The 113393-nt window shown below is 66.4% G+C and carries 93 protein-coding genes, 6 tRNA genes, 1 other RNA gene and 11 pseudogenes (2 of these 111 running past the window's edge); 74 read left to right on the forward strand and 37 right to left on the reverse strand.

Annotated features, from left to right (window positions below; all coding sequences use genetic code 11):
• The 6 genes and pseudogenes from BGI51_RS16690 to BGI51_RS24120 form a co-directional block, all read left to right on the forward strand.
• Window positions 1–214: pseudogene (locus BGI51_RS16690) on the forward strand (sulfite exporter TauE/SafE family protein); it begins 571 nt to the left of the window's first position.
• 141 nt (window positions 215–355) lie between these two features.
• Window positions 356–2218, forward strand: a pseudogene (locus BGI51_RS16695) (PAS domain-containing protein); the annotation flags it as partial.
• A gap of 165 nt (window positions 2219–2383) precedes the next feature.
• Window positions 2384–2830: pseudogene (locus tag BGI51_RS24110) on the forward strand (methyl-accepting chemotaxis protein); the annotation flags it as partial.
• Window positions 2827–4293 carry a chemotaxis protein CheW gene (locus BGI51_RS16700; RefSeq protein ID WP_252977104.1) on the forward strand — a complete coding sequence of 489 codons (1467 nt, stop codon included), beginning with the start codon at window positions 2827–2829 and terminating at the stop codon, window positions 4291–4293. The pseudogene BGI51_RS24110 and the gene BGI51_RS16700, both read left to right, overlap by 4 nt.
• Window positions 4294–4543: 250 nt before the next feature.
• A pseudogene (locus tag BGI51_RS24115) lies at window positions 4544–5314 on the forward strand (PAS domain-containing protein); the annotation flags it as partial.
• 105 nt (window positions 5315–5419) lie between these two features.
• A pseudogene (locus BGI51_RS24120) lies at window positions 5420–5857 on the forward strand (methyl-accepting chemotaxis protein); the annotation flags it as partial.
• On the opposite strand, the gene BGI51_RS16710 reads toward BGI51_RS24120, so the two are convergent.
• Window positions 5854–6465, reverse strand: a complete 612-nt coding sequence (locus BGI51_RS16710) for a histidine phosphatase family protein (protein WP_187979047.1) — start codon at window positions 6463–6465, stop codon at window positions 5854–5856. The pseudogene BGI51_RS24120 and the gene BGI51_RS16710 overlap by 4 nt on opposite strands.
• A gap of 5 nt (window positions 6466–6470) precedes the next feature.
• Window positions 6471–7640 (reverse strand): sensor histidine kinase, encoded by a 1170-nt coding sequence (locus BGI51_RS16715; protein WP_187979048.1) that lies wholly within the window; start codon window positions 7638–7640, stop codon window positions 6471–6473.
• 595 nt (window positions 7641–8235) lie between these two features.
• Between BGI51_RS16715 and tyrS the strand changes: the two genes are divergently transcribed.
• The 9 genes from tyrS (at window position 8236) to BGI51_RS16760 (ending at window position 17201) form a co-directional block, all read left to right on the forward strand.
• The gene (gene tyrS, locus BGI51_RS16720) at window positions 8236–9480 is read left to right on the forward strand and encodes a tyrosine--tRNA ligase (protein ID WP_187979049.1); all 1245 of its coding nucleotides are present in this window, start codon (window positions 8236–8238) and stop codon (window positions 9478–9480) included.
• Window positions 9481–9490: 10 nt separating this feature from the next.
• The gene (locus tag BGI51_RS16725; protein ID WP_187979050.1) at window positions 9491–10168 is read left to right on the forward strand and encodes an SDR family oxidoreductase; all 678 of its coding nucleotides are present in this window, start codon (window positions 9491–9493) and stop codon (window positions 10166–10168) included.
• Between the two features lie 98 nt (window positions 10169–10266).
• Window positions 10267–11034, forward strand: coding sequence for an SDR family NAD(P)-dependent oxidoreductase (locus tag BGI51_RS16730; RefSeq protein WP_187979051.1), 768 nt, complete (start codon window positions 10267–10269; stop codon window positions 11032–11034).
• Between the two features lie 10 nt (window positions 11035–11044).
• Window positions 11045–12229 carry an acetyl-CoA C-acyltransferase gene (locus BGI51_RS16735; protein ID WP_187979052.1) on the forward strand — a complete coding sequence of 395 codons (1185 nt, stop codon included), beginning with the start codon at window positions 11045–11047 and terminating at the stop codon, window positions 12227–12229.
• Window positions 12230–12243: 14 nt separating this feature from the next.
• Window positions 12244–13029, forward strand: coding sequence for an enoyl-CoA hydratase (locus BGI51_RS16740; protein ID WP_187979053.1), 786 nt, complete (start codon window positions 12244–12246; stop codon window positions 13027–13029).
• Between the two features lie 65 nt (window positions 13030–13094).
• Window positions 13095–13997 (forward strand): LysR substrate-binding domain-containing protein, encoded by a 903-nt coding sequence (locus BGI51_RS16745; protein ID WP_187979054.1) that lies wholly within the window; start codon window positions 13095–13097, stop codon window positions 13995–13997.
• A 183-nt stretch (window positions 13998–14180) separates the two neighbouring features.
• Window positions 14181–15488, forward strand: coding sequence for an MFS transporter (locus BGI51_RS16750; RefSeq protein WP_187979055.1), 1308 nt, complete (start codon window positions 14181–14183; stop codon window positions 15486–15488).
• Window positions 15485–16738: a metal-dependent hydrolase family protein gene (locus tag BGI51_RS16755; protein WP_187979056.1), complete on the forward strand. Its 1254-nt coding sequence runs from the start codon at window positions 15485–15487 to the stop codon at window positions 16736–16738. The genes BGI51_RS16750 and BGI51_RS16755 overlap by 4 nt, the downstream gene beginning before the upstream one ends.
• Before the next feature lie 61 nt (window positions 16739–16799).
• Complete coding sequence (locus BGI51_RS16760) at window positions 16800–17201, forward strand: ester cyclase (RefSeq protein WP_187979057.1); 402 nt, start codon at window positions 16800–16802, stop codon at window positions 17199–17201.
• On the opposite strand, the gene BGI51_RS16765 is transcribed toward BGI51_RS16760, so the two are convergent.
• Genes BGI51_RS16765 through BGI51_RS16785 form a run of 5 tightly spaced genes read right to left on the reverse strand, consistent with a single transcriptional unit; the run spans window position 17198 to window position 23182 of the window.
• Entirely contained in the window at window positions 17198–18217 is a 1020-nt protein-coding gene (locus tag BGI51_RS16765) for an AraC family transcriptional regulator (RefSeq protein WP_187979058.1), read from the reverse strand. The two genes, BGI51_RS16760 and BGI51_RS16765, sit on opposite strands and share 4 nt — an antisense overlap.
• Window positions 18214–19596: a dihydrolipoyl dehydrogenase gene (gene lpdA / locus BGI51_RS16770; RefSeq protein ID WP_187979059.1), complete on the reverse strand. Its 1383-nt coding sequence runs from the start codon at window positions 19594–19596 to the stop codon at window positions 18214–18216. The genes BGI51_RS16765 and lpdA overlap by 4 nt, the downstream gene beginning before the upstream one ends.
• Window positions 19597–19598: 2 nt before the next feature.
• Window positions 19599–20885: a dihydrolipoamide acetyltransferase family protein gene (locus BGI51_RS16775; RefSeq protein WP_187979060.1), complete on the reverse strand. Its 1287-nt coding sequence runs from the start codon at window positions 20883–20885 to the stop codon at window positions 19599–19601.
• A gap of 1 nt (window position 20886) precedes the next feature.
• A complete protein-coding gene (locus BGI51_RS16780; protein ID WP_187979061.1) occupies window positions 20887–21945 on the reverse strand; it encodes an alpha-ketoacid dehydrogenase subunit beta in 1059 nt (352 codons plus the stop codon).
• Window positions 21946–21949: 4 nt separating this feature from the next.
• The gene (locus BGI51_RS16785; protein WP_187979062.1) at window positions 21950–23182 is read right to left on the reverse strand and encodes a thiamine pyrophosphate-dependent enzyme; all 1233 of its coding nucleotides are present in this window, start codon (window positions 23180–23182) and stop codon (window positions 21950–21952) included.
• Between the two features lie 223 nt (window positions 23183–23405).
• Between BGI51_RS16785 and BGI51_RS16790 the strand changes: the two genes are divergently transcribed.
• Entirely contained in the window at window positions 23406–23867 is a 462-nt protein-coding gene (locus BGI51_RS16790; protein WP_027597697.1) for an Lrp/AsnC family transcriptional regulator, read from the forward strand.
• 15 nt (window positions 23868–23882) lie between these two features.
• Here BGI51_RS16790 and BGI51_RS16795 read toward each other — a convergent pair whose 3' ends face one another.
• Window positions 23883–24095, reverse strand: coding sequence for a hypothetical protein (locus tag BGI51_RS16795; RefSeq protein ID WP_187979063.1), 213 nt, complete (start codon window positions 24093–24095; stop codon window positions 23883–23885).
• 65 nt (window positions 24096–24160) lie between these two features.
• Window positions 24161–24568, reverse strand: a complete 408-nt coding sequence (locus BGI51_RS16800; RefSeq protein WP_158891078.1) for a response regulator — start codon at window positions 24566–24568, stop codon at window positions 24161–24163.
• A 398-nt stretch (window positions 24569–24966) separates the two neighbouring features.
• On the opposite strand from BGI51_RS16800, the gene BGI51_RS16805 reads away from it, so the two are divergent.
• Window positions 24967–26727, forward strand: a complete 1761-nt coding sequence (locus tag BGI51_RS16805) for a glycoside hydrolase family 5 protein (protein ID WP_187979064.1) — start codon at window positions 24967–24969, stop codon at window positions 26725–26727.
• Window positions 26728–26789: 62 nt separating this feature from the next.
• On the opposite strand, the gene BGI51_RS16810 is transcribed toward BGI51_RS16805, so the two are convergent.
• From BGI51_RS16810 to BGI51_RS16840, 7 genes are all read right to left on the reverse strand, one after another.
• Window positions 26790–27341, reverse strand: a complete 552-nt coding sequence (locus BGI51_RS16810; protein WP_187979065.1) for an ATP-dependent Clp protease proteolytic subunit — start codon at window positions 27339–27341, stop codon at window positions 26790–26792.
• 148 nt (window positions 27342–27489) lie between these two features.
• Complete coding sequence (locus BGI51_RS16815; RefSeq protein ID WP_158891073.1) at window positions 27490–28290, reverse strand: universal stress protein; 801 nt, start codon at window positions 28288–28290, stop codon at window positions 27490–27492.
• 138 nt (window positions 28291–28428) lie between these two features.
• Window positions 28429–29580, reverse strand: coding sequence for an acyl-CoA dehydrogenase family protein (locus tag BGI51_RS16820; protein ID WP_187979066.1), 1152 nt, complete (start codon window positions 29578–29580; stop codon window positions 28429–28431).
• An 11-nt stretch (window positions 29581–29591) separates the two neighbouring features.
• Window positions 29592–30644: an enoyl-CoA hydratase/isomerase family protein gene (locus tag BGI51_RS16825; protein WP_187979067.1), complete on the reverse strand. Its 1053-nt coding sequence runs from the start codon at window positions 30642–30644 to the stop codon at window positions 29592–29594.
• Window positions 30641–31537, reverse strand: coding sequence for a 3-hydroxyisobutyrate dehydrogenase (mmsB, locus tag BGI51_RS16830; RefSeq protein WP_187979068.1), 897 nt, complete (start codon window positions 31535–31537; stop codon window positions 30641–30643). The genes BGI51_RS16825 and mmsB overlap by 4 nt, the downstream gene beginning before the upstream one ends.
• A 13-nt stretch (window positions 31538–31550) precedes the next feature.
• Window positions 31551–33065 (reverse strand): CoA-acylating methylmalonate-semialdehyde dehydrogenase, encoded by a 1515-nt coding sequence (locus BGI51_RS16835; protein WP_187979069.1) that lies wholly within the window; start codon window positions 33063–33065, stop codon window positions 31551–31553.
• Window positions 33062–34795, reverse strand: coding sequence for an AMP-binding protein (locus BGI51_RS16840; protein ID WP_187979070.1), 1734 nt, complete (start codon window positions 34793–34795; stop codon window positions 33062–33064). The genes BGI51_RS16835 and BGI51_RS16840 overlap by 4 nt, the downstream gene beginning before the upstream one ends.
• Window positions 34796–35003: 208 nt before the next feature.
• Here BGI51_RS16840 and BGI51_RS16845 point away from each other — a divergent pair, with 208 nt between their 5' ends.
• Both BGI51_RS16845 and BGI51_RS16850 read left to right on the forward strand, forming a co-directional pair.
• Window positions 35004–35960 (forward strand): LysR family transcriptional regulator, encoded by a 957-nt coding sequence (locus BGI51_RS16845; RefSeq protein WP_187979071.1) that lies wholly within the window; start codon window positions 35004–35006, stop codon window positions 35958–35960.
• Window positions 35961–36058: 98 nt separating this feature from the next.
• Entirely contained in the window at window positions 36059–36505 is a 447-nt protein-coding gene (locus BGI51_RS16850) for a hypothetical protein (RefSeq protein ID WP_178083865.1), read from the forward strand.
• A gap of 25 nt (window positions 36506–36530) precedes the next feature.
• Here the strand turns inward: BGI51_RS16850 and BGI51_RS16855 are convergent, their stop codons facing one another.
• Both BGI51_RS16855 and BGI51_RS16860 read right to left on the reverse strand, forming a co-directional pair.
• Window positions 36531–37481, reverse strand: a complete 951-nt coding sequence (locus BGI51_RS16855; protein ID WP_187979072.1) for a 2-hydroxyacid dehydrogenase — start codon at window positions 37479–37481, stop codon at window positions 36531–36533.
• 55 nt (window positions 37482–37536) lie between these two features.
• Window positions 37537–38844 (reverse strand): Nramp family divalent metal transporter, encoded by a 1308-nt coding sequence (locus tag BGI51_RS16860; RefSeq protein ID WP_187979073.1) that lies wholly within the window; start codon window positions 38842–38844, stop codon window positions 37537–37539.
• A gap of 281 nt (window positions 38845–39125) precedes the next feature.
• Between BGI51_RS16860 and tig the strand changes: the two genes are divergently transcribed.
• The 5 genes from tig to BGI51_RS16885 all read left to right on the forward strand — a co-directional run bounded on the left by tig (window position 39126) and on the right by BGI51_RS16885 (window position 47122).
• Complete coding sequence (gene tig / locus BGI51_RS16865; RefSeq protein ID WP_187979074.1) at window positions 39126–40436, forward strand: trigger factor; 1311 nt, start codon at window positions 39126–39128, stop codon at window positions 40434–40436.
• A 90-nt stretch (window positions 40437–40526) separates the two neighbouring features.
• The gene (gene clpP / locus BGI51_RS16870) at window positions 40527–41168 is read left to right on the forward strand and encodes an ATP-dependent Clp endopeptidase proteolytic subunit ClpP (protein ID WP_007162222.1); all 642 of its coding nucleotides are present in this window, start codon (window positions 40527–40529) and stop codon (window positions 41166–41168) included.
• Window positions 41169–41287: 119 nt separating this feature from the next.
• Window positions 41288–42568 carry an ATP-dependent Clp protease ATP-binding subunit ClpX gene (gene clpX / locus BGI51_RS16875; protein ID WP_133859302.1) on the forward strand — a complete coding sequence of 427 codons (1281 nt, stop codon included), beginning with the start codon at window positions 41288–41290 and terminating at the stop codon, window positions 42566–42568.
• A 126-nt stretch (window positions 42569–42694) separates the two neighbouring features.
• The gene (gene lon, locus BGI51_RS16880; protein ID WP_187979075.1) at window positions 42695–45091 is read left to right on the forward strand and encodes an endopeptidase La; all 2397 of its coding nucleotides are present in this window, start codon (window positions 42695–42697) and stop codon (window positions 45089–45091) included.
• Window positions 45092–45265: 174 nt separating this feature from the next.
• Window positions 45266–47122 (forward strand): SurA N-terminal domain-containing protein, encoded by a 1857-nt coding sequence (locus tag BGI51_RS16885; protein WP_187979076.1) that lies wholly within the window; start codon window positions 45266–45268, stop codon window positions 47120–47122.
• 103 nt (window positions 47123–47225) lie between these two features.
• Here BGI51_RS16885 and cysK read toward each other — a convergent pair whose 3' ends face one another.
• Window positions 47226–48200, reverse strand: coding sequence for a cysteine synthase A (cysK, locus tag BGI51_RS16890; RefSeq protein ID WP_187979077.1), 975 nt, complete (start codon window positions 48198–48200; stop codon window positions 47226–47228).
• A 110-nt stretch (window positions 48201–48310) separates the two neighbouring features.
• Between cysK and BGI51_RS16895 the strand changes: the two genes are divergently transcribed.
• Both BGI51_RS16895 and BGI51_RS16900 read left to right on the forward strand, forming a co-directional pair.
• Window positions 48311–49144 carry an AAA family ATPase gene (locus BGI51_RS16895; protein WP_133859298.1) on the forward strand — a complete coding sequence of 278 codons (834 nt, stop codon included), beginning with the start codon at window positions 48311–48313 and terminating at the stop codon, window positions 49142–49144.
• Window positions 49145–49152: 8 nt separating this feature from the next.
• A complete protein-coding gene (locus tag BGI51_RS16900) occupies window positions 49153–50328 on the forward strand; it encodes a vWA domain-containing protein (RefSeq protein WP_187979078.1) in 1176 nt (391 codons plus the stop codon).
• Between the two features lie 39 nt (window positions 50329–50367).
• Here BGI51_RS16900 and htpX read toward each other — a convergent pair.
• Window positions 50368–51245, reverse strand: a pseudogene (gene htpX / locus BGI51_RS16905) (protease HtpX).
• Window positions 51246–51438: 193 nt separating this feature from the next.
• Window positions 51439–52650 (reverse strand): pyridoxal phosphate-dependent aminotransferase, encoded by a 1212-nt coding sequence (locus tag BGI51_RS16910; RefSeq protein ID WP_133859296.1) that lies wholly within the window; start codon window positions 52648–52650, stop codon window positions 51439–51441.
• A 154-nt stretch (window positions 52651–52804) separates the two neighbouring features.
• Here BGI51_RS16910 and msrB point away from each other — a divergent pair, with 154 nt between their 5' ends.
• The 4 genes and pseudogenes from msrB to BGI51_RS16930 all read left to right on the forward strand — a co-directional run bounded on the left by msrB (window position 52805) and on the right by BGI51_RS16930 (window position 55165).
• Window positions 52805–53206, forward strand: coding sequence for a peptide-methionine (R)-S-oxide reductase MsrB (gene msrB, locus BGI51_RS16915; protein ID WP_187979079.1), 402 nt, complete (start codon window positions 52805–52807; stop codon window positions 53204–53206).
• A pseudogene (locus BGI51_RS16920) lies at window positions 53203–53687 on the forward strand (glutathione peroxidase). The gene msrB and the pseudogene BGI51_RS16920 overlap by 4 nt, the downstream one beginning before the upstream one ends.
• Window positions 53688–53792: 105 nt before the next feature.
• Window positions 53793–54680: an ATP-binding protein gene (locus BGI51_RS16925; RefSeq protein ID WP_187979080.1), complete on the forward strand. Its 888-nt coding sequence runs from the start codon at window positions 53793–53795 to the stop codon at window positions 54678–54680.
• A complete protein-coding gene (locus tag BGI51_RS16930; RefSeq protein WP_187979081.1) occupies window positions 54677–55165 on the forward strand; it encodes a GAF domain-containing protein in 489 nt (162 codons plus the stop codon). Before BGI51_RS16925 ends, BGI51_RS16930 begins: the two co-directional genes overlap by 4 nt.
• Window positions 55166–55190: 25 nt before the next feature.
• On the opposite strand, the gene BGI51_RS16935 is transcribed toward BGI51_RS16930, so the two are convergent.
• Window positions 55191–55958 carry a hypothetical protein gene (locus tag BGI51_RS16935; RefSeq protein WP_252977105.1) on the reverse strand — a complete coding sequence of 256 codons (768 nt, stop codon included), beginning with the start codon at window positions 55956–55958 and terminating at the stop codon, window positions 55191–55193.
• Between the two features lie 171 nt (window positions 55959–56129).
• On the opposite strand from BGI51_RS16935, the gene BGI51_RS16940 reads away from it, so the two are divergent.
• From BGI51_RS16940 to BGI51_RS16965, 6 genes are all read left to right on the forward strand, one after another.
• Window positions 56130–56205, forward strand: a tRNA-Glu gene (locus tag BGI51_RS16940).
• Between the two features lie 6 nt (window positions 56206–56211).
• Window positions 56212–56287 (forward strand) — tRNA-Gly (locus BGI51_RS16945).
• Between the two features lie 64 nt (window positions 56288–56351).
• Window positions 56352–56427: transfer RNA gene (locus BGI51_RS16950), tRNA-Glu, on the forward strand.
• A 4-nt stretch (window positions 56428–56431) separates the two neighbouring features.
• Window positions 56432–56507: transfer RNA gene (locus BGI51_RS16955), tRNA-Gly, on the forward strand.
• A 64-nt stretch (window positions 56508–56571) separates the two neighbouring features.
• Window positions 56572–56647: transfer RNA gene (locus BGI51_RS16960), tRNA-Glu, on the forward strand.
• Window positions 56648–56651: 4 nt separating this feature from the next.
• Window positions 56652–56727: transfer RNA gene (locus BGI51_RS16965), tRNA-Gly, on the forward strand.
• A gap of 91 nt (window positions 56728–56818) precedes the next feature.
• Here the strand turns inward: BGI51_RS16965 and BGI51_RS16970 are convergent.
• The gene (locus tag BGI51_RS16970; protein ID WP_187979082.1) at window positions 56819–57814 is read right to left on the reverse strand and encodes a sulfate ABC transporter substrate-binding protein; all 996 of its coding nucleotides are present in this window, start codon (window positions 57812–57814) and stop codon (window positions 56819–56821) included.
• Window positions 57815–57981: 167 nt separating this feature from the next.
• Here BGI51_RS16970 and smc point away from each other — a divergent pair, with 167 nt between their 5' ends.
• From smc to BGI51_RS17030, 12 genes and pseudogenes are all read left to right on the forward strand, one after another.
• Complete coding sequence (smc, locus tag BGI51_RS16975; RefSeq protein WP_187979083.1) at window positions 57982–61467, forward strand: chromosome segregation protein SMC; 3486 nt, start codon at window positions 57982–57984, stop codon at window positions 61465–61467.
• A 205-nt stretch (window positions 61468–61672) separates the two neighbouring features.
• Complete coding sequence (zipA, locus tag BGI51_RS16980; RefSeq protein WP_187979084.1) at window positions 61673–62572, forward strand: cell division protein ZipA; 900 nt, start codon at window positions 61673–61675, stop codon at window positions 62570–62572.
• A 114-nt stretch (window positions 62573–62686) separates the two neighbouring features.
• Window positions 62687–65070: pseudogene (gene ligA, locus BGI51_RS16985) on the forward strand (NAD-dependent DNA ligase LigA).
• Between the two features lie 286 nt (window positions 65071–65356).
• Window positions 65357–65453: signal recognition particle sRNA small type (ffs, locus tag BGI51_RS16990), an RNA gene on the forward strand.
• Between the two features lie 186 nt (window positions 65454–65639).
• Complete coding sequence (locus tag BGI51_RS16995; RefSeq protein WP_187979085.1) at window positions 65640–65921, forward strand: hypothetical protein; 282 nt, start codon at window positions 65640–65642, stop codon at window positions 65919–65921.
• Between the two features lie 178 nt (window positions 65922–66099).
• Window positions 66100–68090: pseudogene (dnaX, locus tag BGI51_RS17000) on the forward strand (DNA polymerase III subunit gamma/tau).
• A 33-nt stretch (window positions 68091–68123) separates the two neighbouring features.
• Window positions 68124–68450, forward strand: coding sequence for a YbaB/EbfC family nucleoid-associated protein (locus BGI51_RS17005; RefSeq protein WP_007162246.1), 327 nt, complete (start codon window positions 68124–68126; stop codon window positions 68448–68450).
• A gap of 62 nt (window positions 68451–68512) precedes the next feature.
• Complete coding sequence (gene recR / locus BGI51_RS17010; RefSeq protein ID WP_187979086.1) at window positions 68513–69112, forward strand: recombination mediator RecR; 600 nt, start codon at window positions 68513–68515, stop codon at window positions 69110–69112.
• Between the two features lie 98 nt (window positions 69113–69210).
• Window positions 69211–69720 (forward strand): sigma-70 family RNA polymerase sigma factor, encoded by a 510-nt coding sequence (locus BGI51_RS17015; protein WP_187979087.1) that lies wholly within the window; start codon window positions 69211–69213, stop codon window positions 69718–69720.
• The gene (locus BGI51_RS17020; protein WP_187979088.1) at window positions 69717–70343 is read left to right on the forward strand and encodes a DUF4880 domain-containing protein; all 627 of its coding nucleotides are present in this window, start codon (window positions 69717–69719) and stop codon (window positions 70341–70343) included. Before BGI51_RS17015 ends, BGI51_RS17020 begins: the two co-directional genes overlap by 4 nt.
• 20 nt (window positions 70344–70363) lie before the next feature.
• On the forward strand, window positions 70364–70648 hold the full coding sequence (locus BGI51_RS17025) for a hypothetical protein (protein WP_187979089.1): 285 nt from the start codon (window positions 70364–70366) through the stop codon (window positions 70646–70648).
• A gap of 77 nt (window positions 70649–70725) precedes the next feature.
• Window positions 70726–73143 carry a TonB-dependent siderophore receptor gene (locus BGI51_RS17030; protein ID WP_187979090.1) on the forward strand — a complete coding sequence of 806 codons (2418 nt, stop codon included), beginning with the start codon at window positions 70726–70728 and terminating at the stop codon, window positions 73141–73143.
• A 44-nt stretch (window positions 73144–73187) separates the two neighbouring features.
• On the opposite strand, the gene fnr is transcribed toward BGI51_RS17030, so the two are convergent.
• Together fnr and hemN are read right to left on the reverse strand one after the other, a co-directional pair.
• The gene (fnr, locus tag BGI51_RS17035) at window positions 73188–73919 is read right to left on the reverse strand and encodes a fumarate/nitrate reduction transcriptional regulator Fnr (protein WP_007162251.1); all 732 of its coding nucleotides are present in this window, start codon (window positions 73917–73919) and stop codon (window positions 73188–73190) included.
• Window positions 73920–73982: 63 nt separating this feature from the next.
• Entirely contained in the window at window positions 73983–75365 is a 1383-nt protein-coding gene (hemN, locus tag BGI51_RS17040) for an oxygen-independent coproporphyrinogen III oxidase (RefSeq protein WP_187979091.1), read from the reverse strand.
• A 112-nt stretch (window positions 75366–75477) separates the two neighbouring features.
• Here hemN and BGI51_RS17045 point away from each other — a divergent pair, with 112 nt between their 5' ends.
• Window positions 75478–76125: an alpha/beta family hydrolase gene (locus BGI51_RS17045; RefSeq protein ID WP_187979092.1), complete on the forward strand. Its 648-nt coding sequence runs from the start codon at window positions 75478–75480 to the stop codon at window positions 76123–76125.
• Here BGI51_RS17045 and BGI51_RS17050 read toward each other — a convergent pair.
• The gene (locus tag BGI51_RS17050; protein ID WP_187979093.1) at window positions 76122–77690 is read right to left on the reverse strand and encodes a rhodanese-related sulfurtransferase; all 1569 of its coding nucleotides are present in this window, start codon (window positions 77688–77690) and stop codon (window positions 76122–76124) included. The two genes, BGI51_RS17045 and BGI51_RS17050, sit on opposite strands and share 4 nt — an antisense overlap.
• Complete coding sequence (locus BGI51_RS17055; protein WP_187979094.1) at window positions 77687–78289, reverse strand: cysteine dioxygenase; 603 nt, start codon at window positions 78287–78289, stop codon at window positions 77687–77689. The genes BGI51_RS17050 and BGI51_RS17055 overlap by 4 nt, the downstream gene beginning before the upstream one ends.
• 242 nt (window positions 78290–78531) lie before the next feature.
• Here BGI51_RS17055 and BGI51_RS17060 point away from each other — a divergent pair, with 242 nt between their 5' ends.
• The 7 genes from BGI51_RS17060 (at window position 78532) to BGI51_RS17090 (ending at window position 85107) form a co-directional block, all read left to right on the forward strand.
• Window positions 78532–79311, forward strand: coding sequence for a class II aldolase/adducin family protein (locus tag BGI51_RS17060; RefSeq protein WP_187979095.1), 780 nt, complete (start codon window positions 78532–78534; stop codon window positions 79309–79311).
• Window positions 79308–80261: an ABC transporter substrate-binding protein gene (locus BGI51_RS17065; RefSeq protein WP_187979096.1), complete on the forward strand. Its 954-nt coding sequence runs from the start codon at window positions 79308–79310 to the stop codon at window positions 80259–80261. The genes BGI51_RS17060 and BGI51_RS17065 overlap by 4 nt, the downstream gene beginning before the upstream one ends.
• Before the next feature lie 5 nt (window positions 80262–80266).
• Window positions 80267–81232 (forward strand): ABC transporter substrate-binding protein, encoded by a 966-nt coding sequence (locus tag BGI51_RS17070; protein WP_437179453.1) that lies wholly within the window; start codon window positions 80267–80269, stop codon window positions 81230–81232.
• A gap of 203 nt (window positions 81233–81435) precedes the next feature.
• Complete coding sequence (locus tag BGI51_RS17075) at window positions 81436–82464, forward strand: ABC transporter substrate-binding protein (RefSeq protein ID WP_187979098.1); 1029 nt, start codon at window positions 81436–81438, stop codon at window positions 82462–82464.
• A 63-nt stretch (window positions 82465–82527) separates the two neighbouring features.
• The gene (locus tag BGI51_RS17080) at window positions 82528–83370 is read left to right on the forward strand and encodes a MetQ/NlpA family ABC transporter substrate-binding protein (RefSeq protein ID WP_187979099.1); all 843 of its coding nucleotides are present in this window, start codon (window positions 82528–82530) and stop codon (window positions 83368–83370) included.
• Window positions 83367–84461 carry a methionine ABC transporter ATP-binding protein gene (locus BGI51_RS17085; RefSeq protein ID WP_187979100.1) on the forward strand — a complete coding sequence of 365 codons (1095 nt, stop codon included), beginning with the start codon at window positions 83367–83369 and terminating at the stop codon, window positions 84459–84461. The genes BGI51_RS17080 and BGI51_RS17085 overlap by 4 nt, the downstream gene beginning before the upstream one ends.
• Window positions 84454–85107 carry a methionine ABC transporter permease gene (locus BGI51_RS17090; protein ID WP_187979101.1) on the forward strand — a complete coding sequence of 218 codons (654 nt, stop codon included), beginning with the start codon at window positions 84454–84456 and terminating at the stop codon, window positions 85105–85107. Before BGI51_RS17085 ends, BGI51_RS17090 begins: the two co-directional genes overlap by 8 nt.
• Window positions 85108–85266: 159 nt before the next feature.
• Here BGI51_RS17090 and BGI51_RS17095 read toward each other — a convergent pair whose 3' ends face one another.
• On the reverse strand, window positions 85267–86280 hold the full coding sequence (locus BGI51_RS17095; protein WP_187979102.1) for a GntR family transcriptional regulator: 1014 nt from the start codon (window positions 86278–86280) through the stop codon (window positions 85267–85269).
• 285 nt (window positions 86281–86565) lie between these two features.
• On the opposite strand from BGI51_RS17095, the gene BGI51_RS17100 reads away from it, so the two are divergent.
• The 10 genes and pseudogenes from BGI51_RS17100 to BGI51_RS17145 all read left to right on the forward strand — a co-directional run bounded on the left by BGI51_RS17100 (window position 86566) and on the right by BGI51_RS17145 (window position 96316).
• On the forward strand, window positions 86566–87921 hold the full coding sequence (locus BGI51_RS17100; RefSeq protein WP_187979103.1) for an amidase: 1356 nt from the start codon (window positions 86566–86568) through the stop codon (window positions 87919–87921).
• A 73-nt stretch (window positions 87922–87994) separates the two neighbouring features.
• A pseudogene (locus BGI51_RS17105) lies at window positions 87995–88875 on the forward strand (polysaccharide deacetylase family protein).
• Window positions 88876–88900: 25 nt separating this feature from the next.
• Complete coding sequence (locus BGI51_RS17110; protein WP_187979104.1) at window positions 88901–90259, forward strand: MFS transporter; 1359 nt, start codon at window positions 88901–88903, stop codon at window positions 90257–90259.
• A gap of 11 nt (window positions 90260–90270) precedes the next feature.
• Complete coding sequence (locus BGI51_RS17115; protein ID WP_187979105.1) at window positions 90271–91041, forward strand: SDR family NAD(P)-dependent oxidoreductase; 771 nt, start codon at window positions 90271–90273, stop codon at window positions 91039–91041.
• A gap of 10 nt (window positions 91042–91051) precedes the next feature.
• Window positions 91052–91801 (forward strand): SDR family NAD(P)-dependent oxidoreductase, encoded by a 750-nt coding sequence (locus BGI51_RS17120; RefSeq protein ID WP_133859267.1) that lies wholly within the window; start codon window positions 91052–91054, stop codon window positions 91799–91801.
• 9 nt (window positions 91802–91810) lie between these two features.
• Window positions 91811–92110 (forward strand): hypothetical protein, encoded by a 300-nt coding sequence (locus BGI51_RS17125; RefSeq protein WP_158897133.1) that lies wholly within the window; start codon window positions 91811–91813, stop codon window positions 92108–92110.
• Window positions 92107–93096 carry a CobW family GTP-binding protein gene (locus BGI51_RS17130; RefSeq protein WP_187979106.1) on the forward strand — a complete coding sequence of 330 codons (990 nt, stop codon included), beginning with the start codon at window positions 92107–92109 and terminating at the stop codon, window positions 93094–93096. Before BGI51_RS17125 ends, BGI51_RS17130 begins: the two co-directional genes overlap by 4 nt.
• Entirely contained in the window at window positions 93093–94277 is a 1185-nt protein-coding gene (locus BGI51_RS17135) for an ABC transporter substrate-binding protein (RefSeq protein WP_074584498.1), read from the forward strand. Before BGI51_RS17130 ends, BGI51_RS17135 begins: the two co-directional genes overlap by 4 nt.
• Before the next feature lie 226 nt (window positions 94278–94503).
• Complete coding sequence (sfnG, locus tag BGI51_RS17140) at window positions 94504–95595, forward strand: dimethylsulfone monooxygenase SfnG (RefSeq protein WP_187979107.1); 1092 nt, start codon at window positions 94504–94506, stop codon at window positions 95593–95595.
• Between the two features lie 118 nt (window positions 95596–95713).
• Window positions 95714–96316 carry a class I SAM-dependent methyltransferase gene (locus BGI51_RS17145; protein WP_187979108.1) on the forward strand — a complete coding sequence of 201 codons (603 nt, stop codon included), beginning with the start codon at window positions 95714–95716 and terminating at the stop codon, window positions 96314–96316.
• A 42-nt stretch (window positions 96317–96358) separates the two neighbouring features.
• Here the strand turns inward: BGI51_RS17145 and BGI51_RS17150 are convergent, their stop codons facing one another.
• Together BGI51_RS17150 and BGI51_RS17155 are read right to left on the reverse strand one after the other, a co-directional pair.
• Window positions 96359–97144 carry a MetQ/NlpA family ABC transporter substrate-binding protein gene (locus BGI51_RS17150; RefSeq protein WP_187979109.1) on the reverse strand — a complete coding sequence of 262 codons (786 nt, stop codon included), beginning with the start codon at window positions 97142–97144 and terminating at the stop codon, window positions 96359–96361.
• Window positions 97145–97161: 17 nt separating this feature from the next.
• Window positions 97162–98508, reverse strand: a complete 1347-nt coding sequence (locus BGI51_RS17155; RefSeq protein ID WP_290127617.1) for an LLM class flavin-dependent oxidoreductase — start codon at window positions 98506–98508, stop codon at window positions 97162–97164.
• Between the two features lie 280 nt (window positions 98509–98788).
• Between BGI51_RS17155 and BGI51_RS17160 the strand changes: the two genes are divergently transcribed.
• The 8 genes from BGI51_RS17160 to BGI51_RS17190 all read left to right on the forward strand — a co-directional run bounded on the left by BGI51_RS17160 (window position 98789) and on the right by BGI51_RS17190 (window position 105466).
• Window positions 98789–99763: an aliphatic sulfonate ABC transporter substrate-binding protein gene (locus BGI51_RS17160; RefSeq protein ID WP_252977106.1), complete on the forward strand. Its 975-nt coding sequence runs from the start codon at window positions 98789–98791 to the stop codon at window positions 99761–99763.
• A 372-nt stretch (window positions 99764–100135) separates the two neighbouring features.
• Window positions 100136–101506: an NAD-dependent succinate-semialdehyde dehydrogenase gene (locus tag BGI51_RS17165; RefSeq protein WP_187979110.1), complete on the forward strand. Its 1371-nt coding sequence runs from the start codon at window positions 100136–100138 to the stop codon at window positions 101504–101506.
• 15 nt (window positions 101507–101521) lie between these two features.
• Window positions 101522–101941, forward strand: coding sequence for a cupin domain-containing protein (locus tag BGI51_RS17170; RefSeq protein ID WP_187979111.1), 420 nt, complete (start codon window positions 101522–101524; stop codon window positions 101939–101941).
• 9 nt (window positions 101942–101950) lie between these two features.
• A complete protein-coding gene (locus tag BGI51_RS17175; protein WP_064309049.1) occupies window positions 101951–102136 on the forward strand; it encodes a tautomerase family protein in 186 nt (61 codons plus the stop codon).
• A 259-nt stretch (window positions 102137–102395) separates the two neighbouring features.
• Window positions 102396–103334 carry a lactonase family protein gene (locus tag BGI51_RS17180; protein ID WP_252977107.1) on the forward strand — a complete coding sequence of 313 codons (939 nt, stop codon included), beginning with the start codon at window positions 102396–102398 and terminating at the stop codon, window positions 103332–103334.
• Between the two features lie 63 nt (window positions 103335–103397).
• Window positions 103398–104420, forward strand: a complete 1023-nt coding sequence (locus BGI51_RS17185) for an MFS transporter (RefSeq protein WP_252977108.1) — start codon at window positions 103398–103400, stop codon at window positions 104418–104420.
• On the forward strand, window positions 104390–104713 hold the full coding sequence (locus tag BGI51_RS23570) for a hypothetical protein (RefSeq protein WP_252977109.1): 324 nt from the start codon (window positions 104390–104392) through the stop codon (window positions 104711–104713). Before BGI51_RS17185 ends, BGI51_RS23570 begins: the two co-directional genes overlap by 31 nt.
• A gap of 18 nt (window positions 104714–104731) precedes the next feature.
• The gene (locus BGI51_RS17190) at window positions 104732–105466 is read left to right on the forward strand and encodes an ABC transporter substrate-binding protein (protein ID WP_187979112.1); all 735 of its coding nucleotides are present in this window, start codon (window positions 104732–104734) and stop codon (window positions 105464–105466) included.
• A gap of 90 nt (window positions 105467–105556) precedes the next feature.
• Here the strand turns inward: BGI51_RS17190 and BGI51_RS17195 are convergent, their stop codons facing one another.
• The 7 genes and pseudogenes from BGI51_RS17195 to phbB all read right to left on the reverse strand — a co-directional run.
• Window positions 105557–106618 carry an AbrB family transcriptional regulator gene (locus tag BGI51_RS17195; RefSeq protein WP_187979113.1) on the reverse strand — a complete coding sequence of 354 codons (1062 nt, stop codon included), beginning with the start codon at window positions 106616–106618 and terminating at the stop codon, window positions 105557–105559.
• Between the two features lie 29 nt (window positions 106619–106647).
• Window positions 106648–107544 (reverse strand): LysR family transcriptional regulator, encoded by an 897-nt coding sequence (locus tag BGI51_RS17200; RefSeq protein ID WP_187979114.1) that lies wholly within the window; start codon window positions 107542–107544, stop codon window positions 106648–106650.
• Window positions 107545–107562: 18 nt separating this feature from the next.
• Window positions 107563–108833: pseudogene (otnK, locus tag BGI51_RS17205) on the reverse strand (3-oxo-tetronate kinase).
• Window positions 108834–108900: 67 nt separating this feature from the next.
• Window positions 108901–109971, reverse strand: a complete 1071-nt coding sequence (locus tag BGI51_RS17210; RefSeq protein WP_187979115.1) for an isocitrate/isopropylmalate dehydrogenase family protein — start codon at window positions 109969–109971, stop codon at window positions 108901–108903.
• Window positions 109972–110196: 225 nt separating this feature from the next.
• Window positions 110197–111117 (reverse strand): GntR family transcriptional regulator, encoded by a 921-nt coding sequence (locus BGI51_RS17215; protein ID WP_183630291.1) that lies wholly within the window; start codon window positions 111115–111117, stop codon window positions 110197–110199.
• Window positions 111118–111258: 141 nt separating this feature from the next.
• Entirely contained in the window at window positions 111259–112596 is a 1338-nt protein-coding gene (locus BGI51_RS17220; RefSeq protein WP_187979116.1) for a CitMHS family transporter, read from the reverse strand.
• A 68-nt stretch (window positions 112597–112664) separates the two neighbouring features.
• A protein-coding gene (gene phbB / locus BGI51_RS17225) for an acetoacetyl-CoA reductase (RefSeq protein ID WP_187979117.1) crosses the window boundary here: on the reverse strand, window positions 112665–113393 show its 3' portion. Its footprint extends 15 nt past the window's final position; the window shows 729 of its 744 coding nt (coding positions 16–744); its start codon lies beyond the right edge, outside the window; it ends in the stop codon at window positions 112665–112667.

A 113393-nucleotide genomic window follows, 5' to 3' on the forward strand; every position in this document is an offset into this window, starting at 1 on the left:
CCGAGATCGCCCATGCGGTCCCCTGACGCTGGTGGCGGGACTCGGTCACGCCGGGTTGGGCAATCTGGACTGGCATGTCCTGGGCTTTCTGCTGCTGGGGTCCTTGCCGGGGATTTTCCTGGGCAGCCATCTCTCCGGACGCGTACCGGATGGCGTGCTGCGGCCCTGTCTGGCGGTCATGCTGCTGGTCATAGGCGCCAAGCTGGTGGTCTGAACGTCGGGGGGAAACTTAAGGTCGTTCATCGGACGACTACTGGCAATCCGCCAGGAGAAAACATCTCTAGGATAGACGGTGTTCAATTTGTTATCGCGATTGCCGATAACCTGTTCGCCGAGTTCTCTCCTGGAGCTGCCCATGTTTTCCGCCTCTGCCGAATCCGCTGCTGTCGACGATGCCTCTGCCTATCACGCCCTGCGCCAGGCGCTGGACCGCTCCCTGGCGGTGATCGAATTCGATCTGCAGGGCACGATCCTTCACGCCAACGACAACTTCCTGCAGACCTTCGGCTATCGCCTCGACGAGATCAGCGGGCGACAGCACCGCCTGTTCTGCCCGCCCGGGGTGGCGGAGAGCGAGGACTATCAGGACTTCTGGGCGGCGTTGGCGCGCGGCGAGTTCCACAGCGGTGTCTATCGCCGCAAGCACAAGGACGGCACTCTGAGGTGGATTCGCGCCACCTACAATCCGTTGCTGGATGCGCAGGGGCGCCCGCAGCGCATCATCAAGTTCGCCACCTACATCACCGAGACGCGGCTGCAGGCGGTCGAGTACGAAGGCAAGATCGAAGCCATCCATCGCTCCCAGGCGGTGATCGAATTCGATCTGCAGGGCAACGTGCTCTGGGCCAATGACAACTTCCTCGGCATGACCGGCTATGCGCTGGACGAGTTGCGCGGGCGTCATCACAGCCTGATGTGCCCGGCCGAATACGCGCGTTCGGCGGAGTACGCCCTGCTGTGGAATCGCCTGGGGCAGGGTGTCTTCGATACCGGGGTCTACAAGCGCATCCGCCGCGATGGGCGACCGATCTGGATCCAGGCCACCTACAACCCCATCCTCGACAGCGACGGTCGACCCTACAAGGTGGTGAAGTTCGCCACCGATGTGACCGATGCGCAACTTCAGGCCGCCGAATTCGCAGGCAAGATGGCCGCCATCGACCGTGCCCAGGCGGTGATCGAATTCGATCTGCACGGCAACATCCTGACGGCCAACGAGAACTTCCTGTCGGCTCTGGGTTACAGCCTGGACGAGGTGCGTGGCAAGCATCACCGGATCTTCTGCGAACCCGAGCATGCCCGCTCGCCGGGCTATCGGCTGTTCTGGGAAAAGCTCGGCCGCGGCGACTTCGATGCCGGGCTGTACAAGAGACGCGCCAGCGACGGCCGCCAGGTGTGGATCCAGGCCACCTACAACCCCATCCTCGATGCTGAGGGCAAGCCGTACAAGGTGGTCAAGTTCGCCAGCGACGTCACCGAGACTCAGCTGCGCAACAGCGATTACGAAGGCAAGGTGGCGGCCATCGACCGATCCCAGGCCATCGCCGAATTCTCCCTCGACGGCACGGTGCTCGCCGCCAACCGCAACTTCCTGCTGGCCCTGGGTTACCAGACCGATGAAGTGGTGGGCAAGCATCACCGCATCTTCTGTCCCGACGACTATGCCCGCTCGGCGGAGTACCGGCTGTTCTGGGATAAATTGGCGCGGGGCGAATTCGACGCCGGGGTGTACAAGAGACGCAACAGCCGGGGCGAGGAGATCTGGATCCAGGCCACCTACAACCCGATCTTCGACGCCGACGGCAAGCCGTGCAAGGTGGTGAAGTTCGCCGTGGACATCACCGAAAGCCAGATTCGCAACAGCGATTATGCGGGCAAGGTGGCGGCCGTCGACCGCGGCCAGGCGGTGATCGAATTCGATCTGACCGGCAAGATCCTCGAAGCCAACCGCAACTTCCTGGCGACCCTGGGCTATCGGCTGGAGGAGATCCGCGGCCAGCATCACCGCATCTTCTGCGAGGCGGAGCACGTCGCCTCCGGCGAGTACCGCGAGTTCTGGGCGCGGCTGGCCCAGGGCGAGGTGTTTGGCGGGCGCTTCATGCGGCTGAGCAAGTTCGGCCAGCGGATCTGGATCCAGGCCACCTACAACCCCATCTTCGACGCCGATGGGCAGGTGCACAAGGTGGTGAAGTTCGCCACCGACATCACCCGCCAGGTGGAGATGGAACAGCACGTGCGGCAGAAGATCGAGCAGATGAATCTTTCGCTGCACGCCCTGACCCGCTCCATCAACCAGATCGCCGAGACCACCGACGACGCCAACCGCATGGCCCGACGCACCCTGGAAGAAGCCGAGCGTGGTTCCCTGACCCTGACCCGCTCGCTGGACGCCATGGAGGCCATCGGTACCACGGCCGGAGGCATCCAGGACATCGTCCAGGTGATCAGCGACATCGCCAATCAGACCAACATGCTCGCCTTCAACGCCGCCATCGAGGCGGCTCGCGCCGGCGAGCACGGCCTGGGCTTCTCGGTCGTGGCCGATGAGGTCCGCAAGCTGGCCGAGAAGTCGTCCCAGGCGACCAAGGAGATCAACAAGTTGATCCTGGAGTCGGTCAAGAGCATCGCCCAGGGCAGTGAGATCTCGCGCAGCGTGGGCGAGGCCTTCGGCCTGATCGCCGAAGGGGTGGGCAAGACCCAGCAGTCCATCGAGGCCATCAACGGCTCCACCGCGGCCCAGCTCGACGATGCGGCGCGGGTCAATCAGCTGATCCAGGAACTGGACGCGGCCACCACCCTTTCGCCGGTGGTTGGGGGAGGACGGCCGTGACCCAGGGTGTGGTGCGGATCGGCGAACTGGAAGTCGCGCTGTCCGCCCAGGCCCTGGAACGCGTGGTGCCCTGGCCGGAGCGCCTGGCGCCTCATCCAAGTCCGGTGCCCTGGTTGCTGGGCCTCTTCGAGCTGGGCGGCCAGCCGCTGCCGCTGGTGGACGGCCATTGCCTGCTGGGGCTGCCGGCGGTCGAGCACGAGCGCCGGATCGCCGTGATCCGTCATGGGGGGGGACGCTTCGGCCTGGCCATCGATGGGGTGGTGGACATCCTCAAGCTGGCGGATGACGCCATCGTGCAATTGCAGGGGACGCCCGGGCGCCTGCTGGGGCGCGTCCATCTGCGCCCGGAAAGCGGCCGGCTGGTCCATCTGCTGGATCTGGACACCCTGGCCGCCTTGCCGGGCTTCGAGGTCAGTGCCGACAGGCCGCCGCCGCTACAGCGGCAGGCCGCCATTGGCACGGAAGCGGAGCGGCTCTATCTGCTGTTCGAGTGCGACGGGCGGCGCCTGTGCCTGGATGCGGCGGTGGTTCAGGAGCTGGTGGATCGACCGCAGCTGACGCCCAGCGAATTCGCCAGCGACAGCTGTCGCTACCAGGTGCAGCTGAGAGGCCAGGCCTTGCCGGTGCTGGAGCTGTCCGAGCTGCTGGGGCTGGCCACGTCCGCCCAGGCTCACCATGAGCAGCTGCTGGTGCTGGCGGCGGGCGACCGGGGTCAGTATCGGGTCGCCTTCGGCTTCCAGCGGCTGCTCGGCATGTGGCGGCGGGATCCGGCGCAGTGCGCGCCGCTGCTTGGCTTCGGGCTGGAGCAGCCCGGGCTGTTGCGCGGGGTGTTCAGCGCCGCGGAGGGCGAGGCGGCCATCGTGATCGATCACCTGGCCCTGGGGTGCCAGGAGGCGGCGGTGGCCTATGCGCGGATCTATCGCACCGATCGCGACCTGCTGCGCGAAGAGCGGCGTCAGGTCCGCCGTCAGCCGTGCCTGACCTTTCTCGCCGAATTGCTGTTCGCCGTCCCGCTGGAGCAGGTGGCGGAGGTCTTGCCGCTGCCGGCGCATTACCTACGCCTCGGCCAGCGGGATCCGCGGTTGCTGGGATTGATGGAGGTCCGCGGCCAGCAGATCACCCTGGTCTGCCTGCGGACCCTGGCCGGTGCGACAGCGGTGGAGTCCGGTCCCGGCGATCAGGTGATCGTGGTGGAAGGGCAAAGCCAGCGCCTGGGTTTCGTGGTGCAGCGGGTCGAGGCCATCGAGGCCTTTACCGAGTTGCGCGCCGATGCCCTGGCGCGCAGCTGGCAGTTGCCAGGGGAGGGCGGGGCAGTACCGGCGCAGCGGGCGCAGAGCTGGGTGGGCGTAGGATCCGCGGGCAACAGTCGCCAGGCGACCCTGATCGATCTCGGGGCGCTGGTGAAACGTCTGGAAGGTCAGGCCCGGCAGACCCTTCCGGAGCGCGTGGCTGCGACCGTTTGACGATACCGCTCGTCGCTTCGTCGAACGGTCGGGTAACGGATTACCCGTGGCTTTGTCGGCCACCGCAGGCGTCCCTCATCAAAGCGGTACCGGCAGGCTAGAGCGAGTGGTGTTTGCCGGGAGTCGCCAGACGGGGCGCGCCACCCGCGCCTCCTCTGCCGGAACCGGGTGCAGGCGTTCATCAGCGAGTTGTCAAGAAATTCCGCGGCGCGTCGAACCAGAGGAAGACACAACTTTCCTGGGTGATCCCATGTTCAACTCCGCACTCAAACGCCGCATCGCCGATCTCGAAGCCGAACTGTCCGAACACCGCCAGGTCAGCGCGGCCTTCCATCAGGATTCGCTGCATCTGCTGCTGGACGCCCAGGGCCGGATCGAGGATTTCAACGAGAACTTCGCGCTCTGCCTGGGCTACGCGCCTGGCAGCCTGACCGGATGGAAACTCGACGACCTCATTCCCGACTACGTCAAATGCATGGACTGCTATCGGGATCTGAAGCGAAGCTTCAGCGAAGGTCACCAAGCCAGTGGCATCTATCGGCTGCTGCGCGGCACGGGCGGCGTTGCCTGGCTCTATGCGATCTGGACGCCGGTGCGTGACAGCCAGGGCCAGGTCAAGCAGATCCGCTGCTATGCCTACGACCGGACCGAGCAGGTGGAAGTCTCCACCGAACACTCGGGCATCATCAATGCATTGCTGCGCTCCACCGCGGTGATCGAATTCGATCTGTCCGGCGAGGTGCTCACCGCCAACGAGCGCTTCCTGCAGGGCATGGGCTATTCGCTGGCGCAGATCGTCGGCAAGCACCATCGGATGTTCTGCAGCCGTGAAGAGGCCGAATCGGCCGACTATCGCGCCTTCTGGGAGCGGCTCAACCGGGGTGACTACGTGGCCAGTCGCTTCAAGCGCATCGACAGCCATGGCCGCACGGTCTGGCTGGAAGCCTCCTACAACCCGGTGCTCAACACCCGCGGCGAGCTGTACAAGGTCATCAAGTTCGCCACCGTCATCACCGAACAGGTGGAGCAGGAGCTGGCGGTGGCCGAAGCCGCGCGGGTCGCCTTCGACATTTCCCAGACCACCGACGAAAGCGCCCGTCAGGGTGCGGCGGTGGTGCAGGACACGGTGGCGGTGATGACCCGCATCGCCGACGAGATCCAGGTCGCTGCCAACGGCATCGAGGACCTCGGCAAGCAGTCGCTGGTGATCAGCGCCATCGTCAAGACCATCAGCGGCATCGCCGAGCAGACCAATCTGCTGGCGCTCAACGCCGCCATCGAAGCCGCCCGAGCAGGCGAACAGGGCCGGGGTTTCGCCGTGGTGGCGGACGAGGTCCGGCAACTGGCCGGGCGCACCAGCAAGGCCACCGAAGAGATCGTCGGGGTGGTGCAGCAGAATCAGCAACTGGCGCAGACTGCGGTCAGCAACATGGCGGCCAGCCGCCAGCAGGCGGAGCAGGGGCTGCACCTGGCGAGCAACGCCGGGGTGCGCATCACCGAAATCCAGGAGGGCGCCCGCCAGGTGGTGGGCGCGGTCAGCCAGTTCGCCCGGCGGCTGAGTTAGGACTGGTCGTCCCAGCCAGGCGCGCTGTACCACGCATAACCGGTCGCATCGAGTTCCAGCCAGCGCCCCTGGTGGATGACCATCCGGGTCGCCACCTCCGGGCTGGCCAGACCGGTCGCCACCAGCAGGCTGCGGATCAGGGCGCCATGGGCCACCAGTAGCGTGGGACCCTGGAGTTCTTCCAGCAGCGGGCGCACCCGCTCGGCGGCATCGGCATAGCTTTCGCCACCGGGTACCCGGAAGGTATAGGGCTCGGCGACGCGTCGGGCGTGCTGCTCCGGATAGCGCTGGGCGATGGTCGGCATGTCCAGTCCCTCCCAGTCACCAAAGGCTTTTTCCGCCAGGCGCGCATCGCGGGCCAGGCTTCTTGGCGTGCCCGGCAGCTGCGCCAGGATCAGATCGAGCGTCGCGCTGGCGCGTTGCAGCGGACTGCTCAGGCAGGCGAAGCGAGAGACGTCGAGGCGGTCGCGCAGGGCCAGGCCCACGGCTTCGGCCTGGGCACGGCCGCGCGCGTTGAGGGGTATGTCTTGGCGACCCTGGAGGCAACCACTGGCGTTCCAGTCGGTTTCGCCGTGACGGATCACCAGCAGGGGAGAAGGGAAGGGCAAGGGCATCAATCCAGAGCAGTGGGCAGGGTAAGGAGAAATCTCAGGTGGCCGGCTTCCAGGCGCGCGACCAGACTGCCGCCATGGCCGCGGGCGATTTCCTGGGCGAGATAGAGGCCCAGGTCCAGGCGGGCGGGCTGCTCGGAATCGGCCTGGGTCAGCAGCGGCTGGAACACCTGGTTCAGGGTTGCAGGCTCCACCACGGCGGTGCGGCTTTCCACGGCGAGGCGGTAGCAGCGTTCGTCGAGCACGCCGCGCAGCAGCAGGGTGCCACCAGCAGGGTTGCGGGATGCGACCCACTCCAGCAGCGCCTCCACCGCCTGCAACAGGCGCGGCAGGTCGAGGCGCAGGGCGGCGGGTAGCTCCGGCAACTCGCTGCCCAGGGTATGGTCGGGGAAACGCGTCTGCAGCCTGACGAGCAGGTCCAGGAGCCGTTCATTGGCGCCTGCCACCAGGGCCGGTTTCAGGGGCAGGCCATGGCCCAGGCGGACGCGCACGAAGTCGGCGGCCGCAGCGCTGCGTTCGGCCAGGCGCCGGGCCTCGGTCTGCCAGCGCTGCGCCTGGGAGGCATCCACGGGCGCGTCCTTGGCCAGCGCCTGCAGCGGATGCTGCAGATCCTCCTCCAGCAGCACCAGCAACTGTTCGCGCAACGGTGTGAGATCGAGGTCGCCACGCGGGCCGGGACTTTCTTCGCGACGCTGTTCTTCGCGGGCGAGGAGTTCGCCCAGCAGGCGGGCAAAGCCGTCCAGCGTAGCGATCACCGGGCGCTGCTCCAGCAGCGGTGCGGGTTGGGGATCAAAGGCGCACAGCGTGCCGAAGAAGGTGCCGTTGGGTCGAAACACCGGGACCGACAGGTAGCTCTTCCAGCCATAGAGGCCGGGCGCCGGGTGATCACAGTAGGTGGGGTTCTGGGTCACGTCGCTGATGATCACGGCGTCGTGGGAGGAGCGTACGTGGTTGCAGAGGGTGGATTCGAGGTCCAATTCGGCGCCGGGTTGCAGGCCGAAGGCGATGCGATCTTCCACCGCGCAGGCGATCCAGCGCTGCTCGGTGACCTCGGCGACGGTGGCGACCCCAAGGCCGCTGACATCACAGACGACGCGCAGGAGCGCCGCGACGGAATCCAGGGACGCCAGCAGCTCGATGCTTTCGACGGTGCTGGAGAGTTGGCTGGGCATGACGCTGTAGTTCTCTGACGGACACGGCCTGAACGCTAGGCCAAGAGACGCCGGACGGCAACCATCAGCTACGCCTCATTGAGGTTGTTCCAGGCCGAGGCTAGCCGATCAGGTCGGTCGCGTAGGCCAGCACCGTGAGGCAAAGCAGTAGCAGCAACAGATTGGCCGGGGTGATGCTTTTCATCGGTGGGATCCTCTCACGCAAGGGATGTTCCTTGTCCAGGTACACCTGGAAACGCCACGTTGGCGCGGGGGATCGCTAGGGGTGGAGCGGGTACGTTCATCTCTGCGTCTCGATACTGCTGGCAAAGGACAGGTGTCGGAACGCCACTGTCGCCGTTCGTTCAGCGCCTGCCAGGGGAGGTGCGACATCTGGTCGAAGCGGCAGTGCGAGCGGTTCGCAGTTGCCAACCGCTGGGCAAGCCGGTAGCGTGACGCCCCATGCGAACCTTCCTTTGCCCAATCAGCGCCTATTACTACTACCTGATCAATATCGGGTGGTAGGTACTGCGCTGCATGACCGAACCGCCTAGGGCGGCTCGGTCAAGGCAACTTCTCCCGGTCTCCCTGGCACCGTCCAGCCACAGGAGACCCCATGGACAGCACCCAGCAAGACCTGCTCGCCACCCTCGAAGCCCGCGGCTTCGTGCACCAGACCACCGATCGTGACGGCCTCGCCCGTGCCTTTGCCAGTGGACCGGTGACCGGCTATCTTGGCTTCGACGCCACCGCCGACAGCCTCCACGTCGGCCACCTGCAGGGCCTGATGCTGATGCGCTGGCTGCAGCGCGCCGGCCATCCCATCCTCCTGCTGATCGGTGGCGCCACCACCCGCATCGGTGATCCCAGCTTTCGTGACAGTAGCCGCCCGGTGCTGACCGACGGCCAGATCGCCCTGAACATGGCCGGCATCGCCAAGGCTTTTCACCGCTATCTTGAAGTGGGCGATGGCCACGGCCGCGCCCAGGTGGTGGACAACGCCGAGTGGCTCGACGGCCTGGGCTACCTGGATTTTCTCGGCGCCGTCGGCCGGCACTTTTCCATCAACCGGCTGCTGACCTTCGATGCCATCAGGAATCGTCTCGACCGCGAGCACTCGCTGTCCTTCGAGGAATTCGGCTACACCCTGCTGCAGGCCTACGACTTCGTCGAGCTGTCGCGGCGCTACGGCTGCACCCTGCAACTGGGCGGTGCCGACCAGTGGGCCAACATCATCAACGGCGTGGAGCTGTCACGCCGGCAGGGCGGTCCCCGGCTCCATGGCCTGACCATGCCGCTGCTGGCCACCCGCGACGGCCGCAAGATGGGCAAGTCGGCCCAGGGCGCGGTCTGGCTCAACGAGGAGCGGCTGTCGGCCTTCGACTTCTGGCAATTCTGGCGCAATTGCGACGATGCCGACGTCGAGCGCTTCCTCGCCCTGTTCACCGAGTTGCCGCTGGACGAGGTGCGGCGGCTCGGCGCGCTCGGCGGTGCGGAAATCAATCTGGCGAAGAGCGTGCTGGCCAATGAGGCGACCCGGCTGGCCCATGGCGAGCGGGCGCAACGCGAGGCTGAGGCAGCCGCCGCCGAGGTATTCGCCGATCGCGACGGCGCCGGGCAGTTGCCGGAGGTCGCCCTAAGCCGCAGGCAACTGGACGCGGGCGTCACCCTGGTCGAGTTGCTGGTCGAGGCGGGAGTGCAACCGTCGCGCAGTGCGGTACGTCGACTGGCGGAAGGCGGCGGCCTGCGCCTGGACGAGCAACCGGTGATGGATCCCGATATCCGTCTGGCGCTGAGCGACGCGGGTCGGCGGGTGAGTCTGGGCAAGAAACGGCATCTGCGCATCACGTTGACCGACTGAGGAGAAGGCTATGAATGTCTGGGTGATAGGTGCCTCGCGGGGCATAGGGTTGGGGCTGGTGGAGCGCTATCTGACGCAAGGGGCTCAGGTTTTGGCGGTGGTGCGAACGCCGAATGCGGCGTTGGATACGATGGTCGCGGCCGCCAAGGGGCGGTTGCGGGTAGTGACCGGCGATCTGCGCGATCCCGACCTGGGCACGCGACTGCTGGACGAGCTGGGTGATGGCTCGCTGGAGCGGCTGATCGTCAATGCCGGCATCATGGGGCCGATGGAAGAGGACGGGCAGCGGGCGAGCGTCGCGGAGCTGGGCGAGTTGTTCCTCACCAATGCCGTGGCGCCCCTGCGGTTGCTGGAGGCCCTGGCACCGCGGATGGCCGCTGCCGGGGTGGCGGCCTGCCTGAGTTCGCAGATGGGCAGCGTCAGTCTGGCACGAGCCGCCGAAATGCCACTTTATGGCGCCAGCAAGGCAGCGCTCAACAGCCTGCTGCAGAGCTGGGTCGCCGGGCAGCAGCCGGCGTTCGCCGTGCTGGCACTGCACCCGGGCTGGGTGCGCACCGAACTGGGCGGGTCCAGCGCGCCGGTCGAGGTGGCCGATAGCGTCGCCGGTCTGGTGGCGACGATCGAGGCGCGGGCCGGCCAGCCTGGCTGCGCCTTTCTCGACTACCAGGGGCAGGTCCTGCCCTGGTGAACGAGGGGCCGGATCGCTCGCTGCGACTGAGCGCTCCGGCCCTTGTCCGACCCCGGCCGAGGATCGAAGATGAGTCCATCATCCTGGGGAGTGCCACCATGCGCATCGACGAGCAAACCTTTCTGGTAACCGGCGCCGGTTCCGGCCTGGGCGCCGCCACCGCTGAGGGACTGATCGCGGCAGGCGCCCGAGTGGCAATGCTGGATCTCCAGGCCGAGGCCGTGCAGGCCCAGGCCGAACGGCTCGGCGACCAGGCTCTGGCGCTGGCCGTGGACGTGACCGATGCCGAGGCCCTGAGCGCCGCCTTGGATGCCGTGCTGGCCCGCTGGGGCAGTCTGCAGGGGGCGATCAACTGCGCCGGCATCGTCGGCGGCGCACGCATCCTCGGGCGCAATGGTCCCCACGATCTCGCCGCCTTCGCGCGCATCATCAACGTCAACCTGGTGGGCAGCTTCAATGTCCTGCGCCTGGCCGCGGCGGCCATGGCCCAGGGTGAGGCCAATGTCGGCGGTGAGCGCGGCGTGATCATCAACACCGCCTCCATCGCTGCCTTCGATGGCCAGATCGGCCAGGCCGCCTATGCCGCCTCCAAGGGCGGCGTTGCCGCGCTTACCCTGCCGGCGGCGCGCGAACTGGCCGGGCAGGGCATCCGGGTCATGACCATAGCGCCGGGCGTCTTCGAGACGCCCATGATGGCCGGCATGACCCCCGAGGTACGCGACGCCCTGGCCGCTAATGTGCCCTTTCCGCCGCGCCTCGGCCGCGGCGAGGAATTCGCCGCCCTGGTCCGCCACATCATCGAGAATCCCATGCTCAACGGCGAGGTGATCCGCCTCGACGGCGCGCTGCGCATGGCCCCGCGCTAGGAGAATCGTCATGAACGACCCCATTGTCATCGTCGCCGCCGCCCGTACGCCCATGGCGGCCCTGGGTGGCGAACTGGCCGCGCTGTCGGCGCCGCAGCTTGGTAGCGCCGTGGTCCGCGCCGTACTGGAACGGGCGGGCTGGGCGCCGGAACGGGTCGACGAGGTGCTGCTGGGCTGCGTGCTGCCCGCCGGCCTCGGCCAGGCACCGGCACGCCAGGCGGCGCTTGGCGCCGGTCTGGCCCAGCGCACGCGCTGCACCACCCTGAACAAGATGTGCGGTTCGGGGATGCAGGCGGCCATCCTCGGCCATGACCTGTTGCGCGCCGGCAGTGGCGAGGTGGTGGTGGCGGGCGGCATGGAGAGCATGAGTCGCGCGCCCTATCTGCTGGAAAAGGCCCGCAGCGGCTACCGCCTCGGCCATGGCGCCCTGATCGACAGCATGTTTCTCGACGGCCTGGAAGACGCCTATGAACCCGGGCGCCTGATGGGCACCTTCGCCGAGGATTGCGCCGCGCGCCTGGGCATTGGCCGCGAACGCCAGGATGCCTATGCCCAGCAGTCCCTCGCCCGGGCGCGCCAGGCGCAGGCCAGCGGTGCCTTCGCCAGCGAGATCGTGGCGGTGGAGGTAGCGGGACGCAGGGAAACCCTGAGCATCGACACCGATGAGCAACCCCGCCGTGCCGATCCGGCACGCATTCCCACCCTCAAGCCGGCCTTTCGTGAAGGCGGTACCGTCACCGCGGCCAACGCCAGTTCCATCTCGGATGGCGCCGCAGCGCTGCTGCTGATGCGGGCAAGCACGGCAGCGCGCGAAGGGCTGAGGCCGCTGGCGACGATCCGTGGCCATGCCGCCCATGCCGGCGCGCCGGGCGACTTTCCCACCGCGCCCATCGGCGCCATCCGTACCTTGCTCGCGCGCATCGACTGGCAGCTGAGCGACGTCAACCTGTTCGAGATCAACGAAGCCTTCGCCGTGGTGGCCCTGGCCGCTCAGGATGCCTTGGGGCTGGACCCGGAACGCCTGAACGTGCACGGTGGCGCCTGTGCCCTGGGCCATCCCATCGGCGCGTCCGGTGCGCGCATCCTGGTCACCCTGATCCAGGCGCTGCGCCAGCGCGGTCTGCGCCGGGGCGTGGCGGCCATCTGCATCGGCGGCGGCGAGGCCACGGCCATGGCGCTGGAACTCAACGACTAGACAAGGACAAGACCATGAGCGAAGCCTCTACCGAATCGACCCTGCTGCTGGAGATCGAGGCGCGCGTCGCCCTCATCACCCTCAATCGCCCCAAAGCGCTCAACGCCCTCAATGCCCAGCTGCTCCATGAGCTGGATGCCATGCTGGCGCGCCTGGACGCCGATCCCGAGGTCGGTTGCGTGGTGCTCACCGGCTCGGCCAAGGCGTTCGCCGCGGGCGCCGACATCAAGGAAATGGCCGGGCAGGGCTATCCGCAGATCTACCTGGACGACTACTTCCGCGTCGCCGACCGCATCGCCGAGCGGCGCAAACCGCTGATCGCCGCCGTCGCCGGCTATGCGCTGGGCGGTGGTTGCGAACTGGCGCTGCTGTGCGACTTCATCTATGCCGCCGACACCGCACGCTTCGGCCTGCCGGAGATCACCCTGGGCGTCATTCCGGGCATCGGTGGTACCCAGCGCCTGACCCGCGCCCTAGGCAAGGCCAAGGCCATGGAACTGTGCCTGACCGGGCGGCAGCTGCACGCCGCCGAAGCCGAGCGTGCCGGGCTGGTCGCCCAGGTGTTTCCCGCCGACGAGCTGCTGGAGCGCACCCTGGAGGCCGCCCGCGGCATCGCCAGTCGTTCGCTGCCGGCGACCCTGCTGCTCAAGGAAAGCGTCAATCGCGCCTTCGAGACCAGCCTGGCCGAGGGCATCCGCTTCGAGCGCCGGGTCTTCCATTCGCTGTTCGCCAGCGCCGACCAGAAGGAAGGCATGGCGGCCTTCATCGAGAAGCGACCGGCGAAGTTCGAGCATCGTTGAGCACGCCCCGCGCCCGTCAGAGGCGCTAGACTGGCCGTTTCAGCCCAGTGTTGCAGAGCCTCCGGATGCGTATCGAGCCCTTGCCACCCCTGACCAATCTGATTGCCTTCGAGGCAACGGTCAGGCTCGGCAGCTTTACGCGGGCGGCGCTGGAGCTCAACCTCACGCAGAGCGCCATCAGCCGTCAGGTGGCGCAGCTGGAGGCCTTTCTCGGTCGCGCGCTGTTTCGCCGAGAGCACAAGCGGCTGCACCTGACCGTCTCCGGGCAGCGCTATGCCGAGCGGGTTCAGCAGCTGCTCGCGGGTCTCGCGGAAACCACCGCGGACGTCATGGATATCAGTGGCGAGCAGCAGCTGGTGCTGGCCTGTTCCTCGGGCGTGGCCGCGCTGTGGCTGGGCCCGCTGATCGGCCGCTTCGCCAGTGCCTTTCCCGGCATCGACGTGCGCCTGCGGGTGCTGGACAACCTCGATACCCTGCTCAAGCCGGAATTCGATCTGGCGCTCTATTTCCTGCGTGAACCGCCGCCCCCGGGGTTGGCTGGCCGCCAGTTGTTTCCCGAGTGGGTAGGCGCCTATTGCGCGCCGGACTACCTGGGTGGGCGTCAGCTGTCACCCCCGGAGCTGCTCGACCGATGCCTGCTGATGATCGAGGACGGTCAGCGGCGCTGGCTCTCCTGGGCGGAATGGTTCGCGCGGCTGGGCTATGCCGCCCCGCGGATCCGCCAGCGGCTCACCGTGAGTCAGTACCCCATCCTGGTCGATCTGGCGATTGCCGGCCACGGTATCGTCCTGGGTTGGCGCCCCATGATCGATGCCCACCTGCAGTCGGGTGCGCTGGTGGCAGCCTGTAGCGAATGCGTGCAGGGGCAGGGTGGTTACTACCTGCTGTGGCCGGGCGATCGTCAGCCGGGCCTGGCGGCGCGCCGTTTCGAGACCTGGCTGAACGACAGCCTGAGCGCGTCGCACTGATCCCTCTTGCATGCGTCAGGCGCATGCAAACCCCTGCAATCAGCGTTTTCCTGCGTCCCCGGTAGCCCCTTAAGCTCGGCGGCAGAGGGCGGAGATCCTCGTCCTGTTTCCTTTATCGAAACTGCCGTCGCCGGTGCAGGGACTCCCGAGTTTCCTGCGCGACTTGCATTCAGGGAGCCAACAATGCAGAGCGCTACGACCTTTCCGCAGCCGTCCGCCGCCCACCGCCGCCAGGCCAACAAGGCGGTGGTCGCAACCGTGATCGGCAACGGTCTGGAGTGGTTCGACTTCACCGTCTACAGCTTCTTCTCCGTGATCATCGCCAAGGTGTTCTTTCCGACCGCCAGCGAACTCACCTCCTACCTCCTGGCCCTGGCCACCTTTGGCGTCGGTTTCTTCATGCGGCCAGTAGGGGGCATCCTGCTCGGCATCTACTCCGATCGCCGCGGTCGCAAGGCGGCGCTGTCGCTGACCATCCTCTTGATGGCCGCCGGTACCCTGATCATCGCCGTGACCCCGGGCTATGCCCAGTGGGGGCTGTTCGCCCCGGCGCTCATCGTCTTCGCGCGCTTGCTGCAAGGCTTTTCGGCGGGTGGCGAGATGGGCAGCGCGACCGCCTTTCTCACCGAACACGCGCCCGCTGGGCAAAAGGCCTACTACTCCAGCTGGATCCAGGCGAGCATCGGGGTGGCGGTCGCCCTGGGTGCAGGCACCGGCGCGCTGCTGTCGGCGTTGCTGACCCCGGAGCAACTTGAGAGCTGGGGTTGGCGCCTGCCGTTCCTGTTCGGCTCCCTGATCGGCCCCGTCGGTTTCTACATCCGTAGCCGCATCGACGAAACCCCTGCCTATGCCTCCGTCGAGCGTGCCCAGTCGCCGCTGCGGGAGGTAGTGCGCATCTATCCCCGCCAGACCGCCATTACCTTTTCCATGGTCGTGCTCTGGACGGTCTGCACCTACTCCGTGCTGTTCTACCTGCCGTCCTACTCTACTCGGGTGCTGGGCCTGCCCAGCGGCCTGGGCTTCACCGCCGGTGTACTCGGTGGCGTGGTGCTGCTGGTGGCGACACCCCTGGTAGGGCGCCTGGCAGATCGCCATGGCAAGCGACCCTGGCTGCTGGGGTCGGCCGTGGCCATCTTCTGCGCCGCCTGGCCGCTGTTCTGGATGCTCAATCGCTGGCCGGGCCTGCCTTCCCTGCTGGTGTTCCAGGCCGTGCTGGGGCTGCTGATCTCCGGCTATCTGGGCGGTCTGCTGGCAGCCTTCGGCGAATTGTTGCCGACGCGGGTGCTCTCCACCGGACTGTCGGTGGCCTACAACTTCGCCGTGACCCTGTTTGGCGGCTTCGCCACCTTTACCGTGACCTGGCTGATCGCTGCTACCGGCAGCCATCTGGCGCCAGCCTTCTACATCATGTTCGCCGCGGCCATCAGTGCCGGGGGCGCCGCGCTGTTTCGCGACGGCGCCAGCGGCCAACCCTCGGGAGAATCCGCATGACTCAAAACACCTCTCTACTACTGCGCAACGGCAAGCTGCTCGATCTGACCACCGGCACCCTGATCAGCGGTAAAGAAGTCCTGGTGGACGGTGAGCGCATTACCGCCGTACGCGACCAGAGCGCTGCGCCGCCGGCAGGTGTCACCGTCATCGATCTGGGCGGCCGCACCCTGATGCCGGGCCTCATCGATTGCCATGTGCATGTACTGGCGTCCAGTGCCAACCTGGGTTTCAACGCCCTGCAGCCCAACGCCATCATCATGTACCGCGCCTTGCCGATCCTGGGCGCGATGCTCGAGCGCGGTTTCACCACCGTCCGCGATGCCGGCGGTGCGGACTGGGCGCTGGCGCGCTCCATTGCCCTGGGACTGGTGCCGGGCCCGCGGATCTTCGCCTCCGGCAAGGCGCTGTCGCAGACCGGCGGCCACGGGGACATGCGGGCGCGTGGGGAGCTCCTGCTGAACGAGCCGTGCAGTTGCTGTTTCCGCGCCGGTGCCATCGCCCGGGTGGTGGATGGGGTGGACAACGTGCGCAAGGCGGTGCGCGAAGAACTGCAGCAGGGCGCCAGCCAGATCAAGATCATGGCCTCCGGCGGTGTTTCCTCACCTACTGATCCCATCGCCAATACCCAGTACAGCGAAGCCGAGCTCTGCGCCATCGTCGAGGAAGCCGAGGCGGCCAACACCTATGTGATGGCCCATGCCTATACCGCCCGCGCCATTCGCCGCGCCGTGGCGTGCGGGGTACGCACCATCGAACACGGCAATCTGGTCGACCGGGATACGGCGCAGCTGATGCGCGAGCGGGGCGCCTTCGCCGTGCCCACCCAGGTGACCTACGAGATGCTCGCCGAGCACGGCGCGCGCTATGGCCTGCCAGCGGATTCCGTGGCCAAGATCGAAGATGTCCGTCTGGCGGGCCGTCGCGCCCTGGAATTCTTCGCCGAGGCGGGCGTGCCCATGGGCTACGGCTCCGACCTGCTGGGCGAGATGCACGAATACCAGACCCAGGAACTGCGCATCCGCGCCGAGGTGCTGGGCAATCTGGAGGCCTTGCGCAGCGCCACCAGTGTCGCGGCACGCATCCTTGAACGCGAGGGCGAACTGGGTTGTATCGCGACCGGAGCCCTGGCCGATCTGCTGGTCGTGGATGGCGATCCGCTGGCTGATATCTCCTGTCTGGTGGGGCAGGGCGAAAGACTCGACGTCATCCTGCAAGGTGGCCGTCTGGTGAAGAATCGCCTCGGGTAACGGGAGTCTTGCCGGACTGGCGCGGTCCCCTGTAGCAGTCAACGCCCATGGAGAACGTGTCATGCCCCTTGCCGCAACCGAACTCGGCAGCCACTACCAGGCCTACCTCGACTGCCTCAACCGCCAGGCCTGGACGGCGCTTGGCCGTTATGTCGACGACGCCGTCGAGCACAACGGCCGGCCCCTGGGATTGGCGGGCTACCAGGCCATGCTTGAAGGCGATCATGCCGCCATTCCCGATCTGCACTTCACCGTCCATCTGCTGGTGGTCGAGGCGCCTTGGCTGGCCGCGCAGCTGGATTTCGATTGCACGCCGCGCGGCGAGCTGTTCGGGCTGGCGGTGAACGGACGGCGCGTACGCTTCAGCGAACATGTCTTCTATCGTTTCGAGAACGGACGCATCCGCGAGGTGCGCTCGGTGATCGATACCGCCGCCATCGCTGCCCAGCTGGCCGACGGCTAACCCGCCCGGGTCTGGCGTTGGCGATAGCCGAGGGGACTGAGGCCCGTCCACTTGCGAAAGGCGCGCTGGAAGGAACGGGGGTCGGCGAAACCCAGGCGCAGGGCCAGCTCGTCCAGGGGCAAGGCGCCCTGGTCCAGCTGGCGACAGGCTAGCCGGCACCGGCGTTCGTCCTTGAGGCCCTGGTAGGTCTGGCCGCTCGCGGCCAGCTGGCGCCTCAGGGTGGCGGGGGCCAGGCCCAGGGCCTCGGCCAGGCTGACGGCGTCCGGCCAGTCCTCTGGTGCACAAGTACGCAACAGGGTGCGGATGCGGGTGATCAGGCTGGCGTCGTCGCGATAATGCACCAGCAGATTGCCCGGTGCGGCGGCGATGAAGCGGCGCGCGTCCGCGGCAGTACGGCGGATCGGCAGGCCCAGCACGGCAGCGTTTAGCACCAGGCAGTCTTCGCCGCGAGCGAAGCTCAGCTTGGAGCCGAAGCGCTGCCGATAGTCGGCCAGCAGTTCCGCTGGCGGCTCCTCGGCAGTCTGGCGGATTTCCTCCAGCGGCAAGCGACGGCCCACCAGCCAGCAGGCCAGGCCGTGCAGGATCAGCCAGAGGGTGAAGACGGCGAAGCTGCCCGGCAGACTGCCCGGGGCCAGCCGCAGTGTCACCTGCTCGCCATTGCGCTGCAGGCGCAGGTCGACGCCGAGGGTCAGCCGCAGGAAGTCGAGGCTTTGCCGCAGGGCATCGCCGAGGGTCGGTTGCAGGCGGGTGCTCTGGCAGAGAAAGGCAAAGCTGCCCGCCGGCAGCGGGCGCGGACCGAGAGCGAAGAATTCATCATCGAAACGCCGCGCCAGGCGATACCACAGCTGGCCGAACAGCGGCGCCGAAAGGCGCTCGCGGCCAAGCAGCAGGTCGGCTAGCTGGACGCCTTCGGCGGCTAGCAGGGCGTCTGGCGCCAGACCACCGCGCCGGCACAGCCCGGCCAGGGCCTCGTCGAGGATGCCCCGCGCCAGGCTGTCGCGCGGCAGGCCGGTCACAGATGCAGGGCCCGGCCCAGGGCCCGTAGCGCCGCTTCCTGCACCGCTTCGCCCAGGGTGGGGTGGGGATGCAGGGTGGCGGCGACGTCTTCCAGCTGCATGCCCATTTCCAGACTGTGGGAAAAGGCCGTTGCCAGTTCCGCCACCTGCTGCCCGGTGGCCTGCCAGCCGAGGATACGGTGGTCGTCCGCGCGGGCCACCACCCGCACGAAGCCTTCCGGCGCCTCCAGGGTGAGGGCACGGCCATTGGCGGCGAAGGGGAAGCTGGCGACCTTGGTCTCCAGCCCCTGGGCCTTGGCCTGCTCGGGGGTGAGGCCGACCACCACGATCTCCGGATCGGTGTAGCAGACCGCCGGGATGGCCACCGGGGCGAAACGCCGCCGCTTGCCGGCGATCAGCTCGGCCACTACCTCGCCCTGGGCCATGGCGCGATGGGCCAGCAGGGGTTCGCCGGTAAGATCACCAATGGCCCAGACGTCGGTCATGCTGGTACGACAGCCGTCGTCGACGCGGATGTAGCGACCGTCGTAGTCCAGCGGCAGGCGCTCCAGGCCTTCGGTGCGGGGGCGGCGGCCGGCGGCGACCAGGATGCGCTGGGCCGGCAGAAGCTCTTCCCGACCGTCGCCACGGGTCATCCGCAGACCCGCGCCGTCCGCGGCCAGACCGGCGACGGTGCAGCCCAGGTGCAGCTCGATGCCCAGGCGTTCCAGGCGCTGCCGTAGGGGCGCCGTGAGCTCGGCGTCGTAGCCGGGCAGCAGACGCGACTGGGCTTCCACCACCGCGACCCGGGCGCCCAGCTTGCGATAGGCGATGCCCAGTTCCAAACCGATATAGCCGGCGCCCACCACCACCAGGTGGTCGGGGATTTCCGTGGGTGACAAGGCCTCGGTGGCCGATATCACCGGACCACCGAAGGGCAGGCTGGGCAATTCCACCGAGGTGGAGCCCATCGCCAGCACCAGGTGCTCGGTACGGATGCGCAGCCGCTCGCCGCCGGCGCGCTGCACCTCGACGGTCTTGCCATCGAGGATTTCGGCCCAGCCCTCGATTACCGTCACGCCCTGCTTCTTGAGCAGGGCGGCGACGCCGGTGGTGAGACGATCGACGATGCCGTTCTTCCAGGCCACGGCCTGGCCAAGATCCAGCTCCGGGCGGCCGTGGCGGATGCCCAGGCTGCCATGCTCAGCGCGACCGCTGGCGCGATGATATTCCTCGGCGACATGGATCATCGCCTTGGAGGGAATGCAGCCGACGTTGAGGCAGGTACCGCCGAGGGCAGCGCCCTCCACCAGGGTGGTGGCGATGCCCAGCTGGGCGGCGCGCAAGGCGGCGACATAACCGCCGGGGCCGCCGCCGATGATGAGGAGTCGGGTGTCCATGGCTACTCCAGGAAAAGGGTGGCGGGTTGTTCGAGCAGCTGGCGCACGGCCTGGATGAAGCTGGCGGCGTCCTGGCCATCGATCAGCCGGTGGTCGAAGGAGGCGGACAGATTCATCAGCTTGCGTGGCACCACCAGGCCGTTGCGGAAGGCCGGGCGCTCGACGATGCGATTGACGCCGATGATGGCCACCTCGGGATGGTTGATGATGGGCGTGGAGGCGATGCCTCCCAGCGGACCGAGGCTGCTGATGGTCAGGGTCGAGCCGGACAGGTCGTCGCGACCGGCCTTGCCGCCGCGCACCGCGGTGGCCAGCCGTGCCACCTCCTGGGCGCAGCCCCAGAGATCCATTGTCTCGGCATGGCGCACCACCGGCACCGCGAGACCCTGTTCGCCCTGGGTGGCGATGCCCAGGTGCACGGCGCCGTAGCGGGTCACGGTGCTGCTGTCTTCGTCGAAGCGCGCATTCATCTGCGGAAAGTCCCGCACCGCCACTACCAGGGCGCGAGCCAGGAAGGGCAGCAGGGTAAGATGGGCACGACGTCCCTGCCAGCGCTGGTTGAGGGTGGCGCGCAAGGCTTCCAGCTCGGTGACATCCACCTCTTCCACATAGGTGAAGTGGGGGATATGCCGCTTGGCGGCCTGCATCTTCTCGGCGATCTTGCGTCTCAGGCCGATCAGCGGGATGCGCTCCTCGCCGCTGCGTTTCGCCAGGCCACCGCCGCCAGTGGCCGGTGGCAGTCCGGCGTCGCGTTGCTGCACATAGGCTTCCAGATCGCCATGCAGGATGCGCCCGCCCTGACCGCTGCCGGTGAGGAAGCGCAATTCGATGCCCAGGTCCCAGGCGTGCTGGCGCACCGCGGGAGACGCCAGCGGCGGACTGCCGGGGGCCGGACGGGAAGCCGGTCGCTCGTCGTCGCGCGGGAGCTCCGCTTCCAGGCGTCGCGGAGCAGGGGCCGCTTCGGGCCTGGGCGCTTCCGCCTTGGGTGCTGGCGCCGGCGCGGCTTCCATCGGCACGGGGCGACTGGCCTCGCGCAGATTGCCGTCACCGGCCACCTCCAGGCGGATCAGCTCGGCGCCCACGGCCAGCACCTGGCCGGGCTCGCCGCCCAGGGCGACCACCCGGCCCACCACCGGGGAGGGGATCTCCACCATGGCCTTGTCGGTCATGACGTCGGCCAGGGTCTGGTCTTCGCCGACTTCATCCCCTACCGCCACGTACCACTTGACCAGTTCCACCTCGGCGATGCCTTCGCCGATGTCGGGCATCTTGATGACATGGGTACCCATCTCAGACCTCCATGACGCGCTTGAGCGCGGCGCCGACCCGGGACGGACCCGGGAAGTAGTCCCATTCCTGGGCATGCGGATAGGGGGTGTCCCAGCCGGTCACGCGCTCGATGGGCGCCTCCAGGCGATGGAAGCAGTGCTCCTGCATGAGGGACACCAGCTCGGCGCCATAGCCGCAGGTACGGGTGGCTTCGTGGACCACCACGCAGCGACCGGTCTTGTTCACCGAATCGGTGAGGGTCTGCAGGTCCAGCGGCCAGAGGCTGCGGATGTCGATCACCTCGGCATCGATGCCGGTCTCGGCGGCGGCCGCCAGGGCGACCCAGACGGTGGTGCCATAGGTCAGCACCGTGACCTGCTTGCCAGGGCGGACCACGGCGGCCCGTTCCAGCTCCACACGGTAATAGCCGTCTGGCACGGCGCTGGCCGGGTGGCCCGACCAGGGCGTTACCGGACGATCATGATGGCCGTCGAAGGGGCCGTTGTAGAGGCGCTTGGGTTCGAGAAAGATCACCGGGTCGTCGCTCTCGATGGAGGCGATCAGCAGGCCCTTGGCGTCGTAGGGATTGGAGGGCATCACCGTGCGCAGGCCGCACACCTGGGTGAACATGGCCTCGGGACTCTGGCTGTGGGTCTGGCCGCCATAGATGCCGCCGCCACAGGGCATGCGGAACACCAGCGGCGAGGTGAACTGGCCGACCGAGCGATAGCGCAGCCGCGCCGCCTCGGAGACGATCTGGTCGATGGCCGGGTAGACATAGTCGGCGAACTGGATCTCCGCCACCGGGCGCAGGCCGTAGGCGCCCATGCCCACCGCGGCGCCGGCAATGCCGTTCTCCGAGATGGGCGCATCGAACACCCGCGAGGCGCCATATTTGGCCTGCAGGCCCTCTGTGCAGCGAAAGACGCCGCCGAAGTAGCCGACGTCCTCGCCGAACACCACCACGTTGTCGTCGCGTTCGAGCATCACGTCCATCGCCGAGCGGATGGCCTGGATCATGGTCAGGGTGCTGCGGCTGCCGGCCTGGGTCGGCAGGTCGGTTTCCTGTTGTACGGTCATGGCGTCACTTCCCGAGCTGTTGGCGTTGGCGGCGCAGGTGCGGCGGCAGGTCCTGGTAGACCTCCTCGAACATGTCGGCGGCGCTGGGGGCGAGATCGCTGGCAAAGGTGCCATGGGCTTCGGCGGCCTTCTGCGCGGTCGCCACCTCGGCTTCCAGCTCGGCGGTCAGCGCCTGGTGCTGTTCGTCCGACCAGAGCCCGCGACCGATCAGGTGCGCCTTGAGCCGGTCGATGGGATCGCCCAGGGGGAAGTGCGTCCAGTCATCGGCGGGACGGTACTTGGACGGATCGTCCGAGGTGGAGTGGGGACCGGCGCGGTAGGTCACCCATTCGATCAGGGTCGGCCCCAGGTTGCGTCGGGCACGTTCGGCGGCCCAGCGCGAGGCGGCCAGCACGGCGAGGAAGTCGTTGCCATCCACCCGCAGGGCGGCGATGCCATAGCCGAGGCCACGGGTGGCCAGGGTGATGCCCTCGCCGCCGGCGATGGCCTGGAAGGTGGAGATGGCCCACTGGTTGTTGACGATGTTGAGGATCACCGGCGCCCGGTAGACGTGGGCGAAGGTGAGGGCGGCATGGAAGTCGCCTTCGGCGGTGGCGCCGTCGCCGATCCAGCCGGCGGCGATGCGGGTATCGCCCTTGATCGCCGAAGCCATGGCCCAGCCCACCGCCTGGATGTACTGGGTGCCCAGGTTGCCGGAGATGGAAAAGAAGCCGAGGTCGCGGTAGGAGTACATCACCGGCAGCTGGCGGCCCTTGAGCGGATCCCGGGCATTGGACAACAGTTGGCAGATCATCTCGTCCAGCGGCGCCTCGCGGGCGATGAGGATGCCCTGCTGGCGATAGGTGGGGAAATGCATGTCGTCCGGGCGCAGCGCCAGGGTCTGGCCGACGGCAATGGCTTCCTCACCGAGGCACTGCATATAGAAGGAGAGCTTCTTCTGCCGCTGGGCCTTGAGCATCCGCGCATCGAACAGCCGCGTCTTGAGCATGGCCCTGAGGCCCTGCAGCAGCAGTTCGGGCGCTTCTTCGCTGGCCCAGGGGCCGACGGCGCGACCCTCTTCGTCGAGGATGCGGATCAGCTGGGTGGCCAGTTCCCGGGTATCCACCGGTGCCACGTCCACCGGCGGCCTTTCCGCACGACCGGCGGGGCAGAGTTGCAGGTAGCTGAAATCCGTGGGACGTCCCGGTCGGCCGCTGGGCTCGGGGACGTGCAGGCGCAGGGGAGGGTAGTCGCTCATGGCCGCCCCTCCAGCTGGATGAGGGTGCGGGCGGGTCGCAGGACGGGTTGGCCGTCCGGATGCGATGCAGGGTGCCACATGGTGGAGGCCTCGGCAATCTTGTTATTGGTCACCTGAGTATAGGCCGGCTCCACTAGCCGTTTTGCCGCAATTTCGGGGTGGGCAGCCCGGGCTTTTGGTGCTATTGAACTCAGTACAAGAACAACAGTAGAGGTTTTGCACCATGGCTGGTCTGGATCGTATCGACCTGCGCATCCTCAATGCCCTGTCCGCCGATGGGCGGCTGAGCTGGCGCGATCTGGCGCAGAAGATCGGGCTGTCGCTGACCCCGACGCTACGGCGGGTCAAGCGTCTGGAGGAGGAGCGCTACATCCAGGGATATCACGCCCAACTCGACGAGACCCGGCTGGCCGGCAGTGTCAGCGTCTTCGTCTCGGTGCGTCTGGAAAAGCAGTCCACCGACTATTTGCGCGCCTTCGAACGGGAGATCGTCAAGGCACCCCAGGTGATGAGCTGTTTCCAGATGACCGGGGATGCCGACTATGTGCTGCGAGTGGTGGTGCAGGATCTGGCAGCCTATCAGCACTTTCTAGCCGAGACCCTGACCTGCATTCCAGGAGTGGCCAGTGTGACCTCGGCCTTTTCGCTCAAGGCGGTGCTACTCAGGCCGGCGCCACCGCTCTGAGCGCAGGAGAAGCCGTTAGCGAATGCCGAGCGAGCTGCGGACCTTCTGCGCCTGGGCGGCACAATAGGCGCTATCACGCAGGCGCGCCATATCCAGCATCAGGGTCAGCCGGCGCTCGTCGCAGGAACGACCGAGCTGCACGGGCAGACCGCCATCCGGGGTCAACGGGCCAAACAGGCAATCGATGTTGGGCAATTGAGCGACGAACTGATGGGTGAGGGCGAGCATTGTTATTGTCCTAAGTACCAGGGTGGCGATGTGACACTATTCACATCGCCAAGGTTCCCAGGTCTTCAGGCGCTGGGCGTAACCGAATAGGCGACGCCGTTCACTGCATCGATCAGCTGACCGATGGACCAGGGCTTGGGCAGGAAGCGCACCTGGCATTTGATGCTTGCGGTGGACGGCGTTTCGTAGCCGGACATGACAATAATCGGCATATCTGGCCAGCGCTGGCAGACCATGTTGGCCAGCTGCGCCCCGTCCATCGAACCCGGCATACGGATATCCGTGAGCAGCAGGTCGATGTTGGCGTCTTCCTTTTCCAACAGCGTCAACGCGGTGTCGGCGGAGTCAGCGGCGATGATGTTGAAGCCTTCGGGTTCGAGGATCTCGCGGACGAAATCCGCGACCAGTGGCTCGTCGTCCACCACCAGGAGAGTGGGTCGGAAGACAGGGGTTCCCGGCTGTTCTGCGCGCATGACTGGACCTTATATACAAGACGTTGCTGAGCCTTGGATAGCCGCGACCCAGGAAAATTCCCCAGTCTGAGCGTCAATGAATTTGGCGTCAGATTTCTGTCTTTAGGGCGCGATTATCTTGTCAGACGCAGCGTTTCGACACTGCGACCCCATGCCGCGCACATTTGGTTACGTTTGCCGTAAAGGCTCTAGGTCAGGGGTTTCAGCGTGAAAGTGAAGCAGAGTGACTACTTTTGGGGTGAAAGGTTTCAGCCACCTGGCATATGACTTGTATCGGGTAAGGCAACTGCAGGACGCAGAGTGCTTTTTTTGTCACGTCCCAGTGGCCTTACCTAAACCCAGGCTTTGCTCGTACACAAAGGATATCGACGCCACGCCTCCCTGAGCAGTATCCGACCATGACGCCTATCCGCTCCTTCGCTACCGCCCTTCGTCGTCCGCTCGCCGCGGCCGCCACTGTTCTCGCGCTGTCCGCTGGCGTTGCCCAGGCCGAGCCTGTCAGCCTGGTCGGTCTGAATCTGTCGGGTGCGGGCTTCGCGCCCCAGGTGCTGCCCGGCATCAATGGCACCAACTACATCTTCCCGGTGGAGGCCTACTTCCAGCAGTGGAGCGCGCGGGGCGTCAAGCTGATTCGTTTCCCCATCATCTGGGAGCGCCTGCAACCCAAGCTGGGCGGACCACTGGACAGCGCCTACGTCGCCCTGGTGAACCAGACCTTCGGCTATGCGCAGAAGCACGGCATCAAGATCATCCTCGACCTGCACAACTACGCCCGCTATCGCGGCCAGGTGATCGGCACCAGCGGCGTACCCTATGCCCGCTATCAGGAGATCATGACCCACATCGCGCGGCAGTGGAGCGGCCAGTCCTCGCTGTACGCCTACGACATCATGAACGAGCCCCACGATGCCATGGCCTACTGGCCGACCGCGGCCCAGTACGGCATCAATGGCGTGCGCGCGGTGGACAGCACCCGCCCGGTCATCGTCGAAGGCAACGGCTGGTCGAGCGCCACCCGCTGGGCCGAATTCAACGACGCCCTGCTGGGGCTGAAGGATCCGGCCAACAACATCATCTTCTCGGCGCATTCCTACTTCGACGAGAACGCCGGCGGCAGCTACGACAAGACCGATGTCAACAAGCTCGACGCCAACTATGGCGTGACCCGGGTCAAGCCCTTTGTCGACTGGCTGAAGAAGAACAACAAGCGCGGCTACATCGGTGAATTCGGTGTCCCGGACAACAATCCGCGCTGGAATCTGCTGATGGACAACATGCTGGCCTACCTCAAGCAGAACTGCATCCCGGCCTCCTACTGGGCCGCCGGTCCCGGCTGGGGCAGCTACTTCATGTCGGTGGAGCCGATCAATGGCCAGGAGCGGCCGCAGTGGCCGACCCTGCGCAAGTACCTGGACGACAGCAGCTGCACTGCCATCGGTCCGGTCGCCAGTGGCAGCACCGCGCCGGCCACCGGCGGTAGCGCCACCGGCAACAGCGGTTCGGCAGGCGGCAGCGCCGGCGGCAATTCCGGCAGCGGCAGCAACACCGGCAACGCAGGCAACACCGGTAGCAATGCCGGTGTGCAGATTCCGCCGAGCACCGGGGCGACCGCCGGTACCGTGACCTCGGTGATCAACGACTTCACCAACCCGGACTGGCACAAGGGGGTGTTCCTCAAGAAGGCCGCGATCTCGGTACCCGGTACCGCGGTGAACCGCGCCGCCTTCAAGGCCGGTGCCTATCTCACCACCGCGGATGGCCAGGTGCGGCGGATTTCCGCGGTGCAGGTCGGCAACAGCCTGGGCGTCTTCACCGAGGGCACGCCCTTCAACGGCAACGCCGTGGGCTATCCCAAGACGGTGACCGTGTCGCCCACCGGCGTGACCAGCGCCGCCAGCGTCAGCAGCGCCATCAACGACTTCACCAACGCCGATTGGAATCGCGGTGTCTACCGTCGCGGCGCGGCCATCTCCATCCCGGCCACCGCGGCCAATCGTTCGGCCTTCAAGCTGGGTGGCTCGGTACGCCTCGTCAATGGCCAGATCCTCAAGATCAGCTATGTGCAGGAGGGCGCGAGCAACCTGGGGGTATTCTTCGACGCCAGCCGCCTGGATGCCAGCGTCGGCTACCCGAACACCCTGGTGTCCTTCAGCCGCTGATCTTCAGCAGCGGGCAATAAAAAACCCGGTGACCTTTGGCCACCGGGTTTTTTATTGCCCGCTTAAAGGTGGATGAAAGTGGTGACCTCACCCGGCTGTACCCGGCATTCGTCCACGGCATGGATCACCCCGGTGGTCAGGGCCGCTTCCGGACTCAGCAGCCGGGCGTTGGCCTTGAGGCAGCTGTAGATGTCCAGGGCTTCGGCGGCACCGGCCGTACGTTCGGCGACGATGCCGGCGTAGAGGTCCAGGTCGTAGTCCAGGCACATGGCGTATTCGGCCATGCGCGCATGGTCCACCGAGTTGTTCAGGTTCCAGTAGAAGGAATGGTAGAGGAACTTGCTGTGGCGACTGGCGGTGCGGTGTTCGCCGGCCAGGAACAGGATGTTGCCCATGGATTCGACGGTACCCAGGTTGTGGGTGTGCACCGGCAGCGGCAGGGACAGCAGGAAGTTGTACATCGTGAAGCCGTAGCTGCAGTCACCGCCCATGGTGGCGATCTTCAGCAGAATCCGCGAGGCATCCTGCTGGACCGCCTGGGAGCAATGGGCGATCAGCTGGCCGCAACTGGTGGAATTGATGGGACCGGTGAAATGGATGACATGGGTGCTCATGGTGCCTACCGACGCGCCGGGGAGCCCGGCGGAGGGCGGGGCTCTATAAGAGTTGCTTCGGCGACTTTCGGACGGGCTTGAGCGTGAAGGTCGGCTGGCCGACGAAGCGCGTCCCAGACGGATGGACTGTGCCGTGACGCAACCAGGATCAGCGCAGCAGCAGCATCGGTACTTCGGTCTTGTGCAGCAGCTGGGTGGTGCGACTGCCGCGCAGGAAGCGCCAGACCGAGGAATGGCTGTAGGCACCCATGATCAGCAGGTCGGCCCGGCGTTCGTCGAGGTGGCGAGGGACGATGCGCTCCACGTCGCCATGGGCGACGGTGGTGTCGACCCGGCACCCGGCGCTGCGCAGCAGCAGCGCCAGGTCTTCCAGGCGCTTGCGCAGGATCGGATCGTCTTCGCCGACCCGCAGCAGCGTGCCGCTCATGCCGGTCAGCAGCGGACTGCGCGCCAGCGCCAGGATGCCCTGGTGGGTGGCTTCCCGACCGTCATAGGCGATGGTGAACTGGCGCGGGGGCTTGAAGGGGCCCGAGCAGATCAGGATCGGCCGGTGCACGGCGCGTACCACGGCTTCCAGCTGGCTGCCGATGCCGCTGTCCCCGGAGCGCTCGCCGCGCTTGCCGATCACCAGCAGGCGGGTATCCCCTTCGAGGGTCTTGAGGGTATCCACCAGTCCCTCGGGGCGGCGCAGGATCTGCGGTGCCGAGGTCAGGCCCTGCTGGAGGAGGCGCTGGCGGGCATTGAGCAGCAGCGCCTTGGCCATGCCGGCACCGACGTCATCGTCCAGATAGACCGGGGTACCGTTGGCGACCTTCTTGCCGCTACTGGCCGACTCCTGCACATGCAGCAGGGTGACGGGCGCATCCAGGCGTCGCGACAACCAGGCGGTGTGGTCGCAGACGCTTTCGGCGTGGGGGGATCCATCGATGCAGGCGAGCAGGGAGGCCATAACGGTATTCCTTGGCAAGACCGGGACCAGACACGATCCCTGTCCGGAGCGTAGCACCCGCCCGGCGCTGTCCAGATGACGCCTGGATGTCATCTTCGGCTTTTGCTGGACAGGTCACGGCCGTCATCCCGTACGCCCTCACATTTCGTAGCGATCGAGTTCCCGGGTGATCAGCAGGCGCTGGATTTCACTGGAGCCTTCGTAGATCTGGGTGATGCGGATATCGCGGTAATACTGCTCCACCGGATAGTCCTCCAGGTAGCCATAGCCGCCATGGATCTGGATGGCCTTGGAGCACACCCATTCGCCCGTCTCGGTGGCGAACAGCTTGGCCTGCGAGGCTTCGCTCAGGCAGGGCTGGCCAGCCGTGCGCAGTCGCGCGGCGTGCAGGATCAGCAGTCGCGCGGCGTTCAGGCGCGTATGCATGTCGGCCAGCATGTTGGCGATGCTCTGGTGCTGGATGATGGCCTTGTCGAACTGGATGCGCTCGCGGGCATAGCCCAGCGCCGCCTCAAAGGCCGCGCGGGCGATGCCCAGGGCCTGGGCGGCGATGCCGATGCGACCGCCCTCCAGATTGGAGAGCGCGATGGCCAGGCCCTTGCCGCGTTCGCCCAGCAGGTTGGCCGCCGGGATGCGGCAGTTGTCCAGGGTGACGGCGCAGGTATCGGAGGCGCGCAGGCCCATCTTGTGTTCGGTGCGCTCGACGCGAAACCCTGGGGTGTCGGTGGGTACCAGGAAGGCCGACAGGCCCTTCTTGCCCAGTTCCGGATCGGTCACCGCGAAAACGATGGCCAGGCCGGCGCGGCGCCCGTTGCTGACGAATTGCTTGCTGCCATTGAGCACCCAGCTGTCGCCGTCGAGTACCGCGCGGGTGCGCAGATTGTGCGCCTCGGAACCGGCCTGGGGTTCGGTTAGGCAGAAGCAGCCGATCACCTTGCCGGCGGCCAGGTCGGGCAACCAGTGATCCTGCTGCGCGGCGCTGCCGTAGCGCAGCAGCGGGCCGCAGCCCACCGAACTGTGGATGCTCATCAGGGCGCCAAGGCTGCCGTCGCCGGCGGAGATCTCTTCCACGGCCAGGGCATAGGCGACGTAATCCAGGTAGGTGCCGCCCCATTGCTCGGGCACCACCATGCCCAGCAGGCCCAGCTCACCCAGCTGGGCGACCACGGCGTCGTCGATCCACTCGGCCTTTTCCCAGGCGCGGGCGTGGGGCGCGACCTCGCGGCGGGCGAAGTCGCGTGCCAGGTCGCGGATCATGCGTTGTTCTTCGGTGAGTTCGATGTCGTGCATGGGAGCCTCCCTCAAGAATGGCGAAAGTCGGAGAAAAAGGCCGCGACGCGACGAGGGTCCAGATCCTGCCAGCGGGCCGGATTCCAGTGCGGTGTGCGGTCCTTGTCCACCAGCATGGCGCGCACCCCTTCGATGATCTCGCCTTTCTCGAACCAGCGGCGATCCAGGTGCAGCTCCAGAGCGAAGCACTGCTCCAGGGACAGCCCACCGCCCTGGCGCAACAGCTCCAGGGCGGTGGCGACCGCCAGCGGTGAACGGGCGTCCAGGGTGACAAGGGTCTCCTGCGCCCAGTCGCGATAGGCGGGGCGCTGCTCCGCCTGCAGGCCGGCGCGCAACTCCTCAACGGTGGCCGCCGCGAAGTGCTCGGCAATGGCCGGGCGCAGCTCGGTCAGGCGCGCGACTTCGGCCGGCGCTGCGGCGAACGCCTGCAGCAGCGCGGCCAGATCGGTCGGGCCCTGGGCGGTGGCCGCCTCCAGGCGCCGGAGCAGGTCGTCGTTCGCCGCTTCCGGAATGAAGACATCGGCCAGGCCGGCGGCCAGGGCGTCGGCCGGGCCGATCTGCACCCCGGTCAGGCCCAGATAGAGACCCAGCTGGTCGGGCAGGCGTGGCAGGAAATGACTGGCGCCGACGTCGGGGAAATAGCCGATGGCGGTTTCCGGCATGGCCATTCGGGTGCGCTCGCTGACGATCCGCAGCCGCGCCGCCTGCACCAGGCCCATGCCGCCGCCCAGCACCAGCCCATGGGCCAGCGCCAGGATGGGCTTGGGATAGCGGTGCAGTGCCAGGTCGAGGGCGTATTCCTCGGTGAAGAAGCTCAGGTGCAGGTCGTCGCCGCGCTGGTAGCTGTCGTACAGCGCCCGGACATCGCCGCCGGCGCAGAAGGCCTTGGGTCCGTTGCCGCGCAGCACGATCACCCGCACGGCCGGGTCCTGCTCCCAGTCGCGCAGCGCCCCGTGCAGGGCGCGCACCATCTGCAGATCCAGGGCATTGAGCCCGGTCGGGCGATCAAGGGTCAGATAGCCGACCCCGCCGCGTCTTTCCAACAGCACCTTGGCGTCGCTCATGCACCGTCCTCGTCCAGGTAGTCCTGGATGATGGCCGAGAAATCCAGGCCGCCGCCACCCGCGCGGCTGAATCTCTGATAGAGCTGCTGCGCGACCGCCCCAAGGATCACCGGCTGGCGCACGGCACGCGCCGCCTCGGTGGCCAGGCCCAGGTCCTTGAGCATGAGCTCGGCGGCAAAGCCGCCCTGGTAGCCGCGCGAGGCCGGCGCCTGGGGCAGCACGTCCGGATAGGGGTTGTTGACCTCCGAACTCCAGCAGCGCCCGCTGCTGGTATTGATTACCCCGGCCAGGGTCTTGGCGTCCATGCCCAGGCGGGTACCCAGGGCCATGGCCTCGGCCACCCCGATCATGGAGATGCCCAGCAGCAGGTTGTTGGCGACCTTGGCCACCTGACCGTTGCCACTGGCGCCGCAGTGCACCAGGTTGCGACCCATGGCGGCCAGCAGCGGCTGGGCACGCTGGAAGCCCGCCTCGCTGCCGCCGACCATGAAGGTGAGGGTGCCGGCCGCGGCGCCGCCGGTGCCGCCGGAGACCGGGGCGTCCAACACTTCCAGGCCGCACTCGGCGGCGGCGCTGGCCACCGCCCGGGCGCTGAGCGGATCGATGGTGGAGGAATCGATCAGCAGGGTGCCCGGACGGGCCCGGGCGATCAGCCCGTCGTCACCGAGATAGACCGTCTTTACATGGGCGGCCGCGGGCAGCATGGTGATGATCACTTCCGCGCCACTTTCCGCCACGGCGGTAGGCGAGGCGGCAACCTCGGCCCCTTCGGCGCGCAGCGCTTCCAGCGCGGCGGCGGAGAGGTCGAAGACGGTCAGCTGATGGCCGGCCTTGAGCAGGTTGCGGGCCATGGGGGCGCCCATGTTGCCCAGTCCCAGAAATCCCAGATGCATGCTGGCGTCTCCCCTACTTGAGAGTGATGGTGGTGTTGACGACCCCGGCGCTGCCGACGTCCTGCTCGTCGGGCCAGCGCGTGGTGATGGTCTTGGTCTGGGTATAGAAGAGCACCGCCTGCTTGCCGTAGGGCCCCAGGTCACCCAGCTTGGAGGCGCGCGAACCGCTGAAGGAGAACAGCGGCACCGGTACCGGAATGGGCACGTTGATGCCGACCTGGCCGACGTCGATGTCTTCCTGGAAGCGCCGTGCCGCGGCGCCGGAGCGAGTGAAGAGGGCAACGCCGTTGCCGTTGGGGTTGGCGTTGATCAGGGCGATGGCCTCGTCGAGGGTGGCGGCGTGCATCACGCAGAGCACCGGTCCGAACAGTTCTTCGCGGTACAGGGTCATGTCGGTGGTCACCCCGGAAAACAGCGTCGGGCCGACGAAGTTGCCCTTCTCGTAGCGCTCGACCTGGATGTTGCGGCCGTCCAGCTCCAGGGTCGCGCCTTCGCTCAGCCCGCGCTCGATCAGGCCGCTGACCCGGTCCAGGGCCTGGCAGGAGATCAGCGGGCCGACGTCGGTGCCGTGCTCGTGACCCGCACCCACCTTGAGGCTGCGCGCCTTGGCCACCAGGTCCGGCACCCAGCTGTTGGCCTCGCCCACCAGCACCACCACCGAGACCGCCATGCAGCGCTGACCCGCCGCCCCGAAGGCGGCGCCCACCAGATTGGCCAGGGTCTGCTCGTGGGGCGCGTCGGGCATCACCACCGCATGGTTCTTGGCGCCCATCATGCACTGCACGCGTTTGCCGGCTTCGCTGGCGCGGCGATAGACGTGGGTGCCGACACGGGTCGAGCCGACAAAGGACAGCGCCTTGATGTCCGGGTGATCGCAGAGGGCGTCCACCACCGCCGGTCCGCCATGGACCACGTTGAGCACCCCGGGCGGCACCCCGGCTTCCAGCGCCAGCTCGGCCAGGCGCATGGTCACCAGCGGATCCTGCTCCGAAGGCTTGAGGACGAAGGTGTTGCCGCAGGCGATGGCCATGGGAAACATCCACAACGGAATCATCGCCGGGAAGTTGAAGGGGGTGATGCCGGCGCAGACGCCCAGGGGTTGCAGCAGGGTATAGGTGTCCACTCCGCTGGCGACGTTGTTGGCCAGCTCGCCCAGCTGCAGGTTGCCAATGGCCGCGGCGTGCTCCACCACCTCCAGGCCACGGAAGACATCGCCCTCGGCGTCGGCCAGGGTCTTGCCCTGTTCGGCGGTGAGCAACGCGGCCAATTCGCTCATGTGCTCGCGGATCAGCTGCTGGTAGCGCAGGAAGATGCGCGCCCGGGCGCCGATGGGCGTCTTGCGCCAGGTGGCGAAGGCCGCCTTGGCACTGGCCACGGCGCGCTGCACCTCCTCGGCGGTGGCGAAGGGCACCCGCGCCAGCACCTCCTGGGTCGCCGGATTGATCACCTCGCGGCCTTCGCGGCTGGTGGAGGTGACGAATTGGCCGTCGATCAGCAGCGGCACGTCTTTGATGGCGGTCTGGGTCATGACAGGGATTCCTGAGCGGTGGCCGGGGTGGCCGGGGCAGGTTGAGCAGCGAAGTCTTCTTCGGCGTAGTCGTGGACATCGGGGGTGCCGCTGGCGCGGCGCTGGGCCTCGCCGAGGCGCAATTCGATGCGGCGGATCTTGCCGGACAGGGTCTTGGGCAGTTCGCTGACGAATTGCAGGCGCCGCACCCGCTTGTAGGGCGACAGGCAGCCACGGGCGAAACCGAGCAGCTCCTGCGCGAGCGCGGGCGAAGGCGCGTGGTCGGCGACGAGGATGACGAAGGCCTTGGGTACATTGAGGCGCAGGGGATCGGGGCTCGGCACCACCGCCACCTCCATCACCGCCGGATGCTCGATCAGGGCGCTCTCCAGTTCGAAGGGGCTGATGCGGTAGTCCGCCGACTTGAAGACGTCATCGGCGCGCCCGACGAAGGTGATGTAGCCCTCGGCGTCGCGCACCGCGGTATCGCCGGTGCGGTAGTGCCCGTCGCGCATCACCTCGGCGGTCTTTTCCGGGCTGTCCTCGTAGCCCAGCATCAGCCCGGCCGGCCGCGGTTGCAGGGACAGTGCCACCTCGCCGTCGTCGCCCGGTCGACCATCGGCATCCAGCAATTCGACGTGGCACCCGGGCAGCGGACGACCCATGGAGCCCGGCTTGAGCGGCTGTCCGGGGGTGTTGCCCACCAGCGCGGTGGTTTCCGACTGGCCGAAGCCGTCTCTCAGGGTCAGCCCCCAGGTTGCCTGCAGGCTGTCGATGATCTCGGGATTGAGCGGCTCGCCCGCACCGACCAGCTCCCGCAGGTCGAGTCGATCGCGATAGGCGGCGAGGTCCTCCTGGATCAGCATCCGCCATACCGTGGGCGGCGCGCAGAGGCTGGTGACCGGGTAGTGCGCCAGCACCTCCAGCAGCGCCTGGGGCTTGAAGCGCGGCACATCATGGATGAACACGCAGGCACCGGCGTTCCAGGGCGCGAAGACGCAACTCCAGGCATGCTTGGCCCAGCCGGGGGAAGAGATGTTGAGGTGCACATCGCCGGGTTGCAGGCCGATCCAGTAGAGCGTGGACAGGTGCCCGACCGGATAGCTGCTGTGGCTGTGCAGGACCAGCTTGGGCCGCGAGGTGGTCCCCGAGGTGAAATAGAGCAGCAGCGGATCCGTGGCGAGGGTAGGGCCGTCCGGCAGGAAGTCGCTGGCACAGGCGTCCGGCGCATAGGGCTGCCAGCCGGCCACTGACGCCCCGACGCAGATGCGGGTGAGGCCAGGATCCAGACTGGCGCAACGCTCCGTATGGGCGCTGCCCACCACCAGGTGGGCGATACGTCCGCGCTGCACGCGATCCTGCAGATCGGCATCGCTGAGCAGGGTGGTGGCGGGCACCACCACGGCGCCCAGCTTGAAGGCGCCGAGCAGCGTCTCCCACAGCGCCACCTCGTTGCCCAGCATCACCAGGATGCGTTCGCCGCGACGCACACCCTGGGCGCGCAGGAAATTGGCGGTGCGATTCGACGCCTGGCGCAGCTCGGCGAAGCTGTAGCGCTCCTCCCGGCCCTCGGCATCCAGCCGCCACAGCGCCGGACCGGCATGCTCCTCGGCCAGGCGATCGAAATGGTCCAGCGCCCAGTTGAAGTGTTCCAGCTCCGGCCAGCGGAAATCGCGGACGGCCGTGGCGTAGTCGGTGCGATGGCGCAGCAGGAAGTCGCGCGCTTCACGGAAGGCGTCGCCGGCGGTCATGGGCGATTCCCCGCGGCCTGCAGGGGCGGGAAGGAAGGGCAGCGTCCGGCCTGGCGCCGGGATGGGGCGTGCGGGTGGGTCATGGTGGTCTGCTCTTTATTGTTGTTGGCAGGCAGAGATTCGCGCCGTCACCGCTCGTGACGCGACCTGGTAAGCAGTATAGTTCCGGCAAAAGTCCCCTGGCTTCCGACAAAAACGCCCGACCGATATGCAAAAATCCAATAACCCGGCGGGACGTCTCGACTGGGACGATCTCAGATTCTTCCTCGAAGTGGCGCGCACCCAGAAGGCCAGCGCCGCCGCCCGGCGACTGGGGGTGGACTACACCACCGTTTCGCGGCGGATCGCCGCCCTGGAAAAGGCGCTGGGGGCGCTGCTGTTCGAGAAGTCGCGCAGCACCGGCTTCAGCCTCACCATGGAAGGACAGCGCCTGCTGGTGCACGCGGAAACCCTGGAAAGCACCCTGCAGACCGCCTGCGAGCAGATCTCCGACACCCGACTGGCGCCGTCCGGCCAGGTGCGCATCGGCGCCACCGAAGGCTTCGGCAGCTACTTCGTCGCGCCCCAGCTGAGCTTCTTCCAGGATCGCTATCCCGGCATCACCCTGGAGGTGCTGCCGGTGCCGCACTTCGTCAACCTGTCGCGTCGCGAAGCCGACATCGCCATCACCCTGGAGCGGCCCGAGCGCGGGCCCTATGTCTGCCGCAAGCTCTGCGACTACCGCCTGCGGCTCTATGCCACCGCCGACTACCTGGCCAGCCACCCACCCGTCACGCAGCTGGCCGATCTGCAGCGCCACAGATTCATCACCTACGTCGACGATCTCGCCTTCAGCCCCGAGCTGCTCTATCTGGAGCGCATCCTGCCCGAGGCCAGCAGCGGCCTGCGCAGCACCAGCGTGATCGCCCAATACCAGGCGGCCCTGTGCGGGCACGCCCTGGCCATCCTGCCGTGCTTTGTCGCCGAACCCGATCCGCGGCTGGTGGCGCTCCTGCCGGAGCAGATCCAGATCACCCGGCAATTCTGGCTCTATTACCGCGAAGACCTGCGCCGCCTGCGGCGCATCACCCTGGTGACCGACTATCTGCGCGCCTGCACCGACGCCAATCGGGGCTTCCTGCTCGGTGAAACCCGCGCCCCGGTGCTGGGCTGGCCGGCATCCTGAAGCCCGTCGCCAATCGCTGCGGCACCCCGGGACCCGGCTGGGGTCTCAGAGCTGTCGGTCGTCCGTCGACGGCCTCCGGTGAACACATGGGAACGGCAATGGAACGATATCAGGCATTGAGTCAGGCGCTGAGCAAGGCGGCCGAGCGGGAAGAAGCCTACTGGCAGGGACTGGAGCGCCGTCTGCATGAATTGCCGGACTGCTTCACCCGCTACCTGGGACTCACCCCCGCGGATCAGGTGGATGCCGGGCTGGGCCTGGAAAAGCGCGTCGATGGCAATATCGTGCGCGAGCTGGAGGTCTATGCCCGTTACGACCTCACGGTGATCGTCGATGACCTCGCCGGCACCCCGCAGACCTTCGCCATCGGCCTGTCCTTCTTCTATACCAACGACCATTTCGTGCTGAAGGAGCGTGACGGCGAGTTCTCCGTCACCCTCGAACCCCAGGACGATCCCGATCGCTTCTGGGCCGAAGGCTGCCGCGAGATCTACGACTCCCTGGCCCGCCGTATCCGCGGCAAGACCCTGCCGGCCATCGAGTAGCACACTGGCCGGCAGGCATCTGCGGTCAGACCGGCGTGACCAGGCGACCCTCGGAGAAATAGCGCTCCACGTTGGCCAGTACCAGGTCGGCCATGGCCTGGCGGGTCTCGTGGGTACCGCTGCCGAGGTGCGGGGTGAGGACCACGTTGTCCAGCGTCAGTAGCGCGGCGGGCACCGCGGGCTCCTCGGCGAAGACATCCAGGCCGGCGCCGCCTAGGCTGCCGGCTTGCAAGGCGGCCACCAGGGCGGGCTCGTCGACCACACTCCCGCGGGCGATGTTGATGAGATAGCCACGGGGCCCCAGGGCGGCGAGGATTCGCGCATCGACCAGTCCATCGGTGGCCGGTCCGCCGGGTAGCGACAGGACCAGGAAGTCCGCCGCCTTGGCCAGGTCTTCCAGCTCGGCGTGATAACGATAGGGGACGTCCGGTTGCCGCTGGCGACCGTGGTAGGCCACCTCCATGCCGAAGGCCTCGACCCGGCGGGCGATGCTCTTGCCGATATTGCCCAGGCCGACGATGCCGCAAGTCTTGCCGGCCAGGCGCGAGGTCAGTGGAAACTTGCCCTGCTGCCAGTCACCGCGGCGCACGAAGCGATCCGCGGCGCTGATGCCCCGCGCCACATCGATCAGCAGGGCGAAGGCGGTGTCGGCGACGCAGTCGTCCAGCACGCCCGGGGTATTGCTCACCACCACGCCCAGATCCCGGGCGGCGGCGATGTCGATGCTGTCGTAGCCCACCCCGAAACTGAACACCGCCTTCAGGCCAGGCAGGGCGCTCATCAGCTCGCGCGTCGCGCCATACACCCCGGAGGTGACCAGGGCCACCACGTCCTGACCACGCGCGGCGAGCAGGGCGGACGGGTCGGGTGCTTCCCAGAGCCGCAGCACCTCATGGCGTGAAGTGAGGGCGTCCTGCAGGGCAGGCAGCAGCGGACCCACCTGCAGCAGCAGTGGACGTTCGTTCTGTTCAGGCATCTCTAGACTCCTTGAAGAAAGCGGGGGCGGCGAACCCGCCCCGAAACGGCAGGGCTCAGTCCAGCAACTGCAGGCCCAACTGGATCGCGACCCAGATCGCCAGCAGGGTGGCAAAGCCCAGCGCCAGATTCTCGAACCAGTTGTTGCGGTACTTGTCGCCCAGCAGCGACTTCTGGTTGGACATGATCAGCAGCCCCAGGGAGATCACCGGCAGGCCGACGATGTTGAGGGCATTCACGCCAATGGTCAGGGTCACGAAGTCGGGCATGCCCGGCAGCGACCATACCAGCGGCGTCACCAGGATGAAGAGCAGGAACCACCTGTGCGCCGGGTCCTTGTGAAAGGTCTTGCCATAGCGTTCGCGGCGTTCCGGACGGATGTGCTGCAGGGCATCGGTGATCAGCATGGGGAAGGCGGTGGTCTTGCCCACCACGCTGGCGAACAGGGTGGCGAAGACCCCGGTGAAGAAAATCAGCCAGCCGCCGGTGCCGAAGAACAGCTCCAGGGCCGCACCCAGGTCGCTCAGGGTATTCACCTGCAGGCCATTGGGTCTGAGGATCTCCACCCCGACCACCCAGATGGCTAGGTTGATGACGATGCCGACCACCACCGCGAAGAGCAGGTCGTTGCGCTGGATGCGCTTGTGTTCCGGGCCGGTCCAGCCCTTTTCCTTCATCACATAGGGATGCACGAAGTTGGCGATGGAGCCGGCCACGGCGCCGATCACCGATACGGCCACCAGCAGGGCGCCGTGCACGCCTTCGTCCGGCGGGATGCTGAAGCCGATGGTGCCGCGCAGGATTCCGCCCAGGTCCGGACCCGACATTACCGCCAGGGTGATGAAGGCCAGAGTCATGACGGCCAGCAACACCTTCATCACCCCCTCGATCAGCGCATAGAAGTTGCGGCCCACCAGCAGCCAGACCGCGATCACCACCGCCACCGAGCAGAGCAGCGGCTGGTCGAGGTGGAGCAGGGTGGCCAGGGCTTCGCCGGCGCCCTTGAGCATGTAGGCGTTGGTCAGGTGCCCCATGATCAGCGCATAGCCGAGCATGAACCAGGCGAACACCGGGTGCAGCTGGGCATAGCCTTCGAGGATCGACATGCCGCGGTTATTGCACAGCTGGAAACGGGCGATGATGTTGACGATGAGAAAGCGCAGCAGCAGGGACACCGCCAGCACCCACATCATGGCGTAGCCGTAGTTGGCCCCTGCCACCGAGGAGGTGATGAGGTCCCCGGCGCCCAGCCAGGACAGCACCGCAATGATGCCAGGCCCCAGCAGCTTCGCCAGGCGGCGCAGGCCGGAGCTCTGCTCCTTGCTCTCGGGTATGGATTTCTCGACGGAACCAGATTGGTCCATTAGGGCGGTTCTCCTAACGATTGTTGTTGTTGTGAATAGGGCCGGAGGCGGCCTCTTCGTTAGCTTGCCCTTCAGGGTTTAGCACTACATACGACGTCGTACAACTATATGCGGGCAACAAAATGTTGCTCTCGACGCGCTCGTTCAGGCTTCCTTCGGCAGTGCCCGTACGCACCGCTGGATCAAGCCAGGTGACTTCGCCTGAGACTGTCTCTAGAATGGTCGCCCTTGATTCTGGGGGGTCGGAGTGCCGGCCTGTTTCTGTGCCACGAGGAATATCCATGCAAGTTTCCGTTGAAAACACCTCTGCTCTCGAGCGTCGCATGACCATTGGCGTGCCGGCCGAGCGTATTGAAACCGAAGTGAACAAGCGTCTGCAGCAGACTGCACGGCGTGCCAAGGTTCCCGGTTTCCGCCCGGGCAAGGTACCCATGAGCGTCATCCGCCAGCGCTACGAAGCCTCGGCTCGTCAGGAAGCCTTGGGTGATCTCATTCAGGAAACCTTCTACGAAGCCGTTGTCGAGCAGAAGCTCAACCCGGCCGGCGCACCCGCCGTCGAACCCAAGGTGTTCGAAAAGGGCAAGGACCTGGAATACGTTGCCACCTTCGAAGTCTTCCCCGAGTTCGAAGTCAAGGGCCTGGACGGCATCGAGATCGAGCGTCAGGACGCAAGCGTTGAAGACGCCGACATCGACAAGATGCTCGACGTGCTGCGCAAGCAGGGCACCCGTTATGAAGCCGTTGACCGCGCTGCCGCCAACGATGACCAGCTCACCCTGGACTTCGTCGGTACCCAGGACGGCGAAGCCTTCGCCGGTGGTTCCGCCGAAGGCACCAAGCTGGTGCTGGGCTCGGGTCGCATGATTCCCGGTTTCGAAGACGGCCTGGTCGGCGCCAAGGCCGGTGACGAGCGCGTGCTCGACCTGACCTTCCCCGAGGACTACCAGAACCTGGATCTGGCCGGCAAGGCCGCTCAGTTCAAGGTCACCGTCAAGGAAGTGGCCGCTCCCGAGCTGCCCGAACTGAACGAAGCCTTCTTCAAGCAGTTTGGTGTGGAAGAGACCACCGTCGAAGGTTTCCGCGCCGAAGTGCGCAAGAACATGGATCGCGAGCTGCGCCAGGCCCTCAAGACCAAGGTCAAGAACCAGGTCATGGACGGTCTGCTGGCCGCCAACCAGATCGACGTCCCGGCCGCCCTGATCAGCAACGAAGTGGATCGTCTGCGCGTTCAGGCCGTCCAGCAGTTCGGTGGCAACATCCAGCCCGAGCAACTGCCGGCCGAGCTGTTCAGCGAGCAGGCCAAGCGCCGCGTGCTGCTGGGTCTGATCATCGCCGAGATGGTCAAGCAGTTCGAGCTCAAGCCCGATGACGCCCGCGTCCGCGAGCTGATCGAGGAAATGGCTGCGGCCTATCAGGAGCCCGAGCAGGTAGTGAAGTGGTACTACCAGAACGAGCAGCAGCTGAACGAAGTGCGTTCGGTTGTACTGGAAGAACAAGTCGTGGATACTGTCCTCAAGCAGGCAAAAGTCACCGACAAGCAGGTCTCCTACGAGGACGCGGTCAAACCGGCCGAGGCTCCGCAAGCAGCCTGATCTGCCTCCAGTTGCTAGTTCACCTAAGCCAGCCTCGTGCTGGCTTATGTGTTTTTGACAGGTTATCCAGATAGGGAGCTAGTGCAGGACATGTCCCGCAATTCATACATGCAATCCATGCCCGATATTCAAGCCGCTGGCGGTCTGGTACCCATGGTGGTGGAACAATCCGCCCGGGGCGAACGCGCCTATGACATCTACTCCCGGCTGCTCAAGGAGCGGGTCATCTTCCTGGTGGGTCAGGTCGAGGACTACATGGCCAACCTGGTCGTCGCCCAGCTGCTGTTCCTGGAAGCGGAGAATCCTGACAAGGACATCCACCTCTACATCAACAGCCCGGGTGGTTCGGTGACCGCTGGCATGTCGATCTACGACACCATGCAGTTCATCAAGCCTGACGTCTCCACCATCTGCATCGGCCAGGCCTGCAGCATGGGCGCCCTGCTGCTGGCAGGCGGCGCCGCCGAGAAGCGCTTCTGCCTGCCGCATTCGCGGATGATGATTCACCAGCCCCTGGGCGGCTTCCAGGGTCAGGCGTCGGACATCGAAATTCACGCCCGTGAAATTCTGACCATCCGTGAGCGTCTGAACAAGGTACTGGCGCATCACACCGGTCAGCCCATGGACGTGATCGCCCGCGATACCGACCGTGACAACTTCATGAGTGGCCCCGAAGCCGTTGCCTACGGCCTGATCGACAAGGTCCTCGAGAAGCGCAACATCCCCGCCTGACCCCGCCTGACCCCGCCTCGACCACCTGCCCAGGCGCCGTCGTTTGGGCAGGTAGGCTTGAAAAACCGTGCAATAGGCTCCATCTTGTTGATGTAAGCACATTCCATTGGATCGATCGAATGACAGATACGCGCAATAGCGACGATAACGGCAAGCTGCTTTACTGCTCCTTCTGCGGCAAGAGTCAGCACGAAGTACGTAAATTGATCGCTGGACCCTCCGTCTTCATCTGCGACGAATGCGTCGACCTGTGCAATGACATCATCCGCGAGGAAGTCCAGGAAGCTCAGGCCGAAAGCAATGCGCACAAGCTGCCAGCGCCGAAGGAAATCAGCGCTATCCTCGACCAGTATGTCATTGGTCAGCAGCGTGCCAAGCGGGTCCTCGCCGTTGCCGTCTACAACCACTACAAGCGTCTGAATCAGCGCGAGAAGAAAGACGACGTCGAGCTGGGCAAGAGCAACATCCTGCTCATCGGTCCGACCGGTTCGGGCAAGACCCTGCTGGCGGAAACGCTGGCGCGCCTGCTCAACGTACCTTTCACCATCGCCGATGCCACCACGCTGACCGAAGCCGGTTATGTGGGTGAGGACGTCGAGAACATCATTCAGAAGTTGCTGCAGAAGTGCGACTACGATGTGGAAAAGGCCCAGATGGGCATCGTCTACATCGACGAAATCGACAAGATCTCGCGCAAGTCCGACAACCCCTCCATTACCCGTGACGTCTCGGGCGAGGGTGTGCAGCAGGCCTTGCTGAAGCTGATCGAAGGTACCGTGGCTTCGGTTCCGCCCCAGGGTGGCCGCAAGCATCCCCAGCAGGAATTCCTGCAGGTCGATACCCGCAACATCCTGTTCATCTGCGGTGGCGCCTTCGCTGGCCTGGAAAAGGTCATCCAGAATCGTTCCACCAAGGGCGGCGGTATTGGCTTCAACGCCGAGGTGCGCAGCGTGGAGCTGGGCAAGAAGATCGGCGAATCCTTGCGTGACGCCGAGCCCGAGGATCTGGTCAAGTTCGGTCTGATTCCGGAGTTCGTCGGTCGTCTGCCGGTCATCGCGACCCTGGACGAGCTGGACGAGCCGGCGCTCATGCAGATCCTGACCGAGCCGAAGAACGCCCTGACCAAGCAGTACGCCAAGCTGTTCGAGATGGAAGACGTGGATCTGGAGTTCCGTCCCGACGCGCTCAAGGCGGTTGCCCGCAAGGCTCTGGAGCGCAAGACCGGTGCCCGGGGTCTGAGATCCATCCTCGAAGGCATCCTGCTCGAGACCATGTACGAGATTCCTTCGCAGAAGGAAGTCAGCAAGGTGGTCATCGACGAGAGCGTCATCGACGGGAGTTCCCAGCCGCTGCTCATCTACGAGAACAGCGAGCCCGCCAAGGCGGCGCCGGACGCGTGACAAAAGGGGCTTCGGCCCCTTTTTCATTTCAGCGACGGTTGTATTTTGCGGCGGCCAACCTCATGTTAGGAAAAACCGAGGCCTTAACCGCATCTGCGGCCGATTATTTGCCGAGACCCGTATCCCATGACTACGACGATAGAACTTCCCCTGCTGCCCCTACGTGACGTAGTGGTCTATCCCCACATGGTCATCCCATTGTTCGTCGGAAGGGAAAAGTCCGTCGAGGCCCTCGAAGCCGCCATGGCTGGCGACAAGCAGATCCTGCTGGTCGCGCAGAAGAATCCCGGCGATGACGATCCCGCCGCGGATGACATGTATCACATGGGTACGGTGGCAACCGTTCTCCAGCTGCTCAAGCTGCCCGATGGCACCGTCAAGGTCCTGGTCGAAGGCGAGCAGCGTGGCCGTATCGAGTCCTTCGTCGAAAGCCAGGCCTATGCCCGTGCGCTGGTCACGTTGATCGAGGACAGCGAAGTCCCGGATCGTGAATCCGAGGTTTTTTCGCGCAGCCTGATGAGTCAGTTCGAGCAGTATGTGCAGCTTGGCAAGAAGGTCCCCGCCGAAGTGCTGTCCTCGCTCAACAGCATCGAGGATCCCAGCCGCCTGGTCGATACCATGGCCGCCCACATGGCGCTGAAGATCGAGCAGAAGCAGGAGATCCTCGAGATCACCGAGCTGGGCGCGCGCGTCGAGCACGTGCTGGCCCTGCTGGATGCCGAAATCGACCTCCTGCAGGTGGAGAAGCGCATCCGCGGTCGCGTCAAGAAGCAGATGGAGCGCAGCCAGCGCGAGTACTATCTCAACGAACAGATGAAGGCCATCCAGAAAGAACTGGGTGACATCGACGAAGGACACAACGAGGTCGATGACCTCAAGCGTCGTATCGAAGCGGCCGGTCTACCCAAGGATGCCCTGACCAAGGCCAATGCCGAGCTGAACAAGCTCAAGCAGATGTCGCCGATGTCCGCTGAAGCCACCGTGGTGCGCTCCTACATCGACTGGCTGGTCAACGTGCCGTGGCAGGCCGAGAGCAAGGTCCGCCTGGACCTGGGCCGTGCCGAGGAAGTCCTCGACAAGGATCACTACGGTCTTGAAGAGGTGAAGGAACGCATCCTCGAATACCTCGCCGTGCAGAAGCGCGTGAAGAAGGTACGCGGCCCGGTGCTGTGCCTGGTCGGCCCGCCTGGCGTGGGCAAGACTTCCCTGGCCGAGTCCATCGCTCGCTCCACCGGTCGCAAGTTCGTGCGCATGGCCCTGGGTGGCGTGCGTGACGAAGCCGAGATCCGCGGTCACCGTCGCACCTACATCGGCTCCATGCCGGGTCGCCTCATCCAGAAGATGACCAAGGTCGGGGTGCGCAATCCGCTGTTCCTGCTCGACGAAATCGACAAGATGGGCAACGACATGCGTGGCGATCCTGCCTCCGCATTGCTCGAGGTCCTGGACCCGGAGCAGAACCACACCTTCAACGACCATTACCTCGAAGTGGACTATGACCTCTCCGACGTGATGTTCGTCTGCACTGCCAACTCCATGAACATTCCGGCGCCGCTGCTGGACCGCATGGAAGTGATTCGCCTGCCGGGCTATACCGAGGCGGAAAAGGTCAACATCGCCATCCGCTACCTGATTCCCAAGCAGGTCAAGGCCAATGGCCTGAAGAAGGGCGAGGTGGAGTTCGATGAAGACGCCCTGCGCGACATCATCCGCTACTACACCCGCGAAGCGGGCGTTCGGAGCCTGGAACGGCAGGTCGCCAAGGTCTGCCGCAAGGTGGTCAAGCAGCACGCCCTGAGCAAGGAGCGTACCGCCAGCGTCACCGTGGACACCCTGGAGCACTGGCTGGGCGTGCGCAAGTTCCGCTACGGTCTCGCCGAGCAGCAGGATCAGATCGGTCAGGTGACCGGCCTGGCCTGGACCCAGGTAGGTGGCGAATTGCTGACCATCGAGTCCGCGGTCGTTCCCGGCAAGGGCCAAATGATCAAGACCGGCTCGCTGGGCGACGTGATGGCCGAGTCCATCACCGCGGCCCTGACCGTGGTCCGCAGCCGTGGCCGCAGCCTGGGTATTCCCAAGGACTTCCACGAGAAGCACGACATCCATATCCACGTACCCGAAGGCGCGACGCCCAAGGACGGTCCGAGTGCCGGTATCGGCATGTGCACGGCGCTGGTCTCGGCGGCTACCCGCATTCCGGTCCGGGCCGATGTGGCCATGACCGGCGAGATCACCCTGCGTGGTCAGGTTCTGGCCATTGGTGGCCTCAAGGAAAAGCTGCTCGCAGCCCACCGCGGCGGCATCCGTACCGTGATCATTCCGGAAGAAAACGTCCGGGATCTGCGGGACATTCCGGACAACATCAAGGCCGACTTGCAGATCAAGCCAGTCAAATGGATTGACGAGGTCTTGGAGGTTGCGCTGCAATACACGCCGGAGCCGCTTCCGGACGATGGTCCGGAGCTCGTCAGCAAGGACGAGAAGCGGGATCAGGAAGGCAAGGAGCGCGTCAGTACCCACTGACGGCGCACCTGGGCTTGATGGGCGGGCTGCCAGACGAGGTTGCTGGTGCTCCGCCGTCCTGCTGGATGCAAGGTCCTTGATCGATGAAAAGGCGCATCTCGAGATGCGCCTTTTCGCTATTTGCTATTCGACGATTTCGCCATGGCCGGTCCGGCCACAGCTCGTGGGGGGAACATGCTACAAAACATCAGGGACCGTTCGCAGGGATGGATTGCCAAAGTCATCATCGGATTCATCATCCTGCTGATGGCACTGACCGGCTTCGAAGCGATCATCCGCGCCACGGGTCACCAGGGCGCCGTCGCCCTGGTCAACGGCGACGAGATCAAGCAGACGGAGCTGGCTCAGGCCGTGGAGATGCAGCGTCGCCAGCTGCAGCAGCAATTGGGTCAGGGCTTCGATCCGTCCAGCCTGGATGATCGTCTGCTGCGCGAGTCCGCGCTCAAGGCACTGATCGACAAGCAACTGCTGCTGCAGAGCGCCAAGGCCGATCGCTTCGCCTTTTCCGAACAGGCGCTGGATCAGCTGATCCTCAATACCCCCGAATTCCAGACCGAAGGGCGTTTCGATCCCCAGCGCTTCGATCAGGCCGTTCGCCAGATGAACTACAACCGCCTGCAATTCCGCGATCTGCTGCGTGACGAGATGCTGATCGGTCAGCTGCGCGCCGGCATCGTTGGCAGCAACTTCGTCACCGACGCCGATATCGAGGCTTTCGCCGCACTCGAACGCCAGACTCGTGATTTCGCCATGCGCACCGTCAAGGCCTCGCCGGCCGGCATCGCGCCGACCCAGGACGAAGTCCAGGCCTATTATGACGGCCACAAGAACGCCTTCATGACGCCCGAACAGGTGGTCATCGAATATGTCGAGCTGAAGAAGGGTGCCTTCCTGGCCAAGGCCAAGGTCGACGAAAGCCGCCTGCAGGCCGCCTACAAGTCCGAGATCGCCAACCTGTCGGAGCAGCGTGACGCCGCCCATATCCTCATCGAGGTCAACGACAAGCAGAACGACGACCAGGCCAAGGCCAAGATCCAGCAGATCCAGGAACGCCTGAAGAAGGGTGAGGACTTCGCCAAGCTGGCCAAGGAGTTCTCCCAGGATCCCGGTTCGGCGGCCAACGGCGGTGACCTCGGCTTCGCCGGTCGCGGCGTCTATGACCCGGCCTTCGAAGAGGCCTTGTATGCCCTGGCACCCCAGCAGGTGTCGGCCCCGGTGCGCACCAGCTTTGGCTGGCACCTGATCAAGCTGCAGGGTGTGCAGGCACCGGAAATACCCACCCTGGCCAGTGTCCGGCCGCGTCTGGAGCAGCAGCTCAAGGCGGAAGACGCCGACCGCCTGTTCGTGGAAGCGGGCCGCAAGCTGGAAAGCTCCGCCTATGAATCCTCCGACCTGAGCCAGCCGGCCCAGGAACTGGGTCTGCAGGTCAAGACCAGCGCTCCCTTCGGTCGTGAAGGAGGCGAGGGGCTGACCGCCAACCGTCAGGTGATCGAGGCGGCCTTCAGCGAGGACGTCCTGCGCAACGGCGCCAACAGCACCGCGCTGCAGCTCGATCCGGAGACCCTGGTGGTGATCCGCGACAAGGAGCATCGCACGCCGCAGCTGCAACCCCTGGATGCGGTCAGGAAGGAGATCGTGACCCGCCTGACCCAGGAAAAGGCCGCAGCCGCAGCCAAGCAGGCTGGCGAAGAACAGCTCAAGACCCTGCAGGCAGGTGGCAAGGCCGCCGCGGGTGACTGGCGTACCGTCGAAGCCGCCACCCGCAACCAGGAGGGCGTCGATCCCCAGGTGTTGCAGGCAGCCTTCCGCATGGCCAAGCCGGAAGCCGACAAGCCGTCCTATGCCGGCATCAGCCTGCAGAACGGTGACTTCGTGCTGATCCGCCTGCAGGGCGTAGGGGTACCCAAGGAAGCCCTGAGCGCCGAGGACAAGGCGTTGTACCGCCGCTACCTCGCCTCGCGCGCCGGACAGGTCGATTTCGCGGCCTACCGTCGGGCCCTGGACGCCAAGGCCGAGATCAAGCATCTCTGATACGAAAAAAGCCCGGGAAACCGGGCTTTTTCTTGGGTGGCGGTAATGCGGTCCAGACCCTGCTGGCGCCGCCCGCAGGGAAGAGGGCAGGGCCTCTGTCTTTTTACTGGACGAGGTCCTGCTCGTCGAACAGACCGTCGAAGAGCATCGTCGACAGATAGCGCTCACCGGAATCCGGCAGGATGACCACGATGGTCTTGCCCTGCATCTCCGGCGTCTCGGCCAGTCGGACCGCCGCGGCCATGGCGGCGCCGCAGGAAATGCCACAGAGAATGCCTTCCTCGCGCATCAGCCGCTGGGCCATCAGCTTGGCCTGCTCATCGCTCACCTGCTCGACGCGATCGACCATGGCAAGGTCCAGATTGCCGGGCACGAAGCCGGCGCCGATGCCCTGGATCTTGTGCGGGCTGGGTTTCACCTCGGCACCGGCGAGGGTCTGGCTGATGACCGGCGAGGTCTCCGGCTCGACGGCCACCGACAGGATCGGCTTGCCCTTGGTGTTCTTGATGAAGCGCGAGATGCCGGTCAGGGTGCCGCCGGTACCCACGCCAGCCACCAGTACATCGATGGCGCCATCGGTGTCGTTCCAGATCTCGGGGCCGGTGGTCTTCTCGTGGATGGCCGGATTGGCCGGGTTGTCGAATTGCTGCGGCATGAAATAGCGAGCGGGTTCGCTCTCGGCGATTTCCCGGGCCTTTTCGATGGCGCCCTTCATGCCCTTGGCCGGCTCGGTCAGCACCAGCTCCGCACCCAGCGCCTTGAGCACCTTGCGCCGCTCCAGGCTCATGGAGGCGGGCATGGTCAGCACCAGGCGGTAACCCCGGGCTGCCGCGACATAGGCCAGGCCGATCCCCGTATTGCCCGACGTCGGCTCCACCAGGCTCATGCCGGGCTTGAGCAGCCCCTTGGCTTCCGCGTCCCAGATCAGGTTGGCACCGATGCGGCACTTGACCGAATAGCCCGGATTGCGTCCCTCGATCTTGGCGAGCAGGGTGACGCCCTTGGGACCGAGACGATTGATGTAGACCAGCGGCGTATTGCCGATGGACTGGGCATTGTCAGCGAAGATGCGGCTCATGACGGATCCTGTACGGCGCGGAAAACTCGCAGCCTAGGCCTTGCGTCCGATGACGTCCAGCCCGGGCGCGGCATGCTATCGTCAGGCAAAACAGCTGCCGAGGATCAGTGATGGCCTTTCAGGGTACCGAGCGTTATGTGGCCACGGCCGAACTCAGTCTGGCGGTGAATGCGGCCATCCGGCTGGGGCGTCCGTTGCTGGTGAAGGGCGAGCCGGGCACCGGCAAGACGCTGCTGGCCGAGCAGGTGGCCCAGAGCCAGGGCGCGCGGCTGATCACCTGGCATGTGAAGTCCACCACCAAGGCGCAGCAGGGCCTCTATGAATACGACGCCGTGAGCCGCCTGCGTGATTCCCAACTCGGCGATCCCCGGGTGCAGGAGGTGGCGAACTACATCAAGCCGGGCAAGCTGTGGGACGCCTTCACCGCCGAGGATCCGGTGGTGCTGCTGATCGACGAGATCGACAAGGCCGACATCGAATTTCCCAACGATCTGCTGCTGGAACTCGATCGCATGGAGTTCCACGTCTACGAGACCGGCGAGACCATCCGCGCCCAGCGACGCCCGATCATCATCATCACCTCCAACAACGAAAAGGAGTTGCCGGACGCCTTCCTGCGCCGCTGCTTCTTCCACTTCATCCGCTTTCCCGAGCGCGAAACCCTCGAACGCATCGTCCAGGTGCACTATCCCGATCTCCAGCAGCGTCTGGTCCAGGAGGCCCTGGATCTCTTCCTCGACCTGCGCAGCGTGCCGGGGCTGAAGAAGAAACCGTCCACCTCGGAACTGGTGGACTGGCTGGCGCTGCTGCTGGGCGATGAGGCGGCGCAGCGGGCACTGCATGGCGAGAGTGGCCTGCCGCCGCTGGCGGGCGCCCTGTTGAAGAACGAGCAGGATCTGCAGTTGCTCGAGCGCCAGGCCTTCATGCGTCGTCGGCGGAGCTGAGGAGAGGCATGTTCCTCGATTTCTTCACCCGACTCAGGGCGGCGGGCATCCCGGTGTCCCTGGGCGAACTGCTGGATCTGCATGCTGCCCTGGATGCGGGCCTGGTGGTGGCCGATCCCGACGCCTTCTATCTGCTGGCCCGTGCGGTGCTGGTCAAGGACGAGCGCTTCTTCGACCGTTTCGATCAGGTCTATGCCGGTGAGGTGGCCAGGTCGGAGCGATCGGCGGATACGCAGGCGATTCCTGCGGACTGGCTGCGACTGGAGTTGCAGCGGCGGCTGTCCGAGGAGGATCGCCAGCGGCTGCTGGCGCTGGGTGGCCTCGATGAATTGCTCGCCACCCTGCAGCAGCGCCTCGCCGAACAGCGCGAGCGGCATGCCGGTGGCAACAAGTGGATAGGCACGGGAGGCACCAGTCCCTTCGGCAGCGGTGGCTACAATCCCTTCGGCGTGCGCATCGGCGAGGCTGGTACCCGGCAGGGGCAAGCGGCCAAGGTCTGGGAGCAGCGCAGCTACCGTAACCTGGACGATCGCGCGCCGCTGGACCGCCGCAACCTGCAACTGGCCCTGCGCCGGCTCAGGCGCTTCGCCCGCCAGGGCGCGGCGGCGGAATTCGATCTGGAGGGTACCGTCGCGGCCACGGCACGCGAGGGTGGTCTGCTGGACGTCCGCTATCGACCGGAACGGCACAATGCGACCAAGGTGCTGCTGCTACTCGATGTCGGCGGCTCCATGGACCTGCATGTGCGCCTGTGCAGCGAGTTGTTCAGCGCCTGTCGCCTGGAGTTTCGCCACCTGGAGTACTACTACTTCCACAATTGCGTCTATGAACGCGTCTGGCGTGACAATGCCCGGCGCCATGAGGAGGGGCTGAACACCGCCGAGCTGCTGCGCCGCTATGGCGCGGACTACCGCCTGGTGATCGTCGGCGACGCCAGCATGGGGTCCTACGAGATCACCCATCCAGGTGGCAGCGTCGAGCACTGGAACGAAGAGCCCGGAGCCCTGTGGATCCAGCGACTCTGCCAGCACTTCCCACGGGCGGCCTGGCTCAACCCCTATCCCCAGGAGGGCTGGGGCAGCAGTACCTCGATCCAGCTGCTGCGCGAACTCATGGCCCAGCGCATGTTTCCCCTGACCGGTGAGGGGCTAGGCGAGGCCATTCGATCCTTGACCCGCCCATGAAAAAACCCGGCCGAAGCCGGGTTTTTTCATCGCTCGCGCTTAGCGCTGACCGTAGCGGCGCAGGGCGTCGATGCGGTCTTCCAGCGGCGGGTGGCTCATCAGCAGACCGGCCAGGCCGTTCTTCAGCGAGCCGTTGATGCCGAAGGCGTTGAGGGTGTCGGGCATCTGCACCGGGATACCCTGCTCGGCACGCAGGCGCTGCAGGGCGCCAATCATGGCATTGGGGCCGGCCAGGCGCGCACCGGCTTCGTCGGCGCGGAATTCGCGTTTGCGCGAGAACCACATGACGATGATGCTGGCCAGGATGCCCAGCACCAGTTCGGCGACGATGGTGGTCACGAAGTAGGCGATGCCGTGGCCTTCCTCGTTCTTGAAGATGGCCTTGTCGACGAAGTTGCCGAAGATCCGCGCGAAGAACATCACGAAGGTGTTCACCACGCCCTGGATCAGCGCCAGGGTCACCATATCGCCATTGGCGACGTGGCCGATCTCGTGGGCCAGCACCGCACGCACCTCTTCGGGCGAGAAGCGCTCCAGCAGGCCCTGGCTGACCGCGACGAGAGCGTCGTTGCGGTTCCAGCCGGTGGCGAAGGCGTTGGCCTCGTAGGCCGGGAAGATGCCGACCTCGGGGTCTTGATGCCGGCTTCGCGGGCCAGCTCCTCGACGGTCTGCAGCAGCCACTGCTCATGGCGGGTCCGCGGCTGGCTGATGACCTCGGTGCGGGTGCTCATCTTCGCCATCCACTTGGAGATGAACAGCGAGACCAGCGAGCCGGCGAAACCGAACACGGCACAGAACACCAGCAGACTGCCATAGTTCTGACCGGTGTAGCGATCCACGCCAAGCACCTTCAAGGTGATGCTGGCAACGATCAGCACCGCCAGGTTGGTAGCCAGAAATAACAGAATGCGCATCATGGTGGGGTACAGCTCCTCACAGGTTTATCTGCCGGCTATATAAGGTTCGGCCCCGATCCATTCAACGTTTCCTCTATTGCAAACTGTGTCGTCGATGGTCTGGCCGTTCAGGCGATGACGGTCACGCAAGGGCCGGCGCTGGTTGACGCCGCGGGTGGCGCCAACCGATGAAAGACCCGGAAATGCTTTACCGCTACTGGGAGTAGCCACCGAGGAAGTTGCCGATGCGGCCGATGGCCTGCTCCAGGTCATCGACGCGGGGCAGGGTGACGACGCGGAAGTGATCGGGCCAGGGCCAGTTGAAGGCCGTGCCCTGGACCACCAGCAGCTTTTCCGAGAGCAGCAGGTCGAGAACGAATTTCTCGTCGTTGTGGATGGGGCACACCTTGGGGTCGATCCGCGGGAAGGCATAGAGCGCGCCCATCGGTTTCACGCAGCTGACCCCGGGAATGTCGTTGAGCAACTCCCAGGTGCGATTGCGCTGTTCCAGCAGGCGGCCGTGCGGCAGCACCAGGTCGTTGATGCTCTGGTAGCCGCCCAGCGCGGTCTGGATCGCATGCTGCGCCGGCACGTTGGCGCACAGGCGCATGTTGGCGAGGATGTCGAGGCCTTCGATATAGCTGTGGGCGCGATGCTTGGGGCCCGAGACGATCAGCCAGCCCGAGCGGAAACCGGCGACGCGATAGGACTTGGACAGCCCGTTAAAGGTCAGGCACAGGACGTCCGGTGCAAGGGAGGCGGTGGAGATGTGCTGGGCTTCGTCGTAGAGGATCTTGTCGTAGATCTCGTCGGAGAACAGCACCAGGTTGTGCCGCCGCGCCAGTTCGACGATGCCTTCCAGCACCTCCTTGGAGTAGACCGCGCCGGTGGGGTTGTTCGGATTGATCAGCACCAGCGCCTTGGTGTTGCTGGTGATCTTGGCTTCCATGTCCGCCAGGTCGGGGAACCAGCCCGCCTGCTCGTCGCACAGGTAGTGCACCGGCTTGCCGCCGGCCAGGCTGACCGCGGCGGTCCACAGCGGATAGTCCGGCGCCGGGATCAGCACCTCGTCGTTGTTGTTGAGCAGCGCCTGCATGGCCATGACGATCAGTTCGGAGACGCCATTGCCCAGGTAGATGTCCTCGATGCCGACACCCTCGATGCGCTTCTGCTGGCAGTACTGCATCACCGCCTTGCGCGCGCTGAACAGACCCTTGGAGTCGCTGTAGCCCTGGGCGGTCGGCAGATTGCGGATGACGTCCTGCAGGATCTCCTCGGGCGCCTCGAAGCCGAAGGGTGCCGGATTGCCGATGTTGAGCTTCAGGATGCGGTGGCCTTCTTCTTCGAGGCGCTTGGCATGCTTGAGGACCGGGCCGCGGATGTCGTAGCAGACATTGGCGAGCTTGTTCGACTTGGAGACCTGCATGGGGAAATGAATCCTGGAAAAGGGCGAGAAAGACTCGGCGGGAACGGACGCCGACCGGCGCTTGGCAGCATCCGGGGCGGATGCCAGACTGAGCGGGAATCATACGGCTGCATCGCCTGTTACAAAAGATGCGCCGGCATCCAGCGAGGTCATCATGGAAAAAGTACAGCGTAGCCCGGAAGACTGGCGTGAGCGCCTGACCGACGATCAGTTTCGCGTCTGTCGCCTGGCCGCGACCGAAAGACCCTACACCGGCGCCTACTGCAATACCAAGACGCCCGGCGTCTATCACTGCGCCTGCTGTGAGCTGGAACTGTTCGACTCCAGTACCAAGTTCGATTCCGGCTGCGGCTGGCCCAGCTATTACGCGCCCATCGCCGCCGAGGCGGTAAGGGAAAAGGAGGACTTCAGTCACGGCATGCACCGCGTCGAGGTGCTCTGCGCCCGTTGCGATGCACACCTGGGACACGTCTTTCCCGACGGTCCGCCACCGACCGGCCTGCGCTACTGCATCAATTCGGTGGCCTTGCAGCTGCAACCCAGGGTCTCCGCGTGATCAAGGACCTCCTCAGCCTGCAGTTCGAAACGGCTGACGGCCAGCGGGCCTGCCTGGCCGACTGGCCGGCGCGGGCCTATCTGGTGGTCAATACCGCCAGTCGTTGCGGCTTCACCCGCCAGTACGATGGCCTCGAGCTGTTGCAGCAGCGCTATCTGGCCCAAGGGCTGCGGGTGATCGTCTTTCCCTGCAATCAGTTCGGCGGCCAGGAGCCCGGCAGCAATGCCGAGATCCAGACCTTCTGCCTGACCCGCTTCAACGTCAGCTTTCCAGTGATGGCCAAGCTCGACGTCAACGGCGACGGCGCCCATCCGCTGTTCGTCGCCCTCAAGCAGGCGGCCCGGGCCTCCTGGGCGGCGCGATCCGCTGGAATTTCACCAAGTTTTTGGTCACCCCGGCGCAGGGGCGCGTGCAGCGCTTTGCGCCCATCACCCGGCCGTCGCAGCTGGAAAAGCATGTCCGCCAGGCGCTGGCGTCCTAGCCCCTGGTTCGTCCGGCCTTTGTCTGGAAGGTGAAGGTCATACGATAATGCGCGGCCTGGCTGGCGGCTGGCCCGTTTCTCTTCTTGTCGTCAAGGATCATCCCTGTGAATGCCTCCCTAGAAGACTTTCTGCTCCACGCGCGGCAGGTGCTGGAGCGTCTCGAACCCCTGTTGCCCCATCGTCGCGAGCCGCTGGACTGGCAGCGCTGCTATGCCGCGCGCTGGCGCCGGGAAGGCCATGGCGGCTATCTGCAGCCGCTCGAGGTCAATCTGGAACTGCGCCTGGCCGATCTGCTGGGTATCGAGCGCCAGCGCGACCAGCTCGCCCGCAATACCCGGCAATTCGTGGCTGGACTGCCGGCCAACCACAGTTTGCTGTGGGGCGCGCGGGGCACCGGCAAGTCGTCGCTGATCCGGGCGTTGCTGGCGGAATATGCCGGTGAGGGTCTGCGGCTGATCGAAATCGAGCGTGACGATCTCGCCGATCTGCCCCGCGCCGTGGAGCAGCTCGCCGGTCAGCCGCAGCGCTTCGTGGTGTTCTGTGACGACCTTTCCTTCGATTCCGGCAGCGACGACTACCGGGTGCTCAAGAGCGTGCTGGATGGCTCCTTGGAGCAGGCGCCGGACAACGTGGTGCTCTATGCCACCTCCAACCGGCGTCATCTGGTGGCCGAACGACAGAGCGACAATGCCAACTGGGAGCACGTCGACGGCGAATTGCATCCGAGCGAGGCGGCCGAAGACAAGATCGCCCTGTCGGATCGCTTCGGTCTGTGGCTGTCCTTCTATCCCTTTACCCAGGATCACTATCTCGCCGTGGTGCGCCACTGGTGCGCGACCCTGGCCGGCAAGTCCGGCCTGCAGCTGGAGTGGTCCGAAGAAGCCGATCGCGAGGCCATCCGCTGGGCTTCCGGGCGCGGCAACCGCAATGGCCGCTGCGCCTATCAATTCGCCCGGCAATGGGTCGGGCTCAAACTGTTGGAGAAAGCATGACCGTAGAACTGACGGGCATAGGGGCGGGACTCGAAGGCTACGCCATGCTGGCCGCCCAGGTGGAAGCCCTGCTGGCCGGTGAGCGCAATCTGGTGGCCAATGCCGCCCAGCTGTCGGCCTTCATCTATCAGGAGGTGCCGGACTTGAACTGGGCCGGCTTCTATTTCGTCGAGGATGGGGACCAGCTGCTGCTCGGGCCTTTCCAGGGCAAGGTGGCCTGCATGCGCATTCCCTTCAGCAAGGGCGTGTGCGGGGCCGCCGCCCGCGAGCGGCGTACCCAGCGCGTCGAGGATGTCCATGCCTTTCCCGGACATATCGCCTGTGACGCCGCTTCGCGCAGCGAGCTGGTGGTGCCGCTGGTCCAGGGCGGTCGCCTGATCGGCGTACTGGATCTGGACAGTCCGCATCCGGGGCGCTTCAGCGCAGCGGATCAGGCCGGTATCGAAGCGCTGGTAGCGGCCTTTCTGGTCGCGACCGACTGCTGATCGCCGGAGGAGGGCAGGGAAGCCCTCACTCGTAGTCGTTCTTCTTGCGCCAACTGTCGTCCTTGAGCGTGTCCACGCTGTCCGACAGCTCGTTGGAGCTGCTGCTGGCCTGCTCGACCATTTCGCTCTGCTGGCGTTTCACCTGGGTGATCTGCTCTTCCAGATGGGCCAGCAACTCGGTATAGCGCTCGGGTTGCTGCTGCTTGCGAATCTGCATGATCGCCCGCTCGTACGACTGCCGCGCCTGGATGTAGTGCTCGCTCTTGATCTGCTGTTCGGCCTGATAGCGGAAGAATTCCACATAGGTCGCCGTGAGCAGATAGCGCATCTCGCCGACCCAGCGCTGCGCTTCCTGGCCGTCGAGAATGCCGATCTGGTTGGCATGGGCGACGAGTGCATGGAGCATTTCCAGATAACCGCGGACTTCCTTGACCCGCGCCTCGGTATGCACCGGCCGGGCAGCGTTAGCGACTTCGATGTCGTCGCCCTTGGCCAGGGCTTCTTCCAGTTCGGTCTTGCGTGCGGTGAGGCTGGCGGAAGGCGTCTGCAGGGCGGCGAGGCGGGCGATCAGCCCCAGCTCGATGCGGTGAAACAGCTGCTTGAGCGCCGGGGTCATCAGCTGGCCGGGCAGGCTGCCGCCCAGCTGGGCGCAGCGCTTGATGCGGTCGGTGAGATCGGCGACCAGGCGCTGCTTTTCCAGGCGTCCCGCTTCGAGCTTCTGGTTGACGAAGGCGATCATGATCAACACGAGGATGCCAAGTCCCACTACCGCTGCAATCATCGTTGAGGACATGACCTTCTCCATGGTGCTTGCCCGCCGTTTGTCGTGCGAGCGAAGTCGTTGATTTGAAAAGTATTTAATCAGCTATTGACGCCCAGGGTAAGGCTCCCTAGAATGCGCGCACTCCCAACGGCGGCAAGCGTCAGCCGAGTGGTAGGTCAGGGTCCTCAGGGATTCTACCTGGTCCCCTTCGTCTAGTGGCCTAGGACACCGCCCTTTCACGGCGGTAACAGGGGTTCGAGTCCCCTAGGGGACGCCAAAAATTGCGGGAATAGCTCAGTTGGTAGAGCACGACCTTGCCAAGGTCGGGGTCGCGAGTTCGAGTCTCGTTTCCCGCTCCAAATACAATCCGGTTGCCCTCGGGCAGGCGGATGCAAGGTGAAAGGCCTTGCGGAAAGAGGTTTCGTCCCCTTCGTCTAGTGGCCTAGGACACCGCCCTTTCACGGCGGTAACAGGGGTTCGAGTCCCCTAGGGGACGCCATATTGCGGGAATAGCTCAGTTGGTAGAGCACGACCTTGCCAAGGTCGGGGTCGCGAGTTCGAGTCTCGTTTCCCGCTCCAAACACAATCTCACGGTTTCATGACAGTGGGATGCAAGGTGAAAGGCCTTGTGGAAAGAGGTTTCGTCCCCTTCGTCTAGTGGCCTAGGACACCGCCCTTTCACGGCGGTAACAGGGGTTCGAGTCCCCTAGGGGACGCCATATTGCGGGAATAGCTCAGTTGGTAGAGCACGACCTTGCCAAGGTCGGGGTCGCGAGTTCGAGTCTCGTTTCCCGCTCCAAACACACAAAAACACCGCCTCAGGGCGGTGTTTTTGTGTGCGCGTCTTTCCGGTCCGCCAGACGCCCGGCATCAGGCCGGGCGCGAGCCGGTCACTGGGGCGTATAGATCTGGTCGAAGACCCCGCCATCGGCGAAGTGGGTCTTCTGGATGCCGCTCCAGGCACCGAATTCCTTCTGCGCATCGATCAGTTCGAGCTTGGGAAAGCGATCGGCGTACTGCGCCAGAATCTGGGCATTGCGCGGGCGCAGGAAGTTGTCCGCGGCGATCTTCTGGCCTTCGTCGGACCAGAGATACCTGAGGTAGTCCTCGGCCTCGGCGCGGGTGCCCTTCTTGTCGACGACACTGTCGACCACGCTCACCGGCGGCTCGGCCTGCACCGAGATGCTCGGATAGACCACCTCAAAGCCACCGCGACCGAATTCCCGCGCGATCATCTCGGCTTCGTTCTCGAAGGTCACTAGGACATCGCCCTGCTGGTTCTTCATGAAGGTGGTGGTGGCGGCGCGACCGCCGGTATCCAGGATGGGTACGTGCTTGAACAGCTCGGTGACGAAGCCGCGGGCTTTCTGCTCATCGCCACCAGGTTGGCGCAGGGCGTAGGTCCAGGCGGAAAGATAGGTGTAGCGACCATTCCCGGAGGTCTTGGGATTGGGCACGATCACCTGGACGCCATCCTTGAGCAGATCGGACCAGTCATGGATGCCCTTGGGATTGCCCTGGCGCACGATGAGTACCGTGGCCGAGGTGAAGGGCGCGCTGCGATCGGGCAGGCGGCTTTCCCAGTCCTTGGGCACCAGGCCGCGATCGGCCAGGGCCTGGATGTCGGTCGCCTGGTTCATGGTGATGACGTCGGCCTGCAGACCGTCGATGACCGCGCGCGCCTGCTTGCTGGAGCCGCCGTGGGACATCTGGATCACCGGCGTTTCGCCGTGCTCGGCTTTCCAGTGCGCCTGGAAGGCCGGATTGTAGTCCTTGTAGAAGTCACGCATCACGTCGTAGGAGACGTTGAGCAGCGGCGGGGCGGCCAGGATCTGGGTGCTGGCCGCCAGGGCGGCGGCGAGCAGGGTGAGGCGAAGGATCTGCATGGGGGCATCCTGCGAGTGGGGGTGCAGGACTATAGCCTGTCGTCCCGACAGCGTGCAGAACGCCTGGAAATAAGCTCATGCGCGGCGACGGCAGTCGTGGTCGCCAGTGGTAGACTTTCACCCTTTCGCCTGCGGTTGGCACGGCGCGGTGGACAAGGGCTCCTGATATGCGGTTGAGGTCGATCAAGCTGGCGGGATTTAAATCCTTCGTCGATCCGACGACGGTGAATTTCCCGAGCAACATGGCAGCGGTGGTCGGCCCCAACGGTTGTGGCAAGTCGAACATCATCGACGCCGTGCGCTGGGTGATGGGCGAGAGTTCGGCCAAGAATCTGCGCGGCGAGTCGATGACCGACGTCATCTTCAACGGCTCCAACAGCCGCAAGCCGGTGTCGCAGGCCTCCATCGAACTGATCTTCGACAACTCCGACCACACCCTGGTGGGGGAGTACGCGAGCTACGCGGAAATCTCCATTCGCCGGCGGGTGACCCGCGAAGGCCAGAACACCTATTTTCTCAACGGCACCAAGTGCCGCCGGCGCGACATCACCGACATCTTCCTCGGTACCGGCCTCGGCCCGCGCAGCTATTCGATCATCGAGCAGGGAATGATCTCCAAGCTGATCGAGGCGCGTCCGGAGGATCTGCGGCACTACATCGAGGAAGCCGCCGGCATCTCCAAGTACAAGGAGCGGCGGCGCGAGACCGAGAATCGCATCCGCCGCACCCAGGAGAATCTCGCCCGTCTTACCGACCTGCGCGAAGAGCTGGAGCGTCAGCTGGAGCGGCTGCACCGTCAGGCGCAGTCGGCCGAGCGCTTTCAGGCGTTCAGGCAGGAGGAGCGGCAACTCAAGGCGCAGTTGCAGACGGTGCGCTGGCGCGAACTGGATGGTCGCGTCGAGCAGCGCGAAAAGGTGATCCGCGACCAGGAGACCGCGCTCGAGGCCCTGACCGCCGAGCAGCGCCAGGCGGATGCCGGTATCGAGCGGCTGCGCGACGGTCATCACGAGCTGAGCGAAGCCTTCAACCTGGTGCAGGGCCGCTTCTACTCCCTGGGGGGTGACATCGCTCGCCTGGAGCAGACCATCCAGCATGGTCAGCAGCGCCAGCGGCAGTTGCAGGACGATCTGCGCGAAGCCGAACAGGCCCGCAGCGAAGCCGAGTCCCACCTGGAGCACGACCGGGTGCTGCTCGCCACCTTCGAGGAAGAGCTGGCGATGCTCGAGCCCGAGGAAGAGGCGGCCCGGGAGCTGGGCGAGGAGGGCGGTGCCGCGCTGGAAGAGGCGGAGCTGGCGCTGGCGGACTGGCAGCAGCGCTGGGAGGCACTCAGTGCGGCGAGCGTCGAGCCACAGCGGGAAGCGGACGTGCAGCAGGCACGCATCCGCTCGCTGGAACAGAGTCTGGAGCGCGGCACGGAACGTCGGCGTCGACTGCGCGACGAGCGCACCCTGCTGGGCGAGGACGGTCCGTCCGAGCGCCTGGTCATGCTGGAAGAGCAGATCGCCGAAGACGAGTTGCTGCTGGAAGGCCTGGCCGAGCAGGAATTGCAGGTTGCCGAGGGTTTGCAGCGGCTGCGGGAAGAATTGCTGGGGCTGGCGGGCGAGCAGAGTCAGCGTCAGGGCGAGTTGCAGCGGCTGGAAGGTCGCATCGCCTCGCTGGAGGCCCTGCAGCAGGCGGCCCTTGCTCCCACAACCGGGGTAGCCCAGTGGCTCGCAGCCGAAGGGCTCGACCAGGCGCCGCAGCTGGCCGACGAGGTGCAGGTCACCCCCGGTTGGGAACTGGCCGTGGAAACCGTGCTGGGTAGCGATCTGCAGGCGGTTTGCCTGGATGATCTGGCGTCCCTGCGGCTCGACACCTTCGCCAGTGGCGCCCTGAACCTGGCGCTGCCCGGTTCGGTAGCGGTGGCGGTGGGCAGCCTGCTGGAGCAGGTGCAGGCACCGCGCGACCTGTCGCCCTGGCTGGGTCAGGTGCTGATCGCGAACAGTTACGACGAAGCCCTGGCGCGGCGGCCGGCCCTGGCCCCAGGGCAGAGTCTGATCACGCCGGAAGGCTATTGGGTCTCCCGGCATTTCCTGCGTGTGCGGCGTGCCCAGGCGGCCGAAGGCAGTGTCCTGGCCCGCGGACGCGAACTGGAAGAGTTGCAGGCACGGCGCCTGGAGTTGAGCGAAGCGCTCGCCCTCCAAGAAGAACGGCTGGAAGAGCGTCGCGCGGCCCAGCAGCGGCTGGAAGGCGAGCGTGAAGAGGCGCGGCGGCGCCAGCAGCAGGAGCAGCAGCGGCTGGCCGAATCGCGCGCCCAGCTGTCTGCGCAACAGGCAAGGGCTGAACAGTTGAGCATCCGTCGTCGGCAGCTGGAGGCCGAGCTCAAGGATGTCGAGCAGCAGTTGGCGCATGAGCAGGAGGAGTTGGGCGAATGCCGGTTGCGCCTGCAGGACGCCCTGGATGCCATGGCCGTGGATACCGAGCAGCGCGCGCTATTGCAGGAACAGCGCGATCGTCATCGGCAGGCGGTGGAAGCGGCGCGCCAGCGCCAGCGCCAGGCTCAGGAACAACTGCATCAGCTGACGGTGCGGCTGACCACCCTGAGAGCCCAGCGTCAGTCGACTCTCCAGGCGCTGGAGCGGCTGGAGTTGCAGACCGCGCGCCTCGGCGAGCGCTGCGAGCAGCTCAATCTCAATCTGGAGGAAGGCGGCGAACCCCTCGACGAATTACGCCTGCGCCTGGAAGAGTTGCTGGAGCGGCGCCTGCAGGTGGACGAGGAAATGCGCACGGCACGGCTGGCGCTGGAGGATGCCGATCGGGAGTTGCGTGATTTCGAGCGGCGGCGGCTGCAGGCGGAACAGCAGGCGACGCTGCTGCGCGGCCAGCTGGAGCAGCATCGCCTGGAGTGGCAGGGCCTGGCGACCCGGCGCAGTGGCTTCGCCGAGCAGCTGGCGGCCGACGGCTACGACCTGCCGACGGTGATCGCGACCCTGCCTGCGGAGGCCAGCGAAGCCGCCTGGGAAGAGCAGCTGGAGGCGGTTGCGGCGCGTATCGCCCGACTCGGGCCGATCAACCTCGCGGCCATCGACGAATATCAGCAGCAGGCCGAGCGCAAGACCTATCTGGATGCCCAGAATTCCGATCTGGTGGAGGCACTGGAGACCCTGGAAAGCGTCATTCGCAAGATCGATCGGGAGACCCGCAATCGTTTCAAGGACACCTTCGACCAGATCAATCATGGCCTGCAGGCCCTGTTCCCAAAAGTTTTCGGGGGTGGCAGTGCCTACCTGGAACTTACTGGGGAAGATTTACTCGATACCGGGGTTGCGATCATGGCGCGGCCGCCGGGCAAGAAGAACAGCACCATTCATTTGTTGTCGGGTGGCGAAAAGGCCCTGACGGCGCTGGCGCTGGTCTTTGCCATCTTCCAGTTGAATCCGGCGCCGTTCTGCATGCTCGATGAAGTGGATGCACCCCTGGATGACGCCAACGTCGGTCGCTATGCGCGGCTGGTCAAGAGCATGTCGGAGAAGGTGCAGTTCATTTACATCACGCACAACAAGATCGCCATGGAGATGGCCGATCAGCTGCTGGGGGTGACCATGCACGAACCGGGCTGTTCTCGGCTGGTGGCGGTGGATGTGGAAGAGGCGGTGGCCATGGTCGATGCCTAGTACCCCACAGCCTCGCGGCTTGGCGGTGTAAAGTTGGCAGCAGTCGTGCTAGCTTATGGCCGCGCTAGCGGTAAGTGGAAAAAGCTAGGAAGAACACTGACTTGGCGTAGGTTTCGGAGGTTTTGGAAAGACCTCGCAAGCGTCGACTTTCCAAAGTTTCCCGACGGGTGTCGGTCCATTATTTTCACAGGGGTATGTCTTTTTCATGGATATGGGTCTGCGCGAGTGGCTGATCATCATCGGCGTCATCGTCATCGCCGGTATTCTGTTCGATGGTTGGCGTCGCATGAGCGGCAAGGGCAAGCTCAAGTTCAAGCTTGACCAGTCGCTGAACAACCATCCGGAACACGAGGACGAGGATCCGGAAATCGTTGGCCCGACACGGGTGATAGAGCCCAAGGAGCCCTCCCTGGATGATCCGGGCGAGCCGACGCCACCGCGCTCCACCCAGCGCAAGCGCCGCGATGAACGCCGCGAAGAACCCAGTGCCGACAGCTTCGACCTGTCCGCCAGCGACGAAAGCCTGGCAGGCCTGGCCGTCGATTCCGATGAAGTCGCCATCCGTGGTCGCGACAAGCCGCGCAAGGACAAGCCGCTGAGCAGCAAGGCACCCGAGCGCGAGCCGATCAGCGATCCCGTCGGCACGGGCAACAGCCAGGCGGCCATGGCGCCGGTGGACGAGGTGCTGGTGATCAACGTCATCTCCCGTGACGAGAAGGGCTTTTCCGGTCCAGCGCTGCTGCAGAGCATCCTGGAAAGCGGACTGCGCTTCGGCGACATGGATATCTTCCATCGTCACGAGAGCATGTCGGGCAATGGCGAGGTGCTGTTCTCCATGGCCAATGCCGTGCGTCCGGGCACCTTCGACCTGGATGCCATCGACGACTTCCATACCCCGGCGGTGAGCTTCTTCCTGGGTCTGCCCGGTCCGCGCCATCCCAAGCAGGCCTTCGACCTGATGGTGGCAGCGGCGCGCAAACTGTCGTCCGAGCTCAATGGCGAGCTGAAGGACGAGCAGCGCAGCGTCATGACCGCCCAGACCATCGAACACTATCGCCAGCGCATCGTCGATTTCGAGCGCAAGAGCCTGATGCTCAAGCGCTGATCGCGCCGGAGCGAACCAAGAGCAGCCTCGGCTGCTCTTTTTGTTTGTAAGTTTTGCCGCGGCGCCCTGGGTGCCGCCAGGGCCACCCCTGGGTGGCGACAGTGAGAGACCGCCATGACCGACGCCCAAGATGCCGTCAGCCGGATCGCCGCCCTGCGCAGCGAGATCGACGCCCACAACTACCGCTACTACGTGCTGGACGAGCCGAGCGTGCCCGATGCCGAGTACGACCGGCTGTTCGGCGAACTCAAGGCGCTGGAGGCCGAGCATCCCGAGTTGGTGACACCCGACTCGCCCACCCAGAGGGTGAGCGGCTCGGCCCTGGCCGCCTTTGGCACCATTCGCCATGAAGTACCCATGCTCAGCCTGGGCAACGCCTTTGCCGACGAGAACCTGCAGGATTTCGACCGCAGCGTGGGCAAGCGCCTGCGTGAGGAATTCGGCGAGACCGACTTCGCCGGACCGGATTCCGGTGTCGAGTACACCTGCGAGCCCAAGCTCGATGGGCTGGCGGTCAGTCTGCTGTACGAGAACGGCCTGTTGACCCGCGGCGCTACCCGCGGCGACGGTACCACCGGCGAAGACATCACCACCAATGTGCGCACCATCCGCAACGTCCCGCTGCGCTTGCAGGGCGAAGGGTGGCCGGCGGTGCTGGAGGTGCGTGGCGAGGTGTTCATGTCCCGTGCCGGTTTCGAGACGCTCAACGTCCGGGCCATGGAAAGCGGCGGCAAGACCTTCGCCAATCCGCGCAACGCCGCGGCCGGCAGTCTGCGCCAGCTGGATTCGCGGATCACCGCCCAGCGGCCGCTGGAGTTCTGCTGCTACGGTTTCGGGCGGGTCGAGGGCGGGACTCTGCCGGACACCCAGTACGACATTCTTCAGCAGCTCCGGGAGTGGGGCATTCCCATCAGTCGCGAACTGCGCAAGGTGCAGGGCGCGGAAGGTTGTCGGGCCTACTATCAGGACATCGGCCAGCGCCGCGATGCCCTGGCCTACGAGATCGATGGCGTGGTCTACAAGGTCAATCGACTCGACTGGCAGGGCGAGCTGGGTTTCCGCGCGCGGGAACCGCGCTGGGCGCTGGCGCACAAGTTTCCCGCCCGGGAAGAGCTGACCGAATTGCTCAATGTCGAATTCCAGGTGGGGCGTACCGGTGCCATCACCCCCGTGGCCCGGCTCAAGCCGGTGCAGGTGGCAGGCGTCACCGTGACCAACGCCACCCTGCACAACATGGACGAGATCGCCCGGCTGGGTGTGATGATCGGCGACAGCGTGATCGTGCGCCGCGCCGGCGATGTCATCCCGCAGATCATGCAGGTGGTGCCGGAGCGGCGACCGGCGGATGCCCGGCCGGTGGCGATCCCCACCCAGTGCCCGGTGTGCGGTTCGGCGGTGGAGCGTACCCAGCTGATCAAGCGCGGCAAGGGCAAGGAGTCGATCAGCGAAGGCGTGGTCTATCGCTGTGTCGGTCGCCTGGCCTGCCAGGCGCAACTCAAGCAGGCGATCATTCACTTCGCCTCGCGGCGCGCCATGGACATCGACGGCCTCGGCGATCGCATCGTCGAGCAACTGGTGGACCGCGACCTGGTGAAGTCCCCCGCCGATCTGTGCACCCTGACCTACGAGCAGGTGGTCGCGCTGGAAGGCTTCGCCGAGGTGTCCAGTCGCAATCTGCTGGCGGCCATCGAAGCCAGCCGCCAGCCGACGCTGGCCCGCTTCATCTTCGCCCTCGGCATCCCCGAGGTGGGCGAAGAGACCGCCAAGCGCCTGGCACGCGCCCTGGGCAGTCTGCAGCGCATTCGCGAGGCGCTGCCGGAGGTGCTGGTCTATCTGCCGGACATCGGGCCGGAGGTGGCCTTCGAGATCCACAACTTCTTCCAGTCCGCGCACAACCGCGAGGTTCTGGAGGCGCTGCTGGCCAACGGCATCGCGCTGGCGGACGAGGGTGAGGTGCACGCCGAATTCTCCGGCTATGCCGCCTTCGCCGACTTCCTCGACCAGTTGCACATTCCCTCTCTGGGCAAGACCGGCGCCAAGACCCTGGCCGCTGCCTTTCCCAGCCTGGCGGCCCTGATCGAGGGCTCGCAGGACTGGCTGACCTTCAAGACCCTCGCCGGTCTCAACGAGCGGGCCAAGCAAGGGCTGCGTGAGTACTTCGCCGAGGCGGACAACGTCGCCCGGGCGCTCGCCATCGAGGCCCAGCTCAAGGCCTTCGGCATGCACTGGGAAAGCACCCGGCAGGCCGTGCAGGGCCTGCCGTTCGCCGGCCAGACCTGGGTGCTCACCGGAACGCTGGAGGCCATGAGTCGCGACGAGGCCAAGGAGCGCCTGGAGGCATTGGGCGCCAAGGTCTCGGGTTCGGTCTCGGCCAAGACCGCCGTGGTGGTCGCCGGTCCGGGGCGGGGTCCAAGCTGACCAAGGCGAACGAGCTGGGAGTGAAGGTGCTGGACGAGGACGCCTTCCTGCAGATCCTCGAGGCCCAGGGCGTTCGCTAACGAGAGGAGCAAGCTCCGGTCGTGCGGACAATACCTGCGGCCGAGGCGGCTCGTGTTCACTGGATCTGGTACGGGTGGTCCGATCCTGTGGCCGCCTTGCTCAATACCCTTGTCTGGCTATCGCTAGCAGAAGGTCGTAGGCGTTTGATCCGGAGCGGGACAGTTTTGCCGTTCCAGGTATCATCCGTTGTCCCTTGGCGAACCTAAGTCCTTGTATGGCTTGCAACTTCGCCCCAACCGCGTAGAATGATGCACCTCACCTCAGGGTGAGGCGTTATGGTGGCTCTGTCGGTCCCCCCGCAACGATCAACCGTGAACCCGGTCAGGCCCGGAAGGGAGCAGCCGCAGCGGTGATGTCGTGTGCCGGGGTGTGGCTGGCGGGGCCACCTCCATTTCTGCCCCCCGCTTTTCCTCTTCCCGCTTTTCCCCTTCCTTTCCTGTCTCGCCTTCCAGCGCTCGGCGAAGTACGCCACACGGCTTTCGTGATGAAATGCACTGTTTTGGTTCATGGCTCTGTGCCATCATGCGCACCGCACCATCATTACTGGACGAATGTCCAAGGATTCATCGTGAAGAACGGACTCGAAAGCGCAGGACGCGCCCTGAGCAATGGCCTCCATCCCTATCGTGTCGACTGCCGGCGCGACACCGAGGCGACGCTGGTCGCGCAGATTCACCACCCCTTGGAGCCCCTGCTGCTGATCAGGATCGACCTGACCAACGAGGAGGCGAACAACCCCTTCAAGATGAACGCCATCGTGAGCCGCCTGCGCGGCCAGCTGGATGCCCTGGCAGCCTATGTTTCCAGCGTTGTCCTGGCTGATGGCGAAGACCACTGTCGACGTGCCTGAAACGGCTTTTTGCGTGCCGTTTTCCCTCCTGATCGCTTGAAAATGCGCCTGGCTGCCTCCATCTGGCAAGGTAGTCGCCGTCCGCGTGGCGGCGTCCCGATGCCACGCCGCGGGATGCAATCGCGGCCCCTCTTCGTTAGCATGTGCTCCCCCCACGTCTTCTCCTGATCAGGTCTCGATGAGTTACCAGGTTCTTGCGCGCAAATGGCGCCCGCGGTCGTTCCGCGAAATGGTCGGCCAGACCCATGTGCTCAAGGCGCTGATCAATGCGCTGGATAACGAGCGGCTGCACCATGCCTATCTGTTCACCGGCACCCGCGGGGTGGGCAAGACCACCATCGCGCGGATCCTGGCCAAGTGCCTGAATTGCGAGACCGGCGTCAGCTCGACGCCGTGCGGCAGTTGCTCGGTGTGCCGCGAGATCGATGAAGGCCGCTTCGTCGACCTCATCGAGGTGGACGCGGCCAGTCGCACCAAGGTGGAAGACACCCGCGAGCTGCTGGAGAACGTGCAGTACGCACCGTCCCGCGGTCGCTACAAGGTGTACCTCATCGACGAGGTGCACATGCTTTCCACCCACAGCTTCAACGCCCTGCTCAAGACGCTGGAGGAGCCACCGCCCCACGTCAAGTTCCTGCTCGCCACCACCGATCCGCAGAAGCTGCCGGTTACCATTCTCTCGCGCTGCCTGCAGTTCTCGCTGAAGAACATGCCGCCGGAGCGGGTCGTTGCCCACCTGCAGCAGGTGCTCGCCGCGGAAGGCATTCCCTTCGAGGACGATGCGCTCTGGCTGCTGGGTCGTGCGGCCGATGGCTCCATGCGCGATGCCATGAGCCTGACCGATCAGGCGATCGCCTTTGGCGAGGGCAAGGTGCTGGCCGCCGATGTGCGCGCCATGCTCGGGACCCTCGATCATGGCCAGGTCTATGACGTACTCCAGGCCTTGCTGGAAGGTGATGGTCGCGCCGTGCTGGACGCGGTTCGCCATCTGGCCGAGCAGGGCCCCGACTGGGCGGGGTGCTGGCCGAGCTGCTCAATGTGCTGCACCGCGTGGCCATCGCCCAGGTGCTGCCCGATGCGGTGGACAACGGCCAGGGCGATCGCGAGCGGGTGCTGAGCCTGGCGCAGACGCTGCCGGCGGAAGATGTCCAGTACTACTACCAGCTGGGTCTGGTTGGCCGGCGCGATCTGCCGCTGGCTCCGGAGCCGCGCCATGGCTTCGAGATGGTCCTGCTGCGCATGCTGGCCTTCCGGCCTGCCGGCGCGGCGATTACCGAGCGACCGGCACTAAAGACGACAGGAGCCAGCCCGGCCACGGCTGACTCCAACCCCCGTCCGGTGGCCGCGGCGGTTACGGTGGCCGCAACGCCTGCCCCCAGGCCTCAGGCAGCCCCTGCGCCTGCTCCCGAGCCGTCACCTGCAAGTAATACCACCCCTATGGAAGTGCCGGTCGATCTTCCCTGGGAGGAGGCTGGGCAAGCAGAGGTCAAGGCGGCAGCGGCGCCAGCCCCCGCATCGGTGATACAGGTCGCTGCGCCCGCCGCTCAGGCGGCGCCCAGCGCCGCGCCCACGCCACGGGTCGAGACGACGCCGGACGCCACGGTGATCGCCGAACTGCCGGCGTACACCGCTGGTGACGATCTGGATGGTGACGAAGAGCCGCCACCCGCCGAGGATTACTACGAGGTGGGGCTGGACGACTATCTCGACAGCCTCGGCGAGCCGCCTGCCGAAGCGGTGACCGCGGCGCCGACGCCGGCGGTGCGACCGGCCACGGGCCTGGCAGCCGATTGGCAGGCGTTGTTCCCTGATCTCAAGCTGGGCGGACTGACCGCCAGTATCGCCGCCAACTGCACCCTGGTGGCCATGGACGGCGATCGCTGGCACCTGCACCTGGATCCGGCGCAGAGCGCCCTGTTCAATGCCAACCAGCAGCGCCGGCTCAACGATGCGCTGAACCAGCAGCAGGGACGCCCCATTACGCTCGAGGTCACCATCCAGACCCCGGAGCAGGAGACGCCCGCCCAGGCCGCCGCGCGGCGCCGGGCGGAGCGGCAGCGGCAGGCGGAGTTGTCGATCCAGGACGACCCGCTCATCCGCCAGATGATGCAACAGTTCGCCGCCACGGTGCGCGCGGGTACCATCGAGCCGGTCGACACCCAAGCCTGACCGGTTTTCCATTCATAGTTCGAGGTAGCAGACATGATGAAAGGTGGCATGGCCGGCCTGATGAAGCAGGCCCAGCAGATGCAGGAAAAGATGCAGAAGATGCAGGAAGAGCTGGCAAACGCCGAAGTGACCGGTCAATCCGGCGCCGGCCTGGTCAGCGTCGTCATGACCGGCCGACACGACGTCAAGCGCGTCAGCCTGGACGACAGCCTGATGCAGGAAGACAAGGAAATCCTCGAAGACCTGATCGCCGCCGCGGTGAACGACGCCGTGCGCAAGATCGAGCAGAACAGCCAGGACAAGATGTCCGGCATGACCTCCGGGATGCAGCTGCCGCCCGGCTTCAAGATGCCTTTCTAGGTTGTTCCAGCTGCGGGTGTCCATCGGGCACCCGTTTCTCCCGCCTTCCAGTACGGTAGTCCATGAGCTTCAGTCCCCTGATTCGCCAATTGATCGATGCGCTCCGGGTTCTGCCCGGGGTCGGCCAGAAGTCCGCCCAGCGCATGGCCCTGCAACTGCTCGAACGCGAACGCCAGGGTGGCCAGCGCCTGGCCAGTGCCCTCAGCGCCGCCATGGAAGGGGTCGGGTACTGCCAGCGCTGCCGCACCCTGAGCGAAGACGAGATCTGCGGCTTCTGCGCCGACAGCCGCCGTGACGACAGCATCCTCTGTGTGGTGGAAGGCCCCATGGATGTCTTCGCCGTGGAGCAGACCGGCTATCGCGGACGCTACTTCGTGCTAAAGGGGCACCTGTCGCCCATTGACGGCCTGGGTCCGGACGCCATCGGCGTACCCGAGCTCGAACGGCGTGTCAGCGAGGGCGGTTTCCAGGAAATGATCATCGCCACCAATCCCACGGTGGAAGGCGAGGCGACCGCCTACTACATCGCCCAGCTGCTGGCGCCCAAGGGCCTGACCATTTCCCGCATCGCCCACGGCGTGCCCCTGGGTGGCGAACTGGACCTGGTCGATGGCGGTACCCTGACCCACGCCTTTGCCGGGCGCAAGCCGATAGCGCTCTAGCACTGCGCTGTCCCGTCGCTGCGAGACGGCGATAGGCCTGTATCTTGTGATCGAGAAGCATTATCATTATCGGAAGTCAGCTGCTTCCGAGGATGGTGATGCAGACGCTTGAGTCCGACCGGCACGGACATATCCGGACCCTCTACCTGGACCACCATGGCTGGCTGCGCGAGCGGCTGCAGCGGCGGTTGGGTTGCCTGGGGCAGGCGGCCGAGCTGGCTCAGGACACCTTCGTGCGGCTGCTGGCCCGGGAAGCCGAGCTGGAACGCCTGCGTGAACCCCGTGCCTTCCTGGCGACCGTCGCCCAGGGCCTGCTGGCCAATCACTGGCGGCGCCAGGCCCTGGAGCGCGCCTATCTCGATGCCCTCGCCGCGCAACCGCAGGCCGTGCAGCCTTCGCCGGAAGCCCAGGCCCTGATCCTGGAAACCCTCACCGAACTCGATGCGCTGCTCGACCGCCTGCCCGGCCGGGTGCGCCAGGCCTTCTTGCTGGCGCAACTGGAGGGGCTCACCTATGGCGTCATCGCCGAGCGGCTGGGCGTGTCGGAGCGGATGATCAAGAAGTACATGGCCCAGGCCATGCTGCACTGCCTGGAACTGGTGTCTTGAGCGCGCTGACGCCCGGTCGTGGCGGACCTCTGGAGGAGGCGGCGGTCTGGTTCGCCGAACTGGCTGCCGACGAGGTGGACCCCGTCACCGAGCGGGCCTGGGAACGCTGGTTGCAGGCGGATAGCCGCAACGCCGTGGCCTGGGCGCGGGTGGAGGAAATCAGTGCACGCTTCACCGGTCTGCCTGCGTCCGGGCGAATGGCCCTGGCGCGGCGCGAGTCCCTGGGGCGGCGCCGGGCGCTCAAGGTGCTGGGATTGGCCCTGGGTGGTCTGGCGCTGGGCTGGACGCGGCCGGACGACTGGCGGCTGGCGCAGGGTGCCGACCTGAGCACGGCGGTCGGCGAGATCCGTGCCTTCGACCTGGCCGCCGGGGTGCGCGTCTGGCTCAACACCGACAGCCAACTCGCGCGCGGGGCCACGGCGGATCACTGGCGCTTGCTGCGCGGCGAGGCGCTGTTCGAAAGCCGAGGGGGACGGCTCCCATGGTGCTGGAGGCGACGCCAGGCCGGGTGCGCTTCTTGGCGGGCTGCTGCGCGGTCCAGGCGCGTGACGAGGGATTGGAGGTGGCAGCCTATCGTGGGGCTCTGCAGCTGCTGCCACGCCAGGCCCGGCCCGAGAGCCTGACGCAAGGGACCCGGGCGCTGATGACGGCTACCGCCGTACAGCCGCTAGGCCCGGTCGATCCGGGGCGGCAACTCTGGCGCCAGGGGCGGCTGGTGGTCGACGACTGGTCGCTGGCGGCGCTGGTGGCGGAGCTGGGTCGCTATCGACCGGGCCTGCTGACCTGCACCGCCACGGTCGCCCACTTGCGGGTAGTCGGCAGCTATCCGCTGGCGGATACCGATCGCGCGCTGGCGGCCCTGGCCGACAGCCTGCCGGTACGGGTGGAACGGCGCCTGCCCTGGTGGGTGCAGATCGTGCCCGCCTGAAAAAATATGGCGCGGGTGGTTCCCCTTTTTCGCGCTCGCGGGGCTTGGGGGAAACGATCTCCGTTTCGAGGCCCTCCATGCATCGCGATACCCGTTTCACCCTGCATCCGCTGCGCCGCGCCCTGCGCATCTTCGCCCTGACCATGCCGCTGGGCATCACCGGCCTGGCCATGTCCCCGGGCCTGGCCCAGGCGGCGCCCCTGGCGCAGGAATACCGCATCGAGGCGGGCAGTCTGGCCACGGTGGTGAGCACCTTCGCCGCCCAGAGCGGCGTACTGCTGTCGGCCCCCGCCCAGGGGCTGGAAGGTCGGCGCAGTCCGGGGCTGCAGGGCCGCTACACACCGGCCGACGGCTTCCAGCAGATTCTCCAGGGCAGTGGCCTGCAGGCGGTGCGGCAGGCCGATGGCAGTTATCGCCTGGAGTCGGCGACCGCGACCGGCGTGACCTCCCTGAGTGACACCACGGTGACCGGCTTCGCCCTGGGCAATGCCCTGGGCGAGACCGATGGCTACCTGGCGACCCATAGCGACGTGGCCACCAAGACCAGCAAGGGCCTGCTGGAAACCTCCCAGTCGGTCTCGGTGGTGACCCGCGAGCAGATCGATGACCAGGGTGCCAAGACCGTGCAGCAGGCCATGAGGTACACCCCGGGCATCTTCACCGGCCAGATCGGCGCCTCCAATCGCTACGACTACGTGGTGATGCGCGGCTTCGCCGACAACAGCGTCGATAATGTCTTTCTCGACGGCCTCAAGACCATGGGCGACAGCGGCACCTTCAGCTCGCTGCAGGTCGATCCCTATTTCCTCGAGCGCATTGACGTGGTGAAGGGGCCGGCGTCGGTGCTCTATGGCCGCAGCCTGCCGGGCGGTCTGGTGGCCCTGACCAGCAAGAAGCCGCTGTACCAGCCCTATCATCAGGTCCAGGCCACCCTGGGCAATCTCGGCCAGCATGGCGCCGGCTTCGATTTCGGCGGTCCGCTGGACGAGGAGGGGCGCATCGCCTATCGCCTGGTGGGTCTGGCGCAGCACAGCGACACCCAGTTCGACCATGTGGAAGAAGAGCGTTACGCCCTGGCGCCCAGCCTGGCCATCGACCTGAGCGACGATACCACCCTGACCCTTCAGGCCTATCTGCAAAAGGACCCGGATGGCGGCTACCACAGTGGCGTACCAGCCGAAGGCAGCCTCTATCGCCGCAATGGCCGCTACATCAGCAACCACTTTTTCGACGGCGAACCCGACCACGACAAATTCGAACGCACCCAGCAGATGGTTGGCTATCAGTTCGAGCACAGATTCAACGACGTCTGGAGCGCGCGGCAGAACTTCCGCTACGCCAAGTCGCGGGTCGAGCTGGAGCAGGTCTATGGCTACGGCTATGTTGGCGACAGCAACCTGCTCAATCGCTATTACTCCGGCGGCCGCGAGAACCTGCACGCCTATACCCTGGACAATCTGGTGCAGGCGGACTTCGACTGGGCCGGCAGCCGCCATACCCTGCTCGCCGGACTGGATTACCAGCGTCGCTGGACCCATGTGGATTGGCCCAGCGGCACGGCGGATGCCCTGGACGCCTTCGCGCCGAACTACGGTGGCCAGGTGACTATCTCCCCCGGCAGCGAGTACCGTCGCGAACTGCAGCAAACCGGCGTCTACCTGCAGGATCTCATCGAGCTGGATCGCTGGCGCTTTTCCCTGGGTCTACGCCAGGACTGGGTGGAAATCGGCATCGAGGATCGCCTGGCGGGCACCCGCAGCAGTGCGCGCCGTGGCCAGGCCAGCGGCCGTGCCGGAGCGCTCTATCTGTTCGACAACGGCCTGGCGCCCTACCTGAGCTATTCCACCTCCTTCAATCCCAACGCCTACAACGACGCCGCGGGCAATCCCCTGGAGCCCACCGAGGGCAAGCAGTGGGAGCTGGGCCTTAAGTACCAGCCGCCGGGCAGCGCCAGCTTCTATACCGCCTCGCTGTTCCATATCACCCAGGAAAACGTGGCGACCAAGCTGCCCCAGGAGGACTTCTATTCCTCGGTGGGCGAGATTCGCTCGCGTGGCCTGGAGCTGGAGGGCCATCTGCAGCTGGCCGAGCGCCTCAAGCTGCTGGGCAGCTACACCTTCACCGACATCGAGTACACCCAGGCGCTGGATGGCACCCAGGGCAACACGCCGAACCAGGCGCCTCGGCACCAGGCGTCGCTGTGGGGTGAGTACGAGCTGGCTGGACCGCTGGCAGGGTTCAGCATCGGCGCCGGCGCACGCTACGTGGGCACCAGTTGGGCGGACAAGGCCAACACTCGCAAGGTGCCGGCCTACACCCTGGTGGACGCCATGCTCGCCTATGACTTCACCCGTCTGGGGTTGCCGGGGCTGACCGCGCGGGTCAATGCCAACAACCTCATGGGCAAGGACTATGTGGCGTCCTGCTACAGCCTGGACTTCTGCTATTTCGGGGAGGAGCGCAACGTGACCGCGACGGTCAGCTACAGCTTCTAGACGGGCCGGGCGCCTGCCGCTGACTGAGCGGCAGGCGCCAGCCGTCAGCCTTCCAGCTGACCGCCCGCGAGGGCGCAGAGGCGGGCGGAGTCGAGGATGCGTACTTCCTTGCCCTCGGCCGCCAGCACACCGCTCTGCTGGAAGCGGGTGAACACCCGCGACACGGTTTCCACCGCCAGGCCGAGGAAGTTGCCGATCTCGTTGCGCGACATGCTCAGGCGGAATTGCTGGGCGGAAAAGCCGCGGGCATGGAAGCGCGCGGAGAGATTGACCAGGAAGGTGGCGATGCGCTCGTCGGCACTCTTCTTCGACAGCAGCACCATCATCTGCTGGTCGTCGCGGATCTCCCGGCTCATCACCCGCAGCAGCTGGCGGCGCAGTTGCGGCAGCTGTTCGGAGAGTTCATCCAGGCGCTCGAAGGGGATCTCGCAGACGGTGGTGGTCTCCAGCGCCCGGGCCGAGACCGGATAGCGCTCGGTGTCCATGCCCGACAGGCCGACCAGTTCGCTGGGCAGGTGGAAGCCGGTGATCTGCTCCTCCCCGGCATCGCTCAGGCTGCTGGTGCGCAGGGCGCCGGAGCGCACCGCATAGACCGAGCCGAAGGTATCGCCCTGGCGGAACAGGTGGTCACCCTTGGCCAGCGGCCGGCCGCGCTTGACGATCTGGTCAAGGGCATCCAGGTCTTTCAGATCGAGCGACAGCGGCAGGCACAGCGAGGCGAGGCTGCAATCCTTGCAATGGGCCTGGGCGTTGCGCAGCTTGAGGGGCTCGGTCATGGGGGAAGATCGCTTCTCGTCTGGTTCCAAAAGTCTAACTTTAGCAGTGGTGGCAGGCATGGGTCATATCACCTGGGAAAAGCGCTGCTTGTCATGGTCCGCCAGGTAGCGGTCGAACAGCATGCACAGGGCACGGATCAGCAGGCGGCCCGGCGCCAGCACCTGCACGCCGCGGGCATCGAGACGGATCAGGCCGTCGGCGGCCATGGCTTCCAGGTGCGGCCAGGCATCGGCGAAGTACTGGCGGAAATCCAGTTCGCAGCTGCGCTCGATGGCGGCGAAATCCAGCTGGAAATGGCAGATCAGCTGGGCGATCACCGCGCCGCGGATGCGATCGTCCCGCGAGCGACGCAGGCCGCGGGCCACCGCCAGTTCGCCCTGGCCCAGGCGTGCCTGGTAGCGGGCGAGGTCCGGGGTGTTCTGGCAGAGCACCTCGCCCACCTGGCTGATGGCGGAGACGCCCAGGCCGAGCAGGTCGCAATGGCCGTGGGTGGTGTAGCCCTGGAAGTTGCGCTGCAGGGTGCCGTCTTCCTGGGCGATGGCCAGGTCGTCGTCGGGCAGGGCGAAGTGATCCATGCCGATGTAGCGATAACCCGCGGCCAGCAGCTGTTCCACGGTGCGCTGCAGCATCTCCAGCTTGGCCGCGGGGTCCGGCAGTTCGCTGGCTTCGATGCGCCGCTGCGGCGGAAAGCGCTGCGGCAGATGGGCGTAGTTGAACACCGACAGCCGATGCGGCTGCAATTCCAGTACCCGCTCCACGGTGTGGGCGAAGCTGGCCGGGGTCTGTCGTGGCAGCCCGTAGATGAGGTCCAGGTTGATGGATCGATAGTCGAGGGCACGGGCGGCTTCCACCAGGGTGCGGGTGTCGTCGAAGGGCTGCAGGCGATTGATCGCCAGCTGCACCTGCAGGTCGAGGTCCTGGACGCCGAAGCTGACGCGGTTGAAGCCCAGCTCGCGGAGCAGGCCCATGGTGCTCCAGTCGGCCTCGCGCGGATCGATCTCGATGGAGTAGTCGCCGCGATCGTCGTCGGCCAGGGTGAAGTGGCGGCGCAGGTCGGCCATCAGCTCGCGCAGCTGCATGGGATTGAGAAAGGTCGGGGTGCCGCCGCCGAGGTGCAGTTGTTCCACCCGCTGCCCGCCATCCAGGTGCCGGCTGGTGAGGATCATCTCCTGGCGCAGGGCGTGGAGGTAGGCAACGCTGCGGCTGCGGTCCTTGGTAATGACCTTGTTGCAGGCGCAGTAGTAGCAGATGTTGGCGCAGAAGGGCACGTGCAGGTAAAGCGACAGCGGGCGTCCGGCCTGGCGGCTCAGGCGCAGGGCGCCGAGCAGGTCGAAGGGGCCGATGCCGTCGTGGAATTGCACGGCGGTGGGGTAGGAGGTGTAGCGGGGGCCGGCGCGATCGTAGCGGGCGATGAGGTCGGCGTCCCAGGCGAGGGCGGCTGTCATGCCGGGCTCCAGTGGTTTCGAGGCGCCCAGTGTGAGGGGCGGGCTCCGGGCTTTATTGATCCAGATCAATAAAGCCCGGGTTAAGCTCTGGCGTTTGGACGAGGAGTGGCCCATGGCAGACGAGTTGTACCTCGACAGCTTTCGCGAATGCCGACCCGCGGGTGAGCCCTTGGCGACCCTGTTGCTGGCCCATGGGGCAGGGGCGGGGATGGACAGCCCCTTCCTGCAGCAACTGGCCGAGGCGCTGGCCCGGCGCGAGATCCGGACCCTGAGATTCGACTTTCCCTACATGGCGCGAGCATGCGCCGAGGGCAAACGGCGCCCGCCGAATCCGGCCCCGGTCCTGCTGGAGCACTGGCGGGCCATAATCGCCACCTGGCGCGCGGCGGAAAGCGGACCGCTGTGGCTGGCGGGCAAGTCTATGGGCGGGCGGATGGCCAGTCTGCTGGCTGATGAACTGGGCGCGGCGGGCCTCATCTGCCTGGGCTATCCCTTCCACCCGGCGGGCAAGCCCGAACGGCTGCGCACCGACCACCTGGCGACCCTGGCAACACCGACGCTGATCGTCCAGGGCGAGCGGGATGCCTTGGGCTCGCGGGAGGAGGTGGCGGGCTATGCCCTGGCGCCAAGCATCGAGGTGCAGTGGCTCGCCACCGCGGACCATGATCTCAAGCCGCTCAAGCGCAGCGGCCTGAGCCATTCCCAGGCGCTGGTGGAGACGGCGGCCTGGGTGGCGGCCTTCGTGGGGACCAGCGGCTAGATGACCCGGAAGCCGCTGGTGCCATCCCGCCGCAACTGCTCGACCAGGCCGAATTCCCAGTCCAGGTAGGCCTGCATGGCCTCGCGCGGGGCGTCGGTGCCCTCGTAGGGGCGTCGGTAGCGATCGCGCCGGGTCGACAGCAGCCGCGTCTCGCCACCTTCCACCGGCAGGCCGGCGGCCAGCCAGGCCGCGGTGCCGCCCTCCAGCAGCAGGACCGGCCGGTCGGTGGTGGCCTGGACGTCGAGGGCGGCGAAGGCGGCCAGTTGGCCACTGCCACAGGTGAAGACATAGCGCTCGGCGGGTGGCAGCGCTGCCGGCAGATCGGCGCGCAGCACCCAGGCCGCGCCCGGGATGTGCCTCTGCACATAGTTGGCGCTGGCGGTGACATCCACCACCAGGGTGCCCGGCTCGGCCAGCCATTCCTGCAGCCGCGTCACCGAGATGCGCTCCACCGGCCCCGCCGTGGGCGCCGGTGCCTGCCAGGGGCCAGTGGCGCTCAGGGCGCCGGGCGGGATGGCGTCGACCACCGCCACCGTCCAGCCCATCTGTGCCAGCCAGGAGGCGCTCATGTTGGCGCGCACGCCGTCGTCGTCCACCAGCGCCAGGCGGGCGCCACGCACCGGGGCGCTGTGATCGGTCTCCTGGACCAGCTGGCCACCCGGTGTCGAGCGGGCGCCGGGCAGGTGGCCGGCGGCGAATTCCTCGGGGGGGCGCACATCGATCAGGTAGTTCGTGCGCTGGGCGTCGTTGCGCCAGGCTGCCAGTTCGCTGAAGGGCAGGCGGGCGACGCCGGCGCGATCGGCGACCTGGCGGGCGCGGGTCGCGGCGGTAGCCCGGGTCGCCGGACTCACCGCACCGAAGCGGCGTTGCTGGCCATGTTCCAGGGTCTGGCCGGCCAGGGTCCAGCCGATGGTGCCATTGCGCAGGGCGGCCACCGGATTCGGAATGCCGGCGTTGATCAGCGACTGGGCGCCGATCAGGCTGCGGGTACGGCCGGCGCAATTGACGATGACCCGGGTGCGCGGATCAGGTGCCAGTTCGGCCACCCGTAGCACCAGTTCGGCACCCGGCACGCTGACACCGCCAGGAATGCTCATGGTCTGGTATTCCTCGAAACGGCGGGCGTCGAGGATCACCAGGTCGGCGTCCTGATCCAGCAGCGTCTGGACCTCCTCGGCGGGCAGCGAAGGGGTATGGCGCCGGGCTTCCACCAGTTCGCCAAAGGCCTTGCTCGGCACGTTGACGTCGATGAAGAGTTCGCCGCCGCTGGCGCGCCAGCCCGCCAGGCCACCTTGGAGCAGGGCCACGTCGGTATAGCCCAGGGCGTACAGGCGTTCGGCCGCGCGTTCCGCCAGGCCCTCGCCATTGTCGTAAAGGGTAATGGCCACGTCGCGCCGCGGCAGCCGCGACCAGGCCTCCAGCTCCAGGCGCGACAACGGCAGATTGGCGGCCCACAACGGATGGCCGGCGGCAAAGGGGTCTTCCTCGCGGACGTCGAGCAGGGCGACCTCGGTGCCGGCGAGCAGGGCCTGGCGGATGTCCTCGGCGGTGCGGATGGCGGTCATGGTGTGGCGGTCTCCTGGGACAGGTCCCACAGGTTGGGCAGCTGGCGATTGGTGTAGCCGGAGATGAAGAGCTTTTCCTGGCCATCCGCGGCATAGACGGCGCGGCGTACGGCGCCGATGTTGCCGCCATAGACGTGGATGCTGATGGAGGTGCGGTCGGCATAGGCGTTGCTGACCTGGTGGATGTCGCCCACCCGCGGCGAGACCGCTTCCACCTGGCCCGGCTCCAGGCGCACGGGCGCGCCTTCCGGCAGCAGGCGGCCGGCGGGGTCGCGGGCGAAGCCCTGGGCAATCTCGGCGCCGCGCAGCATGCCGATCAGGCCCCAGGTGCGGTGGTCATGCACCGGCGTGGCCTGGCCCGGACCCCAGACGAAACTCACCACCGAGAAGCGCTGGCGGGCATCGGCATGCAGCAGGTACTGGCTGTAGCGCTCGGGGCGGGGCAGGGCGCAGTCCTCGGGCAGCCAGTCGTCATGGCGCACCAGCTCGCCGAGCAGGACGGCGCCGCGCTGCAGCAGCTGGGCTTCGGCAGGGTGTTCGTTGACCAGGGTGGCGAGGTCATGCAGGAACAGGCGCAGGCGGTCGAGCCTAGGGGGCATGGCGGGCTCCACAGATGGGCAATGCCGGCCATTAAAGCAAGGTCAGCGCCCAGCGCCTTAGATCGATTGGTTCTGTGCTGAAAACAAGTTTTCGCATATTTATCTATTTTTGTTATCCAAAATGAGCATATTAGGTTATGCGCAATCGATATTTCCGTCTCGGTGACTCACAACGTTAGGTTCTAAGCAGACCAGGGCAACGCCCGTCGCCCTGGCGCCTCTTCTGCTTTCGGAGCCGCTGCATGACCGCCTTCCAGAACGCCCTCGCCAGCGTCCGCGCCCAGGTATCCGCCGCCGAATGGGAGGCGCGGGTCAAGCTCGCCGCCGCCTATCGCCTGGCTGCCCGCGAACGCTGGACCGACCATATCTACACCCACTTCTCACTACGGGTGCCGGGCCCGGAAGCGCACTTCCTGATCAATCCCTTCGGCCAGACCTTCGACGAGATCACCGCCTCTTCGCTGGTAAAGGTGGACCTCGATGGCGAAATCGTCCTCGACCCCACCGGGCTCGGCATCAACCCGGCCGGCTACGTGATCCACAGCGCCATCCACCGTGCCCAGCCGGACCTCCATGCGGTGCTGCACACCCACACGGCCGCGGGCATCGGCGTCTCCGCTCAGCGCGGTGGGCTACTCATGCTTTCCCAGCACGCCATGAGGTTCTTCGGCCGCCTGGCCTATCACGGCTACGAGGGCGTGGCCCTGGATCTGGACGAGCAGAGTCGGCTGGTGGCCGACCTCGGGGCGCACCCGGCGATGATCCTCTGCAACCATGGGTTGCTGACCGTGGGCGCCAGTCTGGAAGAGGCCTTCTGGCACCTCTATTACCTGGAGCGTTCCTGCGCGGCGCAGCTGGAGGCCCAGAGCGGCGGTGCCGAGCTGGTGATCGCCGCGGACGCCGTGGCGCAGAAGGTCAGCGACCTCATCCCCGGCAACCTGGTGCGCGGCGCCCATGTCCGCCACTGGGAGGCGGCGGTACGCCAACTGGAGCGCCACGAGGGCCGGGAGTACGCGCAATGAGGCGCTTGCTTGCCACGCTGGGCCTGGCGCTGCTGCTGGGGCAGGCCCAGGCGGAGCCGGATCTCTCCGGGGTGACCCTGGTGCTGGGCGACCAGGCCCGCGGTCTGCGCGCCATGATGGAAGCCGCCGGTACCCTCGAAGGCGCGCCCTACCGCTACCGCTGGGCCAACTTCCAGGGCGCCGCGCCGCTGTTCGAGGCCCAGCGCGTCGGCGCGGTGGATACCTCCTACGCCGGGGACCTGCCGGTGCTGATGGCCGCGTCCGGCGGCGTGCCGCTCAAGCTGATCGCCACCAATGTCGGCTATCCCCAGGCCAATGGTCTGCTGGTACAGAAGGATTCGCCGATCCGTTCGGTCAAGGACCTCAAGGGGCGTACCGTGGTGGTGTCCTCGGCAAAGGGCAGCATCTCCCAGCATCTGCTGTATGCCGCCCTCGAAGAGGCTGGCGTCAGGCGCGACGAGGTAACGGTCAAGTTCGTGCTGCCCACCGATGCCAGCGCTGCCTTCAATGCCGGGCAGATCGACGCCTGGGCCACCTTCGATCCCTATCTCGGCATCGCCGAACAGCACGGCGCCCGGCTGCTGCGCGATGGCCAGGGGCTGACCACCGCCCTGGGCTTTCTCACCGCCACCCCAGCGTCGCTGGAGGACCCGGCCAAGCGCGCCGCCATCGCCGATTTCGCCGGGCGCCTGGCCCAGGCGCGGGCCTGGGCGGTCGCTCATCCGCAGGACTATGCCCGGGTCTACGCCGAGCTGACGCGCCTGCCGGAAGGTGCCGCGGTGGCCATTTCCACCCGCACCTCCCGTGGCCTGCGTCCGGTGCAGCCGGCGGACGTCGCCGCGGTGCAGCAGGTGGCCGATCTCTTCAGCGAACTCCAGGTGCTGCCCAAACCGGTCGACGTCGCCGCCCTGGCCGATGCCAGTGTCTTTACCCAGGAAGCCAAACCATGACCCTCATCCGCCTTACCCTGCTGGCGCTACCGCTGCTGCTCGCCGCCAGCGCGGCCCTGGCCGCCGAGACCCTGACCCTGCGCATCGCCGACCAGAAGGGCAACATGCGTGCCCAGCTGGAGGCGGCCGACGGCCTGCGCGACCTGCCGGGCTATCGCATCCAGTGGGCGGAATTTCCCGCCGCCGCGCCCCTCGCCGAGGCGCTCAATGCGGGCGCGGTGGATGCCGGCATCATCGGTGATGGCCCGCTGCTGTTCGCCCTGGCCGCCGGCGCGCCGGTCAAGGCCATCGCCGTGGACAAGTCCGATCCCTATGGCACGGCGGTGATCGTGCCGCGCGACTCGCCACTGCGGAGCGCGGCCGATCTCAAGGGCAAGCGCATCGCCACCGGGCGCGGCTCCATCGGCCATTACATCGCGCTCAAGGCGCTGGATTCCGTGGGCCTGACCGCCCGGGACGTGAGCTTTCGCTTCCTTGGTCCGGTGGACGCCAAGATGGCCCTGGCCAATGGCTCGGTGGATGCCTGGGCGACCTGGGAGCCCTATACCGCCCAGGCCGAGCAGGTCGACGGCGCTCGGGTGCTGGTCAGTGGTCGCGGACTCTGGGCGGGCAACAGCTTCCTGGCCGCCACCGATACGGCCCTGGCCGATCCGGCCCGGCGCGCGGCGCTGCAGGACTACCTCGATCGTCTGGCCGCTGCCCAGCGCTGGGGCTACGCCCACCTCGACAGCTATGCCAGGACCCTGGCGCAGATCATCGGCTTTCCCGAGGCGGTGGCCCGGCTGCAATTCGAGCGCCGCCAGCTGCACTGGGAACCCATCGACCAGCAGGCGGTGGCCGGCCAGCAGGCGGCGGCGGATTTCTATCATCGCAGCGGCCTGATACCGCAGCGCCTGGATGCGCAGGGGACCTTCGCCGAGGGGTTCCGGGTGGCCAAGCCGGACGCGCCGCGGCAGGCGGCGCGGGAGTAGGGCGGGATGCAGGGTGGTGTTGGGCTTCGCTTCGCTCCGCGCCAACCTACGTACGGCGGGGCGCCCCCTCTCCCTCTGGGAGAGGACTCGGGTGAGGGAAAGCCCACACGTCACTCGACCTATCCATATAACCCATCCTTATTTCAAAAACGCTGAACAGCTTGAGTAGGCTATAAGCCAATTCCATGGATGAGCGCACCCCGATGCCCCCACGTCTCCCCTTCACCCGTCGTCCCCTGGCCCTGGGGCTCGCGGCCAGCCTGCTCACCGGACTGGTCACCGCACCCCAGGCGGCTCAGGCCGAGGGCACCCTGCGCATCTCCGAACAATTCGGGGTGTCCTATGTGATCCTGCACGTGCTGCGTGACCAGCAACTGATCGAAAAGCACGGCAAGCAAGAGGGCGTCGACATCAAGGTCGACTGGATCAAGCTGTCCGGTGGCGCGGCCGTCAACGAAGCGGTGCTGTCGGGCGCGGTGGACGTCGGCTCCGCCGGGCTCGGACCGCTGTTCACGCTCTGGGACCGCACCCATGGTCGGCAGAACGTCAAGGCCGTGGCCAGCCTGGGGGCCTTTCCCAATTATCTGGTCACCAACAATCCGCAGGTGAAGACCCTGGCCGACTTTACCGCCAAGGACCGCATCGCCGTGCCGGCGGTCAACGTCTCGGTGCAGTCGCGCTTCCTGCAGTACGCCGCCGCCCAGGCCTTCGGCGAGAAGAACTGGAATCGCCTGGATCCCCTGACCGTGGCGGTGCCGCATCCGGATGCCACCGCGGCGGTGATCTCCGGCGGTACCGAGATCAACAGCCACTTCGCCAATCCGCCGTTCCAGGAACAGGAACTGGCCAGCGGCAAGGTGCACAGGGTGCTCAGTTCCTATGACGTGCTCGGTGGGGCCGTCTCGCCCAATCTGGTGTTCGTCACCGAGAAATTCCGCCGGGACAATCCCAAGACCTACAAGGCCTTCCGTGAGGCCCTGGTCGAAGCCGGGCAGATCATCGAGAAGGACAAGGCCGCCGCCGCCCGTACCTACGTGAAAGTCGAGCATTCCCGCCTCGATCCGGCCCTGATCCAGCGGATCATCGAAAGCCCCGAGGTCAACTTCGACACGGCGCCGCAGAACACCCTGAAGCTGGCGGAATTCATGTACCGCATCGGCGCCATCCGCAACCAGCCCAGCGGCTGGCAGGACTATTTCTTCGTCGACGCGCCCGATCAGAAGGGCAGCTGATCCCTTTTCCCTTACGGGTTCCACCGGACCACCGGACGAGCCCTCGACATCTCGAGGTCTCCCATGGCTATTCCTCCGTTTTTCCTGCGCCTCGGGCTGCTCCTGGCGAGCACGACCCTGGTGCTGTCCGTCCAGGCCGCCGAGCCGCAGAAGATTCGCCTCGGCATCAACGACAGTCCGCAGAATGCCGCCCTGGAGCGCGCCGCCGAGGTGGCGCGGGAAAGGGGCGTAGCGGTGGAAATCGTCGCCTTCAGCGACTGGAACACGCCGAATCTGGCACTCGCCCACGGTGACATCGACGTCAACTACTTCCAGCATCAACCCTTCCTGGAAAACGCCAACGCCCAGAACGGCTACGGCCTGGTGCCCATCGCCTATGGCGTGGAAAACAAGGTCGGCCTCTATTCCAAACGCGTGAAAAGCTTTGCCGAGGTGCCGGACGGCGCCACCGTGGCGGTGGCCGACGATCCGGTCAACCAGGGCCGCGGGCTGCACCTCTATGCCCGCGCCGGCCTGATCCAGCTCAAGCCGGACACCGGGCCCAAGGCCAGCCTGCAGGACATCGTCGCCAATCCCCGCCAGCTGAAATTCATCGAACTGCCCGGTCCGCAACTGGCGCGGGTACTGGACGACGTGACCCTGGCGCAGAGCTATCCCTCGCATATCCTCGCGGCCGGCACCACGGACCCCAACAGTGCGCTGCTGTTCAGCGACGACGAGGCCAGCGGCCACCTCTATGCCCTGAGGTTCGTGACCAGGCCGGACAGGGCCGATGACCCGGCGATCCGCACCTTCATTCAGGTGTTCCAGAACGATCCGCGGGTGCGCGAGGCCATCGCCCAGGCCTATGGCAATCCGCAGCTCTACAGCCTGGCCTGGTTGAACCGGCAGGAGGCCGTCCGATGAGCAACGCGCTGCTCAGCACCGCACCGGCGCAGCCGCCCGTCGAACCCCAGACCGTCCCCGCGCGCGAGCATCTGCGCCTGAGGGGGGTGCAAAAGATCTACACCGGCGGTGCGCTGCCGGTGACCGCGCTGGCCGACATCGACCTCAGCATCGCCCGTGGCGAGATCTTCGGCATCATCGGTCGCAGTGGCGCCGGCAAGTCCAGCCTGATTCGCACCCTCAATCGCCTGGAAGACGTCAGCGCCGGCCAGGTACTGGTCGATGGCGTCGACCTCGGCACCCTGGAGGGCGACCGGCTGGTGGCGCTGCGGCGGCGCATCGGCATGATCTTCCAGCACTTCAATCTGCTGGCCTCGCAGACGGTGCTGGAGAACCTGGCACTGCCGCTCAAGGCCGCCGGATTTCGTCGCGACGAGATCGAAGCCCGGGCCCGGGAATTGCTCGAGCTGGTCGGGCTGCAGGGCAAGGAGCAGGTCTATCCCTCGCGGCTGTCCGGTGGGCAGAAGCAGCGGGTGGGCATCGCTCGCGCGCTGATGCTCAAGCCCGAATTGCTGCTCTGCGACGAGGCCACCTCGGCGCTGGATCCGGAGACCACCCAGTCGATCCTGGCCTTGTTGCAGGACATCAATCGCCGCCTGGGGCTGACCATCGTGCTCATCACCCATGAGATGGCGGTGATTCGCCAGATCTGCGACCGGGTGGTGGTCCTGGAGCATGGCCGCATCGTCGAACAGGGCCCGGTGTGGCAGCTGTTCGGCGCGCCCCAGGCAGAAGCCACCCGGGCGCTGCTGGCCCCCCTGGCGGCCCAGCTGCCGGCGGATCTGGCCAGGCGGCTCGCTGCCACCCGGCAACCGGGTGCCCGGGCCGTGCTGGAGCTCAGCTACGACGGCCAGGGTGCGGAGCCTGACTTCCAGGCGCTGGGCCAGGCCCTCGGCGCACCGGTCGAGCTGCTGCATGGCGGTATCGACCGCATCCAGGGCCATGCGCTGGGTCGCCTGCTGGTGGCGACCGCGGCGCCGGAGCGACGGCTGGCCAGCTTCCTGACCCAGACCGGGCTGTTCGCCCGGGCGGAGGTGCTGGGCTATGTCTGACTTCATGCTCAAGGCGCTGTGGAAGGCCTTTCTCGATACCCTGACCATGGTCAGCGTGTCCGCGGCCATCGTCTGGTTCGCCGGCATCGCCCTGGCGGTGGTGCTGGTCACCACCGGGCGCGGCGCCATCTTCGCCGCCCCCACCCTCAACCGGGTGCTGGGCACCCTGATCAACGCCTTTCGCGCCACGCCCTTCATCATCCTGCTGGTGGCCCTGATCCCGCTGACGCGGCTGATCACCGGGACCACCATCGGCGCCTGGGCGGCGGTGGTACCCATCACCCTCAGCGCCACGCCGTTCTTCGCCCGCATCGCCGAGGTCAGCCTGCGCGAGGTCGGCGGTGGGGTGATAGAAGCGGCCCAGGCACTGGGCTGCGAACGGCGGCACATCGTCTTCAATGTGCTCCTGCCGGAGGCGCTGCCCGGCATCATCGGCGGCTTCACCGTGACCCTGGTGGCCATGATCGGCGCCTCGGCCATGGCCGGCGCCATAGGCGCAGGGGGGCTTGGCGACCTGGCGATCCGCTATGGCTACCAGCGCTACGACACCCAGGTGATGGCCGTGGTGATCGCCATCCTGGTGGTGCTGGTGTGCGGCATCCAGTTCATCGGCGATCGCTACGTGCGGCACCTGCGGGCGCGCTAGTGTGGTGTTTCAGACGTTCGCGCAAGAGTTGGCGAGTGATTTTTTGGTCCTGGCTAGGCGCCGCGACGAGTCATAGCAGGGCTATGGCGAGAAGTGGCAACGCCGCCGGGGCCTAAAAAGCGCCGCCAAAATTGTGCAGATAACGTCTGAAACACCACACTAGCTCAGGCGCTCCAGATAGGCCGGCAATTCCGGGTCGGGCAGCACCGAGAGCACCTTGAGGCGCTGCAGGGTGCGGTCGCGACCGCGCAGGAGGTGATTGCGCAACTGGCTGGCGGCCGAGTCGGGACTGCCCACCAGCAGGGATTCCAGCACCAGGCGATGCTCCACCAGCACCGCCTCGTCCAGCGGCGTGCCGAGCGACTGGTGGAAGATGCGCGAGACGTTCAGCGGACTCTGGCTGTGGGCGATCAGCTGGGCCAGCTTGCGATTGCGCAGGCCGGCCAGGCAGCGCCCATGCAGATCCGCCTCGATGCGCTCCACCGCGGTCCAGGAGGTGGGGGCAGGGTGGGCGGCCAGCTGCTCCAGTCGTTCGAGCATCGCCAGCAACTCGCCGCGCGCCAGCCCCGGCGCCGTCTGCAACAGCGCCTCGGGTTCCAGCAGGGCGCGGATCTCGTAGTCGTCGCGGATGGCCTGGGCGGTGAGCGGACCGGCCAGCCACTGGCCATAGGGTTCCTTTTCCACCAGGCCGCGATCGCGCAGGCGCATCAGGGCTTCACGCACCACGGCGCGACTGACGCCCAGGTGGTCGGCCGCCCGCTGCTCGTCCAGGCGGAAATGGCCGAAGAGCAGGGCGTGGCTGACACAGGCGGCGATCTCGTCGCCTACGCGCTCGCCCAGGGAGCGCGTATCGATCAGTTCGTCACCGCTGTCCAGCCCGAGCAACTGGCGGGTCAGCGGCTGGCGCTGCGGCTCGCCCGCAGTGCCGGCCGGATCGATCAGATAACCACGCCCTTCGAAGCGGCGGATCAGGCCTTCCTCCTGCAACAGCGTCAGCGCCTGGCGCACCGGTACCCGACTGGTGCCGAACAGCTGTGCCAGCGGCGCCTCGACCAGGACCAGCCCCGGCGCCGCGCGACCGGCCAGGATGGCTTCGCGCAGCGCACTGCGGATCATCGCGTAGCGCGCGGCGGTACGACTATCATCGAGGGGGGCGGGGACTGCTGCCGACATCGGGGGCCTTCCGGAAACGAGATAAGAATTGTGGCACAGGCCTGCGGCCTTTCGCGCGTTACCGCCGGGGTCGGGTGCACGCACGGTAACGGGGCAGGCGTTACGGTTCTGCACAAAGATGGATCTATTTAATTTAAGTACATTTTATTGGTCCCTGGTGAAGAAAGGATCGAGCGACCTCTAAGCGCTGGCTTTGCGATTAAGTAGCAGCCTTTTTCTCAAGCTGGCACAAAGCCTGCTCTATCAAACGTACCAAATTATAAAATGTACGTTTAAGGAGCAGCCATGGATTCTGCCCACGCCCTGTCCCTGGATGCGGTCGGTCTCGGCGAGGCCTATGCCGCCGGTACCCTCGATCCGGTCGCGGTCTTCGAGGCGGCGCTGGCTCGCGCCCAGGCATCCTCGGCCGTATTCATCAGCCTTACCGCCGTGCGTGGACGCGCCGAAGCCCTGGCCGCGCGCGAGCGCTGGAAGACCGGGCAGCCGCGCTCGCCGCTGGATGGCGTGCCGCTGGCCTGGAAGGATCTGTTCGACCTGCAGGGCGAGGTCACCACCTGCGGCGCCGAGCTGCGCCGTCTGGCGCCACCGGCCGCCAACGACGCCGAGCTGGTGCAGCGCCTGAGCCAGGCCGGACTGGTCAGCCTGGGCAAGGTCAATCTCAGCGAATTCGCCTATTCCGGGGTGGGATCGAATCCCCATTTCGGCACGCCTGCCAATCCTCGGATGCAGGGTGAGGTACGCATACCCGGCGGCTCCTCTTCGGGGTCGGCGGTGGCTGTCGCCGCCGGCATCGTGCCCCTGGCCCTCGGTACCGATACCGCCGGTTCGGTGCGCCTGCCGGCCGCGCTCAATGGGCTGGTGGGTTATCGCCCCAGCCTGGGGCGCTATCCGGCGACCGGCATCTTTCCGTTGGCCGCCTCCTATGACGTGCCGGGTCCGCTGGCGCGCAGCCTGCGCGATGTGCAGTGCCTGGATCGCCTGCTGACAGGCGCTGCCGCCCGACCGCTGCCGGCGCTGACGGCGCTGCGCGTGGTGCTGGACCTGAGCGTGCTGGACGACGCCCGGGTGGAGCCGGCGGTGCGAGCCAATCTGCTGGCCGCCGCCGAGCGGTTGACCCGCGCCGGGGTGCGCGTGGAGCGCCGCGCCCGCACGGTGTTTGCCGAGGCCCTGGAATTTCTCGCCGCAGAAGGTTGGCCAGGGGCCCTGGAAGCCTTCGCCCTGCACCGCGAGGTGCTCGACGGTCCCGCGGCCGCACGCCTGGACCCACGGGTGCGGCAGCGCCTGGAGCGGGCACGGGCCTTGCCCGATGGCCATCTGGCCGTTCTGCATGAACGCCGCGATCAGCTGCGGCAGCGCTTTGCCGCCGAATTCGGCGAGGCGCTGCTGCTGGTGCCGACGGTGAGCCGCGTGGCACCGCTGCTGGCTCCCCTGGAAGCCGACACAGACCTCTTCGCGGCCACCAATCTGGAGCTGCTGCGCCTGACCATGGCCGGCAGCCTGCTCGGCGCGCCGGGGGTCTCGCTACCCAGCGGCCGCGATGCCCAGGGCCTGTCCACCAGCCTGTTGCTGGTGGCCCCCGCCGCCGCGGACGAGCGCCTGCTCGATGCCGCCTCGGCCGTGGAAGCCCTGGTCAGCGCCTGATTTCAAGTGGCGGTGGCGGGGGCCCGGCTCCGTCATCGACCTGGGTTTCTTCCGGGTACTGGAGAGTGCAACGATGGCCAAAGAAATCTTCGTTTCCATCGGCGTCGACGTCGACGCGGTGGCGGGCTGGCTCGGTTCCTACGGCGGCGAGGATTCGCCCGATGACATCTCCCGCGGCCTGTTCGCCGGCGAGGTGGGGTCGCCCCGGCTGCTCAAGCTGTTCGAGCGCTACGGCCTCAAGACCACCTGGTTCATTCCGGGCCATTCGGTGGAGACCTTTCCCGAGCAGATGCAGGCGGTGGCCGCGGCAGGCCATGAGATCGGCATCCATGGTTACAGCCACGAGAATCCCATCGCCATGACCCCCGAGCAGGAGGAGGCGGTGCTGGACCGGTCCATCGAGCTGATTACCGCGCTGGCCGGCAAGCGCCCCACCGGTTATGTCGCGCCCTGGTGGGAATTCAGCCGGGTGACCAACGAGCTGCTGCTGAAGAAGGGCATCAAGTACGACCACAGCCTGATGCACAACGACTTCTCTCCCTACTACGTGAGGGTCGGCGACAACTGGACCAAGATCGACTACAGCCAGCAGCCCGAGAGCTGGATGAAGCCGCTGGTGCGCGGCCAGGAAACCGATCTGGTGGAGATCCCGGCCAACTGGTACCTCGACGACCTGCCGCCGATGATGTTCATCAAGAAGGCGCCCAACAGCCACGGCTTCGTCAATCCACGCCACCTGGAAGAGATGTGGCGCGACCAGTTCGACTGGGTCTATCGCGAGATGGACTACGCCGTCTTCCCCATCACCATCCACCCCGATGTCTCGGGCGGCCGCAGGTGCTGCTGATGCTCGAACGCCTGATCGAGCATATCCAGGGTCACGCCGGGGTGCGCTTCGCCACCATGGACGAGATCGCCGACGACTTCCTGCGGCGCCAGCCGCGCCAGCGCTAAGCGCCCAGCCCACAGGTACAGGATCATGACCCTCCCTGCCGCCCCTTCGCTCCACCCGGAAACCGCCACGGCTGCCTGGAAACCGCAGCCGCTGTCTTCCGGTGATGTCCGCTACGCCACCTGGATCGCCTTCTTCGCCTGGGTGTTCGCCGTCTACGACTTCATCCTCTTCGGCACCCTGCTGCCGGTGATGGGTGGGCACTTCAACTGGAGCGAAGCCGAGCAGGCCGAACTCGCCACCTGGGTGGCGCTGGGTGGAGCCATCATCGCCTTCGCCATCGGCCCGCTGGTGGACCGGATCGGTCGCCGCGGCGGCATCATCGTGACCATCGGCGGCACGGCCGTGTGCTCGGCGCTGACCGCGCTGTGCGCCGGCATGGGCAAGGTGCCGCTGGTGCTGGTGCGTTCGGTGGCCGGCCTGGGCTATGCGGAGGAGGGGGTCAACGCCACCTACCTGACCGAGGTCTATGCGGCCTCCGACGATCCACGGCTGATCCGCCGCCGGGGCTTCATCTACAGCCTGGTGCAGAGTGGCTGGCCGATCGGTGCGCTGATCGCCGCCGGGCTCACCGCCTTGCTGCTGCCGCACATCGGCTGGCAGGGCTGCTTCGTGTTTGCCGCCGTGCCGGCCTTCGTCATCGCGGTGCTGGCGCGCAAGCTCAAGGAAAGCCCGCAATTCCAGGTGCACGCCCGCATCCAGCGCCTGCGCCGCGAAGGCCGGGAGCAGGACGCCCGCAGCCTGGCCCGTGAATACGGCGTGGACTACGAAGAGCACGCCAAGGCCGGCGTGGCCATGGCCTTCAAGGGCCAGGCCCTGCGCCCGACCCTGGTATTGAGCCTGGCCATCCTGCTCAACTGGTCGGCGATCCAGGTGTTCAGCGTGCTGGGGACCTCGGTGATCGTCAGCGTGCACAAGCTCAGCTTCGAGAACTCGCTGTGGATCCTGGTGCTGTCCAACGCCGTCGGCTTCATCGGCTACCTGTTCCATGGCTGGCTGGGCGATCGCATCGGTCGGCGCAACACCGTGGCCCTCGGCTGGATGTGTGGCGGCGTGGCCTTCTTCGCCATGCTGCAGGCGCCCAGCCAGCTGGTACCGGTGGTAGCGCTCTACAGCCTGGGGCTGTTCTTTCTCACCGGACCCTACTCGGCCATGTTGTTCTTCATGGGCGAAAGCTTTCCCACCAGCATCCGTGCCACCGGTGGCGCCATCGTCCACGCCATGGGACCGATCGGCGCCATCCTCGCCGGCCTCGGCATCACCAGCGTGCTCGGTAGCGGTGGCCAGTGGCACAGCGCCGCGTTGTGGTTTGGTGCCCTGCCGTGCTTTCTCTCCGGCCTGGTGATGTGGACCGCGCGCCACGTCGAACCCACCAGCCTCAAATGACAGGAGCCCCCATGACAGCTCATACCTCTCCTGTCGCCCTGATCACCGGTGCCGCCAGCGGCATCGGCCAGGCCCTGGCCGTGGTCTATGCCCAGCGGGGCGTGCGGGTGGTCGGCGGCTACTACCCGGGCGATCCCCATGACCCCGAAGACACCCGGCGGCTGGTAGCCGCCGCGGGTGGCGAGTGCCTGCTCGAACCCCTGGACGTCAGCGACAGCGCCTCGGTGGATGCCCTGGCCGATGCCGCCCTGGCGCACTTCGGCCGCCTCGACTATGCCGTGGCCAACGCCGGGCTTCTCCGCGCCGCACCGCTGCTGGAGATGAGCGACGCGCGCTGGCACGAGATGCTCGACGTCGACCTCACCGGCGTCATGCGCACCTTTCGCGCTGCCGCGCGGCACCTGGAGGAGGGCGGTGCCCTGGTGGCCATCTCCTCCATCGCCGGCGGCGTCTATGGCTGGCAGGACCATGCCCATTACGCCGCCGCCAAGGCCGGGGTGCCGGGACTGTGTCGCTCGCTGGCCGTCGAACTGGCGCCGCGTGGCATCCGCTGCAACGCGGTGATTCCCGGTCTGATCGAGACGCCGCAATCGCTGGACGCCAAGAACTCCCTGGGTCCGGAGGGCCTGGCCAAGGCCGCCCGCAGCATTCCCCTGGGGCGGGTCGGCAGGGCCGACGAGGTGGCGGCGCTGGTGCGGTTCCTGACCAGTACCGAAGCCAGCTACATCACCGGCCAGAGTCTGATCGTCGATGGCGGTCTCACCGTCCGCTGGCCCGATTGAGGAGAAGAGCATGTTCGAGCTGACAGACCGCCGCGCCCTGGTGACCGGCGCGGCCAGCGGGATCGGCGCCGCCATCGCCCGCAGCTATGCCGCTGCGGGGGCGCGCCTGGTGCTGGCCGACCGCGACGCCGAGCGGTTGGCGCGGGTGGCCGCGGAATGCCGGGCCCTGGGCGCGTCGGTGACGGAGACCGTCGCCGACGTTGGCCAGCCAGATGGCGCCCGAGCCGGAGTGGACGCCTGCGTGGCGGCTTACGGCGGCATCGACATCCTGGTCAACAATGCCGGGATGCTGACCCAGGCGCCCTGCGTCGACCTGACCCTGGAACAGTGGAACGACATGCTGCGCGTCGACCTCACCAGCGTCTTTCTCGCCAGCCAGCGCGCCCTGCCGCACATGCAGGCGCAGCGCTGGGGCCGCATCATCAACGTCGCTTCCCAGCTCGGCATCAAGGGCGGCGCCGAGCTCTGCCACTATGCGGCGGCCAAGGCCGGGGTGATCGGCTTCACCAAGTCGCTGGCGCTGGAGGTGGGCCGCGACAACGTGCTGGTCAACGCCATCGCCCCCGGGCCCATCGAGACCCCGCTGGTGGATGGCATCAGCGCCGACTGGAAGGCGGCCAAGGCCCGCGAATTGCCGCTGGGCCGCTTCGGTCGCGCGGAGGAGGTGGCGCCGGTGGCGCTGCTGCTGGCCAGCGATCCGGGTGGCAATCTCTTCGTCGGCCAGACCCTGGGTCCCAATTCCGGCGACGTCATGCCCTAGGAGGTAGCCATGTGCGGACTGTGCGGCCTGCTCGGCCCGGATCTCCACTGGAGCGATCCGCTGGGCGATGACCTGCCCCGGCGGCGCGAGCGCCTGCGTCGGGTCGCCGCCATCAACCGGGTGGTGGCGCCGTTCCGGCTGACCGTGAGCGACGTCCAGGGCGCCTCCTACCTGATCCAGGGCCCGACCGGGCGCCAGGCCCTGGCCGAGGGCCTGGACGACCTCTGGCGCCAGGCCGAGGCGGTGTTGGGGCGACCGCTCGATCCCCTGGACCCGCGGGTGCTGGCGCCGCTGGAGTTAGCGCCATGAGCCTTGCCGTCAATGTCATCACCGGTTTTCTCGGCAGCGGCAAGACCACCCTGCTGCGGCGCCTGCTGGCCCAGGAGGCCCTGGGCGAGACGGCGCTGCTGATCAATGAATTCGGCGAGGTCGGCATCGATCACCTGCTGGTGGAAGAAGTTGCCCCGGACACCGTGCTGCTGCCCAGCGGCTGCGTCTGCTGCTCGGTGCGCGGCGATCTCAAGGCGGCGCTGCTGACCCTGCACGGTCGGCGCAGCCGCGGCGAGATTCCGGCCTTTCGCCGGGTCCTGCTGGAGACCACCGGCCTGGCCGATCCGGGGCCGATCCTCGCCACCCTCAATCTCGATCCCCAGTTGCGCGGCCGCTTCCACCTGGGCTTGCTGGTGACCGTGGTGGACGCCGAGCACGCCGCGCTCCAGGAAGGGCTGCACCCGGAGTGGCTCAACCAGGTCACCGCGGCCGACCGGCTGTTGCTGAGCAAGGCCGACCGGGTCGCGCCTGCCGTGCTGGAGCGGCTGGACCGGCAGCTGGCGCAGCTCAATCCCACCGCCACCCGGGCCCTGGCGGCTACTGTGGCTAGCGGCGATGACCTGCTGCTGGGCGAGGGCCTGCGCGCCGCCGATCCGGCGGTCGAGGTCGGCCGCTGGCGACTGTTCGCCGAGGTCGCCGAAGGCCGCCACGGCAGCGCCGAGGTCTGCTGCCTGGAGTTCGACCGGCCGCTGGACTGGATGGCCTTCGGGGTGTGGCTGTCGATGCTGCTAAGATGCCACGGGCAACGCATCCTGCGAGTCAAGGGCATCCTCGACGTGATCGACGCCAGCCAACCCATCGTCATCCATGGCGTGCAGCACAGCCTGCATCCGCCGGTGCACCTGCCGGCCTGGCCGGCGGGCGAACGCCGCTCGCGCCTGGTGTTCATCGTCCGTGACCTGGATACCGCGCTGCTCAGGCGCTCCTTCGCCGCCTTCATGGGTGGCCTGGGCCGGGCCGCATGAGCACGCCGCTGACCCTGAGGGTGCTGGGCACCTCGGTGACCCTGCTCGAACCCATCCGCCAGCGGGCGGAGGCGGAGCTGGGCATCCGCCTGGTCTACCAGATCCATGACGTCCAGACCGCCCAGCGCATCGCGGTGCTGGAGCCGGGCAGCTACGATCTCTATGACCAGTGGTTCCACAACGTCGACTTCGTCTGGCCGGCGCGGGCGATCCAGCCCATCGACATCCGCCGCATCGCGCTCTGGGAGGAGATCAACGACCTGCCCAAGCGCGGCCGGCTGCATGCCACGGATCGCCTGGCGCCCGGCTGCCGGCCGTGCGACCGCCTCTATGTGCAGCACGATGGCAGCCTGGGCGGCCAGCCCAGCGAGCGGATCAGCATGCTGCCGCTGACCCACAACGCCGACAGCTTCGCCTATCGTCCGGAGAGCCTGCCTGCCGCCCTGGCGGGGCAGCAGGAGAGCTGGGCCTGGCTGATCGACGAAGGCTGGTGTGGCCACAGCGCCCTGCAGAGCGACGCCGCCATCGGCGCCCTGGACGCCGCCCTAGCGATCCAGGCGGCCGGTCTCGCCCGTTTCGACGACATCGGCAATCTGCGCCTGGAGGAGATCGACCGCCTGGCCGAATTGCTGGTGGAGCGCCAGCGCCATCGGCATTTCGCGGCGTTCTGGTCCGACGACCGCAGCGCCGGCGAGCTGACCCTGGCCGCCGGGGTGGACATCCAGAGTCTCTGGTCGCCCATGCTCATGGCCCTGCATCGGGCGGGGGTGGATTATCGGGTGGCGGTCCCGCGCGAGGGCTACCGCGCCTGGTTCGGCGGCCTGTCGCTGTCGCGCTGCGCGGAGGGACGGGTGCGCGATGCCGCCTATGCCTACCTCAACTGGTGGCTGGCCGGCTGGCCCGGGGCGGTGATGGCGCGCCAGGGGTTCTATATCGCCAATCCGGTGCGGGCGCGGGATCACCTGAGCGCCGCCGAGTGGGACTTCTGGTACGGCGGCCTGCCGGCCCGTGAAGAACTCGCCGGCAGCGACGGCCTGCCGCTGATCGAGGTGGGCCAACGGCGCGAAGGCGGCTCCTACGCCCAGCGCATGAGCCATATCGGGGTGTGGAATTCGGTGATGGACGAACACAACTACCTGGTGCGGCGCTGGAGCGAATTCCTGCGCACCACGGCCGCCTGAGGCGACATCCTTTGGGCGAGAACCGCGCGCCAGACGCCTTGCTGCGCTGTTGCCCAGGCGACAGCAGCTGGACAGCTGCCCTTGGTGATACACCTGAAATTGTCTTACATTTGTTCGCAAATTATTGATGTAGAACGAATTTTTGACTTGGTTCGGTTCTTGATTGAAGGCTCAGGGTCACTGTTTCGCTCGTCCTCGCGGCGAGCCCAACCCGGAGAGCCTTTGCATGTCGCAGAACCCCGTCAAATTCGCCTATTGGGTCCCTAACGTCAGCGGCGGCCTGGTGGTCAGCACCATCGAGCAGCGCACCCACTGGGGCATCGACTACAACCGCACGCTGGCCCAGCTCGCCGAGCGGGCCGGCTTCGACTACGCCCTGACGCAGATCCGTTTCACCGCCGGCTACGGCGCCGAATACCAGCATGAATCGGTGGCCTTCAGCCATGCGCTGCTGGCCGCCACCGAGCGGCTCAAGGTGATCGCCGCCATCCTGCCCGGCCCCTGGAATCCGGCGCTGGCCGCCAAGCAGCTGGCGACCATCGACCAGCTCACCAATGGCCGGGTCGCCATCAACTTGGTCTCCGGCTGGTTCAAGGGGGAGTTCCACGGCATCGGTGAGCCCTGGCTGGAGCACGACGAACGCTATCGGCGTTCCGAGGAATTCATCCGCGCCCTCAAGGGCATCTGGACCCAGGACAACTTCAGCTTCGCCGGCGACTTCTATCGCTTCCGCGACTACACCCTGAAACCCAAGCCGCTGCAGCAGCCCCATCCAGAGATCTTCCAGGGTGGCAGCTCGCGGGCCGCGCGGGACATGGCGGCGCGGGTCTCCGACTGGTACTTCACCAACGGCGGCACCCGCGAGGAGATTCGTGCCCAGGTGCAGGACCTGCGCGCCAAGGCCGCGGCGGAGGGGCGTGAGGTCAAGGTCGGGGTGAATGCCTTCATCATCGCGCGCGACACCGAGGCCGGGGCGCGCGAGGTGTTGCGGGAGATCGTGGCCAAGGCCAACCCGGAGGCGGTCAAGGCCTTTGGTGATGCGGCGCGCCAGGCTGGTGCTGCCAGCCCGGAAGGCAAGGGCAACTGGGCCGACTCCAGCTTCGAGGATCTGGTGCAGTACAACGACGGCTTCAAGCCAAACCTGATCGGCACGCCCGAGCAGCTCGCCGAGCGCATCGTGGCCCTCAAGGCCGAGGGCGTGGACCTGGTGCTGGCCGGTTTCCTGCACTTCCAGGAAGAGGTCGAGTACTTCGGCCAGCGCGTGCTGCCCCTGGTGCGCGACCTCGAAGCCCGGGCTGCGGCCCAGGCGGCGGCCTAGGCTGAGCCAGCCGAATCGAGGCCAGGCCAGACAAGGAAAGCTGCCAAGAGCGAGAGGCAGGGCCGGAAGCCGGCGGCTGGGTGGGCTAAGCTCCCGGGACAACCGGGGAGCCCACGCCATGAACAAGACCTCCTACAACGCCATCGCCGACACCTTTCGCCAGGCCCGCGTCAGCCTCAGGGACGACGAGCGTCGCTACCTGGACGTGCTCCTGGAAAAGCTCGAACCCGGCGCCACCCTGCTCGATCTGGGCTGTGGCACCGGCACCCCGGTGGCCGCCGCCATCCTCGCCCAGGGACATCGCGTGCTGGGGGTCGACCAGGCGGCCGCCATGCTGGCCCATGCGCGGCGGGAATTTCCCAAGCAGCGCTGGATCGAGGCGCGGCTGGAAACCTACGCCTGCGCCGAACGCTACCAGGGCGCGCTGCTGTGGGATTCGCTGTTCCATCTGGAGCGCCGCTGGCACGCGACGCTCCTGGCGCGAGTGATCGCCGGGCTCCCGCAAGGGGGACGACTGATGCTGACGGCGGGCGGCTCGGTGGCGGATGCCTTCGTCGATACCATGTTCAACCAGCCGTTCTTCTACGACTCCCATCCGCCCGAGGAGCTGCGCGCCCTGCTGCTGTCGCAGGGCGTGCGCATCCTCATCGAAGAATTCTTGGACCTGCCCGACGGGGGGCGAAATAGGGGGCGCTGCGCCTTCGTCGTGGAAAAACTCTGACGTTGTCCAGGTGCCGTTCTCGTTGAGTAAACGGGAGGGAGATCAGTCCTTCCAGCCCGGCTGGTAGAGGCTGCCGTGGGCCTGGTCCAGGGCGGCGCGGACCTTGGGCGAATGCTGGTAGAGATCGATCAGCTTGGCCAGGCGCGGATCGTCCTTGTTGTCCGGGCGGGCGACGAACTGGATGACGTACTCCGGGTGGTCGAGGCCATCGAAGAGCAGGGCCTGGTTGGGATCGAGGGTCTTGGCCAGGCGCAGGTAGTGCGGATAACCCTGGGCCACGTCAACGTCGTCCAGCGAACGGGCCAGCTGCACGGCCTCCAGTTCGACGATCTGGAGGTCGCGCGGATTGCCGGTGATGTCCGCCAGGGTGGCGTGGTAGCCGACGCCGGGCCTCAAGGTGATGAAGCCGGCCTTTTCCAGCAGCAACAGGCCACGGCCGCCATTGATGGCATCGTTGGCGATGGCCACCCGCGCGCCCTTGGGTACTTCCGCCAGGGTGCGGTACTTCTTCGAATAGAGCCCTACGTTGTTGATGATCCCCGGCGCCACCGCCACCAGGTCATAGCCGGCGGTGCGCTTGGCGTTCTCCAGGAAGGGGATGTGCTGGTAGTAGTTGGCGTCGATGTCATGGTTGGCGAGGCTGGTGTTGGGGGCGATCCAGTCGCTGAATTCGACGATCTCCACGTCCACCCCGGCGGCCTTGGCTTCCTGCACCGCCACTTCCAGTGGCGGGGCGAAGGCGGCGGTAGTGCCGATCTTGAGCGGCGCGGCCAGGGCCGCGGTGCTGCAGAGGCCGAGGGCGAAGAGCAGGGGCTTGAGGCGGGTCATGGGGCGTCCTTGAAAGGTCAGTCCTGGCGGAAACGGCTGCCGAAATGGCGGGTGTCGAGGTGGTCGCCGCGGCCGAACAGCTTGTGTCTGAAGCTGCCCTCGGCATAGGCGGTCTTGTAGCGACCCCGGCTCTGCAACTCCGGGATCACCAGGTCGATGAAGTCGCCATAGCACTCGGGGGTGACGGTGCGCGCCAGGTTGAAGCCGTCCAGCCCGGTTTCGTCGATCCAGCCGAGCAGGGCATCGGCCACCTGCCCGGGATCGCCGACCAGGGCGGTGTAGCGGCCACCGAGGGCGTGCTGCTCCAGCAGCTTGCGGCGGGTCCAGCCGGCGTCCTTGGCCACCAGGCGCTTGAGCGCCGACTCGATGGCCTCGGTCCGTTGCGGACGGATGGGTTCGTCGAGGCCATAGGCGGCGAGGTCTATGCCCACCGAAGCGGAGTGGTGGGCGACCCCGGCTTCGGGACTGGCGTAATGCAGGTATTCGGCGTGCTTGTCGCGGGCTTCGGCGGCGGTGGGGGCGACGATCACCGTGAGGCCCATGAACAGCTTGACGTCATCCGCGCGGCGGCCGGCGGCCACCGCCGCGCAGCGGACGCGCTCGACCTGGGCGCGGGTGGCGGCCTGGTCCTGCCCGGAGATGAACACGCACTCGGCATGGCGCCCGGCAAAGGCCAGGCCGCGATCCGAGGAGCCGGCCTGGAACAGCACCGGGGTGCGTTGCCGCGAGGGCTCGCAGAGGTGATAGCCCTCGACGTCGAAGAATTCGCCGTGGTGCGCGACCTTGCGCACCCGCTCGGGACGGGCATAGATCCGTTGGACGCGATCCCGGACCACGGCGTCGTCGGCCCAGCTGCCTTCGAGCAGCTTGTAGAGGACTTCCAGGTATTCGTCGGCCTGGTCGTAGCGGCGGTCGTGGGCGATCTGCCGGTCCAGGCCCATGGCGCGGGCGGCGCTGTCGAGGTAGCCGGTAACGATATTCCAGCCCACCCGCCCTTCGCTCAGGTGATCCAGGGTGGAAAGGCGGCGGGCGAAGGGATAGGGCGGCTCGTAGGTGAGGTTGGCGGTGAGGCCGAAACCCAGGTCCCGGGTGCTGGCGGCCATGGCCGAGACCAGCAGGAAGGGATCGTTGACCGGCAGCTGGATGGATTCGCGCAGGGTCAGGTCGACATTGCCGCCATAGACGTCGTAGACGCCCAGGATGTCGGCGATGAACAGCCCGTCGAACAGGCCGCGTTCCAGCAACTGCGCCAGCTCGGTCCAGTAGCCGAGGGTATGGTAGCGGCTGGAGGTGTCGCGCGGATGGGTCCAGAGACCGTGGTTGATGTGGCCCACGGTGTTCATGTTGAAGGCGTTGAGCAGCACCTGCTTGGCGGGGCGGTCATGGGCTGGGCGCCCCCGAGGGGAGAAGAGTCCGGAGCATGGCCATGGGATCCTCGGGTTCAAGGCGAAAGGAGAGATCCGGTGGTCCGGTGGTTATACCTTAGCTTCAAGATATACAGCGCTCTAAATAGCTTTTCGGAATAACGTTAAGACGTTCGCAGGCGTGGGGCTCGCCTCTAACCAAATTCCAAATCGGTATTAAGATGACCTTTGCTTATTCCTTACTGTGGCCGGCATCCATTCGCCACCCGCTGAGGCATTCATGGCTGCTATCCGCTTTTCGTTTCGCGCAGGTCTTCTCCGCCGGGGCCTGCTCGTGCTGGGTCTGCTGGGCCTCGCCAGCGCGGTCCAGGCCGATACCAGCCTGCGTATCGGTTACCAGAAATCCTCTACCCTGCTGGTACTGCTCAAGGAACAGGGCACCTTGCAACGCGACCTGGCGGCCCAGGGCGTCATCCTCAGCTGGCACGAATTCTCCAGCGGCCTGCCGCTGCTGGAAGCGCTCAACGTGGGCAACGTGGATCTCTCCGCCGACGTCGCCGACACCGTGCCGGTGTTCGCCCAGGCCGCGGGTGCCAAACTCACCTATTTCGCCCGGGAAACGCCGTCGCCCCAGGCCCAGGCCATCCTGGTCCCGGAGGGCTCGCCGCTGCAGACCCTCGCCGATCTCAAGGGCAAGCGCATCGCCGTGACCAAGGCCGCCGGTAGCCACTACCTGCTGATCGCCGCCCTGCAAAAAGCAGGGCTGACCTTCGCCGACATCCAGCCGGCCTATCTCACTCCGGCCGACGGTCGCGCCGCCCTGGAGAACGGCAAGGTGGATGCCTGGGTGACCTGGGAGCCCTTCGTCGCCAGTGCCCAGCGCCAGCAGCACCTTCGCATCCTCGCCTCGGGCGAGGGCCTGGCCAGCTACCAGCGCTACTACCTGGCCGCCACGCCCTATGCCCAGGCTCATCCCGAGGTGTTGGCCCTGGTCTTCGCCGAATTGCAGCGCACCGGCCAGTGGGTGAAGCAACACCCTGCCGCGGCGGCACGCATCCTTGGTCCGCAGTGGGGTCGCCTGGACGAGGCGACCGTCGAGCTGGCCAACGGCCGCCGCAGCTACGATGTCCAGCCGGTCAGCCGCGCCGCCCTCGGCGAGCAGCAGCGCATCGCCGATGCCTTCCACGCGGCCAAGCTGCTACCCACTGCCGTGGACGCCAGCGCCGTGGAGGTCTGGGCTCCGACGTCGCCGTGAACCAACCGGGCTGATCAGACGTTCACGCAGGACCGGGCGAGCAACGCCGGGGCTTGTGACTTGCCCCGCTAAGTCAGGCCGCTCCGGTCGAGGATGCCCGCTTGAACCACGGCTCCTTACGCCGGGTGCCGGGTGCTGAGCGCTCGCACGTCGGACGAGGCTCCATCGACGCTGTGCCCATTACGCCAGGGCCTACAAGGTCGACTACCTCTTGCTCACCTTACCCCTTTGGTATAACGTAATTACAAAGTACCGAGTGATGATTTTGTAGCCGTCTCCTCTGGTTGGATTTCCTGAAGGCAATGGCTGCACTGTCCAAAGTCGTCGCAACGATTGTCTTTCGTTATAATAAAAAACATATGGAGTTCGTTCATGATCGAAGTCATCAACCCCGCCACCGGGGCTGCCATCGCGACCTACTACACCCACACGCCGGCCCAGGTCGAAGCGCGCCTGGCCCAGGCCGCTGCTGCGCAGCGGTGCTGGGCTGAGCGTCCCCTGGCGGAGCGCTGCGCGGCCCTGGTGCGCCTGGCCGCCGTCCTGCGCGCCGGGCGCGACACCTATGCGCGACTCATCGTCAGCGAGATGGGCAAGCCGCTGCTGGAAGCCGAGGCGGAGATCGAGAAATCCGCGCTCACCTGCGAGTTCTACGCCGAGCAGGCACCTGGCTTTCTCGCCGATACTCCTGTGGCCAGCGCTGCCGCCGATAGCCGGGTGGTCTACGATCCGCTGGGCGTGGTGCTCGCGGTGATGCCCTGGAACTATCCGTTCTGGCAGTTCGTCCGCTTCGCCGCACCGGCGCTGGCCGCCGGCAATGGCGCCATCCTCAAGCACGCCAGCAACGTGCCGGGCTGCGCCCTGGCGTTGGAGCAGGCGTTCGCCGAGGCCGACCTGCCCACTGGCTTGGTGGCAACGCTGCTGATCGAAGCGGGGGAAGTGGCCGGAGTGCTGGCCGATCCGCGCATCGCCGCCGTCACCTTGACCGGCTCCACCGCGGTCGGCCAGCAGGTGGCCAGCCAGGCCGGCGCACTGATGAAGAAGCAGGTGCTGGAACTGGGCGGCTCGGACCCCTTCATCGTACTGGCCGATGCCGACGTGGCCCTGGCCGCGCAGACCGCGGTCAAGGCGCGCTTTGGCAACGCCGGTCAGAGCTGCATTTCCGCCAAGCGCTTCATCGTCGCCGAGGCAGTGGCCGATGCCTTCACCGAGGCCTTCGCCACCGCTGCCGCCAGCCTGCGGCTGGGCGATCCGCTTGAGCGTGCCACCCAGATCGGTCCGCTGGCCCGCGCCGGTCTGCGCGAGGATCTGCAGCGCCAGGTGACGCTCAGTCTTGCCGAAGGTGCACGCCTGGTACTGGGCGGTACGCCCCTTCCAGGGCCGGGCTTCTTCTATCCACCCACCGTGCTCGACCAGGTGACCCCGGAGATGACCGTGGCCCGCGAGGAGACCTTCGGGCCAGTGGCCGCGATCATCCGGGTCGCCGACGAGGACGAGGCGATCCGCGTCGCCAACGCCAGCGAATTCGGCCTGGGCGCTGCCCTCTGGACCCGTGATCTGGCGAAAGCCCAGCGGCTCGCCCGGCGCCTCGAAGCGGGCGCGGTGTTCATTAATGCGCTAGTGGCTTCCGATCCACGGGTGCCCTTCGGCGGTATCAAGCAGTCCGGGTATGGCCGCGAACTGGGCGAGTGGGGCATTCGTGAATTCACCAACGTCAAGACCGTCTGGCAGGGCGCTCAGGCCTGACCCAAGGAGACTTTCATGATCAAGACCGATTCCGCTGCCTGGCTACTCAAACCCGAGGCCATCGCCAAGCACGACCGCGGCGGTGGCGCCGCCACCACGCCGCTGGTGACCGCGGGCCTGGGCGCGCGCACATTCATCAACGGCTACACCGAATTCCAGGGTGGAGCGCAGATTCCCTTCCATTTCCACAACTGTGAAGAGAGCGTGATGCTGGTGGAGGGCCGGGCGATCTTCGATATCGATGGCCAGGAATTCACCATCGCACCCCAGGACGTCACCTATATCCCCGCTGGAGTACCCCATCGCTTTCGCAATGCCTCGGCGACCGAGCCCATGAAGATTCTCTGGATCTATGGCTCGGCCGACGCCACCCGCACCCTGGTAGAGACGGGTGAGACGCGCCCGATCGCCGCGGAACACCGTACCCAGTCCTAGGAGACATCCATGCCGGAAATCATCGTTCACGCCGTCAAGGGCCGTAGTGCCGAACAGAAGAAGTTGCTGATGAAGCGCATCACCGAGGCGGTGGTGGATAGCTTCGGGGTGGCTGCCGACCGCGTCATCGTGCAGATCGTCGAGGCCGAGCCGGAAGACAAGGCGCGCGGCGGCGTGCCCTACAGCGAACGCTGAAACAGCCACCTGGCGAGCGTTCGCCAAGCGCGAACGCTGCGTTGGCCAAAGGTCAATTTTCGCTGGGCAGCGGGTTGCCTAAGGTGGCGCAAGCAGGTCGGACGTTCGCCGTGGCGCGGACGTCGGACCCTTCCAGCCGGTGCCAGGAGAGCCCTATGTACGCCTATGTCGGCAGCCGAACCACCCGTGCCCGCCAGGCCCGCGGGAGGGGATCAGCGTTTACCGGGTCACGCCCGCAGGCGCGCTGGAACTCGTCCAGGTGGTCGGCGACCTGATCAATCCGTCCTACCTGACCCTCAATCGGGCGGGTGACCGTCTCTATACGGTGCATGGCGACGAACAGGCGGTCAGCGCCTTCGCCGTCGACCGCCAGAGCGGTTGCCTAACCCTGCTCAACCGGCAAGCCAGCGGCGGTCGCAATCCCGTGCACCTGGCGCTGGCGCCGGACGATCGCCATCTGGTGGTGAGCAATCACCTCGGTCGCAGTCTCGCGGTACTGCCGGTGACCCTGGATGGCCGGTTGGAGCCGCTGGTCCAGCTGCTGGAGCTGCAGGGCGAACCCGGGCCGCACCGCCAGGAACAGCCCCATGCCAAGCCCCACTGCAATCCCTTCGACCCCAGTGGCCGCTTCGTGCTGGTGCCGGACAAGGGGTTGGACCGGATCTTCAGCTTCGCCTTTCACGACGGACGCCTGGTGCCAGTGGCCGAGGTGGCGACCCGCGAAGGCGCGGGGCCGCGGCATCTGGTCTGCCATCCGCACCTGCCGCGGGCCTATGTGGTCAACGAGCTGGATTCGACCCTCACCACCTATGCCTTCGCTGCCCGTTCCGGTGTCCTCGAACCCCTGGCCATCCACTCGACGCTGCCGGCCAGCTTCACCGGCAATAGCCGGGCAGCGGCCATCGAACTGGATCGCAGCGGGCGTCTGCTCTACACCTCCAATCGCGGTCACGACAGCCTGATGGTCTTCACGCTGGATCCCCGGAGCGGGCTGCCCACGCCGCTCGGCAGCCTGGCGAGCGGTGGCCGCACGCCACGCGCCTTCGCCCTGGCGCCGGATGGCCGCCAGCTGTTCGCCCTCAACGAAGACAGCGACAGCATCGTCACCTTCCTGGTCGACGAGACCCGGGGAATCCTCGAACCCACCGGCACGGCGGTGCGCTGCGGCAGCCCGGTGTGCCTGATCTTCAGCCGCTGAAGATCGTCGCCGCATCCCATAACAACAAGATCGGCCGCCCCGTTGCGGCCCTGTGAGGCCATCATGAACACCACCCCCGTGAGCCGGGACCAGGCCATCATCCGCAAGGTGACCTGGCGCATCATCCCCTTCGTCTTCCTGCTCTACATCGTCTCCTATCTGGATCGGGCCAACATCGGCTACGCGGCGTTGCAGATGAACGCCGAGCTGGCGCTGTCCAGCGAAGTGTTCGGCTTCGTCTCGGGTATCTTCTTCATCGGCTACTTCCTGTTCGAGGTGCCGAGCAACCTCCTGCTCGAACGCTTTGGCGCGCGGGTGTGGATCGCGCGCATCCTGCTCACCTGGGGGGTGATCGCCGCGGCCACGGCCTTCGCCCAGACCGCCATGCACCTCTATATCCTGCGCTTTCTGCTGGGGGTGGCCGAGGCGGGTTTCTTTCCCGGAATCATCGTCTACCTGACCTACTGGTTCCGCTCACGCGAACTGGCCACCACGGTGGCACTCTTCACCGCGGCGATCCCGGTGTCCTACGTCATCGGCGCGCCGCTCTCGACCTGGATCATGGACAACGTCCACTGGTTGGGCTGGAGCGGTTGGCGCTGGATGCTGTTTCTCGAAGGCATCCCGGCGGTGTTCCTCGGAGTGCTGTGCTATCTCTACCTCACCGATCGGCCCGAACAGGCACGCTGGCTGGCAGATGAAGAAAAGGTCTGGCTGCTCGCCGAGCTGGAGCGAGATCGCCAGGCGCGCAAGGACGTCAGGCATTTCGGCGCGCTCAAGGCCATGAGCAATCCCAAGGTGCTCTACCTGGCCTTCATCTACTTCGTCTACCAGTGCGGCAGCCTGGGTGTGGGTTACTGGATGCCGCAGATCATCAAGGGCTTCTCCTCCGCGCTCAGCCATACCCAGATCGGTCTGATCGCCACCATTCCCTACATCGTCGCCACCCTGGTGATGATCGCCTGGTCGCGACGTTCGGATCGCCACGGCGAACGGCGTCTGCACTCGGCCTTACCGCTGGCGGTCGCGGCGGTGGCGCTGGTGGGGCCGGACTGGTGCGCGATCCCTACCTGGCGATCGGCTTGATCAGCCTGGCGCTGGCCGGTCTGTACAGCTTCAAGTCGCCGTTCTGGGCGCTACCGACGCTGTTTCTCAGCCGCTCCACGGCCGCGGTATCCATCGCCGTGATCAATTCCATTGGCAACCTGGGCGGCTTTGTCGGACCCTTCATGATCGGCATGGTGAAGGGCAATACCCAGAGCGCCTCGGCGGGCCTGCTGTTTCTCAGTGCGCTGCTGGCGATCGCCTTCATCATGACCCTGCTGATCCGTCTCGACCGTGGCGACGACGATACCCGCGCCGCTGCGGCCACCACCTGACCTCCAAGGAGTTCTCCCATGACCCCCAGCTCAGCGGTACTCGCGGACCTCGCCCCCCAGGGCGCGCTACGGACGGCGATCAACTACGGTAATCCGGTGCTGGCGCAGCGTGGCGCCGATGGCCAGCCGGCCGGGGTCTCCGCGGCCCTGGCCCACGCCCTGGCCGAGCGTCTGGGCGTGCCCGTGCAGTTCAGCACCTACGACGCCGCCGGCAAGGTCTTCGCCGCCCTCGAAGACGACGCCTGGGACCTGGCCTTCCTGGCCATCGAACCGGTACGGGCGGCGCAGATCGACTTCAGCCATCCCTACGTCATCATCGAGGGCACCTATCTGCTGCGGGACGCCGATCCCGCTCAGGGCGTCGCCGAGCTGGACCGGGCTGGCCGCCGTATCGCCGTGGGGCAGGGCGCCGCCTACGACCTCTACCTGAGCCGTACCCTGACCCAGGCCGAGCTGGTGCGGGCGCCGACCTCGGCAGCCGCCGTGGACTGGTTCGTCGACCAGGGCCTGGACGCCGCCGCCGGCGTGCGCCAACCGCTGGAGGCCTATGCCCGGGCTCACGCCGGCTACCGGGTGCTGGCCGACAGCTTCACCGAGATCCGTCAGGCCATGGCCGTGCCCAAGGGGCGTAGCGCTGGTGCGGCCTTCGTCCGGGATTTTCTCGACGAGCAGATCCGCAACGGCTTCGTCGCCCGCGAGCTGGCCGCCAGCGGTCAGTCCGAGGCACGAGTGGGACCGGCACTGGGCAGCTGACAGCATCCGGGCCGGGCTGCGGGCAAGGCCGCAGCCCCTCTCCTTGCCGCTCGCCACGCGTCCGACCGCGCTACGACGTTGCAGCGGGCGCTAGGGCGATTCCCTGGTCACCGGCTCAACCGAGCGTGCGCACCAGCGCCGATACAGCGGCTCGGCCACTGCCATCACCACCACCAGACGCAGAATCTGCATGGCGGTAACGGTGCCCACACCCAGCCCCAGGGCCTCCGCCGTCAGGTACATCTCGGTGGTGCTGCCCGGTGTCATGCCCAGGCCCAGGGTGGTGAAGGGCAGGGCGAATACCTGGGCCAGCAGCCAGGCGATCAGGAAGGTGGCGGCCAGGCAGAGCAGGGTGTAGAGGGTTGCCAGCAGCAGAAAGCGCGGCGAGCGGCGAAAGAAGGCGCGGTCGAAGTGGCACCCCAGGGTGACGCCGATGAGCATCTGGGCCAGGTGGCTCAGCGTCGGCGGCAGGCTGGTGACCAGGCCGCTGGAGGCGGTGACCAGGCAGCACAGGGCCAGGGGGCCGAACATCCAGGGATTGGGCCAGCCGCGGCGCTTCCAGGCCAGGGCCGCCACCAGCCCAGCAGCCAGCAGCGGTGCCAGCCAGCGCCAGTCCGGCGGCGGTGGGACATGGGCGGCCTGGGCGATACCCGGCACGCCCCAGAGCATGGCGGGCGGCACCACCAGCACGATGATCACCAGCCGCAGGGTATGGGCGGCGGCGACCTTGGGCGCATTGGCGCCATGGCGTTCGGCCAGATTGATCATCTCGGCGAAGTTGGCTGGCATGAAGGCGAAGAAGGCGGTCTTGCGTTCCGTGCCCAGGCGCTGCACGGCGGTGATACCCACCAGCGCCAGCAGTAGCGTGGCAACCGCTGCCAAGGCCATCAGCGGCAGGTGCCTGACGACCTCGGTCAGTACCGCCGGGGTGAAGTGCAGCCCAATGGCCGTGGCGATCAGCCATTGCCCCGCGGGGCGGCCGTGGGGAATGGCAGTGATGCGCCAGCCCAGGCAGCGGCAGAGGGTTACGGCGATCAGGGCGCCGGTGATCCACGGCAACGGCCAGTGCACCAGGCTGGCGAGCCAGCCGCCGAGCAGGCCGACGAAGGGGGTGGGCCACCAGGGGCGAGGGGCGAAGCGGGAAGTCGACATGGCGTTGTACAGGGATCCGGTTGCAGGGTTCAGGGGCGCAGATGACCGACGAAGGCCTTGGCTACCGGTGACAGCGCGCTATAGCGCCGCACCACTACGACGATGGCGCGACTGGCCCAGGCTTCGTCCAGTTCCAGGGCCACCAGTTTCATCGGCTTGAGATAGGGCCGCACGATGGACTCGGGCAGTACGCACAGGCCCAGGCGAATCGCCGCCAGCCGGCACATGGCCTCGAAGCTGCTGATGCGCACGCGTTGACGGATGCCGCGCTGGAGCAGCGCCGCCTGGCGCGAGAGCAGGGCGTTCATCGAGCTTTCCACGTGGGGGCCGATGAATTCGTGGTCCAGGGTCTCGGCGAAGCTTACCCGGTCACGCCCGGCCAGGGGGTGATCCGCAGCGGCGATCACCACCAGTCGCTCGCGGCGATAGGCGAAGGTCTCCAGGTCCAGGGCGGCGGTATCGGCCGCGACGATGCCCACGTCCGCCCGGCCTTCCGCGACCGCCTGGACGATGCTGCCACCCACCCGCTCCTCGATGTCGAAATCGACCCGCGGATAGAGGCCCATGAAGCTGGCGAGATCGGGAGTCAGGTGGTTGGTCAGCGCCGAGGTGATGGCTTGCAGGCGGATATGGCCGGTGGCGCCGCTGCCGTGCTCGTTGAGCTCCAGCTGCATGAGTCGCAGATCGCCATGCACCCGCTCCACATAGTGCAGCATGGTCTCGCCGGCCGGGGTGAGTCCCATGCCACGGGCGTGCCGGATGAACAGTGGCACCCCGACCTGGTCTTCCAGTTCGCTGATTCTCTTGCTCACGGCGGAGACGGCCAGATGGCAGAGCCGCGCGGCGCGGGTGACGTTGCGCTCCTGGGCCACCGCCCGGAAGACGTTCAGGCTGACCAGATCGTAGCGTGGCGCAGAGCCGCTCATGGGCGATCCTTGCAAGGGTCAGGGGGCGACGGCCAGGGCCCGTTCGAAGAAGTCCGGCGTGCCGAAATTGCCGGATTTGAGCGCCAGGGCGATGGCCCCCGGGCGCCGCTGCCCAGCGTCCAGGGTACGCCCGGGGCGATGGGCGCACCGATGCGCAGACTGTCAATGGCAAGCGCCTTGACCACTGCGCCCGAGGTTTCGCCGCCAGCCACTACCAGCCGGGTCACACCGCCTTCGTGCAGGCCCTGGGCGATGCGGGCCAGGGCGTCTTCCACCAGTTGGCCGGCGCGCTCCACGCCCAGCTGGGCCTGGGCCTTGCGCACCTCCGCGGGATCGGCGCTGCCATAGATGAGTACTGGCTCGGAAGGCAGTCGCGCTGCGGCCCACTCCAGGGCAGCGCCGACCTGATCCTCGCCTGCGGCCAGGGCCAGCGGATCGAGGCGAAAGCCAGGCCGGTGCTCTAGCCAGAGGGCCACCTGGCCACGGGTCGCGGTGGAACAGCTGCCCGACAGCACGGCAGCCAGACCGGGCGCAGCCGGTAGGGCTGACGCTTCGGCATGGGCGGCCAGCAGACCCCGGCGACGGAAGTTGGCCGGCAGCCCCAGAGCCACGCCGGAACCGCCGGTGACGAGAGGATGATCCGCCACGGCTGCGCCTATGGCATGCAGATCGGCGTTGTCGATGGCGTCGACGATGACATGGCGGACGCCCTGCGCCTGGAGGTCGGCCAGGGCGGTGGCAATGGCTGCGCTGCCCTGGCGCACCTGGGGCAGGCGCAGCAGGCCCACGGAATGGGACGTCTGCGCCTGCAGCACCCGCACCAGATTGCTGTCGGTCATGGGTGTCAGCGGATGGTGGCGCATGCCCGACTCGGCCAGGGGCTGGTCGCCGACGAACAGCTGGCCGAGGTAGAGGGTTCGACCGTTTTCGGGGAAGGCGGGGCAGACGATGCTCAGGCGCGCACCGAGGGCCTCGGCCAGGGCATCGGCGCCCGGTCCGATGTTGCCGGCCGCGGTGGAATCGAAGGTGGAACAATACTTGAAGAAGAATTGCCGACATCCCAGCTCGCGCAGATAGGCCAGGGCCGCCAGGGACTGCGCGACCGCTTCGGCAGCGGGCAGGGTACGGGTCTTGAGGGCGACCACCACGGCATCGGCGTCGCTGGGCAGCGGACGGTCCGGCACGCCCAGTACCTGAACGGTGCGCATGCCCTGGGCCACCAGGGTGCTGGCGAGGTCGGTACCGCCGGTGAAGTCGTCGGCGATGCAGCCCAGGAGCGGCGTGGCCATGGTGGTTCTCCTTGTTGTTATCCGGGATGACCGGGGCGCGCACACCCCGGGAGACGCGGGTATGGCCTTAGCCGCGCAGGACCTGGGCCACCGCCTGGCCGAAGGCGGCGCAGCCCAGGCTGCCGCCCAGGTCGGCCGTCCGCTTGGCCGGATCTTCCAGTACCTTGTCCACCGCCTGGTCAATCGCCGCGGCCGCTTCCTGCAGCTTGGCGTTGCCGCGGTGCTCGCCCATCCAGTGCAGCATCATGCCGATGGACAGGATCATCGACACCGGGTTGGCCTTGTCCTGGCCGGCGATGTCCGGTGCCGAGCCGTGCTGGGCCTGGGCGCAGCAGTGGATGTTGCTGGCCATGATCGAGCCGGCCAGGCCCAGGCTGCCGGAGAGTTCGCTGGCCAGGTCGCTGATGATGTCGCCATAGAAATTGGTGGCCACCAGCACGTCGAAGCGCTCGGGGTTGCGCACCAGGTGCGCGGTGGAGGCGTCCACCAGCAGGTCGTCCAGCTGCACCTCGGGGAATTCCTTGGCCACGTTGCGCACGCATTCCAGGAAAAGGCCATCGGTCATGTGGAAGCTATTGGCCTTGTGGATGGCGGTGACCTTGCGGCGCCGTTTCATGGCCAGTTCAAAGGCCTGGCGGGCGATGCGCTCGCTGCAGTGGCGAGTGATCTTGCGGGTCGACAGCGCCATGTCCGGCGAGGGCATCACCTCGCCCCAGCCGCGGCTCATGTTGCGATCCGGATAGAAGCCCTCGGTGGCCTCGCGCATGATCACCAGGTCCATGCTCTTGCCTTCCTTCATGTTGGAGGCGAGGAAGGATCTGGTGCGCGCCGGGCGCACGTTGGCATAGAGATCGAGGCCGATACGAAAGCCAGCGGAGACGTTGCGACCGCCTTTCTCGGGCGCCGGGTAGTCGGCATGGGACTGGGTGCCGAGGATCACGCCATCGTAGGTCTTGGCCTTTTCCAGGGTCTCGTCGCGCAGGGTAACGCCGTGCTTCTCCAGGCTGGTGAAGCCGACGTCGTCGTAATCGAAGGTCAATCCCAGGCCGAATTTTTCGTTGGCGACATCCAGCACGGACATGGACGCCTGGATGATTTCGGGACCGATACCGTCGCAGGGCAGGACCAGAATACGCATTGTTTTCTCCTTGTAGATTCTGTGGGGAAGTCGGTCTGGTGGCTAAGTCGGCGAGGGTAGACGCCTGGCCAGAACGCTTTGTACTTTATGTCATCTAAAAACAATTCATGCAACGGCGCAGGACAAAAAAAGCGGTGCGATTCGTCGCGTGCGAACGCGGGCGCTCAGCGCCCGTGCGGAGGACGGGCGGGCAGGGGAAGTGGAGGGTTCAGGCTGGTGGGTAGATCAGGCGGGCTGCTTTGCCGCATCTTCTTCGGCGGCTTCGAGCTGGCGATCTTGGGCGGCCTTGAGCCGGCTGACCACGTCGAGATGCTGGTGCAGGAACAGCGCCGCCTCTTCACGACTGCCGCCTTCGAGCAGGTCGAGGATGTGCAGGTGTTCCTGGCTCTGGCCGATCTGCCGCGAGCGTTCGACGTTGGAGCGATAGGCCATGAAGCGGCGCAACTGATTCTGCCGGCGGATGGCTTCGAGCAGGAAGACGTTGCCCGAGCAGCGCACCAGCAATTCGTGGAAGCTGGAGCCGATCTCGAACAGCTGCGCGCGGGACAGGGTGAAGAGCTCGCCGTCCAGCAATCGTTGCTGCCACTGGCGCGCCTGGGCGAAGGCGCGCTTGTCGATGCGGTAGCCCGGCTCGCGCAGGGCGAAGGGCTCGATGGCCATGCGGAAGCGATAGCTCTGGATATGGGCTTCGCTGTCATGCAGGAAGGTATTGATCTCCCACCCCTGGCCAGGGCGGCGCTCGATCATGGCCTCGCTGGCCAGGCGATTGAGCACCTTGAGCAACTGGCCGCGGGGAATCTGGTAGCGGCGCAGCAACTCGGCCTCGAAGAAGCTGCTGCGGATATCGCCCCGCAGCATGTCGTCCACCACCCGCAGATAGAGCTCCTCGTAGGGATCGTCCTCGCTGGGCAGGGCCGCCTGCTCGATGGTGCTGGCATTACGGGTCAGGAAGAAGCCGCGATTGGGCTCCTTGCGCGCCAGGCCCAGTTCTTCGAGAAGGGCAAAACCGCGGCGCACCGGTGAGCGGGAAACGCCCAGTTCCTTGGCGAAGGCCTCTTCGCGCAACGGATCACCGGCTTTCATCGAGCGGGCACGGGCAAGATCGATGATGCGCGGGGCGAGTTGTTCGGCGAGGTCTTTTTTCATCGGGAGTCTTCTGGACGACGGGTACCGGAGCGCAGGTACGGAAGAGGCTGGCCAGCCGGGTCTGGCGGATCGCCCTGACGTTACCATAACCACGGCCATCCGGAGCGGGCGACGGCGCCGGACACACCGTCGCCGGGGCCGTCAGCGGGCCGAGTAGAGCGGGAACAGGCCGAGGGCCATGGAGACCGCCATGAGCAGAAAGCTCAGGGCGAACGCCCATTTCATGGTGTATTTCTGGTGGTCGCTGAACTCCACCCCGGCCAGGCCTACCAGCAGATAGGTAGAGGCCACCAGCGGACTGAGCAGGTGCACGGGCTGCCCGATCAGCGAAGCCCTGCCGATCTCTGCCGCACCGATGCCATAGGCCTCGGCCGCGTGGGCCAGCACCGGCAGTACGCCATAGTAGAAGGCGTCGTTGGACATGAAGAAGGTACCGGGGATGCTCAGCAGCGCGGTGATGGGCGCCAGGTAGTTGCCCCAGCTTTCCGGCAGGGCCCAGAGCAGCGAGCCGGACATCGCCTTGACCATGCCGGTCCCGGATAGGATGCCGGCGAAGATGCCGGCGGCGATGAAGATCGAGATCTGCGTCAGGGCTGCGGGTGCGTGGGCCGAAATACGCCGCCGCTGTTCGTCCATCTGCCGGTAGTTGATGGTCAGGGCGATGCAGAACGCGACCATGAACAGGATCGGCAGCGGCAGCAGTTCGATCACCAGGCAGGTCATCAGCGCCAGGGTCAGAAGGGCGTTGAACCAGAACAGCTTGGGCCGGCGCAATTCGGCGTTTTCATCGCTCAGGGTGAGCAGATCACCCATGTCTTCATCCATACCCGTGGCGCGTAGGGGATTACCGCCCGGCGCCGTCAGCAGGCCTAGGCGTCGGCGCTCCTGCAGCCCCAGCCAGAACGCCAACGCCAGTACCCCGATGAAGCTGACGATCATCGGCGGGATCAGCGGGATGAACAGCTGGCTGGTTTCCACCTGCAGTGCGGCGGCGACCCGCGCCATGGGGCCGCTCCAGGGCAGCAGGTTGGTGACACTGGCAGCGAGGATGACCACGCAGGGCAGGATCAGCGGATTCAGCCGCAAACGGCGGAACAGCGGCAGCATGGCGGTCAGGGTGATCATGTAGGTGGTGGAACCGTCGCCATCCAGGGACACCATGCCGGCCAGCAGGGTGGCGAAGAGCACCGCCTTGGCCGGATCGCCCTTGATCAGCTTGATGAAGGTGCGAATGATGGGATCGAACAGCCCGGTATCGAACATCAGGCCGAAATAGAGGATGGCGAACATCACCATGATGGCAGTGGGCGCAACCTTGCGCAGGCCATCGATCATCATCGGGCCCATCTCCGGCGCGAAGCCGCCGATGATGGCGAAGATGATGGGGATGATGGTCAAGGCCACCAAGGGCGGCAGCCGCTTGGTCATGATCAGCGCCATGAAGGTCACGATCATTCCATAGCCGAGCAGAGAGAGCATCTGTATCTCCTGATTCCAAAATACAACTTTTGTTGTGGTTGTCGTTGTGTTCGGTGGCGGAGTAGCGATCAGCTCATGTGAAGGCCGCCATTGAGGGAGAAGTCCGCGCCGGTGGCGAAGGCCGATTCGTCCGACGCCAGCCAGGAGCACATGGAGGCGATCTCTTCCGGCGTACCCAGGCGGCGCATCGGAATTTCATGAACGATGCGATCCATCTGCTCGGTCCGGGTGAGCGCCTTGAGCCGTGGCGTGGCGATGTAACCCGGCGAGACGGTATTGACCGTGACGCCGCGGGCTGCCAGCTCACGGGCCAGGGCCCGGGTGAAGCCGCGGATCGCCGACTTGGCGGTGGAATAGTTGACCTGGCCGACCTGACCGAGCTGGGCGTTGACCGACGAGATGTTGATGATCCGGCCCCAGCCGCGGGAGGTCATGCCGTCGATCACCTGCCGGGTGACGTTGAACAGCGAGTTGAGATTGGTATCGATGACGGTCTGCCAGTCACCCGGTTGCATGTCGCGGAACACCACGTTGCAGGCGGTACCGGCGTTGTTGACCAGCACATCGACGGAGCCGACCTCGTCGCGAATCTTGGCGAAGGCCGCCCGGGTGGATTCCCAGTCGGCCACGTTGCCTTCGGCGGCGATGAAGTCGAAGCCCAGCTTGCGTTGCTGTGCGAGCCAGTCGGTCTTGAGCGACGAGTCCGGGCCACAGCCGGCGATGACGGTGAAGCCATCCCGAGCCAGGCGTTGGCAGACGGCGGTTCCCAATCCGCCCATGCCGGCGGTAACGAAGGC

Source organism: Pseudomonas oryzihabitans, from assembly GCF_014522265.1.
Taxonomy (GTDB): domain Bacteria; phylum Pseudomonadota; class Gammaproteobacteria; order Pseudomonadales; family Pseudomonadaceae; genus Chryseomonas; species Chryseomonas aestiva.

Excerpts from the sequence above, each read along its gene's own strand:
- BGI51_RS16715 (WP_187979048.1), bottom strand. The coding sequence starts at position 7,640 with ATGCCCAGCCAACTCTCCAGCACCGTCGAAAGCATCGAGCTGCTGGCG.
- tyrS (WP_187979049.1), top strand. The coding sequence starts at position 8,236 with ATGGACAGCACCCAGCAAGACCTGCTCGCCACCCTCGAAGCCCGCGGC.
- BGI51_RS16725 (WP_187979050.1), top strand. The coding sequence starts at position 9,491 with ATGAATGTCTGGGTGATAGGTGCCTCGCGGGGCATAGGGTTGGGGCTG.
- BGI51_RS16730 (WP_187979051.1), top strand. The coding sequence starts at position 10,267 with ATGCGCATCGACGAGCAAACCTTTCTGGTAACCGGCGCCGGTTCCGGC.
- BGI51_RS16735 (WP_187979052.1), top strand. The coding sequence starts at position 11,045 with ATGAACGACCCCATTGTCATCGTCGCCGCCGCCCGTACGCCCATGGCG.
- BGI51_RS16740 (WP_187979053.1), top strand. The coding sequence starts at position 12,244 with ATGAGCGAAGCCTCTACCGAATCGACCCTGCTGCTGGAGATCGAGGCG.
- BGI51_RS16745 (WP_187979054.1), top strand. The coding sequence starts at position 13,095 with ATGCGTATCGAGCCCTTGCCACCCCTGACCAATCTGATTGCCTTCGAG.
- BGI51_RS16750 (WP_187979055.1), top strand. The coding sequence starts at position 14,181 with ATGCAGAGCGCTACGACCTTTCCGCAGCCGTCCGCCGCCCACCGCCGC.
- BGI51_RS16755 (WP_187979056.1), top strand. The coding sequence starts at position 15,485 with ATGACTCAAAACACCTCTCTACTACTGCGCAACGGCAAGCTGCTCGAT.
- BGI51_RS16760 (WP_187979057.1), top strand. The coding sequence starts at position 16,800 with ATGCCCCTTGCCGCAACCGAACTCGGCAGCCACTACCAGGCCTACCTC.
- lpdA (WP_187979059.1), bottom strand. The coding sequence starts at position 19,596 with ATGGACACCCGACTCCTCATCATCGGCGGCGGCCCCGGCGGTTATGTC.
- BGI51_RS16775 (WP_187979060.1), bottom strand. The coding sequence starts at position 20,885 with ATGGGTACCCATGTCATCAAGATGCCCGACATCGGCGAAGGCATCGCC.
- BGI51_RS16780 (WP_187979061.1), bottom strand. The coding sequence starts at position 21,945 with ATGACCGTACAACAGGAAACCGACCTGCCGACCCAGGCCGGCAGCCGC.
- BGI51_RS16785 (WP_187979062.1), bottom strand. The coding sequence starts at position 23,182 with ATGAGCGACTACCCTCCCCTGCGCCTGCACGTCCCCGAGCCCAGCGGC.
- BGI51_RS16790 (WP_027597697.1), top strand. The coding sequence starts at position 23,406 with ATGGCTGGTCTGGATCGTATCGACCTGCGCATCCTCAATGCCCTGTCC.
- BGI51_RS16795 (WP_187979063.1), bottom strand. The coding sequence starts at position 24,095 with ATGCTCGCCCTCACCCATCAGTTCGTCGCTCAATTGCCCAACATCGAT.
- BGI51_RS16800 (WP_158891078.1), bottom strand. The coding sequence starts at position 24,568 with ATGCGCGCAGAACAGCCGGGAACCCCTGTCTTCCGACCCACTCTCCTG.
- BGI51_RS16805 (WP_187979064.1), top strand. The coding sequence starts at position 24,967 with ATGACGCCTATCCGCTCCTTCGCTACCGCCCTTCGTCGTCCGCTCGCC.
- BGI51_RS16810 (WP_187979065.1), bottom strand. The coding sequence starts at position 27,341 with ATGAGCACCCATGTCATCCATTTCACCGGTCCCATCAATTCCACCAGT.
- BGI51_RS16815 (WP_158891073.1), bottom strand. The coding sequence starts at position 28,290 with ATGGCCTCCCTGCTCGCCTGCATCGATGGATCCCCCCACGCCGAAAGC.
- BGI51_RS16820 (WP_187979066.1), bottom strand. The coding sequence starts at position 29,580 with ATGCACGACATCGAACTCACCGAAGAACAACGCATGATCCGCGACCTG.
- BGI51_RS16825 (WP_187979067.1), bottom strand. The coding sequence starts at position 30,644 with ATGAGCGACGCCAAGGTGCTGTTGGAAAGACGCGGCGGGGTCGGCTAT.
- mmsB (WP_187979068.1), bottom strand. The coding sequence starts at position 31,537 with ATGCATCTGGGATTTCTGGGACTGGGCAACATGGGCGCCCCCATGGCC.
- BGI51_RS16835 (WP_187979069.1), bottom strand. The coding sequence starts at position 33,065 with ATGACCCAGACCGCCATCAAAGACGTGCCGCTGCTGATCGACGGCCAA.
- BGI51_RS16840 (WP_187979070.1), bottom strand. The coding sequence starts at position 34,795 with ATGACCGCCGGCGACGCCTTCCGTGAAGCGCGCGACTTCCTGCTGCGC.
- BGI51_RS16845 (WP_187979071.1), top strand. The coding sequence starts at position 35,004 with ATGCAAAAATCCAATAACCCGGCGGGACGTCTCGACTGGGACGATCTC.
- BGI51_RS16850 (WP_178083865.1), top strand. The coding sequence starts at position 36,059 with ATGGAACGATATCAGGCATTGAGTCAGGCGCTGAGCAAGGCGGCCGAG.
- BGI51_RS16855 (WP_187979072.1), bottom strand. The coding sequence starts at position 37,481 with ATGCCTGAACAGAACGAACGTCCACTGCTGCTGCAGGTGGGTCCGCTG.
- BGI51_RS16860 (WP_187979073.1), bottom strand. The coding sequence starts at position 38,844 with ATGGACCAATCTGGTTCCGTCGAGAAATCCATACCCGAGAGCAAGGAG.
- tig (WP_187979074.1), top strand. The coding sequence starts at position 39,126 with ATGCAAGTTTCCGTTGAAAACACCTCTGCTCTCGAGCGTCGCATGACC.
- clpP (WP_007162222.1), top strand. The coding sequence starts at position 40,527 with ATGTCCCGCAATTCATACATGCAATCCATGCCCGATATTCAAGCCGCT.
- clpX (WP_133859302.1), top strand. The coding sequence starts at position 41,288 with ATGACAGATACGCGCAATAGCGACGATAACGGCAAGCTGCTTTACTGC.
- lon (WP_187979075.1), top strand. The coding sequence starts at position 42,695 with ATGACTACGACGATAGAACTTCCCCTGCTGCCCCTACGTGACGTAGTG.
- BGI51_RS16885 (WP_187979076.1), top strand. The coding sequence starts at position 45,266 with ATGCTACAAAACATCAGGGACCGTTCGCAGGGATGGATTGCCAAAGTC.
- cysK (WP_187979077.1), bottom strand. The coding sequence starts at position 48,200 with ATGAGCCGCATCTTCGCTGACAATGCCCAGTCCATCGGCAATACGCCG.
- BGI51_RS16895 (WP_133859298.1), top strand. The coding sequence starts at position 48,311 with ATGGCCTTTCAGGGTACCGAGCGTTATGTGGCCACGGCCGAACTCAGT.
- BGI51_RS16900 (WP_187979078.1), top strand. The coding sequence starts at position 49,153 with ATGTTCCTCGATTTCTTCACCCGACTCAGGGCGGCGGGCATCCCGGTG.
- BGI51_RS16910 (WP_133859296.1), bottom strand. The coding sequence starts at position 52,650 with ATGCAGGTCTCCAAGTCGAACAAGCTCGCCAATGTCTGCTACGACATC.
- msrB (WP_187979079.1), top strand. The coding sequence starts at position 52,805 with ATGGAAAAAGTACAGCGTAGCCCGGAAGACTGGCGTGAGCGCCTGACC.
- BGI51_RS16930 (WP_187979081.1), top strand. The coding sequence starts at position 54,677 with ATGACCGTAGAACTGACGGGCATAGGGGCGGGACTCGAAGGCTACGCC.
- BGI51_RS16935 (WP_252977105.1), bottom strand. The coding sequence starts at position 55,958 with ATGTCCTCAACGATGATTGCAGCGGTAGTGGGACTTGGCATCCTCGTG.
- BGI51_RS16970 (WP_187979082.1), bottom strand. The coding sequence starts at position 57,814 with ATGCAGATCCTTCGCCTCACCCTGCTCGCCGCCGCCCTGGCGGCCAGC.
- smc (WP_187979083.1), top strand. The coding sequence starts at position 57,982 with ATGCGGTTGAGGTCGATCAAGCTGGCGGGATTTAAATCCTTCGTCGAT.
- zipA (WP_187979084.1), top strand. The coding sequence starts at position 61,673 with ATGGATATGGGTCTGCGCGAGTGGCTGATCATCATCGGCGTCATCGTC.
- BGI51_RS17005 (WP_007162246.1), top strand. The coding sequence starts at position 68,124 with ATGATGAAAGGTGGCATGGCCGGCCTGATGAAGCAGGCCCAGCAGATG.
- recR (WP_187979086.1), top strand. The coding sequence starts at position 68,513 with ATGAGCTTCAGTCCCCTGATTCGCCAATTGATCGATGCGCTCCGGGTT.
- BGI51_RS17015 (WP_187979087.1), top strand. The coding sequence starts at position 69,211 with ATGCAGACGCTTGAGTCCGACCGGCACGGACATATCCGGACCCTCTAC.
- BGI51_RS17025 (WP_187979089.1), top strand. The coding sequence starts at position 70,364 with ATGACGGCTACCGCCGTACAGCCGCTAGGCCCGGTCGATCCGGGGCGG.
- BGI51_RS17030 (WP_187979090.1), top strand. The coding sequence starts at position 70,726 with ATGCATCGCGATACCCGTTTCACCCTGCATCCGCTGCGCCGCGCCCTG.
- fnr (WP_007162251.1), bottom strand. The coding sequence starts at position 73,919 with ATGACCGAGCCCCTCAAGCTGCGCAACGCCCAGGCCCATTGCAAGGAT.
- hemN (WP_187979091.1), bottom strand. The coding sequence starts at position 75,365 with ATGACAGCCGCCCTCGCCTGGGACGCCGACCTCATCGCCCGCTACGAT.
- BGI51_RS17045 (WP_187979092.1), top strand. The coding sequence starts at position 75,478 with ATGGCAGACGAGTTGTACCTCGACAGCTTTCGCGAATGCCGACCCGCG.
- BGI51_RS17050 (WP_187979093.1), bottom strand. The coding sequence starts at position 77,690 with ATGACCGCCATCCGCACCGCCGAGGACATCCGCCAGGCCCTGCTCGCC.
- BGI51_RS17055 (WP_187979094.1), bottom strand. The coding sequence starts at position 78,289 with ATGCCCCCTAGGCTCGACCGCCTGCGCCTGTTCCTGCATGACCTCGCC.
- BGI51_RS17060 (WP_187979095.1), top strand. The coding sequence starts at position 78,532 with ATGACCGCCTTCCAGAACGCCCTCGCCAGCGTCCGCGCCCAGGTATCC.
- BGI51_RS17065 (WP_187979096.1), top strand. The coding sequence starts at position 79,308 with ATGAGGCGCTTGCTTGCCACGCTGGGCCTGGCGCTGCTGCTGGGGCAG.
- BGI51_RS17075 (WP_187979098.1), top strand. The coding sequence starts at position 81,436 with ATGCCCCCACGTCTCCCCTTCACCCGTCGTCCCCTGGCCCTGGGGCTC.
- BGI51_RS17080 (WP_187979099.1), top strand. The coding sequence starts at position 82,528 with ATGGCTATTCCTCCGTTTTTCCTGCGCCTCGGGCTGCTCCTGGCGAGC.
- BGI51_RS17085 (WP_187979100.1), top strand. The coding sequence starts at position 83,367 with ATGAGCAACGCGCTGCTCAGCACCGCACCGGCGCAGCCGCCCGTCGAA.
- BGI51_RS17090 (WP_187979101.1), top strand. The coding sequence starts at position 84,454 with ATGTCTGACTTCATGCTCAAGGCGCTGTGGAAGGCCTTTCTCGATACC.
- BGI51_RS17095 (WP_187979102.1), bottom strand. The coding sequence starts at position 86,280 with ATGTCGGCAGCAGTCCCCGCCCCCCTCGATGATAGTCGTACCGCCGCG.
- BGI51_RS17100 (WP_187979103.1), top strand. The coding sequence starts at position 86,566 with ATGGATTCTGCCCACGCCCTGTCCCTGGATGCGGTCGGTCTCGGCGAG.
- BGI51_RS17110 (WP_187979104.1), top strand. The coding sequence starts at position 88,901 with ATGACCCTCCCTGCCGCCCCTTCGCTCCACCCGGAAACCGCCACGGCT.
- BGI51_RS17115 (WP_187979105.1), top strand. The coding sequence starts at position 90,271 with ATGACAGCTCATACCTCTCCTGTCGCCCTGATCACCGGTGCCGCCAGC.
- BGI51_RS17120 (WP_133859267.1), top strand. The coding sequence starts at position 91,052 with ATGTTCGAGCTGACAGACCGCCGCGCCCTGGTGACCGGCGCGGCCAGC.
- BGI51_RS17125 (WP_158897133.1), top strand. The coding sequence starts at position 91,811 with ATGTGCGGACTGTGCGGCCTGCTCGGCCCGGATCTCCACTGGAGCGAT.
- BGI51_RS17130 (WP_187979106.1), top strand. The coding sequence starts at position 92,107 with ATGAGCCTTGCCGTCAATGTCATCACCGGTTTTCTCGGCAGCGGCAAG.
- BGI51_RS17135 (WP_074584498.1), top strand. The coding sequence starts at position 93,093 with ATGAGCACGCCGCTGACCCTGAGGGTGCTGGGCACCTCGGTGACCCTG.
- sfnG (WP_187979107.1), top strand. The coding sequence starts at position 94,504 with ATGTCGCAGAACCCCGTCAAATTCGCCTATTGGGTCCCTAACGTCAGC.
- BGI51_RS17145 (WP_187979108.1), top strand. The coding sequence starts at position 95,714 with ATGAACAAGACCTCCTACAACGCCATCGCCGACACCTTTCGCCAGGCC.
- BGI51_RS17150 (WP_187979109.1), bottom strand. The coding sequence starts at position 97,144 with ATGACCCGCCTCAAGCCCCTGCTCTTCGCCCTCGGCCTCTGCAGCACC.
- BGI51_RS17160 (WP_252977106.1), top strand. The coding sequence starts at position 98,789 with ATGGCTGCTATCCGCTTTTCGTTTCGCGCAGGTCTTCTCCGCCGGGGC.
- BGI51_RS17165 (WP_187979110.1), top strand. The coding sequence starts at position 100,136 with ATGATCGAAGTCATCAACCCCGCCACCGGGGCTGCCATCGCGACCTAC.
- BGI51_RS17170 (WP_187979111.1), top strand. The coding sequence starts at position 101,522 with ATGATCAAGACCGATTCCGCTGCCTGGCTACTCAAACCCGAGGCCATC.
- BGI51_RS17175 (WP_064309049.1), top strand. The coding sequence starts at position 101,951 with ATGCCGGAAATCATCGTTCACGCCGTCAAGGGCCGTAGTGCCGAACAG.
- BGI51_RS17185 (WP_252977108.1), top strand. The coding sequence starts at position 103,398 with ATGAACACCACCCCCGTGAGCCGGGACCAGGCCATCATCCGCAAGGTG.
- BGI51_RS17190 (WP_187979112.1), top strand. The coding sequence starts at position 104,732 with ATGACCCCCAGCTCAGCGGTACTCGCGGACCTCGCCCCCCAGGGCGCG.
- BGI51_RS17195 (WP_187979113.1), bottom strand. The coding sequence starts at position 106,618 with ATGTCGACTTCCCGCTTCGCCCCTCGCCCCTGGTGGCCCACCCCCTTC.
- BGI51_RS17200 (WP_187979114.1), bottom strand. The coding sequence starts at position 107,544 with ATGAGCGGCTCTGCGCCACGCTACGATCTGGTCAGCCTGAACGTCTTC.
- BGI51_RS17210 (WP_187979115.1), bottom strand. The coding sequence starts at position 109,971 with ATGCGTATTCTGGTCCTGCCCTGCGACGGTATCGGTCCCGAAATCATC.
- BGI51_RS17215 (WP_183630291.1), bottom strand. The coding sequence starts at position 111,117 with ATGAAAAAAGACCTCGCCGAACAACTCGCCCCGCGCATCATCGATCTT.
- BGI51_RS17220 (WP_187979116.1), bottom strand. The coding sequence starts at position 112,596 with ATGCTCTCTCTGCTCGGCTATGGAATGATCGTGACCTTCATGGCGCTG.